Raw genomic sequence first — 114,681 nt, 5'->3', positions numbered from 1 at the left:
CACGAATCACATCCAGGCCAGGTACGGTACGTAAGGCGTCCGCCACACTGGTCAGGCGCTTAGCAGCAATCTCTTCGCCGGTAATCACAGTAACAGCACTACCGATCTGATTTTCCGGGGTTTCGGTGCGAGTAGCTGTGACGACTACTTTGCCAAGCTGTTGAGCTTGATTGTCATCGTTATCACTGCCGGTAGTACTGGTATCTGCGTGTAAATTAACAGATAAGCTGACACCCGCCAGCATTAAAGAACTGAACAAAATTTTTTGCATATTGTCCTCTGCGCCCGCCGCGCATTCGGGTAAAAAACGACAGAGGGGAAAGGGTAACGAAACAGACGAAGACAGAGGCTTAGACCATTCCGTAACAGCCCGCCGCTGTCTCGAATGATCTCTCTGGCCAGTCTCCGGGCTCATAAGTGGCGATTAACCTGAACTACAAACCTTCCCACGCTTAAAGCACAGTGGCATAAATGCAGTTCTTTACTTATCTACCGTTGCGGGGGCAGCGTCGGCTTAAGCGGAAAACTTTTCCACCGTACCGACTTCCTGATTAAGCTAAGCGGCTGATTACAGCTTAGGCACCTGAAAGATTCCTTTCCATTGTATGGAGTAACAACTTATTTTTCAAGAAAATTCCAGTTTTTAACAATTACACAGCATTATTTTTTCGGCTAATAAGTAAAAGCGTACAACTGCTTTAAAAACCAGATCGTCATTCCCGCGCAGGCCGGAACCCAGTTCACAGGCACTGCCCTCGATACCTGGATTCCCACTTACTCGAGAATGACGCTTGGCTATAGAGGTTAAGCCTTTGCATTATTTTAATCGTTAAGACTTCTTAATTGCCCAAGCCGTTAATAAATTTCACTGCATCCCGCTGGGTGAGTGCCACAATCCAGGTTTTTACCTGTCTATCTGGTGCTGGAATTCCGTCAGCTGTCAAGCAACTTATGCACATCAAAACCAGTACCAGTAAAACTGTAAAGAACTTGACAAAATAACTTATTGAATTTCTGATCAATTTTATAAGCTATTGATTTGTTATCACAAAAATTGTTGATCATTTTTTATACAATCTGACAAAAAACCAACAATACCGGTAGATAAGCACCACTAATGACATCTAATCCACAGAGTTATCCACAGCTTTTGTGATTAAACCGCTGTTATCCAGTGGGGATAAGGGCTTAGCAACAGTATTCAAGAAAAGCAGTTAGCTTAATACTCTAAACAGGTCAATGCTATGGCCGGGGATTTGTTAAACTATACCAACAACGGCGCTATTGGCGATTTGCACACCAGCCTATCTGATTTTGAACCGGCTACAGCATACAATTACCAAACGCCCTATTATCAAGCAGCCCACACCGCTTTTTGTCAGACAGACTCTGGCGCTGTTTGCGATTTTTTATTAGCAATGGTTTGAAATGAACGACGAAGAATATGAAATAGATGATGACGAATTAGGTGAACCTTATGCTATTCGTCCCAATAAAACCCGAATCAAGAAAGAAATTGCTTCAGTATTTGCGATGGCTGAAGAGATATGCCAATTATCAGCCGCCCAAATTGCCGAATTTGAATTACCGGACAGCATAGAACAGGCCTTGCGGGATGCCGGCAAAATGCCGTCTAATTCCGCCAGAAAGCGCTTGTTGAAATATATTACCGGACAGCTTAGAAACCTGGATACCGCAGCGGTAGAGGAAAAACTGGCACGCTTGAAAAACCGCAGCGCTCACGCGGTAAGGGAACATCATCAGGCTGAGCGTTGGCGTGATGTGTTATTGGCTGACAACGGCACGGAGCAACTCACTCAGTTCATCAGTGAATATCCATTGGCCGACAGTCAATATTTAAGGCAATTGCAACGTAACGCCCAAAAGGAAATCAAGGAAGCCAAACCACCCAAATCTTCCCGTTTGCTGTATCGATACCTGAAGGAATTAATCAGCGGCGAGGAGATTCAGGAAGAAGACGAATCTGTTTAATTACAGCAGTTTTGCTCCGTTGTTAGCCTAAGCGCTCTATCATGCCTTCCACCTGTTTGGCGAAGGCTTTTAGGTCGCCTTTCTTGACGGTTTCGCGTGGGATAACGATAGCCGCATCAATATCGACATAGATAAAAACATATTCTTTATGCCGTTCAACCCGCAGCATTTCCCGCCAAGCCGTTTTGTGTTTGCCGCCAGGTGATTTTTCCTGGAGAAACTCCGGCTCTATGGTCAACACATGAATACCGAACAGGGCTTTTTTCTCTGCTTCGGTGTAATGTTTGAAAAACTGCCGACGCATATCCATTTTCATGATGTACGGCGAACTTACTGCCCAAGCCACGGCCAACACTGTTATATAGGCTGTGGTCAGCATATCCACATAGTAAATATAATAAAACAAGCCGACAAAAAACATGATGCCAGGCACAAATAAGCGATTCTGACGGATTTTTTTCTGCAACTCCAGGTCACCGGCTACTCTTAGCTCATTAAAATGAACCAGATCTTGTTCCCGGAATTCGTATTCAATTTCTAACATTGTAGTTAACTCGATTTTTATTTTAGATTATTTTACTTGGCGTGACATGAGGACAGACCCGTGGAATAAGGCCTGTCCTCCGTCATGCTGCTTCGAGTGGCAAGCAGTCACTACCGACTCATTTAAGTACAGGACATATTATTTGTCCGGCTTATGATAGCGTTAAACTGGAAAAACAGTGTTTGATTTTTATTCATCCCTGCTTAATGCATTTTAATTTTGGCATGAGTACTGCGTCGAAACAGGTTTGATAAGCTCAACATGGCGGTACGGAAATAGCCATGAATGGCAACCTGATGCATTTTATATAGGGATAAATACACCATATAGGCAATGAAACCACCTACGCTGACGGTACCCATCAGACTGCCCATCAAACTACCCACCGTGCTGTATTTACCCAAGGAAACCAGTGAGCCGTAATCCTGGTAAACAAAAGTCACCGGCGGTTTATTTTTCAGGCGGTTGAGTATAGTTTTGGCTACCGTGGCGGCTTGCTGATGAGCGGCCTGGGCGCGGGGCGGTACATTACCTTTATGTCCGGTCCAAAGGCAGGCGGCACAGTCTCCGATAGCATAGACATTTTCATCACTGGTTTGCAGATACTGGTTAACGACTAACTGGTTGATATGGTTCGTTTCCAGACCATCCAAATTTTTCATCCAGTCCGGCGCTTTGATGCCGGCTGCCCACACTTTCAAGTCGGCATCAAATATTTCACCGTCATGGGTCAAGACAGTATTTTCGGTGACTTCGATCACTCTGCGCCCCAACTTCAAACTGATATCCAGTTTCACCAGTTGTTGCTGGGTCGCCAGCGATAAGCGCGGTGGTAAGGCCGGTAGTAATTGGGTGGCGGCTTCAATAATAGTGATTTTAACCTTGTCCGAATCTTCCAGACCATAGGTGGCAAGCAAGCGGGTAACCTGATGTAGTTCAGCGGAAAGCTCCACTCCAGTCGCACCGGCACCGACGATCACTATAGACAAGGGTTTATCTTTAAGACTATTGGCACCGGCATAGGATTTAATGTAATAGGTTTCCACCAATTGTTTTTGAAACCGGAATGCCTGAGCAGTGGTGTCGATGAACATACAGTGCTGATCTACCCCTTTGATACCGAAGGTATTGCTGACACTGCCGGTGGCCATGACCAAAACATCATATTTAAAGGTGCGCCGTGGAATTAATACCACACCTTGATCATTAACGGTAGGACTAACGTAAATCTCTTTTTCCTGACGATTCAAACCTTCCATTCGGCCCAGCCGAAACAAAAAGTGGTTGCGATGAGCCTGGGCAAGATACTCAATTTCTTCAGCTTCAGCTAATGTGCCGGAAGCGACTTCGTGTAATAACGGTTTCCAGATATGCGTGGAAGAAGCGTCCAATAGGGTAATTTCCGCCAAACCGGCTTTACCCAGTTTATGTCCCAAATAAGTCGCCAATTCCAAACCGGCAGCTCCGCCCCCAACAATCAATATCTTATATATATTCTCTGCCATTTTTCATCCCCACAGTAGCGGCCGCAAAACGGGCCAAACAGTCTATCCATGCGCCGTTAGCAATTTCCCTGTTTATCATTATAACCAATCACAACCAAGCTCACCGATTTTACCAAGCCCGTAAATCTTCATTTAATTTTGAGTTAATTTAAGTCTGGTTTTATATCACGACCAGTACCCACTGAGCTGAGGTGTAGTGTATAATTTAATAGATTTGGTCATGGCAGAGAAGATCATGCCAGGAACTTCAGGTTATTGATAATGTTAATTCACCAGACACTCAATCTTGAATAATCTTTGAACCTTGCTTGGTTAATAATAGCAATTAACTTGATAGCTGCCCAAAACGCAGTGTTTCCGACATTACTTATTGAGCCCATTTTTAATTTTTTTCGCTAAGGCCTTATTCTCGTGACCTCAGACATCAAAGCGGTAATTGTCACCAATGTACCTGCCCCGTATCGGGTTCCAGTATGGCGGCGTGTCGCTGAAACTGATGGCATTGATCTTGAGTTGGTGTTTTGCGCACAACCGCATATTGATACATCAACCGACCCTACGGATTACGGTTTTAAGCTTAATTTTCTGGCTGGCCGATATTATGCTATGCAACGCCGTTTTATGCATTTTGATTTGCATGTTTGGCAATTATTAAGCCGGTTACGGCCAGATGTAGTAATTACCACCGGCTATATTCCCACTTTTTTAATCGCTTTTTTGTGGACGCAACGCTTTGGGGTGCCTCATATAGCTATGACCGATGGCACTTTGCAATCAGAAAAAATTCTGACTTGGCTGCATCGCTTGGTACGCCGCGTGGTTTTGGCCCGCAGCAAGGCTTTTGTAGGCGCTTGCCAAGGATCACGGGCTTTATTCAGATATTTTGGTGTTGCCGATCAGCATATCCATTTAGCCTGTCTGGCAACAGATAATGCCAGATTCAGCACACTACCGGCAACCGATGGTGCCGATTTTATTTTCTGTGGTCGTTTTGTTGCCCATAAACAGCCATTGTTTGTGTTACATGTGGCCAAGGGTGTGGCTTTACGACTAGGCAGAAAGATCAGAGTGGATTTTGTCGGCAATGGTGAAATGGTCGCACAAATCCGTAAGCTAGGCGAGGAATTACAAGAACATGTCATCTGCCGTTTTCATGGCTATGTCAGCCAGGATGAATTACCGTACCGCTATGCCGATGCCAAGATTTTTATGTTCCCTACTGAATGGGATCCTTGGGGCGTGGTTGCCAATGAAGCCTGTGCAGCAGGCTTACCTGTTTTGGTATCCCCCTATGCGGGAGTCGCTTCGGAATTGGTGGTCGATAATTTTAATGGCTTTGTGCGAGAGTTGCAGGTTGAACTATGGGTGGATGCCGCAATTAAATTACTTGAGGATACTGATCTATACCAACGATTTTCGGCAAATAGCCGTCTGCAAGTCAGCCAATATAATTTTGACCAATCGGCAGACGGCTTAATTCAGGCCATTCAACAAGCTGCTACAGAAAGCAATCCTTAGCATCTGCAATATAAAAATGCTGTTTGAGAAAAACGTTTAGCAGCAATTCACTATATACTATATCCGGTCATACTCAAGCTTGGGCTATGGTGCATATCAAGCAGCAGGGATAGCTGAAAACTTGCAGGTTTAACGCTACTTTGTTTGCATGATCCATAAATTATCAATTCAATTAAGAATCAGCGATGCCGGAAATTATTATTGCTACGATTATGCGCCCATATGGAGAAACCGGCGTACAAACCCATATTAATTGTTTTCGTGAGTTTCTTGACAGTCAATCTATAAAAAACAGATTGATTACCTCATTTTCTTATTATAAATGGCTGGTTTATCCGATTTTTGCTGTCAGAAAAGTGCTGGATAAGCTATCCGGCCCCTTAAGTGTCTGGTGGTATCGATATTGGCATGCTTATTTTTTACGCCTGGCTTTGCAGCAGCAATTGCCACTGGTAAAACAGGGTATTATTTATGCCCAATGTCCGGTTTCGGCCGCTGCGGCTCTGACAGCCCGGTCATCCAGAAATCTGCCGGTTATTCTGATTGTGCACTTTAATATTTCCCAAGCAGACGAATGGGCCGGCAAAGGCTATTTGCAAACTGACGGCGGGTTATATAGATCTATCCGAAAATTTGAGGCCGAGGTATTACCAAAACTGGATGGTTTGGTGTTTGTCTCACAATTTATGCACACTGAATTAACTAAACGCATACCGGCTATTGCCAAGGTTCCTTACGCCATCATTCCCAATTTCTTACCCGATCCAGGTCTGACTGCCAACCAGCTTATCGACGCTGATTTGATCAGCATCGGCAGTTTGGAAAATCGAAAAAACCAGCAATACGCACTGGAAATATTAGCGGCATTGCATAAACAAGGTCTGATGTTGCGTTTAACCATCGTTGGCGAGGGTCCGGATCGAACCAAACTTGAACAATTGTGTGCGGTTTTGCAGATTCAGGATTATGTAGTTTTTCGCGGTTTTGTAAAAAATGCCGCCGCGCTGATTGATAACCATATAGCATGTATTCATACCGCGACGCTGGAAAATTTGCCGGTGAGCCTACTGGAAGCCCTGGCACGCGGTCGTCCGGTATTCGCACTTCCGGTAGGCGGTATTTCAGAAATTCTGGGTGAAGCCAATAGCGTAGGCCTGGCTTTGCCTACCGATGATGCTAATGCTGCCGCACTTGTGATTGCTAACGCCATTAAGGATAAAAATTGGCTGCACAGGACTGGGATAACGGCCCGGCAACGTTTTTTAGACAAATACCAAAGCTCGGTAACGGCTAAACATCTGCTGAATTTCTTAAGCAACCCCAGACACAGCATAAATTAATGGAGGAAAACATATGCGCATAATCTTCGACGCCTATGAACTGATTCAAGGGCAAGGCAAAAGCCTGGGCATTTATAACTACGCCAAAAATCTGCTTAAAGCGTTGGTCGAGGAGATTGATGATAAAACCGAATTATTGGTTATATGCAACAGTGCCAATCAACACGATTTTAGCTATCAGCATCCCCGAGTTCGCACCATATTGGTTTCCGCAACCCCGCCGAGAAAAATAGCCAGATTAATCTGGTTTTTTGGCAGAGCGGCCATTGAAACCCGAAAACTGCAGGCAGACGTGTATTTTTCGCCCAAAGGCTTTTGCCCGAAATTGCTTAAAACCCTGTCACCAGCCCTAAAAACAGTGGTGATTATTCACGACTTGATTCCACTATGGTATGCCGAACATTTCCCGGGATATTTTGGCCGACTGGAGGAATGGTTTATCAATAATTCCATCGTTTCCAGTACCAAGTATGCAGACCGAATTATTGCCATTTCCCAAGCAACTAGGGATGACATTGCTGCACGTACTGGCCGAACCCAAGGAGTGGCAATGATATATAACGGTATTTCGGTACCTGCACCAGGTCCCCGCCCTTACCCACATCCCTATATTTTTGCCATGAGCTCGACCTTGCCGCACAAGAATGCCGAAGGCATATTGGCGGCATATCAGGCTTATCGTCATCAGACAGATTCACCATTACCGCTGTTTATATGCGGCATCGAAACAACCGCGCAAGACGGAGTCACATCGATAAAAGCAGCTTATGCCAGCGAATTACATGCCTATTTTGCCTATGCTGAACTGTTTTTGTTTTTATCCTTCACTGAAGGCTTTGGTTTTCCGCCGCTTGAAGCATTGGCACATGGCACGCCGGTGTTATGCAGTGATATTCCGGTATTACGCGAAATTTCCAAAGGCACCGCTAATTATGTGGCTCTTGATGATAGCGCAGCAATAGGCCGCAAAATAGTTGAATTGCTGAACCAGGAAAACAGCGTGGAGTTACAAAACCAACGCCGGGCGGTATTAAATGAATTTACCTGGGCAGCTTGTGCAAAAGGTGTATTAAAATCCATACTTAACTGATAGCAACAGGACTTTTCTCTGCCCTGAATAGTACAATAATGGTCAGTTATTTACCGCTGGGGAATTAAGCCGATATCTTCCGGCAAGGCCTGAAAACCGATTTTTGCCAATGGTGCTTTACTGCAAAAACTGACTTTAGTTGAACTAATCTGGCTTACACAAGGATCGGCCAAAACACTGTTTTTCTCTACCCCCAGCTTTATCCAATCTTGCCAATTCACATCACCTAATGTATTTGGCCTATCCAGTATATTGTAGAGCACCTTAAAATTACCCAGAGTACTCCAGACGATATTGTTTGAAATATCGTTGGACTCTGCCGGCAGAATATATTGCACAACCGGGCCATCTTGTTTATTGGAGATGATGATATTGCTTTTGATGGTATTGCCTTCCGGCCAGATATCGTTATGCATAGGCAAGGCCAATGCCGGGTATCTGTTCCGCCAAAGTTTGCTCAAATAGGGTACATCGCGCAGGGTGTTGCGATTAAGCGACCACACGTATTCTGGCCAACGGGCATCCACGCAAATTGCACACTCTTTGCTGAAAAACACATTGTTCTGTATGATATTATCTCGTCCACCACCCAACTGTATGGCCAGTGAACCGGCATTATTGAAAATATTACCATAGACAGTAACCCCACTCATGCCGTCATCCAGATAAACCCCTACTGCACCTTTCTGGGCATATTCGACAGTATTCTCGGCAGTATTGATTCGTTGAAATGCGTAACCATAGATATCATGCAAACTATTGTAACGAATTACATTTCCACGGTCTGTCCAATTCCGTCCATCATAAACCGCGCCGCAATCAGCCGCTTGCTCACAAACATGACTGATTTCATTTTTTTCTAAGAGATGGTCGTTACCGCCGATTGTCACACCGCCGCCAGAACCATGATCAATTAAATTATGGGTGATGAAGCTACCGACACCTCTGGTTTCTACCGCAGGACAATAAGTTAGAATTAAATTGGCAAAATCGTGAATATAGTTGTTATGCACTATATTATTAGCGGCTTTCAGCGTTTTTCGCTCACCACCAGACATAGAAATACCACCCTCACCGATATCATGAATATGGTTGTTGATAATACTAATATTGTTGCTATCTATGGCTTCTATCGCAGAAGCATCCACATTATTAATTTCCAAGCCATCCATTTTAATATGATGGGCCTGTTTAATACTGATAGCAGCATCGGTGGTATAACGTAAAGTAAGATTACGAAAACTGATATAACCTGCCTGGGAAATACTTATCAAATTATTAAGTGCCGAGATTATAATCCTTTCTGGTTTTGCGCCAGCGGCAGTGATAAATAAAACCCTGTTATTGCTGTTATCATAAAACCATTCCTCTTCAGCATTTAATTCGGAACGAATGTTCTGCAGATAAAAGCGGCGCCCGCTCAATATGGGATAAGCTGTTTCAGATTGTAGAGTGATTTGATTATTTACACTATCGATTTCCGCTACCGGTAGATATTGATCCAGCCAATCGTTACTGGCGAAAATATGGATTTGCAGTAGCTGCGACTGCTGCGCTATGACGGGAAGCGCCTGAAAACTGGAGAATTTGGTTTTTTCGGTTAACGCCTGCTTAATATGAGCCCAGCCGGTATCTGGCCAGCGCGCCAAATGATACCGATGTTCATTAATATATAAATGAAACGGACTAAAATAGCTCTTTTTACGGGAATCAGCCGGGCGTTTGATATTATCAAAGTTTAAATCGGTGACTGGACAAGTCCACAATTGCCCGGTGTTTTCGCAATTAGATAGTGGTTTGCCACCGGTCAGTATCACCGGTCCGTTGTCGGCCTGCCAAATAATTTCCCGGCCCGGCACACCAGAGTCTCTTAAATCGAATACTAATGGCTGATCCAAACTATAAATACCGGTACCAATATGAATAATCACCGGCTCTTTAAACTGGGCACTGGTTTTTAGTGCTCTAACTGCTGATTGTGCTCTTGCCAGAGTTTGATAAGGACCATTAGTTTGATCATATTGTTTGGCAAATAAGCCGTTTGCCTGGTCATTACCCTCAGGTGAGACATAAAAATCTTGAGCATAGCCACTAGATAAGACACTTAAACATGCTATAATCAGAAAGAAATAATGTAATTTATTCAGTAATTTCATGCTGTTATTCGCTTTTTAGAAAAATCTAAATTTATATGTTTAAAACTGTCCATATTCTTGGTCTACAGTTCCCTATTCTAACTTATGATACAACACTTGATTTGTTCGCAACCTGGATAGATGAAAAAACCCCTCATCAGGTATGTATTGTCAATGTTCATACTATTACCACCGGTTTATGGGATAAGGAACTGAATGCCGTAAATCACCGTTCTTTATTGACCATGGATGGTATGCCGCTGGTTTGGTACGCCAATCTGGTACGCAATGCCAATATCAACAACCGGGTGTCCGGTCCAGATTTAATGCAAAAATGTCTAGCAGCCGGCTGCAGTAAGGGATGGAAGCATTTCTTTCTGGGCAGCCGCCCTGAAACGCTCCAGGATCTGGTCAATCTGACAACAGCTCAGTATCCAGATGTCAAAATCGTAGGCTGGCATTCCCCGCCTTATCGAAGCTTGTCTGCCGCGGAAGACCAGCAACTAGTGGACTTAATTAATGCGGCAAAGCCCGACTTTCTTTGGGTAGCCTTGGGCGCACCCAAACAGGAAAAGTGGATAGCCGCCCATTTGCCGAAATTACATGCCCCAATACAAATTGGGGTAGGTGCGGCTTTCAGCTATCATTCCGGTCATATAGCCCGGGCTCCGGCCTGGATGCAACACCGGGGCCTGGAGTGGCTGTACCGATTATTTCAGGAGCGGCGTCTGCTGGGACGTTATCTGCTTTCAAATCAGATTTTTTTACTTTTATTCCTTAGAGATTTGTTGCTGGCAAAAGTATTCCACCCGATTAAATCCTGGCTAGGTTCAAAATGCCCTATGCCACAAGTTAGCAAAGATCATAACAGCTCCAGCCAGGAAAAAACGGAAAAATCCAATTTATGACTATGAGTTGATTTGCTTAATCTTGCCACGTCTCTTTAAGCCAAGAAAACCTAACAAGCCCGCTTTTGTGGGTAGTTTAGAGAAAGTACAGCGGCTATTTGGGCAATTGGTAACCGTATTTTTCGATGATAGCCTGAGCTGGTGGGGATTTCAGGAATTCCAGCAAAGCCAGTGCCGCCGGATTTTCTGCTCCGGTTTTTAACAGAACGGCATCTTGACGAATTGGGGTATATAAATCAGTCGGCACAATCCAGCCGGAACCGCTGCCGATTTTGCCGTTTTCTATGACTTGCGACAGGGCAATAAAGCCCAATTCAGCATTGCCGGTACTGATGAATTCATGGGTTTGGGCAATGTTTTCACCTTGTACGAACAATGGTTGCAACTTTGCCAACAATCCTTTATTGCTTAATACTTCCAAGGCCGCAGCCCCATAAGGCGCCAGCTTGGGATCAGCAATGGCCAAATGTTTAAAATTGCCATTGCTGAGAATTTGACCTTCGCCATCCACATAATCATTGGCATTAGACCAGAGTACCAGCTTACCGATAGCATAGGTAAATTGACTGTCGGACACAGCCAACCCCGATTGCACCAATTTGCTGGGATTTTTTTCATCTGCCGCCAAAAATATTTCAAATGGCGCGCCATTCTCCAACTGTGCGACAAATTTACCGGAAGAACCGAAAGACAGGTTGACGCTATGACCACTGGCTTTTTGGAATTCTGCAACAATTTCGTTCATGGGCTTGGTGAAATTGGCGGCCACCGCGACCAAGGTGGTTTCTGCCCGAATCTGGCAAGTTGCCAAAATCAGGCAGACACTGACTATCATACGTTTTAAATCATGCTTAAACATTTTGACTTCCTATGGGTTAACAATGTGTTGATGACAACTTAATGTGCAGAAATATCTGCAGAGGCTGATCCGGTTGCCCCCAGATAATAGTAGCCGTCACCATGATTGACCACACGCTGATAAGGCAGTGCATCTAGTTCATTAATGTATACCAAGGCATGGGTTTTAATCAGGCAATAAACAATTTCACCTTCCTGTAAACCCATATTGCGGCAAGCACCCGGTGTGATTTCGACCAGCAGGGTTCCACCACAGTCAACTTGGACAATAACGCTTTCACCGCTGGGAATCAAGGCGCAAATCCGGCCTTTGATTTGATTTTGAATGGAGATACCTTCGATGTAACTACGTGACAGGGCAATATCCCTAGCCCGAATTGATACCTGAGTTTGACTGCCGACTTTAAATTGGGGGCGTAACGGTAAGGTTAAGGGCAAACCAAAGCTATCTGCCATACTGCAGCCGGCTATACGGTCATGATGCCGTATGTTCACCGGTAAAATATTGTCTATCTGGCATATTCCCAAGTAGCTGAAAATATCCTGCTGTTTGGCTACTTCACGCAACGAACCGCTACGCAAGACCTTACCTTGTTCAAGTACCACCAGTTGATCGGTTAAATCCAGTATCTCACCTAAGGACTGGCTGGCATACAATACCGGCAGACCAAACTCGTCTTGTAAGCGCTTCAGAATCGGCAGCAGTTGGGCACGAAAGCCGTTGCCTATGGCAGCAAAGGTTTCATCCAGCAATAATATTTTGGGTGCTTTTAACAAAGCCCGCGCCAAAGCCACCCGCTGCCGTTCACCAGCAGACAGCAACTGGATAGTATCATCAAGTATTGTCCCCAGTTCCAACAAGCCAATCAGATAATCCAGCTTAAACAGGCGGCGCTGTTTTAAGGTGCGGTGATAAGCCGAGTTTAAATTATCCCGCACTGTTTCACTGGAATCGGCGCAGTCTATTTGCAAAACTGCACCAACCGGGCGTTGTTCACGCGGCATGATGATGCCTTTGCGGCTATCGAACAATATCTTGCCGTTAAGACTGATATGTCCGCTTTGCGGCTGAATAGTTCCGGCTATCAGACCCAATACCGTACTTTTGCCGGCACCGGATTTCCCGAACAAACCCACACTGGTATCGTGTACCGAGAATTGTGTGGTCAGATCAAAATGACCCCGACGTAGCTTTACATTCATATCCAGCAGCATGTCCCAACCTTATATTCCCCATCTGCGTCAACCATACTGGTTAAGCACAGATTTGCTTGATTTAACTTGGCACGGCCAACAATACCGCACCGGCTTTAAACACGGCAGTTGCGATTTGACCTTTTTGTAAGCCCAACGCTTCTACACTATCATTGGTAACGGTAGCCGCTATTTTTTGACCACCTTTTAGTTCAATATCAATCTCGGCATTCACCGGGCCATGTTTAACTTCAGTGATAGTCCCGGCCAACTGGTTGCGGGCCGAGATTTTGTAACTGCCGAAATCACTGATAATGATGATTTGCGGGGCTTTGACCAGCGCGATAACACTCAAACCGGTTTTAATACCCAGCGTTTCGACCGATTCTTTAGTTACTGAAGCGACGATGGTTTCGCCACCGGCCAGACCGACATGAACTTCAGCATTGACAGTACCGATACGCAGATCAGTTACTGTACCGTTGAATTGATTGCGCGCACTTGTTTTCATGTTAAGTTCCTTATCTGGATTGTGGTAAAACCAATATCATACAGCGACACAGAAACTTTTTCTGGGTAAACTCGCTTGAATTTTTGGAACCAGCGCCTAACACCCGTTGAGATGACAAGCAGAACAGATAACACAGCAAAACACAGCTCGCTAAGCTCTAGTATATTTCGCTATATATAAAAGTAAATAACGATTTAAGAAATTGTCTGTTTTATTTTAATAAACAATGCTCTAAAATTAGATATAATTACTTAGGACAAGCTTTTTATTTATTCCTTTATAAACAATTATTTAGCTTGCAACGCTGCGCAGCACTGCGTTTAGCACAGCCCACAAGCACCTGTTTTTAAAGGAATACTTGAATGCTGTGTAGTTACAATTAGACTATAGCGTTCATTCACCCTGTCTCTGGAAAATCATGACCAAAAAAACCAAGCCACTACAAAACGCTGCATGGGTTCAGGGCGAAATAAGTCTGGCCGGAACGCTGGATAAGCGAATGATCAAGTTATTAAGAGCCATAGATGAACTGGGCTCTATCAATCAAGCAGCCAAACAAGTCGGCTTGAGCTATAAAGGCGCCTGGCAAATTATTGAACGCGCCAATAATTTTTCGCCTAAGGTCTTGATTTCCACCGCTACCGGCGGCAGCAAAGGTGGCGGCACCAGTTTAACCAGTGCAGGCCGGGCGTTATTGGCCCTGTTTACCAGTCTGGAGTATCGTCATCAGCAATTTTTACAACAATTGAATCAAGAATTGGAGGCCGATACCGATACATTGCTGCTGCTGAAACCCTTGAACATTAAAACCAGCGCCACCAATCAATTGTTTGGCACCATCGTCGCCATCCAGACCGGCAGTATTTATGTTGAGGTGTTAGCCGCTTTAAAAGGCGGGGAGAATATTGTGATTTCTCTGACTATTGCGGAACTGGAGTCCTTGCAAATTAGTATTGGTCGCGAAGTTTTGTTGCTGATTAACAGTACCGAAATTAATCTGTTAACCGATTTGGCAGATTATCGCTTATCGGCGCGTAATTGTTTGCCTGGCAGTGTCATCCGTATCCATGACGATGGTATTGAAAGTGAAGTGGTATTGCGTTTGCCTGGTGATGACAGCCTGACAGTGATGCTGACTCAGCCCAGCACTGCAGCATTGGGATTGGCACCAGGGGTACCGGCTTACGCGGTATTTAAAAGCAATGCAGTGATTTTAGCGGTAATAATATGAATCAAACCCCTTCCGAAGCAAAACCGAAACCGATTTGCCCATGCAGCGGTACTTCCGTAGCCCAAATCAAGGCGCTGATAGGCGAAGGTATAGTTAATCTGGACAGAATATCCAGAATTACCGGTGCCTGTTCGGGCTGCGGCGGTTGCGAAGCGGAAATACTGGCGCTATTGGCTGAATATAACCATAGTCAGATAGCTGAAGCAACTGCGCATCCCTAGCGGTGAAAGCTAAGGACGCGCTGCACTGCGGTTAGCACACCCTACAATCGCCTTTTTTTAAAGGCTTGGGCGCCGAATAGTTACCCCGAATCTAAATTAACGCAGTCATTTGAATTAATCGCTGGAATCGGTACCCGTTGGCCGGGTATTCGGCTCGGGACGGAAAGTTTCAGCGGCTGGTTGTGCTGCCGGCTGTTCGGATTTTTGGGTGCGTTCGGCAAACTCATAGGCGTAACTGGTACCTGCCTGCTGTCTGGTTTCGTTTTCGCCATGATTATTGACGTTTACCGGTCTATCCTGATGCTGATGATTACCCTCTACGCCGCTATTGGCATCCGGTTTTCTGTCTCCGGCATTACGCGGCCGGCGGCGATTACGGCCACGGCGCGAAGTACGTTCCTGCGTCCCAGCCGGATTATTAGCCGGTTTGGCAGCAGTTTCGACTGCCCCGCTATTTTCCGTCTGCGGCTTGGCTTCCTGAGGATTTGGGTTTTCCACCGCTGCATTGGGATTGTTCGGATTATTGGGGTTGGGGTTACGTTTATGGCGCTTGCCATTGCGACCGGCAACTCTGTCTTTACGATTATTGTTGCGACCCTGTTTGGGTTTTTCTTCGCTATTGGCTGCGGGTTTTTCGCTGATATCAGCTTCTATGGTTTTGCCTATCAGTTTTTGCCAGAACCGCTGAATCAGACTGGTTGAGGTTCTTTTGTTTTGTACTGGTACCGGGGCATCGGGCAGAAACTCTTTTACAGCGGCTTTTTCGAATTTGGGTCCGGCCTGTTTGGCGAATTCCGGGACGCTGATATCTTCTTCCTTGATATGCTGATGGCTGGCTTTATCTTCCAGACCCTCCAGAGATTTAATGCGCTCTATGTCGTAGGACGGGGTTTCCAGATGTTTGCTGGGCAATACTACGATGCTGACGCCTAAACGAGCCTCAAGCTCCTGGATGGCTGCGCGCTTTTCGTTGAGTAAAAAGGTCGCACAATCTATCGGTAAATGAGCAATGACGCGCTCGGTACCTTTTTTCATGGCATCTTCTTCAATCAGACGCAACACGGCCAGCGTGACTGATTCGACATTACGGATGGTGCCCTGACCTTTACAACGCGGACAGGTTAGCTGGGTGGAATCGCCCAATGACGGTCTTAGGCGCTGTCTGGACATTTCCATCAAGCCGAACCGGGAAATGCGGCCAATCTGGATCCGGGCCCGGTCGATTTTTAAGGCATCGCGCAACCGGTTTTCCACATCGCGCTGGTTCTTATTGGACATCATATCGATAAAATCGATGACAAATAAACCGCCAAGGTCGCGTAGACGCAATTGTCTGGCAATTTCATCCGCCGCTTCCAGATTGGTATTGAGTGCGGTTTCTTCGATATCGCTACCCTTGGTGGCACGGGCAGAGTTGATATCGATAGAGGTCAGTGCTTCGGTGTGGTCTATGACGATAGAGCCGCCCGATGGCAGGGTGACTTCGCGCTTATAGGCCATCTCGATCTGGGTTTCGATCTGGTAACGGCTGAACAAGGGCACACTATCCTGATAAAGTTTGGCTTTATGCAGATTGTGCGGCATCACTTGTTTCAGGAAGTTTTGCACCAGCTTGAATGAGGCTTCCTGGTCGATGAGGATTTCGTCGATATCACCGCGTAAATGATCGCGTAATGCCCGAATAATGACATTGCTTTCCTGAAAGATTAAAAACGGTGCGGTCTGTTCGGAACTGGAGCGGTCGATGGCTTCCCACAGTTGCATCAGGTAATTTAGATCCCATTGCAGTTCTTCGACATTTTTGTCGGAACCGGCTGTGCGGATGATTAAGCCCATAGTGTCCGGTATTTCCAGAGCCGCCATGGTTTCACGCAATTCGCTACGGTTTTCGCCTTCGATACGTCGGGAAATACCGCCGGCTTTGGGATTATTGGGCATTAACACCAGATAGGTGCCGGCCAGACTGATATAGGTGGTTAAGGCCGCACCTTTGTTGCCGCGTTCTTCTTTTTCGATCTGAACCACAATTTCCTGGCCTTCCCGGACACTGGCTTTACCGGCCGGCTTACCATCTTCAGTATCATGACTGCGGTATTGCGGAGCAATTTCCTTTAAAGGCAAGAAGCCGTGTTTTTCTGCGCCGTAATTGACGAAGGCCGCCTCAAGACTGGGCTCTACTCTGGTGATAATACCTTTATAAATATTTGATTTTTTTTGTTCTTTTGAAGGAACTTCGATGTCGAAATCGTAAAGTTTCTGACCATCTACCAAAGCAACACGCAGCTCTTCGGCCTGCGTGGCATTGATAAGCATTCTTTTCATTATTATTCCTTGTATTCTATGCATCCAATCTAGAGATGAAACAGGCTTGATTGTCGCAGATAAAGGCGGCGTGGTTTCCCAAATTTTTATTGTCAGCGGCCAGCGTGAAAAAAACAGCTATCATGCTCGTTTTCTGGAAGCGGTAAGGGGTTGTGCTTACCGGGACGGGCGCTTGAATTAGGGGAAATCTGTTATACCGAACTCTATTCAAAGGATGCAGGTCACTCATCATGGGCTGAGTGATAAAACCCGAAAAATTCTTAGGTTAGTAAGGGTATAAATACCCGAACATCTAGTGTCTAAATTTTTATAATCCGAAGTCAATCCGAGGATAGACCATCCTAATATAACAAGCTTTGCTCATGGCAGCAATTTTAAACCATGCTTGGCGATATATTGTTATCATTTGTCACATGAAGAACCCAGAAAACCAGATTAATTCACAAGTCCATTGGCTGGAGATAACCGAGGCAAACCACGAACAACGCCTGGATAATTTCCTGATTGGCTATCTTAAAGGTGTGCCCAAAACCCGAATATACCGGCTGGTCCGCAAAGGCGAGGTACGAGTCAATAAAGGCCGGGCCGATGTCAGCTACAAGCTGGAAATTGGCGATATTGTGCGTATTCCACCGGTAAGAGTGGCGGAAAAACCGGCTGACATTATTGTCCAGCCCAGTTTGAAATACAGCCTGGAAAACCACATCATTTACGAAGACGATGGCTTTATCGTGTTAAACAAACCTGCCGGCTTTGCTGTGCATGGCGGCAGCGGCATCAATTCCGGCGTGATTGAGGCCTTGCGCCAGATCAGACCTCAGCAGAAATTTCTGGAGCTGGTGCATAGGCTGGATAAGGAAACATCCGGCTGTCTGTTGATCGCCAAAAAGCGTTCGGTGCTGAAACTGCTGCACGAGTTGTTCAGAGGGGACGGCATACGCAAAACTTATCTGGCCCTGCTGGCCGGCCAGTTCAAGCATAAAAAACAGGTGGTGGATGTGCCTTTGTTGAAAAATATCCAGAACGGCGGCGAACGCATGGTCGTGGTTAGTCAAGCCGGAAAATCTGCCGAAACGCTGTTTACCCGCTTAAAACAGTTTCAGGATACCACTTTGGTTCATGCGGCCCCTAAAACCGGCAGAACCCATCAGATTAGGGTACATGCCGCCTGGTTGGGCCACCCTATCATAGCCGATGACCGCTATGGTGACGATGCCACCAATAAGGCCTTTAAAAAGCGCGGCCATAAACGCTTATTTTTACATGCCGAACAATTACAATTTGCCCATCCGGTCACTGGCGCAGCCTTAAGTTTTAACGCCCCATTACCAGAAGATTTGGAACTTTTACTCAGCCATGAAAAACCGCTTTGATTTAATTATTTTTGACTGGGACGGCACGCTGATGGACTCGGTGGACTGGATAGTGCATTGTATCCAACAGGCTGCCGAACAATATGACTGCCCGGTGCCGCCGACCCAAGCCGCCAAGGACATCATTGGTTTGAGTATTGAAAACGCCATAGCCGCCTTATTTCCGGATGTTGATGAGACCAAACGCCAATTGATCGTCAAACAATATAGCCGGACTTTTTCGTCCCGGTTAATCAGCCGCGCCGACCTGTTTCCGGGCGTGTATGAAATGCTGCAACAATTGCGCGAAAGCGGCTACCGTCTGGCTGTAGCGACCGGGAAAAAATCCACCGGTTTGCAACAGGTGATGCAGGCTTGCCAAGTAAGCGATTTGTTTTGCACCACGCGCAGCTCTGATCAGACCGCATCCAAACCCGATCCGCTAATGCTGAATGAAATTGTGACGGAACTGGGTATTGATAAGCAGCGTACCTTGATGATAGGTGATTCGATACACGATTTGCAGATGGCGCTCAATGCCGGCATAGCCGCAGTTGGCGTGACCTGCGGCGCACATTCTGCCGATATTTTAGAACAATACCAGCCTTTATTTTGTCTGGATTATCCTACCGATTTACTGGAATTATTTAACGAGGCTTAACCGAGTGACAAACCATCAGGATCAAGAACAACATGCCGAAACCCAGGCAAGCGGTTGGGAAAGACAGCTAATTGAAAATCTGGCCTTGGCCGCCCTGCAAGAACAAAAAAAGGCCCGACGCTGGGGTATCTTTTTTAAACTGCTGGCATTTGGCTATCTGAGCGCGATTCTGGCTTTCTCGATATATCCGGAATTTAGTGGGGATATGAGCAACGGGGATAAAAAACATGTCGCCATTGTCGATGTGCACGGTGTGATCGGCGAGGACAGCACGGCTAAAACAGTGATTGCCGGTCTGCAGGATGCCGTCAAAGATAAAAACACGCTGGGGGTGATTTTGAGCATCAACTCACCTGGCGGCAGTCCGGTGGAATCTGCCTATATTTACGAAGAAATCAAACGTCTGAAAAAACTCCACCCTGATCTGCCCTTCTATAGCGTGGTGGCTGATATTTGTGCATCAGGCGGTTATTACGTGGCGGCAGCCAGTGACAAAATCTATGTCAGTCAATCCAGCCTGATAGGCTCTATTGGTGTGATCATGAACGGCTTTGGCTTTACTAATGTGATGGATAAACTGGGCATTGAGCGCCGCCTGCTGACCGCCGGTACCCACAAAGCCTTACTGGATCCTTTTTCGCCGGTGAAAAAGGAGGAGGCCCTGCACATGCAAACCCAACTGGATGAAGTGCATCAGCAATTCATTACGGCGATTAGGGAAAGCCGTGGCGATCGAATCAAGGCAGCCGATGCCGGGCAATTATTTTCCGGACTGGTCTGGGCTGGTACCGATGGTGTGAAACTGGGTTTGGCCGATGATTTCGGCAGTATCGATTCGGTGGCCCGCGATGTATTGGGTACTGAACAAAAGGTCAATTTTACTCCGCAGGAACATTTGCTGGATCGTTTGGCCGGCAAACTGGGCGCAAGTTTTGGGCATAGTATCGGCAGCATGTTGAAACTGGATGGTTTGAATTAGCGAAGTGACTGCGCTATTGATACAAATCTTAAATGAATTGGTAATTATTCAGCATAATATTGTATGACCTTTTTAAACAATCAGTTAGCTTGAAATGATGTGCTGCCCTGCGTTTAGTGCATCCTACAGCTGGGTGTTTTTTAAGGCTACGTTTGGGTTAATAATTGATTTTGGCTCAAGCGGTAGAGGGCATTGTTGAATTGCGCTGACCCTGGTTTGATTAAGGCTACGCTGCGAATCCCTCGATTCCACTGCGTTGCATCGAGGCTACGGGGCGTGATGATGCAGGCTATGCTAGCCCGTTGCGCTGGGTGTTTTTGCGATAGCTAAACACCTAACACCCGCGAAGTTTTGATGGCTTGCCTGGCGGCGAAGCCACCCTACATGACTAAGAAATTTGTAACTATTCAGAGTAGCCTCGATTCAGCGTTGCGAAATTGAGGTTTTGACGTTTAAGTGATTTGAGTAAACGGCTTTGAAACATCCTATTGGATTTTTGGGGCAATCTGCTTCGATGTTCCTCGATTCCACTGCGTTGCATCGAGGCTACGAGACTACTTTTCAATAGGCTGAATAGTGACAAAAATTTCCTGGTAAAGTCTTAGCCAACATCCCCTGCGGCAACAATATCCACTTGCACCCAGCCCCCTGGCCCTGTATCGTTGCCGCCAACCTAACCTATGCCTACAGACTGCAAATGTCCGATTCTGCTGCCCCAAAACTGATACTCGTTGATGGCTCGTCGTTTTTGTTTCGCGCTTTTCATGCCGTGCCGCCGTTGACTAATGCCCGTGGCGAACCGACTAACGCCATTTACGGGGTATCCAATATGTTGCGTAAATTGATCAGTGATTACAATACGCCTTATTTTACGGTGGTGTTTGATGCGCCGGGCAAGACTTTTCGGCATGATTTATATGATGAATATAAATCTCACCGGCCACCAATGCCGGATGAGTTAAGAGTGCAGATTCAGCCGCTGCATGATTTGATCCGTACTCTGGGTTTGCCTTTAATTATTGAAAACGGTGTGGAAGCGGATGATGTGTTGGGCAGTCTGGCCCAGAATGCAGCCCGGCAGGGCTTGGAGGTGATTATTTCCACCGGCGACAAGGATATGGCGCAATTGGTGACGGAGCAGATCACTCTGGAAAACACGATGACCAATAGTGTGCTGGACATTCAAGGCGTGATAGACAAATTTGGGGTGAAACCGGAACAGATTATTGATTATCTGGCCTTGATGGGCGATGCGGTTGACAACATTCCCGGCGTGCCGAAAGTTGGGCCGAAAACCGCCGCTAAATGGTTGCAGGAATACGGTGATTTGGACAATCTGATGGCACATGCTGATCAGATTAAGGGCAAGATAGGCGAGAATTTGCGCAGCAGTCTGGCGCAATTACCCTTATCCCGTACTTTGACCACGATTAAATGTGATGTAGCTTTGCATTATTCCTTGGCGGATTTGAAACGCCGCGAGCCGGATATTGCCGGCTTGCGCGAGCAATTGGGTAATCTGGGCTTTAGCAGTTGGCTGAAAACCCTGAACGAAACCGGCAGCGCTCAGCCGCAAACCCCAGCACCGGCTCCGGCTGTGCCAGTTAAAGATTATCAATTGATTCTGGAACAGACTGAGTTTGATAGCTGGTTGAACAGACTTGAGCAGGCCGAGTTGTTTGCCTTTGATACTGAAACCACCAGCCTGAATTATAGCGAGGCCGAAATTGTTGGCGTGTCATTTGCGGTGACAGCCGGACAGGCGGCTTATGTGCCGCTGGCGCATGAATATACCGATGCTCCGGTTCAACTTGAGCGTCAGGCTATTTTAAACCGCTTAAAGCCGCTGCTGGAGGACGAAGCCAAGGCCAAACTTGGTCAGAACCTAAAATACGATGCCCATGTGCTGAGCAATCATGGCATTACTTTGCGCGGTGTTCGTCACGACACTATGCTGGAATCTTATGTGTTGAACAGCACGGCCAGTAAACATAATATGGATGATCTGGCCAAGCATTATTTGGGCGTGGACACCATACATTATGAGGATATTGCCGGCAAGGGCGCCAAGCAAATCGGTTTTCAGGAAGTAGCTGTCGAACAGGCCGCTGAATATGCCGCCGAAGACGCCGATATTACCCTGCGTTTGCATCTAACCCTGTCTGAACAACTGCAACAACACCCGCGCTTGTGGGCTTTATATAATGATATAGAAATTCCCTTGCTTGGCGTGATAACCCGTATTGAAGCCAACGGGGTGATGATAGACAGCGCCATGTTGGCCCAGCAAAGTCTGGAACTGGCTCAGCGCATGATCAGCGTGGAACAGCAGGCGCATGATTTGGCTGGATCGGTATTCAATCTGGGCTCGCCGAAGCAGATACAGGAAATTTTGTATGACCGTCTGAATTTGCCGGTTTTGAAGAAAACCCCCAAAGGCCAACCGTCTACCGATGAATCTGTACTGCAGGAGCTGGCGTTAGACTACCCTTTGCCTAAACTGATTCTGGATTTTCGCAGCCTGAGTAAGTTGAAATCGACTTATACGGATAAATTGCCGCAACAGGTCAATGCCAAAACCGGTCGGGTGCATACTTCTTATCATCAAGCGGTGGCGGCTACCGGACGTTTATCTTCCAGTGACCCCAATCTGCAAAACATTCCGATTCGTAGTGAAGAAGGCCGAAAAATTCGTCAGGCTTTTATTGCACCGCCCGGCTATGCCATGGTGGCGGCCGATTATTCGCAGATTGAGTTGCGTATCATGGCGCATTTGTCCGGTGATGCCGGCCTGCTGGCGGCTTTTTCGCAAGGGGTGGATGTGCATAGCGCCACTGCAGCGGAGGTATTCGGTGTGGCATTGGATCAGGTGACTCATGATTTACGCCGTTCCGCCAAAGCCATTAATTTTGGTCTGATTTACGGTATGTCGGCATTTGGCCTGGCTCAGCAGTTGGGCATGTCGCGCAATCAAGCTCAATCGTATATTGATTTGTATTTCAGTCGTTATCCAGGGGTGAAGCAATATATGGATAATATCCGCGAACTGGCCCGGCAGCAAGGTTATGTGGAAACGCTGTTTGGCCGCCGCCTGTATTTGCCTGATATCAATGCCCGCAATCCGGCCCAACGCCAATATGCCGAACGTACCGCCATTAACGCCCCTATGCAGGGCAGTGCCGCCGATATTATCAAACGCGCCATGCTGGCTTGCGATCAGTGGATATACCACAGTGGGGCGGATTTAAAAATGATTATGCAGGTGCATGACGAACTGGTGTTTGAAGTGGCGGACGCTCAATTAGAGGACTGCATTGCCAATATTCGCCGGATTATGAGTGCGGCGGCTGAGCTGGATGTACCGCTGGTGGTGGACGTGGGAAGCGGCCTGAACTGGGATGAGGCGCATTAATGCTTTGCTACCCAAGTTGTCAGGCAATGTGATTCCCGGATTCCGCTATCGCTGCATCCTGGCTACGCTGGACATTTTATATATCAGGCAATATCGGTGTCGATGGCTGGGGCTTGCTTGCTGTTTTGGGAAAACAGAAACCATTCATCAAGTAATTTGTGCAGTTCTTTGGTGCCGGTTTTTTTCAATGAGGAAAATAACTGCAAACTTATCACCACACTGACTTCGCTTAAATCACGCTGGACTTTCAACAAGGTATTTTTGGCCGCGCCAAAATTTAATTTGTCGGCCTTGGTGAGCAGAATATGCAAAGGTAATTTGGCGTGTTCACACCATCTGACCAGTTGCCAATCAAACTCGGTGAGCGGATGACGAACATCCATTACCAGTACGATGCCGCTCAAGGCTTTGCGTTCGTGCAGATATGTTTCCATCATGGCGTGCCAATCCCGCTTGACGGCTTCCGGCACTTTGGCATAACCGTAGCCCGGTAAATCCACCAGTTTACGTTTGGCATCCAGCTCAAAAAAGTTCAGTAACTGGGTGCGGCCCGGCGTTTTGCTGACCCGCGCCAGAGCAGTTTGCTGCACCAGCGTGTTAATGGCGCTAGACTTGCCGGCGTTGGAGCGGCCGGCAAAAGCAATCTCCATGCCCTGATCTGGTGGTGCGTCCTTGAGGCGGGGCGCACTGCAGATGAATTTGGCCTGGTGGTACACTGGATTCATCGCTATCTCGCTAAGTGAAAATAAATCGGTTAGAATCGGTCTATTATAGCGACTGATCGGCTTTATAGGCTTGGATTAGCGTGTTTAATACATTTTTGCAGTAAATCGGGCTGCGGAAGGAGGCCGTAGCGACGGGGAAGTAATGGTTTGACAGAGGTTCCCGTTGGACTTGGTTTAGTTGGAAATGGTTTGGCTGAGTACCTGACCATAGAAAAATCCCCTGCCCTTTTGCAAATAGGGAGAGCAGTTTATTGGCTTACGCCGGGAACTATCCGATAGATAAAAAATAAGTCACTAACTGTCTTAGCGACCGGTGACGTATAAAAAAATAATTATTCAGCCTAAATTTGGATGATCCTTTTTAAATAAGCATTCAGCTTCGAATGATGCGCTGCACTGCGTTTAGCGCATCCTACTACTGCCTGTTTTTTAAAGTGATACTTGGACGCTGAATAGTTACTAAAAACAATACTTACTGATTACATTGATTAATATTCCTCACAGGGGTCCATAATGATAAAAACACTGCTGACTGTCTCCATTTCTTTTGCGCTGCTGGCTGCACCCGGCATTGCCGGCGCTCAAGGTAATGCCGGCCCCGGTAAAGCCAAAGCCGCATCCTGTGCCGGCTGCCACGGCGAAGATGGTAATAGCCAAATGCCCGGTTTTCCAAAACTGGCCGGTCAACATAAAGCCTATCTGGTTAAACAATTACAAGCCTTTAAATCTGGCGCCCGGATATCGCCAATGATGGCGGCTTTGGCTGCCGGCCTGGACGATCAGGCGGTTGATGAAATTTCCGAATACTATGCAAACAGCAAAATCTCTGCTAATCCGCCACCTGTGTTGCCAGTCAGCGATGACGATGATGATGCGCCGGCCAAAACGGACGACCAGAAAAAAGCTGAATTGACCACGCTGATTGCTCAGGGTAGTGATTTATATCGCAACGGTAATCTGGCCACGGCTGTTTCTGCCTGTGTCGCCTGTCACGGCCCTTACGCTGAAGGTAATAAGCCGGCGGCATTCCCGGCTCTGCATTCTCAACATGCCGATTATCTGATTAAGACTCTTTCCGATTTCAAAACCGGTGTACGCAGCAAAAGCAAAGAAAACATGATGCACATGATTGCGGTAAAAATGAGTGATCAGGAAATCAAAGCGGTTGCTTACTACATTTCCACTTTAAAATAAATTTGATAATCAGGGAGCATTATCATGTTGAAAATTTTAGCCTTTTTGGGATATTGCCTTTTAGCTGCCGGCCAAGCACATGCTGATGCCGGCTATGAAACACTGAGCCCGGCTCAGCCTGTACAGAACCCGGACAAAATTGAAGTCATCGAGTTTTTTTGGTACGGCTGTCCGCATTGCTACCATTTTGAACCTGCGGTCAGTGAATGGTTAAAAACCAAACCGGCCAATGTGGAGTTTAAGCGTCAGCCTGCCATTTTTAGCGATTTGTGGGGCAAACATGCCAAAGCATTTTTTACTGCCGAATCTTTGGGTATTCTGGATAAAGTCCATGCCGATTTATTTGATGCTGTACAGAATAAAAAGCAAAAACTGGCTACCGAAGATGAGTTGGCGGCATTTTTTACTGCACATGGCGTGAAAGATGAAGACTTCCGGGCGGCTTACAATTCTTTTGCGGTTGACGCGAAAATGCGTCAGGCGGAAAGCCTGGGGCCGCGTTATGGTATTACCGGCGTACCGACTTTGATTATCAACGGCAAGTACCGGGTTACCGGGCCTTCAGCCAAATCTCAGGACAATATGCTGCCAGTTGCTAACGAGCTGATTAAACTGGAAAGTCAGGCCAAATAAGCTGTTGGCTGCTTTCAGCCTGGGTTGGTGTGACTAACCCAGGCGTTCCCGGCACTGCAATCAGTGGGCTAGACCTCTTCGGCCAGACGCCGGTAAATTCCACCAAAACTGCCGTTACTCATCAACAGCACATGGCTTTCTGTGCCGGCTGCTGCTTTTACCAAGCCTATTATGGCATCCAGATTATCGATGATCCGGATATTCTGGTTGTATTGTAATAAGCTGCTTAAATCCCAACCCAGGTTGTCTGGCTGGTAGATGATGGCGTCATCGGCTTCGGCCAGCGATTCGGCCAGTGATTGGGTATGCACACCCAGACGCATGGTGTTGGAACGCGGCTCGACGATGGCTATGATTCTGGCTGACCCCACTTGTTTGCGCAAGCCGTCCAGGGTGGTTTTAATGGCGGTGGGATGATGGGCAAAGTCGTCATAGACGGTTATGCCCTGACGTTTGACAATAACTTCCATCCGGCGTTTGACATTCTCAAAGTGGTGCAAAGCCTGGATGGCAGCGGCTGCCTGAATTCCGATATGTCTGGCAGCGGCTATGGCTGCCAGGGCGTTGTAGACATTATGCCGGCCATTGAGTGACCAGTGTAACTGGCCCTGGAACTGGCCCTGAAAGCTGACGCCGAATTGACTGCCGTCTGCTGCCGATAACTCGGCTTGCCAATCGGCGGTCTCACCGATTGCGGTAGTGACTACCGGGGTCCAGCAACCCTGGGCCAGCACATCGCTGATATGCGGATCAACCACTGGGGCTATGATCTGGCCTTCGCCCGGCACGGTACGCAGTAAATGATGAAATTGTTTTTTGATGGCATCCAGATTCTCGAAAATATCGGCGTGATCGTATTCAAGATTATTGAGAATCAAGGTGCGCGGCCGGTAATGCACGAATTTGGAGCGTTTATCAAAGAAAGCGCAATCGTATTCGTCGGCTTCGATAACAAAGAAATCCGACTCGCCCAGCCGGGCAGAGATACCAAAGTTCAACGGAATTCCGCCAATTAAAAAACCGGGCTTAAAGCCGTTATATTCCAGAATCCAGCTTAACATGCTGGTGGTAGTGGTTTTACCGTGCGTCCCTGCCACGGCCAATACCCAGCGATCCTGCAATACATGTTCCGCCAGCCATTGCGGGCCGGATACATAGTGCAGCCCACGATTTAACACAGCTTCCACTTCCGGATTACCGCGCGACAAGGCGTTGCCTATCACCACCAGATCCGGCTTAATATCCAGATTTTCGGCTTTATAGCCGTTCATTAGGCTAATTCCCTGTTCCTGCAATTGAGTACTCATGGGCGGATAGACATTCTGGTCCGAACCGCTGACGGTATAGCCTAATTCACGGGCAATTAGGGCCAGTCCACCCATAAAAGTACCGCAGATACCTAATATGTGAATGTGCAAAGGTTTAGACTGTTGACTCATGGTTTTGTGGGTTTGGCATGCATAAATTTTATTTTTTAGCCGACGGATTGCTGTATATTTCCAGCTATATCCAGTGTAGGGTTATTATACCGGACGTTGATCTTGCGTTTAGCGCTAACTTACGTTGAAATATCCAGTTTATCAGCCACATGACTCCGCCATGAGCGAAAAAAATAAAATTTTAGTCGAGGCTACGCCCTATTATATAGAGGCGCAATCCTCACCCGAACAAAATAGGTATGTATTTGCTTACACTATCACTATTACCAATGTGGGTGCTACACCAGCCAGACTGATGACCCGCCACTGGTTGATTACCGATGCTAACGGTAAGATTCAGGAGGTGAACGGCGAAGGGGTAGTGGGTGAGCATCCATATTTGCACCCCGGCGATTCATTTCGTTATACCAGTGCCGCCATGATAGAAACTCCGGTGGGCGTGATGCAGGGCAAATATCAAATGCTGTCTGATAACGGCGAAAGCTTTAAAGCGCCTATCCCCAAGTTTACCTTATCCATTCCGCGTATTTTGCACTGATGGCGATTTATGCGATTGGTGATATCCAGGGTTGTTACGCTGAGTTTCGCCGCCTATTAGACCAGATTAAATTTGATCCGGGGCATGACCAGCTCTGGCTGGCCGGTGATCTGGTCAATCGCGGCCCACATTCGCTGGAAACTCTGCGTTTTGTCAGAGGGCTGGGCGGCGCGGCTATTACGGTACTGGGCAATCATGATATGCATTTGTTGGCGACGGTGATTTTACAGGTTAAATCGTCCAAAAAAGATACTTTACAGCACATTTTAAAAGCCCCGGATTGTCAGGAATTGATTCACTGGCTGAGACAACAGCCACTGTTTTACTACAATGAGCAGTTCTGTATGTTGCATGCCGGTTTACCGCCGCAATGGGATTTTGCCCTGACCCGCAAACTGGCTCTGGAAACCGAACAAGCTATGCAGGGCGTAGATTATCTGGATTTTTTTAAAGCCATGTACGGAAATCAGCCCAATATCTGGCGGGATGACTTACCGAAAACTGAGCGTTTGCGCTTTGCCGTGAATTGTTTTACCCGTTTACGTTTTTGCACAGCTGCCGGAGAACTTGATTTTAGCAGTAAAGGCGCACCCGGCAGCCAACCGGCAGGATACCTGCCCTGGTTTGCGGTACCGGGCCGGCAAAGCCTGGATATGCGTATCATCTTTGGTCACTGGTCAACCTTGGGGTTTTATCAGGGCTTTAATTGTTATTCGATCGATACCGGCTGTCTGTGGGGCGGTCAGTTAACGGCATTGAAGCTGGCTGATGAACCGCAACGGATTAGTATTGATTGTCAGGCCAGCCAAAACCCGCTGGAATTTGATTAATTCACGCGGCAACAGGCCATCGCTATCGGGCTCCTTGGTCTGAGACTTTTGGGGAAATGCTTCATTGCTATCGTTGAGGAGGGCAGCGTTTCCAGATTAATTGGCTTTAGGGACAACGACGCTTTAATATTTGGTTCGAGCCGTGGAAAGTGTATTGGCTTCGATTCCCGGATTCCGCTGCGCTGCATCCGGGCTACTTGCTTGGCGCGAATGAGGGTGTTTTGTGGTCGGTGCAGATATTGACTTTGAACCTGTCTGGCTTTGGATTTTAAAATTAAGACGATGCCTTAATGCTTGGTTATAGCTGTGGCAAGTGTATTAGCTTCGATTCCCGGATTCCGCTGCGCTGCATCCAGGCTACTTGCTTGGCGCGAATGAGGGTGTTTTGTGGTCGGTGCGGATATTGACTTTGAACCTGTCTGGCTTTGGATTTTAAAATTAAGACGATGCCTTAATGCTTGGTTATAGCTGTGGCAAGTGTATTAGCTTCGATTCCTGGATTCCGCTGCGCTGCATCTAGGCTACTTGCTTGGCGCGAATGAGGGTGTTTTGTGGTCGGTGCGGATATTGACATTGAACCTGTCTCGCTTTGGATTTTAAAATTAAGACGATGCCCTAATGCTTGGTTCTAGCTGTGGCAAGTGTATTGGCTTCGATTCCCGGATTCCGCTGCGCTGCATCCGGGCTACTTGCTTGGCGCGAATGAGGGTGTTTTGTGGTCGGTGCGGATATTGACATTTAACCTGTCTGGCTTTGGATTTTAAAATTAAGACGATGCCTTAATGCTTGGTTCTAGCTATGGAAAGCGTATTAGCTTCGATTCCCGGATTCCGCTGCGCTGCATCCAGGCTACTTGCTTGGCGCGAAAAGAGGTGTTTGTGAGTCGGTGCGGATATTGACATTTAACCTGTCTGGCGTTGGATTTTAAAATTAAGACGATGCCTTAATGCTTGGTTCTAGCTGTGGCAAGTGTATTGGGCTTCGATTCCCCGGATTCCGCTGCGCTGCATCCGGGCTACGTGGTTGGCGCGAATGAGGGTGTGGTGAGGGTTTTGTTGAATTCTGCTGACTCTGCCTTGATCAAGGCTACGCTGCGATCTGGTTGGTTTAAGCTGAGGTATCAATTATTAACGCAAACATTGCTTTTTAAAAGGGGCTCTTGTACGCTGAATACAAATTTGTACGAGAGGGTTACTATGAATAATCAAGCCAAACTGCGCTGGGGTATCTTGGGCGCTGCGCGTATTAATGAGCGTATGCTGCCTGCCATAGTCGAAGCCAAAAATTCGGAACTGGTGGCGATTGCCAGCCGCCGGCCCGGCGCAGCTCAGGAAGTGCTGCAGAAATACGCGCCCGGCACGACCGGGGTCAGTTACTATGATGATCCTGATGCTTTGCTGAGTGATGAGCGTATCCAGGCGCTTTATGTGCCGATGGCCAATCAAGAACACGCTGAGTGGACTTTACACGCTATTGCCCAGGGCAAGCATGTGTTATGCGAAAAACCACTGGCCTTGACTGTGGCTGATGTCGATGCGATTGAATCGGCGGCCCGACGCTATAATGTTAAGGTTATGGAAGGTTTTATGTACCGTTTTCATCCGCAGCATCAGCGTGTTAAAGAGCTGATTGCTGCTGGTTTGATTGGCGAAATTCGCTCGGTACGCGCCAGCTTTTCTTTTATGATGCGTCCGGCCCGTCTGTATCGCCTGGCTGAGGATGTGTCACACGGCGGCGGGGCGATGTGGGACATCGGCTGTTACGCGATCCATTCGCTACGCCAATTTTTTTCCGGCCTGCCGGTGGCTGTCACGGCACAGGCCAGCTATGTGGAAAGTGGTGCGGATATAGCCAGCAGCGGTGTGCTGGATTTTGGCGACGGTAAATTTGCCCAATTTGATTTCAGTTTTGCCCGTGCCCGACGCTGCGAATATGAAATCGTTGGCACTCAGGGCGGCATTAAATGCCATATCGTCTGGCAATTACCCGGCGATGTGCCGATTATTTCCTGGTGGAATGAAGATGGCCGGCAAAGCGAGGAGCGCTTGCCTGCCGCTAATCATTTCCGGCTGGAAGTCGAACATTTTGCTGATTGCGTGTTAAACGATTCAGCACCTGGCCTGGCGCTAAGTGATGCCAGAGAAAACTGCCAAATTATCGTTGCCGCTATACAGGCAGCAGCCAGTGGTCAGCGCGTTGTGATTTAAACCCCTTGCCGCAGGCAGGGCGGATTCCCAGACTGGTAAATCCGCCTCTCATTCAGGCTATTGTGTCTGAGTTAAGCAAAGGCTTTTTTGAAAAACTCCGGCATGGCCAAACTGGCTTTGTGAATATCCCGGTTGTAATAAACGGTTTCAAAGCTTTTGTTGGCGGCATCCTGTTCTCTGAAAACCGATAAGTCGGTTTTACTGGCCATAGTGGCACTCCACCAGCCGGAAGGATACAGACATTGTGGGAAAAATACGGTTTGCTGATGGTTAAAACCGGCAGCCTGCATTTCGCCGCGCATTTCGGCCAGAATTTTCATGTGGAACAGGGCGGACTCGCTTTGCTGCACGACAATGCCGTTTTCGCTGAGACAGTTAAAACAATCACGGTAAAACTCGGCACAAAACAGGCCTTCTGCGGGGCCGACCGGATCGGTGCTGTCGACGATGATGATATCAACGCTATTCGGCGCGGCATCTTTTACCCATTTAATACCGTCAATAAATTTGAGTTCCGCTCGCGGATCGTGGTTTGATTCGCACAATTCCGGAAAATAAATTTCCGCTAATCGGGTTACCCGCTCGTCGATATCGATTTGCACGGCTTGTTCTACACTTGGATGTTTGAGTACTTCCTTCAGGGTACCGCAATCGCCGCCACCGATAATCCAGACTCTTTTCGGGTTGGGATGAGTAAATAAAACCGGGTGACTCATCATTTCGTGATAGAAAAAGTTATCACGGGTGGAAACCATGGTACAGCCATCGATCACCATCAGATTACCGAAATGTTCGGTCTCATATATTTCCAGAAACTGGAATTCTGATTGTTCTTCGTGGAGTTTACGCTTGATTTTGAGTGAGAATGCAGAGCCATCGGAACTGACTGCTTCACTAAACCATTGATCGTCTAGCATGATGTTGTCCTAAAAAAGTCATATAAGCTAGGCTATTATACTTTAGAATTTAGGCTTCTTTATGACGGGCTTGGGAGCATGGGTGGAAGCACAGCAATGGTCGATTGAACAATCAAAGCAACTTTATGCTATTCAGCAATGGGGCGATGGTTATTTTTCTATCAATAATCAAGGCAATGTTTGCATTAAACCGCAATCAGGCAATGCCACTGAAATTGATTTATTTGAGATTGCTCAGGCTTTACAGGACAGAGGTTTACAGTTTCCGGTACTGGTGCGCTTTACTGATATCTTGGGAGACCGGATTCGCAGACTGCAACAGGCTTTTACCGATGCCTGCCGTCAACATGCCTATCAGGGGCTTTATACCCCGGTCTACCCTATCAAAGTCAATCAACAGGGCAATGTGGTGGAAAGCATTGTTTGTGCGGACGGCATCGGCCTGGAGGCCGGTAGTAAGCCGGAGCTTTTGGCCATTCTGGGCTTGGCAAAACCAGGTGGTGTGATTGTTTGCAACGGCTATAAGGATCGTTTTTATATTCGCATGGCGCTGATGGGCCAGTTGCTGGGCTTGCGGGTGTTTATTGTGATTGAAAAGCCTTCCGAGCTGGAAATCATTATTGAGGAAGCCGCTAAACTTGGCGTACAGCCGCAATTGGGTGTGAGGGTACGCTTATCCACCATCAGTTCCGGTAAATGGCAGAATAGTGGCGGTGAGAAATCCAAATTCGGCTTGCATGCCTGTGAAATCCTGCAATTGCTGGCCCGGCTGCGGGAAGTTAATTTGCTGGATTGTTTACAGTTGATGCATTTTCACATGGGGTCGCAGATTGCCAATATCCACGATATAAAACTGGCCCTTAAGGAAGCCGGTCAATTTTATGTGCAACTGCATGAACTGGGTGCCAAAATTTCCACGGTGGATGCCGGCGGCGGCCTGGGTGTGGATTATGATGGCAGCGGTTCACGGCGGGAATGTTCCATCAACTATAGTCTGGCAGAATATGCCGAGAATATCGTGCGCAGTTTTGCCGAAACCTGTCAGGCGTTTGAGTTACCGCATCCTCATATTATTACTGAATCTGGCCGAGCCATTACTGCTCATCATGCGGTGATGATTACCAATGTGACTGAGGTTGAATGCCTGCAGGGTGAACCGGCTAATAGTGAATTGGCTTTACTGAATGTAGCGGAAACTTATCATAATGCCCAATTTGCTATTTCTGAAGCCCGCGCTGAGTTTGTACAGGGCGATTTGACATTAACTGAACTGGCTGCAGCTGAACAACACTATATCGGCATTTGCCGGCATATCCAGGGCAATCTGAATCTGGATAATCATCAACATCGGGAGATTGCTCTGGAACTGGAGGAAAAATTGGCGGATAAGGTGTTTTGCAATTTTTCGCTGTTTCAATCCATGCCGGATATCTGGGGTATAGATCAGATTTTCCCTATCATGCCGATCCATAAACTGGATCAGCAACCCACCATTCGGGCGGTGTTGCAAGACTTGACCTGTGATTCGGATGGCCGTATCGACCAGTATGTTGATCAGCAGAATATCAGCAATACTTTGGCTTTGCACCACATTGATTTGCAACAACCCTATTTATTAGGTTTTTTTATGCTGGGCGCTTATCAGGAAATTTTGGGCGATATGCATAATCTGTTTGGTGATACGCATTCCATTAATATCGAACTTAGCCCTGACGGTTATCGGTTTGGCGATTTTATGTTGGGTGAAAATGTCAGTGAGTTACTGGATTATGTGCATATTGATACTGAAACTCTAAAAACCGCTTATCAACACAAACTGGACGATAGCGCATTAACCCCGCAACAAAAGCTGTTATTTCAACAAGAACTGCTAACCGGCTTAAATGCCTATACTTATCTTGAGAAGTGAGTAGCGCAGAAAACTAGACAAGATTTCAGGTGCTGATATGATGAGAGTCGGCTTTATCGGTTTGGGAGCCATGGGACGCGGAATGGCGCATAATTTAGCCCGGCAGGGTTATCTGCATGGGGTATACAATCGCAGCCCGGGCAAAACCACCGAGTTTAACGTGAATGTTTATGCCAGTCCGCAGGCCTTGGCGGCTGACACGGAGATAATTTTTATTTGCGTTTCAGCGGACCGGGACGTTCTGGAGGTGGTGTCTGCCTTGGCTTTATCCATTAAGCCTGGTACGGTGGTGATTGATACCTCGACTATCAGCAGTGTGACAGCTAGGCAAGCGGCAGCCATTTTAAGTGAAAAACAGGCCTGTTTTCTTGATGCGCCTGTATCGGGCGGTGTGGAAGGGGCAAATAAAGGTACTCTGGCAATGATGGTTGGCGGGGATGCAATGGCTTTGGCCCAAGTAAAACCCTGGCTGGAAGTGATTGCAGCAAGAATAGAACATATGGGCGATAGCGGTGCCGGACAAGCTTGCAAGGCGGTTAATCAAATTATGGCAGCCGGTATCAATCAGGCAGTTTGCGAAGCCCTGGCCTTTGCGGTTGGGCAGCATCTGGATTTAGAAAAAGTTATTGATATCATTTCTGGAGGTGCCGCCGGCAACTGGTTTCTACAACATCGCGGCAAAACCATGATCCAAGGTATTTTTAAGCCTGGCTTCAAATTGGCTTTACATCATAAAGATCTGTTGATTTGCCGCGAGATGGCTCAACAATCCGCTATTGATTGCCGGTTAACTGAAGCAACGCTGACCGATTACGCAAATTTGATGGCAAAAGGTTTCGGCGACGAAGACATTTCGGCGCTGTTTCGTTTGAAACAAAAATTCAATAACTCACAAGGAGATTTGTAGATGAAAATAACTGTATTTGGCAGTGGTTATGTTGGTTTGGTCACCGGCGCATGTTTAGCAGATGTCGGCAATCAGGTTATGTGCATGGACGTTGACCAACGTAAAATTGACCAGCTGAAACAAGGTATTATTCCGATTTATGAGCCTGGCCTGGAAGAAATGGTCAAGGACAATCAAGCTGCCGGACGCTTACATTTCACCACTGATGCCAAAGAAGCCATTGACTTTGGCTTGTTTCAATTTGTTGCGGTTGGCACTCCACCTGACGAAGACGGCTCTGCGGATCTTAAATATGTGCTGGCTGTTGCCAAAAGCATTGCTGAGCACATGACCGAATATAAGGTCATTATCGATAAATCTACGGTTCCGGTGGGTACTGCCGATAAAGTGAGAAATACGGTTTTAGAGGTATTAGGCAAACGTGGCGAGCAACTGGAATTTGATGTGGTTTCCAACCCTGAGTTCTTGAAAGAAGGTTCTGCGCTTGACGATTTTATGAAACCTGACCGGATTATTGTCGGTACCGATAATCCTAGAACGGCTGAATTATTGAAAGAACTTTATGCGCCCTTCAATCGCAGCCGTGACCGTTTAATCGCCATGGACATTCGTTCCGCCGAATTGACTAAATACGCGGCGAACGCCATGCTGGCGACTAAAATCAGCTTCATGAACGAATTGGCAAATCTGGCTGAACGCCTGGGTGCGGACATTGAAAATGTCCGCCATGGCATCGGTTCCGACAGTCGTATCGGCTATAGCTTCATCTATCCCGGTTGCGGCTACGGCGGCTCTTGCTTCCCTAAAGACGTAAAAGCTCTGGAAAGAACTGCGCGGGATTATGGCTACAATGCCGAGTTGCTGAGCGCTGTTGAAAATGTGAATGATAGACAAAAACTACGTTTATTCGAGAAAATTACCGCGCATTATTCAGGCAGCTTACAAGGCAAAGTGTTTGCGCTGTGGGGCTTGGCGTTCAAACCCAATACCGATGATATGCGTGAAGCGCCTAGTAGAGTGGTAATCGACGCTTTAATCGCTGCCGGCGCCAAAGTACAGGCTTATGACCCTGAAGCGCTGCACGAAGCCAAGCGGATTTATGGTGACCAGCCGGCGGGCCTTGAGTATGTTGATAATCAGGACGATACCCTAAAAGCGGCAGATGCTTTAATTATCGTGACTGAATGGAAGCAATTCCGCAGCCCGAACTTCGAACAATTGAGTCTGCTGTTAAAAGACAAAGTGATTTTCGATGGCCGGAATATGTATGACCCTAAACACGTAAGACAAAATGGCTTGGAATACTACGCCATTGGCCGTCCCTAAGCAGGCTTTGGCCTGGGTTGGCTAAATCGCTACAAGAGATACAGGTCAAGCTTTGTTGAGGACTGTTAAAGCTATTAAGTTGCAAGACGTTGTATTACAGTCGATTTGAGATAAAGATGGCAGCATCTTTATCTCAATTTTAAAAACAACTTGCTATTCCGCTATTTTGATGACATAATGTTTAGATCAATCGCGGGGTGGAGCAGCTTGGTAGCTCGTCGGGCTCATAACCCGAAGGTCGTAGGTTCAAATCCTGCCCCCGCTACCAGACAAAATTAAAGGCTTAGGTTTAATGACCTAGGCCTTTTTTGTTGCCTATTGGTTTTGCGTGGGCTGTTGTTTTACTTACACGGCAATAGGTTAATTTTGGCTCAAGCGCAGGACAGGACATTGTTGAATCGCTCTGACCCTGCTTTTATAAAGACTACGCTGCGATGTCTTAGGTTATAGCAGTCCCGCGCAGGGTGTTTTCGCGATGGTTGAACATCAAACGCCCGCGCGGTTTTGGTGGTTGGCCTGGCCGAAGCCGCCTTGCATGCTTAGCTCATTTCCCCATCCCAAGCTTTAGCCACCTTTCAGGCTATAATTACTAACACTGGCCACACTTTGCTCCCTGCTCTGTTGCGATGAAAATGCATTCCTTAATCCTGATCTGCTTAACGCTATTATCAGCCTGTGCATCTACACCACCCAAGCATATAGAGGATGTTTGCCAAATTTTTCGTGAGAAGGATGACTGGTATGGCTATACCCTCAGCGCGGCACGGCGCTGGGGGGCGCCGATTGCGGTGCAGATGGCGATTATTTATCAGGAATCCCGGTTCGTGGCCGATGCGCAGCCGCCCCGACCGCTGATTTTGGGGTTTATTCCCTGGTTTCGCTCCAGCAGTGCTTATGGTTATCCGCAGGCTAAGAATGAGGCTTGGGCGGAGTATCAGAAAGCCAGCGGCAATAGTTGGGCTGACCGGGAAGATTTTGGCGACAGTTGTGATTTTGTGGCTTGGTATTGCAGTATCAGCCATCAGAGATTGGGTTTGGCGCTGAACGATACCAAAAACTTGTATTTAAGTTATCACGAAGGCCATAAGGGGTTTCAAAACAGCAGTTACCGGCCTAAGCAATGGCTGTTGAACACTGCACAAAAAACTCAACAGCGTGCGGTGATGTATGACGGACAATTGTCTGGCTGTCGTCAGGAATTGGAAGCGGAAAACTGATAAACTGATAGGGTAGCTATGCGGTTTGCTTGGCATGGAGTCCAACGCAACGAAGTTTGATGTGCATTAAGTTTGGGCATAGACGCTGGGTTTATGGCTTATCTTGATAGGCATAAACACGAATAGTTACTTTTAGTTTATTCAACTCAAGGAGTCACTGTGAAAAACACTCAACAGCGTGTTATCGCTACTTTAATTGCTTTTTTAATAGGATTTGCGATGTTCTCTATGGCCAATGCCACCACACCGGAAGAAAACCAGGCCGCCGGCACTGCCTTTCTGGCCGAAAATGCGAAAAAACCCGGCGTGATCACTACTGCCAGCGGTTTGCAATATCAAGTGCTGACCGAAGGCACTGGCGCAACCCCTAAAGCAACTGATACCGTGACGGTGCATTATGAAGGCACCACTATCGACGGCAAAGTCTTTGACAGCTCATATAAACGCGGCGCACCGGCTTCGTTTCCATTAAACCGGGTTATTCCGGGCTGGACCGAAGGTTTGCAGCTGATTAAAGAAGGCGGTAAATCCAGATTGTTTATTCCGGCTAATCTGGCTTATGGCGCACGCCAAGCCGGCCCGGATATTGGCCCTAACTCAACTTTGATTTTTGATGTGGAATTGATCAAAGCTAAATAAGTTGGGCGCTTGAACTCCATCCTTTTATAACTGAAGGGATGGAGTAACATTTTATTGCTCTGCCACTCTAGTGGTTGACCATCATTACTTTGACGGCTAGCTTGATTGGCTGCCGGGTTGTCCTGGCAGCCAATGGGTAAAGTTCATCCGTCAATATAACATTGGTGTACCACTAGTCTTGCGACCAAGATCAAAATGGCATCGCTGCCTGGTAATGGGTTACAATGGTAGAATGAATTCTGATGGCGGTTACACTGGCTTATTTTAACGATTTCAGTGAATTAGCCTTTATCAACCATGAGTTTTTCGAATTTCGGCAGAGCAGATGATCTTTTGCGCAAACCAGTTTTTTCACAAATGTGTGATATTTCTATCGTATAGTTGAACTGCGTTGCGTTAATGGTGTCTGTTTACAACCGACAAAACACCCCTTCTCTTTCCTAACCCGCACATACAGCATGCCTGAAAATATTTCCAATAACGCCTTAATTCTTGCCCTACTCTCCTTGAACGGCGAAATTGCCATTCAAAAAGATTATCTGGAATCCGACGAAATCCCGGAAGGTGATATCACTGACGAGGAAGAGGTTCTGGACGATCTTGAACAAGCTTTCATGGAGTTTGTGGATGTTTACAAAGCCCGCGCCAAAGCCGATAAATCTCTGCCTGAACTGGACGAGTTGTTGGCCGGAGATGCCTGAACTTGATGTGGACTGTTTACGGCATCAAGAATTGCGACAGCGTTAAAAAAGCTCGGCTCTGGCTGGAAAGCCGGCAGATTCCTTATCGCTTCCACGATTATCGGGTGGACGGCCTGGATCGTGCTGTGCTGCAGGATTTTATCGACCGGTTGGGGGTGGATGCGGTATTAAATCAGCGCAGCACTAGCTGGCGGGAACTCAGTGCCGAGCAAAAATCCGATTTAAACCAGGCAAAAGCGCTGGAGCTGATGCTGGACATGCCTACTCTAATCAAGCGCCCCATACTGGATACTGGTAATCAGCTGATTGCCGGGTTTTCTGCCGATCTTTATGCCGTTTTATCATGAGTGATACCTTAAGTCTTTTAGAAAACCTGATCCGCCGTGCTTCGGTAACCCCGGAAGACGCCGGCTGTCAGGATTTACTGGCTGCGCGTTTGACCAAGCTGGATTTTCGGGCCGAGCAACTGAATTTTGCCGATACCCAAAATATTTGGTTGCGCCGTGGCCAGCAGGCGCCGCTGTTTGTGTTTTTGGGTCATACCGATGTGGTGCCGACTGGGCCTGTAGCGGCCTGGCAATCGCCGCCTTTTGAGCCGCATATCCGCGATAACCGTTTGTATGGACGGGGGGCTGCGGATATGAAAGGCAGTATTGCCGCGTTTGTGACTGCTGTGGAACGCTTTTTGGTGCGTTATCCGGCCCATCAAGGTTCGATTGCGGTGCTGCTGACCAGTGATGAGGAAGGCATAGCCACGCATGGTGTGGTAAAAGTGGTGGAAGTGCTGGAACAGCGCCAGGAAAAAATAGATTGGTGCCTGGTCGGCGAACCGTCCAGTACTGAAAAAATCGGTGATGTGATACGAGTGGGCCGGCGCGGTTCTTTGTGCGCCAAACTGACGGTGCAAGGCATTCAAGGTCATGTGGCTTATCCGGAGTTGGCAGAAAATCCCATACACCGGTTTGCCCCGGCTTTAACTGAGTTGTGTCAGGAGGTTTGGGATCAGGGCAATGCGTTTTTTCCAGCCAGTAGTTTGCAGGTTTCCAATATCACTGCCGGTACCGGTGCGGAAAATATTATTCCCGGCCAATTGGAGGCTCAGTTTAATCTGCGCTTCAGCACTGAACTGAATGAGGCTTTGATTAAGAGCCGCACCCAGGCGATTCTGGACAAATACGGATTTAAATATAATCTGGAATGGCGTCTGTCTGGACAGCCGTTTTTGACTGCGCCGGGAGAGTTAACTTCGGCAGCTCACGCCGCGATTCAATCGGTGTGTGGCTATGAAACACTGGATGATACCGGTGGCGGTACTTCTGATGGCCGGTTTATTGCCCCAACCGGCGCCCAAGTGATTGAGCTTGGGCCTTTGAATGCCAGTATTCATAAGGTGAATGAGCATATTGGTCTGGATGAGCTGGAAACGTTGAGCCGGATTTACGAACAGTTGCTGATTAATTTACTGGTGCGGGCTTGAGCGCCTGCAGTATATGAAATATTTTTATCCTGAGATTAGCCCTTTCCATGAATTTTTTCTGGAAGCGGGTGACATTCACCGGGTTTATGTGGAGCAGTCCGGCAATCCAGCGGGAATTCCGGTGGTTTTTCTGCATGGCGGCCCGTGTTCCGGCACCAAGCCTGATCATCGCCGGTTTTTTGATCCGGAACGCTATCATATTATTCTGCTGGATCAGCGGGGTTGCGGCAAATCCCAGCCCTTTGGCGAATTGCGCGAGAATTCCACTCAGGACTTGCTGGCTGATCTGGAATTGATCAGGGCGGGTTTGGGCATTCGCCAATGGCTGCTGTTTGGCGGCTCCTGGGGCGGGACTTTGGCCTTATTATATGCCCAACAATTCCCGGAACGGGTATTGGGCATGATTTTGCGCGGCGTGTTTCTGGCCCGGCGTGCTGATATGGACTGGTTTCTCGGACATGGGGTTAATCATATTTATCCGCAGCAATGGCAAGCTTTGCTGGACAGCCTGCCCCAGGATAATTCAGGCAATTTTGCCCAGCTGATTTGTGATTGTGTGTTTGGCAACGATATTGAACTGGCCAAACAGGTTGCCAAACAATGGCTGAACTGGGGGGCTAAAGTGGCTCTGGGCAATGATTTTCAGCCTGATGCAACCGAACTTAGCGATCAAGACTTGTTGCAGGCGCGTATGGAACTACATTACGCCAAACATGATTATTTTATGGCTGAAAATCAGATTCTGGCGGGTTGCCAATCTTTGCCGGCAATTCCCTGTATCATCATTCATGGTCAAAACGATTTGACTTGTCCATTGCAGAGCGGCTGGTTGTTGCAGCAGGCTTTGCCGCTGGCGCGTTTGCAGATTCTGGCCAATGCCGGGCACATTGCCCGTGGCGAGGAAATGATCTCTGCCCTGGTGGCGGCAACCGATGAAATGGCTAACCTGGTATAGGGCTTTGTATGGCAGATAAGAAACGCTTGGTGGTTGCCATGACCGGGGCAACCGGTGCGATTTACGGGGTGCGCTTGCTGGAGATTTTACGCGCGCAGCCGGATTGGGAGTCGCATCTGGTGATTTCGGCGGCAGGTCTGGTGAATCTGAAGTACGAGCTGGCTATGGATAGGCGCACATTGTATGCGCTGGCGGATGTCACTCATGGCATTGATGATATTGCCGCTTCTATTGCCAGCGGTTCTTTTAAGACTGAAGGCATTGTCATTGCACCGTGTTCGATGAAAACGCTGGCGGCAGTGGCACATGGTTTTGGCGATAATCTGATTTCGCGAGCAGCGGATGTGGCCTTGAAAGAACGCCGGAAAACCGTGCTGATCCCCAGAGAAACTCCGTTGAATCTGGCCCATATTCGCAATATGGCCGCTGTGACTGAGATGGGCGGTATTATTTATCCACCGATGCCGGCGTTTTATAACAAATCCGATTCTTTAACGGCCATGGTAAATGAGGGGGTGGGACGGATTTTGGATATGTTTGGCCTGGAAGTGGCTGGGTTGTATAAGCCTTGGAATGGCTTGTAAGCCATTACGATCCGAATTCAAGCTCATCCTTGTTGAATTTTATACTTCCGCACCAAAGCAGTTGTGATAATCCAGACAAACCTCGCAGCTGGGGGCGCGGCACACGTATAGGCCTTCGGCTTCGCAAAGCTGTTTATAGAGAAATTTTTTCCATTTCATATCCTTGCTGTTTCTGACAGTCAGTTCCGGAAAATGCCGGGCCAACATGGCGGTTAAGTCCTGTCGACTCCATAAGCCCATATCTTGCCAGAGATGATCACTACCTAAACTGGCGGTCACTATAATACTGATCAGCCATTGGTTATATTCGGCTTCTGGATTGGCGTAACGGCTTAGTAGTTGTTCCAGATCCTGCTTTTCCAGCATGCGGCTAAAATCTGAAACCTGTCCAGACAAGGCGGTAACGGGTAAACAGTAGCCTGAAAAGCATTGTTGCAGCAGTTGCCGAAACTGCTCTGGCTGTAAACCCAGATAATCCGGGAGTACTCCTGCTCCGACCAGCCAACTGGAAATCATTTGGGCCAGCCAGACCTTGCTAGAGGACTGGCCGGCGCAAGCCATTAACTCTTCGTAGTGCTGCTGCCGTGATTTTTTTAAACATGAGACTTGCTGAGGCTCTTGGTTTTGGATCATCGGTTGGCAGCTCATAGATTTTGTCCGGCTATTTGTGGCAGGTTTTTTTAATACTCTACACGAATGTCTTCATCTCTGACGATCATCTGACAAGCCAGTCGCCATTCGCAGGGTAAGTCATCAACTATCATGGCTTCCAGTTCTGCGGCAGTGACTTTGCCGGCTTGCTTGAGTATAGTTTTTTCTTTTTCGGTTAACGGGCCGCCCATGCGCTGATTTTTTTTATCTATGCTGGACACTTTGATCAGGCAGGTTCCGCAATCGCCATCTTCACATTCAAACTGAATGGGAATTTTGTTTTCCCGAGCCAGTTTCAGCAAAGTTTGGGTATGGCTACCGGCTACTGCATAAACAGTTTTGTCCCGGTATTCCGGATTGGTAAATGTTACTAATGCCATAGTCTTATCCCCCCTTAAACAGGTTTAACGGCAATGGTGCCGCTAAGTAGCTGGGCCTGACAGGCTAAGCGGTTATGCTTGCCGGCCATGTTTTCGCGCAGTACTTTATCTTCCAGTACCGATGGTTCGCTGAGGTTGTTCCAGCCTTCGGTCACTTTCATGATACAGGTTCCGCAATCACCTTCCCGACAGCCATAGGTGATGCCGGATCCGACTTTTTCGGATACTTCTATCACTCTGGTGCCGGCAGGCACTGTCACTGTTACGTTGATATCTTCGAATGTAATGGTCGCTTTGGCCATTGTAAAACTCCTTATGGTATTGAAATATAATCTCGGCCACCTCTAATCTGAGGATCAGCCGGTTTGGAATCGTGATGATTCCAGATTTTCATTGCCTGACGGCAATGAGGACACCGATTTGTCCTTAAATCGGCTAGTCTGCACTTTTTGGGTACGGACTAAATACACAGTTCGACGTTAGCGGTTTGCCATTTTTTACAGGTGTTGCGGTTCAATCTTTTGCATTATTTGCTGACAATGGTTTGGACATCATCAAGCTGAATATGACCTGCCGGAATAATGCCGATTAATTTAACCGGCAAATCCGCATAACGGCGAACCTAGTCTGGTGTACAAGCTATTGACTGATCACCGTATTGTTATTCTGTTTAAGCCAGGCTGTTTGCTTAAGGCAGGTCGGCCATGTCTACCGATCTTGCTGCCCGCAACCCCATTAACTCCTGGGCCAGTTCCAAGCCGAAGGCCTGACATTCCACTATTTCATCGTCGGTGGGAATTAATTTCACCCTTAGTCCTGGAATGGGCACACGTAGCTTCAAGCCGCGCAAACGATCTTCCACCAACCTGACTCCTTCACCAGTCCAGCCATATGAGCCGAATACCCCGCCCAATTTGTTTTTCAGGTTTACCACGGTGAGCGAAGATAATAAATCCCAGATCGGCTTAACGGCATCGCCGTTGATGGTGGGGGTGCCGAGGATCATGCCGTCGGCTTCTTCAATCAAGTCCACAAACGGACTGACTTCCCCTCCTTCCAGATCGTAAAGTGATACCCGCACATCCTCTATCTGAATGGCCCCTTGGTAAATGGCCTCGGCCATGCGTTTGGTGTTGCCGTATGAGCTGATATAAAAAATCAGCAAGGTTTTTTGATTAAGGCTGAGCTCGCTATGCAATGCCGGGGTGGATAATTGCCGATAACGCTGAATATAGTGCTGAGGACGATCACGTAACACCGGTCCGTGACTGGGAGCGATCAGTTGCAGCGCTAAGGGTTCTATCAATTCCAGGGCGCGTAATACGTATTCCTTGAAGGGACGCATGATGTGCGCGTAGTAATATTCGAAGGAAAATCGAAAATCACCGACCTGATCATTGAACAGGCGGTTATCACAGAAATGGCAGCCGAATACGTCGCCGGAAAACAGTACCGCTTCTTCGGGTGAATAAGTGCATTGGGTATCCGGCCAGTGTAAATACGGGGTGTGCAGAAACTGCAGGGTTCGGTCACCCAAGGAAACCGAATCACCGGTGAGTACCGGACGAAAACTCAATTCTTCTTTTTTCAACAGCCCTTTGAGCATGGACTGGGCTTTTTGGGAAATAAACAATTGGGCTTGTGGGGCGCGTTTGATCAACTCCGGCAAGGCGCCGGTATGGTCGGGTTCCAGATGGTTGAGGACGATAACCTTGATTTCGGCATAGTCGGCTACACTTTCCAGCCGGGCGAAAAAGTCAGCGGCAAAACCTTCTTTCACTGTATCAATGATGGCCACACCATCACTGCCGCGCAGGATGTAAGCGTTGTAGCTGGTACCATTAGCCGTTTTCAGGATAATGTCAAAAGTACGTAAATTAGGATCCAGCGCGCCTATCCAGTGTACCCGTTCGGATATCCTTATCGCTTGGGGCCGGCCGTGTTCATCTTCCAGTTGCAGCGGCTTCATGACCGGTAAGCCTGTTGATGCGTTTGGTTTTTCGGACAGGTTTCCAGATCTGCCGCCACCGTGTTTGTAGATAAGCCCAGCCAGGCTTCAATGGTTTGGGTATCAAAGCCGGCACAACGCCGGCCTGCCGCCTCCAGCAAAGGCCGCCGGATCAGAATAGGGCAATCAGCCATCAGGGCCAAAGCCTGCTCTGCATTAAGATCCAGCGGATTGATTTCGCCATTTTTGACAGCCGGCGCACTACGATTAAACCAATCGGCTACCGGCATGTCGCCAAAAAAGGCCCGCAGTTCATCCAGCCGCTGCGCCCACGCCTGTTTTAACAAGTCGTGGACGATCAGCACATGCCCGGCCTTAATCAACAACTGCTTTTGTCGGGTGTTGTTGATGCAGCCCGGCTTTTCGTAGAAGTTTACTGTGGCCATAAGCGTCAATGTGCTTGCAGCTCAGCCATCGCTTCGGCCATTCTTTCCGGTGGTATACCTGTTAGTGAGCCGGGTGGATTCAAGGGTACGCCCAGGGCATCCAGGATCGCGCCTTCAATGGGACAAATGCTGGCACATTGCGGTTCGGCAAAGTCATCTTCGCATTCGGTACATTTTCGGGCGTTAATCTTGAAATGCGGCTTGGCTTCATAAATGGCTTTGCTGGGACAAACCGGCTCACAGGCAAAACAATTCACACAACTTTCTATGATTTTTAGAGCCATGTTCAGCCTCCTTTAAGCGCTGGCGCGTTGTGCTTCGTCTACGGGTTCCAGTTTACCGGCGGCGGCCATTTCCTTATAGACGGCAATAACAGCCTCTTCTATAGGTTCCATGGCGTGCTCACCGTTAGGCATGATGCCGGCTTGTTCCAGCATATCCCAAGGCTCGTAGCCTACTTTGGAACACAACACTGCTTCACAACCTTCCAGACTGCGGATGGTACGTTGCAGTGCGGTTTCCGCTTCACCACAGGTGCTGTCACCGCCGCAATACTGGTCGGTTTTGCGATGGCTGATAAAACGCACACCTTCTGGCGAGGCTTCGTAGATCAAAAACTCTTTGGCGTGACCAAAATGCATATTGATCAGGCCCTGGCCGCTGGTCGCCACGGCCATCAATACTGGTCGGGTTTGCAGTTTTTCTTCGGCCGCAAATTTTTGGGCTGCTTCAGTTTTGGCGGCACGTTTGCTGTTCATTTCTTCGGCGATGGCTTCGTGGATAACTTTGCGTTTTTCCATGGCGGCCTGATAGTCGATTTCCATGTCTTCGATTTTGTCGAGAGTGAATTCGTCACCGCGATCTTCGCCGAGCAAACCTACGGCATCGGCACGGCATTGACGGCAATGGCGCATCATATTCATATCGCCGGAGCATTCGTCCTGTAAATCTTGCAGTTCCTGGGCATTAGGACCACGCTGTCCCATAACGCCGTAAAATGTACCGTGTTCCGCTTCGGCAATCAGCGGCATGACGTTATGCAGAAACGCGCCTTTTGATTTGACGATGCGGCTGACTTCGGCCAGATGTTTATCGTTGACGCCGGGGATCATCACCGAGTTGACTTTAACCAGGATGCCTTTGGCAACCAGCATTTCCAGGCCTTTTTGTTGTTGCTCAATCAGAATTTTGGCAGCTTTTTTGCCTTTGATACGGCGATTTTCCCAGAATATCCACGGATAGATCTTGGCACCTATCTCTGGATCCACACAGTTTATGGTGATGGTGACGTGATCGATATTGTGTTTGGACAATTCTTCTACGGCATCGGGCAGGGCCAGTCCATTGGTGGAAACACACAGTTTGATATCAGGGGCTTCTTCGCTGAGTCTGCGGAATGTTTCGAAGGTACGCTCGGGATTAGCCAGTGGATCGCCGGGACCGGCAATACCTAATACTGTCATTTGCGGAATATTGGCGGCAACGGCTTTGGTTTTCTTAACGGCCTGATCGGGGGTAAGTAATTCGGAAACCACACCGGGACGTGATTCGTTGGCGCAATCATATTTACGATTACAATAATGGCATTGAATATTACAGGCCGGTGCGACGGCAACATGCATGCGCGCAAAGTAATGATGCGCATCTTCCGAATAACAGGGGTGATTTTGAACTTTTTCGCGAATTTCGTCTGTTAAATGATCCAATTGATCATCTGTGGATCCGCATGAGCTGGCTGAGCAGCCGCCTGATGCGGCAGGTTTTTCGTTTAGGACTGGCAATTCCATGAAACTCTCCTGAATTGGGTGGTTGTTAACAGAGATAGCACAGGCCGTGCCAGTTATTTTGATTATTTATATTACTGATAAATATATGATTTTTATTTTTAACGCCGGTATTTGTCGGAATTGACACATGTTTGTGTTTGTAAGTCCACACACAATCGCTTCTGGTTTGGGGTGTTTGTCACAAATCGAAAGCGCCGCTCAACGCCGAACAGTTGGGACTTAGCCAAGAAATCCTCTGAATCTGCTACTGATGGCTTAAAATAGACCTGGAGGTGATTATGAAACTGAAAATTCAAACCAAAATTTTAAATCCGAAACTGGGCACTGATTTTCCGCTACCGGCGTTTGCCACTGATGGCTCGGCAGGCATGGATTTGCGGGCTTGTCTGGATGCTCCGGTAACCGTGGCGGTGGGTGAAACGGTCATGATACCGACCGGGCTGGCAATTTATATTGCCGATCCGGGCATTATGGCGGTGTTGGCACCGCGGAGCGGCTTATCCCTGAAACATGGTATCGGCTTAAAAAACTTTGTCGGCATTGTTGATTCCGATTATCAGAATGAAATCGGCATTGCTGTGTGGAATCATGGCGCAGCCAGCTATACCATTCAGCCGGGTGAACGTATTTGTCAGATGTTGTTTGTACCGGTATTGCAACCCAGTCTGGAAATTGTCAGCGAATTTAATGCCGAATCCAGCCGCGGTCTGGGTGGCTGGGGACATTCTGGCCAGCATTGATGTGCCGGTTAGCCGTTTATATTTCAATTTTTAATAGTTGTGCATGATGATAAAAGAACAAAAAGCCCATGAAATTGCCCGTGTTTTGACGGAAGCCTTGCCTTATATTCAAAAATTTAAAGGCAAAACCGTTGTCATCAAATTTGGCGGTAATGCCATGATAGATGATGCCTTAAAAAACAGTTTTGCTCGCGATATTGTGTTAATGAAACTGGTAGGCATTAATCCGATTGTGGTGCATGGCGGGGGGCCGCAAATTGGCAATTTGCTGAGCCGCTTGGGTAAAACTTCTGAGTTTATCGACGGCATGCGCGTCACCGACAGCGAAACTATGGATGTGGTGGAAATGGTGCTGGGTGGTTTGGTTAACAAGGAGATTGTTAATCTGATAAATGTCAACGGCGGTAAGGCTGTGGGCCTGACCGGCAAGGACGGCAATTTTATTCACGCCCGCAAGATCAATATGACCAAAGCCGGTTCTTCACTGGATGAGGCGCCGGAAATCATTGATCTGGGTCATGTCGGCGAAGTCAGCAGCATAGACCCTGCCGTGGTGGAAATGCTGGGCAACAGCGATTTTATCCCGGTGATTGCGCCAATTGGCGTGGGTAAGGACGGTTATTCCTATAATATTAATGCTGATCTGGTGGCCGGTAAGGTAGCTGAGGTATTAAAAGCCGAGAAATTGATTTTGCTGACCAATATCCCCGGTATTTTGGATAAACAGGGTAATTTGTTGACCGGCTTGACCTTAACCGATATTGATAAGCTGATTGCCGACGGTACTATCTCCGGCGGCATGATACCGAAAACCCGTTGCGGAACCGATGCCTTAAAAGGCGGCGTGACCAGTGTGCATATTATTGATGGCCGGGTTAATCATGCGGTATTGCTGGAGTTGTTTACCGATAGCGGGGTGGGAACCTTGTTGTTACGGCGCTGAGGCCGGAATGGCCCGGCTGCCGGGTACTGCTTTATGGACTGTGAGACAGTCAATTGATAACAATCTAATGTGCGCTGACATACCGACAAGCCATTAATTTCTGGGTATCGTTATGTCAGGGCGAAAATATTCCTAAGTTTACGCTCTGATTATTTCTTAGCCATTTATCTGGAGCGTGTTATGAATAAAGATCAAATTAAAGGCCATATCGAAACCACGAAAGGCAAGGTGAAGGAAGTTGCCGGTATTATTCTGGAAGATAGTGATCTGGAACAGGAAGGGCATGTACAAAAACAGGTCGGCAAAGTTAAGTCTGTCGTGGGTGATATTAAACAGACCATTAAGGATGCACAATGAGTCGCCGTAGCCACTCATTTTGCAAACTAGCTAACAACTTGATTGTTAAGCCGACGGGAGAAGCACAATGTTAGAAACAATTGCAGCACTGTTAGTCATACTCTGGGTACTTGGCCTGGTGTCTTCCTACACTTTGGGCGGGTTTATTCATTTATTGCTGGTTATTGCCGTGATTATGGTGATTTTACGCATTATTCAAGGCCGCAGAGTTCTTTAGTTGCACAAGCAAATATGTCAGGTGTCAACAAGGTAATGCTTAGTCATTAGTTAAAAATGTGACTAACTTTTGGCGGATGGCTAGATATGAGGTTGAATATGAACACAATTAAGCTAGTGGCAATAGCGTTGATAATTATCGGTATCGCCGGCACGGTGTATGGCTCTTTTAACTATACCCGGGAAACTCAGGAGGCTAAACTGGGTGATTTAGAATTATCGGTTAAAGATACCCAAACCGTGAATATTCCGGTTTGGGCCAGTGTCGGGGTGATTGTGGCGGGTGCAGGGCTTTTACTGGTAGCAAGCAAACAAAGTTAAACGCGTTTGCAGTTGCGGGAATGCGCGTTCCAGGCTGGGTCGGAGTAGGGATTTTTACCTTGCTGTACGGCTGTGCTGGGCTGCCGCCGGGTGCTGATTTTGTAAAACCGGTAGCTTCGGCACTGCCTCATCCTGAGCTGACTCGTTTGGGCCAACAGTTCGCGGATACGGCACGAGCTCATCAGGGCAAGTCCGGTTTTCGGATGATTCTGGCCGGGGTTGACGGTTTTTTGTTGCGTATGCAAATGATTAACGCTGCCGAACGTAGTTTAGATTTGCAATTGGCGAATATCGCCGCACTTACCTCTGTGGCAAGCAGCCAGACTTTGCGCGATATTATTAACGGACGTTTAACCTTGATCTGGGCACACGGCCAGCTGTTGTCCGACAGTCCCGACAAAAACCAGGTGGAAAAAGGTGTTAGCGTAGGCCGGCTGATGAATCAGGCAGTCGCCAGTACTGCCCAGACAGTGAAGTCGGAATTGCTGATAATTACGCCGTATTTGATACCGGGATCTGAAGGTATGCCGTTATTTGCTGATTTACGCCAACACGCCGTGCGAATACGACTTTTGACCAATTCGCTGAACTCTTCAGAAATGCTGCTGGCACAATCAGCTTATATGCATTACCGTCAGGAAATGCTTGAACAAGGTGTGGAACTCTATGAGATTAAAGCATTTTTGGCAAATTCCCGAGGGAGTGGTCAAACGCCGGCGATTTCGCGCTACGGCAATTACTCACTGCACGCGAAATTGTTTGTTTTTGACCGGCAGAAGTTATTTATTGGTTCAATGAATTTTGATCAACGTTCTATGCATGTGAATACCGAGATTGGTTTGATTATTGATAGTCCGGCACTTGCCGAGCAAGTGGCTGCCCGCTTTGCGGCGATGGTGCAGCCGGGGAATTGCTATCAATTGGCTTTTCAGGCCAACAGGCTGGTGTGGCGAACAGCAGAAGCAGGCCAAGCCATTGAATATGAATGGGAACCAGCCCGCAGCGCCTGGCAGCGATTTGAGGTGAATTTGTTGTCGTTGATGCCTGTAGATGATGAGCTGTGAATAAATGTTCGAAAACGAACAGACAGGGTATCTTAATCAGCGTAATTACTAGCTTTGCACTTAAATATGATCAAGGTAATTACAATGAAATATTCGAAACTATTTATCGTGGCCGCTACTGGTTTGGCAATGACCGCTTGCATAACAACACCGCCAGGACCTCCTGGACCACAAGGCGCAACCGGAAACACCGGCAATACAGGCAACACTGGTTATACAGGCGCTAGCGGACGTACAGGGGCGACAGGTGCAACCGGAGATACGGGCGCTAGCGGCGGTGCCGGGGCAACGGGCGATACTGGCGCAACCGGAGACACAGGTGCCGCAGGAAGTACTGGTGCAAAAGGAGATACCGGTTCTAGAGGTAATACAGGTGCGAAAGGCAATGCAGATGGCACCAATATTGTTATCGTACCCAATCGCTAATTCTGCTTAATTCGATAACATCCGGCTAAGGGTTTACAAGGATGGTACTGCCGCCAGTTCCAAAGCCTGTTGGATTTCTGCTGCGCTATTGTAGAAGTGTGGGGAATAACGGATACCACCACCGCGCAATGCGCAGATCACTCCCTGTTTTTGCAAATGACTAAACAATGCCTGATTGGGGATATTGCGATTCTGAAAAGTAACGATACCGGATTTTAACTGGTGCTGGCGCGGCGAGATTAAGCGGGTATGGGGATGGGCGGTGATTGTGTCGCGCAGGTATTCGGCTTTTTCTATAATTAAGGATTCGACTTTGTCCATGCCGGTTTCCAGCAGCAGCGACAGGCTGGCCGATAAGGCATAGATACCCAAGGTGTTAGGGCTACCGCATTCGAAGCGACGCGAGCCGGGATGAATTTCCCACGCTTTGTTTTCGTAGTTGTGGGTATCTTTCATCATGTGCCAGCCGTACTGGGTGAGCTTGAGTTTGTCTCTGGCCTGGGGGGTGGTGTAAAAAACCCCCAGCCCTTCCGGGCCGAACAACCATTTGTGGCCGTCGGCCATGACAAAATCGGCCTGGTAAGCCTGGGCGTCAAATTGTACAGCCCCCAGACTTTGGATGGCATCGATGCAAAACAGAATCCCGCGCTGTTTACAGAATGCGCCGATTTGTTGCAGATCCAAACGCAACCCGGAGGCAAACTGGATGGAACTGACGGTTATTAAGCGGGTATGGCTGTCCACCAGGCTGAACAGGGCTTGTTCCGGCGTAGCGGCGCTATACAGGTCGGCCTGACGCAATGCTACACCTTGATCGGCCAATGATTGCCAGGGCAAACGGTTGGAGGGAAATTCTTCGTTACTGGAGACTATATTATCGCCGCTTTGCCAGGTCAAACCGTAAGCCACAAAGGACAAGGCTTCCGAGGTGTTTTTGACCAGGGCAATGTCGTCCGGGGAAGCGGCATTGAGTAATATTTGTAATTGTTTGCGTAATTCGGTTTCTTTTTTGAGCCAGTCCAGATAAAAACGTGAGCCGTATTGGCTGTTTTGCCGGGCAAAGTCGATCACGGCGTTGCTGGTGCGTTGCGGCCAGGGAGCGACAGCGGCGTGGTTGAGATAGATCAGTTCAGCAGATAAGGGAAATTCCGGATGTCTCATAATGTAAGCTCGGTTGGCTGGTCAACGTTAATACTATCCATTGTATAGGGTGGGCCGGCCCTACCCCGCTAGCGTTAATCAACAGGCCTCTGGTCAGGCAAACGCCGGGCGGTACTGAGCGCTGAAGTATCAGTTACCGCCTCCAGAGCCAGGCTCGCTCTATCGTTTAACTTAACAGCCCTGCTAACTGCTGGAGAGGCGGCAATATCATCATTTTAGCTAGTTGCAGTAATACCAGGGCCACTAAAGGCGATAGGTCGATGGCGCCTAAATCCGGCAAAATACGCCGGCAAATGCTTAACAGCGGTTCGGTAAGGCTATAGATTATACCTGCCACCGAACTGTAACTGGCAGGTGCAAACCAGCTGAGTATGGCGCCGGCAAAAATGGCGTAAACAAATACGTCCAGCAAGATTTTTAATAAATCGGCAAACGACAGTACCAACAGCGCCAAGATACTGATAGACAGGCCTTTAAGTGCCAGTATGGCATAATTGGCCAAAGTCTGCAGCAGGATAGCCAGCAGCAGGGATGAGGTATCGATACGACCGATGGCAGGCACAAATCGCCGCAATATCCGCAATGGCGGATGCGTAATCTTGACCAAAAATTGTGAGATTGGATTGTAAAAATCCGCGCGTATCCATTGCAATAAAAAGCGCAGCACAACCGCCAGTATATACAGTGACACAACGGTGTCTATCAGGAATACTAGCGGATCAGTCATGTAATTGGCACCCATTAGTCTGCTCCGAGTTGTTGGGACATTTCAATAGAACGGTCTCTGGCGGCATGTAAGGCTTTGCTCACCAGACTATGAAATCCATTTGCCTGGAAAGTTTCAATGGATTTTTGGGTGGTACCGCCCGGTGAAGTCACTCTTTCCCGAAGTTTAGCGGGGGATTCGGCGGATTCCAGGGCAATTTTGGCTGCCCCCAATGCGGTTTGCTGTATTAATAGCCGGGCGGCATTTTCGTCCAGACCTAATTCCAGGGCCGCGCTTTCCATCGCTTCCATCAGTAGAAAAAAATAAGCCGGGCCACTGCCGGACACAGCGGTTACTGCATCCAGCTGGGCTTCGTCGGCCACCCATAAGGTCAGGCCGACAGCACGCAGAATATTTTCTGCCAAATCCTGTTGCGGGCCAGTGACATTAGGATTGGCATGCAGGGCGGTAGCGCCGGTTAACACCAGCGCCGGGGTATTGGGCATGCAACGCACGATGGCTACCTGATGACCCAGCCATTTTGCTAAACTGGTTTGGTTGATGCCGGCAGCGATTGAAACGACCAATAGTTGTTTTCGGCAAATATCGGCGGCCAGTTGCAAGCTGATTTCCCGCAATATTTGCGGTTTGACGGCCAGCACCACCACATCTACGGCGGCAATAATTGCCTGATTGTCGGTACTGGTATTGACGTGCAAATGTTCTGCATGTGATTGCAACACCGCCTGATTGGTGTCAGAAACCCAAATTTGTTGCGGCGCGTAACCACTGGCAATCAGACCTCTGATCAGGCTACTCGCCATATTGCCGCCGCCTATAAAGCCTATTGTTCTGGTTTTCATTGCTTGGTAAACATTATTGTCATAGAGATGAAAAGGTTTAGAACGGGTATTTTATACCAATCGCCTCGCAAATTTCGGTGACATTTATTCGCTGGCTGCCGGATTGCCCATAATGTGGCGTGGCCGCATGCCCAATACAAACAAAGCCAGAATATAAATCAGGATTGCTGTCACCACCACCAACCCCAGATGCAGGCTGCGTTGGGAAACTCCCCAACTCAGCCAGGCGCTGACATCGACAAAATAGCCTAAAAATATCCCCATCACGGCAGAAGCCAGCACAATTCTGAACAGAAACACTCCCCAACCGGTGCAAGGCTGGTAGATTTTGTCCTTCAGCAGGGTGAGCAGCAATAAGCCGGCATTGAGATAGGCCGACAGGGTTGTGGCCAAAGCCGGACCGGCATGGGCTAGCGGTATGAACAGCAGGGCATTAAGAATCAGATTGCTGTAAATAGCATACATGCCGAAACGCGCCGGGGTTTTGGTGTCCAACCGGGAGGTAAAGCCGGGGACTAATACTTTAATCAGAATAAACGCCAACAGCCCAGAGGCAAAAGCCATCAGACTTTTGGCGGTCATTTCGACATCGTGGGCATCGAATTCGTTGTATTGAAAGAAGGTGGACAGCAATGGCTCGGACATCTGGGTCAAGCCCAGAGTGGCGGGCAAACCGATCAGTATTACCAGCTTTAATCCCCAATCCAGGGCCTTAGAAAAGTTTAGCGTATCTGCAGCAGCATGAGTATTGGCCAGACTGGGCAAAATGACGGTAGAGACGGCCACGCCGAATATGCCTATGGGGAATTCTACCAAGCGATCGGAATAATACAGCCAGGAGACGCTGCCGGAACTTAAAAATGAGGCAAACAAAGTGTCTATCAGCAAGTTTATCTGGACCACAGACACACCGAAAATGGCCGGCAGCATGGCACTGAACATGCGTTTGACGGCAACATCGTTTAAACCCCAACGTAGCTTGGGCATAAGACCTAGTTGCAGCAAAGCCGGAATTTGAAATAATAATTGCAGGAGTCCGGCGGCAAACACCCCCCAGGCCAGTGCCAATATGGGCTCGTCCATCATGGGCGAAATCCAGACGGCGGCAATGATCATGGCAATATTTAAAAATACCGGGGTTATGGCGGGTACTGCAAATTTGCCGTGAGCATTTAAAATTCCCCCGGACAAACCGGTTAGAAAGATGAATAACAGATAGGGAAAGGTAATTTTTAATAATTTGACCGCCAGATCAAATTGACCGCCTTCCCAATAAAAACCCGGGGCAAACACTATGATCAGTAAAGGCGCGGCTATAATGCCGACCACGGTCACGCCCAACTGTATTACCGCCAGGGTACCGGCCGTTTTATCGACAAATTCTTTTAGCGCCGTGCGGTTGCCGGTTTTAATAAAATCGGTGATGGCCGGCACGAATGCATGGGCAAACGCCCCTTCGGCAAATAAGCGTCTTAAAAAATTGGGGATTTTGAAGGCGACGAAAAATGCATCTGTAGCGGCATTGACCCCAAAAATATTGGCGAACAGCATGTCACGAATAAAGCCCGTAATGCGGGAAACCATCGTCATGCCGCCGACAATAGCAGTTGATTTGAATAGTTGTTTACTCAAGGACGACCTATAGAACAAAAAATTTAAGCTTGGCGAGTTGACAATCATAGCATCTAAAATGATAATAGCTGGTCTAATTATTCACTAACACTATTGATAGACTATGGCTAATTCACCACAAGCTAAAAAAAGAGCGCGCCAGGCTGAGCAAAGCCGTATTCGCAATGCCGGACAGCGCAGCAACTTACGTACTTTTATTAAAAAAGTAATCGCTGCCGTCAGAGCAGGCGATAAAGAGCAAGCTCAAGTCGCGTTTAAAACCGCCGTGCCAATTATTGATTCAGCTGTTAACAAGGGCTTAATTCACAAGAATAAAGCCGCTCGCAGCAAAAGCAGACTGAACAACAGACTGCGCGCAATGGCTTAATAGTCATTACCGACTCAATTTAAAAAGGCTGGGGCATTTTAGAATGCTCCGGCCTTTTTTATGGCTGCTATTTGCCACACCCTCTAGCTGTGCGGATGAAAATGGCTGTGAGCATGGGAATGATGGCTATGCTGAACCGAAGCCAGTTTTACCGGGACTAAATTAACTACGCTATGCCTGACCCCGGTTTCTGCGGAGAGCATATCGGTAAAGCGCCGGATTTGCTGGGTTAAACCTTTAAGGAACAGGGTTTCCAGGCAATCATCATGATCGAGATGCACATGAGTCGCCGTGACAACTAAATCATGGGCCTCGTGTTGAAGATTGGCAAGGCGTTCGGCGAGATTGCGTTCGTGGTGATTGTAAACATAGGAGATGGTGGCCACGCTATAGATGGCCTGATCGTGCACCAATCTCTTGGTTTCGATTTCCTTTCTGAGTAAATCCCGCACAGCTTCCGAGCGGTTGGAATAGCCGCGTGCCTGTATCCATAGATCAAATTCAGTCGCTAGCTCATCGCTTAATGAGATTGTAAAACGTTCCAAATCGGCCTCAGTTTTTATCTGGAATTGATGTCGGCTTTAATTTGCTGCCGGATAATTATATGAAAATTTTGATATTCATAATACATTTTCTCGCTACTTTGAGCAGGACTTTGATTTTATCTGCGCGATGAGGCTGCTTGACCTAAAATACCCGGCTAATTCGAAAACACCCAAACCTCACTATTTATGAAGAATGCCGAGCTGGTGAAACGCGACCTTGCTGTCCTCTGGCATCCGTGCAGCCAGATGAAAGATCACGATCCGGAACTGGCTGAATCACTGGCTATGATACCGATAAAATCTGGCGCCGGAGTATGGCTGGAAGATTTTGAAGGTAAGCGCTATCTGGATGCGATCAGTTCCTGGTGGGTCAATTTGTTTGGTCATAGCCACCCCTGGATCAATCAGGCTATCAAAGCTCAATTGGATCGGCTGGAGCATGTGATGCTGGGCGGACTGACACATGAATCGGCGCTACTGTTGGCTGAGAAGCTGGTGGAGATTACTCCGCCGGGTCTGGATAAGTGTTTTTATGCCGACAATGGTTCAGCCGCTGTGGAAGTAGCACTGAAAATGAGTTTTCATTATTGGCGTAATTCCGGGCAGAGTCAAAAAACCAAGTTTATTACCCTGGAAAACAGTTATCACGGCGAGACACTGGGCGCACTGGCAGTAGGGGCTGTGGATTTATACAAAAATACCTATGCGCCTTTATTAATGGAGGTGATTACGGTACCTGGGCCGGACTGTTTTTTTAGGGAAAGCGGGGAAAGCTGGGAGGCTTATTCGCTGCGTCGCTTTGCCGAAATGGAGCAAGTACTGGCTCAACATGCCGAATCGGTTTGCGCGGTGATTATTGAACCGCTGGTGCAATGCGCTGGATCTATGCGCATGTATCACCCGATTTATCTAAAGCTATTACGGGCCGCCTGTGACAAATACCAGGTACATTTGATTGCTGATGAAATTGCGGTAGGATTTGGCCGCACCGGCACTCTGTTTGCGTGTGAGCAAGCCGCTATCAGCCCTGATTTTATGTGTTTGTCCAAAGGCCTGACTGGAGGCTACCTGCCCTTATCGGCAGTCATGACCAGCAACCAGATTTATGCGGCTTTTTATGATGACTATCAAAATCTCAGTGCGTTTTTGCACTCGCATAGCTATACCGGAAATGCCTTGGGCTGCCGGGCAGCGCTGGCGACTATCGAACTGTTTCAGCAACAGGATGTGCTTGCCGCTAACCGAGGTTTGGCGGCACAAATGGCGCAGGCGACGGCTGGTTTTGCGGAACATCCGCACATTGCCGAAGTCAGACAAACCGGCATGATAGTGGCAATAGAGCTGATACAGGACAAAGCCGGACGGGTGGCATACCCCTGGCAGCAGCGGCGCGGCTTACAGGTTTATAAATATGCCTTACAACACGGGGTGCTGCTGCGGCCTTTGGGAAATGTGATCTATTTTATGCCGCCTTATGTAATTAACGAAGAGGAGATTGCCTTGATGACGGAAGTGGCCTGGCAGGGTATACAATTAGCGGTGCGTGACTGATGCGGGTGTCGCGTATTTATGTCAATGCCGCTTTAAATCGCGGGCAGTTACTGACCCTGGATGACGCTGCCGCTCATTATGTACGCAGCGTGCTGCGCCTGAAACAGGATCAGGTTCTGGTGTTGTTTAATGGCCAGGGCGGGGAATATATTTGCCGATTAAGCGAAGTCAGCCGTAAACAGGTTTGTGCAAGTATTGATGAGCAGGTGCAGCGTGATGTGGAATCACCGCTAAAGGTGCGGCTGGGCATGGGGATTTCCCGAGGTGACCGCATGGACTGGGCAATACAGAAAGCGGTGGAACTGGGTGTTAATCATATAACACCGTTGATCACTGAACGCTGTGTGATCAAATTCAATGACGACAAAAAACACCAGCGTCGGCAGCACTGGCAACATATTATCCAACATGCTGCCGAACAATCCGGCCGCTGCCATTTGGCAGAGCTTGGCGAGATTAATGCTTTACCTGACTGGGTAGGCAAGCAACAGGACTTGAAGATATTTCTGGATCCTTATGCTGAACACAGTCTGGCTGATTTAAAGAATGAACATGGTTTATTGACACTATTGTCCGGGCCAGAAGGTGGTTTTAGCCAGCTGGAACGCCAGTGTGCCCTGACCGCCGGTTTTACTCCGGTACGCATGGGCAGCAGAATTTTACGTACCGAAACAGCGGTGCTGGCAGCTTTGGCGGCTGTACAAACCCTATGGGGAGATTTTAATTGACTAGAATAATATATGCGATCATGCCGCTGGCATGGTTGGCCGGTTTGATTGTTTGTGCCTGTGTGTTGAGTTACGGCATTCTGCAGCTCAGTGGTGAGTTTGTGAGCCTGGATAAGGTTATCAGTAAAGCCACCCAGTTCTTGCTGATTATCAGTATTTTTCCGTTGAAAAAGCTGTTAGGCCTGAGTTGGCGCTCATTAGGCTTTGCCGAGCGCAACGTGTTTTTTAAACAGGTTTATCAGGGTATGCTGCTGGCTTTAATAACACTGCTGCCGGTGCTGATGGCGTTGTATATTTTGCACGTACATGTGTTTGACGATACCCGGCTGTGGACGGCGGCTAAATTTGCAGAAAAAATCGGCTTAGGCTTATTACTGGCCTTATTGATTGCCCTGTTTGAGGAAATTTTGTTCCGGGGAGTGTTGCTGACCAGTTTACGTCAAAAAATGGGGGCAGTGGCAGCAATCGGCATTAGTTCGTTTTATTATGCGGCCCTGCATTTTTTGAAAAGCAGCTCGACTATTGCCTATGCCGATATGACACCGGCATCGGGCTTTAAATTGATGGCAGAGGCGTTTGGCAACTGGTTGAATCCGGCTATTTTCAGTGCCTGGCTAGCCTTGTTTGTGGTCGGAGTGTTTTTGGCGGTGCTGCGCAGCCGTATCCCACACAGCATAGGTTTATGTATAGGCTGTCATTGCGGCTGGGTCTGGCAGATCAAGCTCAGCAAAGATTTGTTTAATGTTAACCCCAATGCCGACTATTTGTATCTGGTCAGCAATTATGACGGGGTGGTGGGACCTTTGGTCGCCGGCTGGCTGGCAATGGCTATTGTGCTGTTCTGGTTGATCAGCAAACATTATAGCGGCATGAATTTTAGCGCGGCGGCGGTCGCCGAGATAACGCACTAGTGGTTGACCATCATTACTTTGACGGAAGCGCCAAATAGATGTGCCGACTCTGAAGGCGCATCCTACGCCTTTTTCGTCACTATAACATTGGCGTAATACTAGCCATCACTCTGGTTTTGAATAATCGTACGCTCAATCTTTAAATCCAGCCGCATAGGCACCATGCTGGAGCGCCTGAAACCATGCCGGCTGTAAAAGCGCTGTGCCGCTTGGTTAGTCTGGTCGGTCAGCAGGGTAATGCGTTTACAGCCTTGCAGCTGAGCGGTCAAAATAGCTTGTTTTAATAAGGCTGAACCTACCCCGGCCATGCGTTGATCCGGCTTGACCACCATATCTTCAAGTATGGCTACCCGCTCACCCAGGGCGGTTGACACGGTATAAAGCAGATTCACCATACCCACCACCTGCCGCTGGTAACGCGCCAGCAAAATACAACCGACTTCAGGTTTGGCAATAATCTGGGCCAAGCCCCGGCTTTGGGCCTGATAATCAGGCTGAAACTCGGCTTCCTGACTAAACAGCACACTGAGCAGTTCGCAAAGCGCCGGGATATCGGCAGGTGAGGCTGTGGTGATTAGCATTTTGGCACCCAAAAAATATGATGAAACACTTTAGTATGACTTGACTGGATTTGGCAACTGTGGCTCTTCAGGTCGCACACCGCCTATTCATTGATTTACCAAAATCCTTCAAATCCGATTGGTATAAATTAGGCCAGCGTTGAACCTGTTAGGGTAATACCGGCAACTCAACTTACCGGCCCAGTAAATTCTGGCGCGTCGATTGCTTAAATCTGTTTAGGTATTTAAACCGGGGTGTTGTTAAAAAAGCCGATGGTTTTTGCACCAAAATAATACAAAGCCGCACCATAAAAGCAACACAGCAAGGATGTAAACAGTATGTCTACACATTCGATTTGGTCACATTACCGAGCCGACAAGGCTTACGACGAAATGATAGATGCGGGGGGCAAACCTCGCGAAACCTGCGCCAATTTGAGCCAGTATTTACAATCTTTGGGCACCGAAGCCATTAAGGGCCGACTTTCCGCTGCCGAAGCCGCCATCCTGGAAATGGGTATTACTTTTACGGTTTACAGCGAAAAAGGTAATATTGATAGGGCTTGGCCGTTTGACATTATCCCCAGACTGATTGATTTTCAGGAATGGATGTCTATTGAAGCCGGCCTGAAACAACGCCTGAAAGCACTGAACTGCTTTATTAATGATGTGTATAACGAACAGGCCATCATTAAGGATGGTCTGGTACCGGCTGATTTGATCGAAAGTTCCGGAAATTTCCGCCCGGAATGTATTGGCATCCAGCCCAAGTATGGTGCCTGGGCCAATATCTGCGGCAGTGATCTGGTGCGCGCCGGCGATGGCGTGGTGTATGTACTGGAAGATAATTTGCGGGTGCCTTCCGGGGTGTCGTATATGATAGAAAACCGGGTGATTACCAAACGTATTTTTCCGGAATTACTGCACAATTTAAATATTATGCCGGTGGATGATTATCCGGCACAGTTGTTTGAGATGCTGACTTCGCTGGCAGCTGACCCGGTTAGCCAACCGCAAATTGCGGTGCTGACACCAGGCATTTATAACTCGGCTTATTTTGAACACGCTTTCCTGGCCCAACAAATGGGTGCCACACTGGTAGAAGGCGGGGATTTGCTGGTAAAAAATGATGATTGTGTTTATATGCGCACCATTAAGGGCCTGGAAAAAGTGGATGTGATTTACCGGCGTATTGATGATTTATTCCTGGATCCGGAGGTGTTTAATTCTGATTCGATATTAGGGGTAAAAGGTTTGATACGCGCCTGGAAAGCCGGCAATGTGGCGCTGGCCAATGCGCCGGGAGCCGGGGTAGCCGACGATAAGGTGGTGTATGCCTATGTGCCGGCCATGATCCGTTATTATCTGAATGAAGAGCCGATATTGCCAAATGTACCCACTTATTTATGTAGCGACCCGGAGCAATGCGCTTATGTGCTGGAACATTTGGAAGAACTGGTGGTAAAACCGGCTAACGAATCCGGCGGCTATGGGATGCTGGTGGGCCCCCACGCCACCGGTAAGGAGATTAAGCAATTTCATAAATTGATCAAGAAAAACCCGCGCAATTATATAGCCCAGCCCACACTGGCCTTATCAACCTGCCCTACTCTGTGCAATGACAAACTGGAACCGCGTCACATTGATTTGCGACCGTTTATTCTGCAAGGCGAAAATGGTTTTGTGACTGCGGGTGGCTTGACTCGCGTCGCTTTGAAGGCCGGCTCACTGGTGGTGAATTCTTCCCAGGGCGGCGGCAGCAAAGACACCTGGATTATAAATAGGGAACAATAATATGTTATCGCGATCTGCAGAACGTCTGTACTGGCTGGCCCGGTATCTGGAACGTACCGAAAATACCGCGCGGCTCATCAGTTCTACCATGAATTTGATTTATGATCTGCCGTTCGGCGTGGAAATGGGCTGGCAAAATTTATTACAAATCTGCGCAGTGGAAGCGGCTTTTCATCAAAGCCATAAAAATTCGAGTGAACAAAATATTATCAAGTTTTTGGTCGCTGACCTGGATAACCCCAGCTCGCTGTTATCCTCTCTGTGCTTTGCGCGGGAAAATATCCGCACCAGCCGGGAATTAATGCCGGATGAGGCCTGGGAGCAGGTGAATGAAATGTATCTGTATGCCCATAAAAATCTGGAGTTGTTGAACAGCCGCCGCGGCCGGGTGGTGTTTTTACAGGAAATTCTACGCGGCTGTCAGCGCTTTACCGGTTTTGTATCCGGGGCGATGAGTCGGAGCGACAGTTATCGGTTTATCTGCATAGGTCGGCACATTGAACGCGCCGATATGACCACTCGGATTCTGGATTTTAATAGCGTGTTGCTGGCGGAAAATCGCAGCCATAAAATGCGCGAGTATGAGTCTATTCTCTGGGTTAATCTGTTGAAGTCCTTAAGCGCCTTGCTGATGTATCGTCAGCACGTGCGGCAACGGATACGCGGCGAAGATGTGCTGAGCTTTTTGCTGAAAAGCCCGGACTTTCCCGGCGCTGTGCATTATTGCCTGCTGGAAATCGATGCCTGTATTAAAAAATTGCCCAATGCTGAAGTTTTGCATGAGCCTTTGGCCAAACTGGAGCAACAAATTTTGGATATACATCTGGAAAACGCTGCACCGCTGGATTTACACGAAATCCTGGACAGCTTGCAATCCGAGTTTAACCAGTTGCATCAGTTGATTGTGGAGACCTGGTTTTATAATAGGAACGCGGTTGAAGGGTAATTTTTTGTAATTATTCAGCGTAATCTTGGATGACTCTTTAATAGTTCATTTTGGGTTGAAGCGGGACAGGACATAGTTGAATCCCGCTGACCTTGGTTTGATTAAGGCTACGCTGCGAACCCCTCGATTCCACTACGTTGCATCGAGGCTAGGGGTCGCGATGATGCAGGCTAGGTTGCTCTCGTTGCGCCGGTGTTTTGGGGATAGCTAACACCAAAGTTTTGGCGGCTTGCCTGGCGGCAAAGCCACCCTACATGCCTACGTTGATAGTTGATTTTGGGTTGAAGCGGGACAGGACAAGTTGAATCCCGCTGACCTTGGTTTGATTAAGGCTACGCTGCGAACCCCTCGATTCCACTACGTTGCATCGAGGCTACGGGTCGCGATGATGCAGGCTAGGTTGCTCTCGTTGCGCCGGTGTTTTGGGGATAGCTAACACCAAAGTTTTGGCGGCTTGCCTGGCGGCGAAGCCACCCTACATGCCTACGTTGATAGTTGATTTTGGGTTGAAGCGGGACAGGACTTAGTTGAATCCCGCTGATCTTGGTTTGATTAAGGCTACGCTGCGAACCCCTCGATTCCACTACGTTGCATCGAGGCTACGGGTCGCGATGATGCAGGCCATAGCACGATTGCTGTATCAGGGCGCTAATCAGAACCTTGGCTAACTGATTTCGCCTTGATCCGTTCAATATCGCTTTCCAATAAGCGAATGCTGATGGCTTTCTGCTTGTTCATTTGGGCGTAACGGTTTATTTCGTTTTCGACATCATCGACGCTTTGCGCCTCCCCACTTTCAATATATTCAACAATAGCGTTTTCTTCGGCAGTCATTTTAATTGTCATACCCTGCTCCAGTGCGTTATTTCTTTTGGTATTTACGGCTTGGAATGATGTTTTTTAGCAAAATAGTATCCATTTCTTCAATAAAGGCTGCGTAATAAACATATTCCAGGATTTGTACCATAAAAAATCTTTGCTTGGGATATCTGAGAGGATAATGTGAAAACCACTGAACATCGGTTTTCAACAGCAATTAACAGCCGGAATCCCCCCCAATCACTCACCCAAGCAAATCTAACTTCAACCCAGGCTTACGAAAATTACTGGTTTTGCGTTAAAATAAAAGGCTTTTTTCAAGACAGCGCCTATGGCTTGCCTGGGCGGTTTTTGTTTTAGGCTTTATGCCTCCGTGATCTGGAGTTTTTGATATGCGCATCATCCTGTTAGGCAGCCCTGGCTCAGGCAAGGGCACCCAAGCTCAGTACCTCACCGAGAAGTTCGGCATTCCGCAAATTTCAACCGGCGATATGCTGCGGGCAGCCGTGCGTGAAGGCACGCCGCTGGGCGTAGAGGCCAAAAAGGTAATGGATGCCGGCGGGCTGGTTTCCGATGACATTATTCTGGGTCTGATCAAAGAACGAATTGCGCAATCTGATTGTGTAAACGGGTTTTTGCTGGATGGTTTTCCACGCACCATCGCTCAAGCTGAAGGGCTGGCAAAATTGGGGGTTGGGCTTGATTACGTGATTGAGATTGCGGTTGAAGATGCCGAAATCATTAAACGCATGAGCGGTCGGCGGGTACATTTGAGCTCTGGCCGGACTTATCATGTGATTTACAATCCGCCCAAACAGGCCGGCCTGGATGATGTGACCGGCGAAGCACTGATTCAGCGTGATGATGACCAGGAAGAAACTGTGCGCAAGCGTCTGGAGGTATATCACGCCCAAACCAAACCGCTGGTTGAGTTTTATTCGGCAGCCGGGCAATCGGCAAAATTTGCCAGTATCTCCGGTGTGGGTGCGGTTAGTGATATTACCGCACAGTTGTTCGCAATTTTCAGCTAATGTGTTTTAGCCAATTAATTATGTGGGACCCGATCAATGGCAGGTAAAACCTTATACGACAAACTTTGGGATGATCATGTGGTGCATCGCGAAGCAGACGGCTCGTGTCTGATTTATATAGACCGACAGTTATTGCACGAAGTCACTTCGCCGCAGGCGTTTGATGGCCTGCGTCTGGCCGGACGTCAACCCTGGCGCACCGAGCGCAATCTGGCCGTCGCTGATCACAATGTACCGACTACTGATCGTGTTCAAGGCATTGCTGATCCGGTTTCACGTCTGCAGGTTGAGACTCTGGATAAAAACTGTGCTGAATTCGCGATTACCGAATTTGATATGCATGATGTGCGGCAAGGTATTGTGCATGTGGTGGGGCCAGAACAGGGCGCGACACTGCCGGGCATGACAGTGGTATGCGGTGACTCGCATACCTCCACGCACGGAGCATCTGCAGCGCTGGCATTCGGCATCGGTACCTCGGAAGTGGAACATGCATTGGCTACGCAGTGCCTGGTACAGAAAAAAGCCAAAAATCTGCTGATTAAGGTCAACGGCCAAACCCGGCCCGGTGTGACGGCCAAGGATATTGTGCTGGCCATTATCGGCCATATCGGCACCGCCGGCGGCAATGGCTATACCATAGAATTTGCCGGTTCTGCGATTAGTGCACTGAGTATGGAAGGCCGGATGACAGTGTGTAATATGGCCATTGAGGCCGGCGCACGTGCTGGTTTGATTGGCGTGGACGACATTACTATCGATTATTACCGGAATCGCCCTTACTCACCTAAAGATGGCGACTGGCATCAAGCTGAGCGGTATTGGCAAACCCTGCATTCAGACAGCGATGCGGTGTTTGATAAGGTTGTGGAACTGGATGCCGCCACCATCAAGCCGCAGGTAACCTGGGGCACTTCTCCGGAAATGGTGGTTGCGGTGGATGCCAGTGTGCCGGATCCAGCCCAGGAAGCCGACAGCGTCAAGCGGGAAGGTATTAGCCGGGCTTTGCAGTATATGGGTTTGCAAGCTGGTCAGAAGATTACTGATATTCAGTTGGATCGGGTGTTTATCGGCTCATGCACTAATTCCCGCATCGAGGATTTGCGCCAGGCTGCGGCGGTTATTCATGGCCGTCAGAAAGCGGCAGGCGTGAAGCAGGTTTTGGTGGTGCCGGGCTCGGGTCTGGTAAAAAAACAGGCTGAAGCTGAAGGACTGGATCAAGTTTTTCTGGCGGCCGGTTTTGAATGGCGTGAGCCTGGTTGTTCTATGTGTCTGGCTATGAACGCCGACCGTCTGGAAGCTGGTGAGCATTGTGCATCCACTTCTAACCGCAATTTTGAAGGACGGCAAGGTTACGGCGGACGCACGCATCTGGTCAGCCCGGCTATGGCAGCGGCGGCGGCAATTGCCGGCCATTTTGTTAATGTTGCGGAACTTGATTCAGGAATATCAGCATGAAAGCCTTTACCCAATTAACCGCGCTGGTAGCCCCTTTGGATAGAGCCAATGTGGATACTGACGCCATTATTCCCAAACAGTTTTTAAAATCTATCCGCCGCGCCGGTTTTGGGCCGTTTTTGTTTGATGAGTGGCGCTATCTGGACCGGGGTGAACCGGAAATGGATTGCAGCAATCGGCCTTTGAACCCGGAATTTGTGTTGAATCAAGCGCAATATCAAGGGGCGCAGATTTTGCTGACCCGAGAAAATTTCGGTTGCGGTTCGTCACGCGAACATGCGCCCTGGGCACTGGAAGATTTTGGGTTTCGCGCCATTATTGCGCCGAGCTTTGCCGATATTTTTTATAACAACTGCTTTAAGAACGGCATTTTGCCGATTATTTTGCCTGCTGCCCAAATTGATCAGCTGTTTGGCGAGATTAATTCTGGTTATCAGTTGAGCATTGATTTGCAAAGTCAGACTATCACCACACCGTCTGGAGCCTTACTGACTTTCAGCATCGATGAAAACCGCCGCTACCGCTTATTGAACGGCCTGGATGACATTGCCTTGTCGTTGTTATATGCGGACAAGATTAAAGCTTATGAATTAGAACGCGCTAAACGAGCCCCCTGGTTGTTTAGAGAAGCATAGATACGTTTATTAGGAACAGAATAATGACCAAAAAAATTGCAGTACTGGCCGGTGATGGGATCGGCCCGGAAATTGTTGCCGAAGCCATCAAAGTGTTGAGTTTTGTCAATACCGATATGAAGCTGGGCCTGGTGTTTGATAACGCCCTGATCGGTGGCGCCGCTTATGATGCTTTCGGCACACCATTACCGCAACAAACCCTGAATTTGTGTAAACACGCCGATGCGGTATTGCTGGGTGCGGTGGGCGGACCGAAATGGGAACCACTGGCTCATGCTGTGCGTCCGGAACGCGGTTTACTGGGCATTCGCTCGGAATTGGGCCTGTTTTCCAATTTGCGTCCGGCTATTTTATATCCGCAATTGGTTGATGCTTCGACTTTAAAGCCGGAAGTAGTGTCGGGCCTGGATTTGATGATAGTCCGGGAATTGACCGGCGGTATTTATTTTGGTCAGCCGCGTGGTATCCGTACCCTGGAAAATGGCGAAAAAGTTGGGATTAACACCAAGATATATTCTGTTTCAGAAATTAAGCGGATCGCGCATTCGGCTTTCAAAATTGCCCAAAAACGCCATAAAAAGCTGTGTTCGGTAGACAAAGCCAATGTCCTGGAATGTACTGAGCTTTGGCGGCAGGTGGTTACTGAGGTGGGTAAGGAATATCCGGATGTCGAATTGAGCCATATGTATGTGGATAATGCCGCTATGCAATTAGTGCGGGCGCCTAAACAGTTTGATGTTATTGTGACCACCAATATGTTTGGCGATATTCTGTCGGATATTGCCGCTATGTTGACCGGTTCTATCGGCATGCTGCCTTCGGCGTCGCTGGATGCCAATGCCAAAGGTATGTACGAGCCTATCCACGGCTCTGCTCCGGATATTGCCGGCAAAGGCATTGCCAATCCTTTGGCAACCATTTTATCGGTGGCAATGATGCTGCGTTATACCTTTAATGAGAATGTGGCGGCTGAACGAATTGAGCAAGCGGTGAATGCTGCACTGGATGCCAAAGTTAGAACCGCGGATATTTTCTCTGAGGGTATGACCAAGGTCAGTACTTCCGGTATGGGTGACGCGGTGCTTAATGCTTTAAAAGGGGTTTAACTCTATGTCAAAAACTTATGATGTTGCGGTTGTGGGTGCCAGCGGTGCTGTTGGTGAAACCATGATCAGCATTCTGGAAGAACGCAATTTTCCGGTCGGCAAATTGTATGCACTGGCCAGTGAGCGCTCGGCTGGTAAACGTATTGGCTTCCGCGGCGAGTCGATTGTGATTGAAGATTTGGCCAATTTCGATTTTTCCAAAGTTCAAATCGGCTTATTCTCGCCGGGTGCGGCGGTGTCGGCCGAATATGCGCCTAAAGCAGCTGCAGCGGGCTGTGTGGTCATTGATAACACTTCGCAATTTCGCTATGACGACGATATTCCGCTGGTGGTGCCGGAAGTCAACCCGGCCCAGGTCGCCGATTATAAAAATCGCGGCATTATTGCCAATCCCAATTGCTCCACTATCCAGATGCTGGTGGCTTTAAAGCCGATTTATGATGCAGTTGGCATCAGCCGCATCAATGTCGCCACTTATCAGGCGGTGTCCGGCACCGGTAAGGAGGCAATTGAGGAATTGGCCAGCCAGACCGCTAATCTGCTGAATGCTAAACCAATTGTGGCTAATGTCTACCCTAAACAGATTGCTTTTAATGTATTGCCGCAAATTGATGTGTTTATGGATAACGGCTATACCAAGGAAGAAATGAAAATGGTCTGGGAAACCCGGAAAATTCTGGGCGATGCTGAGATTCTGGTGAACCCTACTGCGGTGCGGGTGCCGGTATTTTTCGGCCATTCCGAAGCGGTGCATATTGAGACCAAACAAAAAATCAGTGCCGAGCGGGTGCGGGAATTATTAAGCAAAGCGCCTGGGGTTACGGTACTGGATGAGCGGGTCGATGGTGGCTATCCGACGGCTGTCACTGAATCTGCCGGGCATGATGAGGTATTTGTGGGCCGTATCCGTGAAGATATTTCCGCGCCTAGCGGTATTAATCTGTGGGTGGTTGGCGATAATGTTCGCAAAGGTGCCGCTCTTAACAGTGTGCAAATTGCCGAATTGCTGATCAAAGATTATCTGTAACTTGAGAGATGGGTTTGCTATGGCCATGATGTTGTCTGGGGCTAATATCCGTAACGCTGTGCTGGTGTTGATGCTGTTGGTATCAGCACCAGGATATGCACTGGGGCCAGATGACGATATGTCTGGAAATCCTGACAATCCGCCGGCACTGGCAGCAGAGACGCTTGATCAGGCAAATGATGAACCGCTGAAAACATCTGCATCGAGACCTAAAGTCAAAAAAATAGCCCATAAACCGGCAGCCGATCCTTTTCACCCTGAAACCAATAGTTTTGGCCCCACCCGACCGGCCGATAGCTTATCGGCGATAGCCAAGCGCATTGCCGGGGAACGCGGCCAGTCAGCTGAGCAATTATTTACTGCGATTTATCAGGCCAATCCCCAAGCTTTTAACCATGATGATATTAATTCGCTGCAAATTGGGGTGATTTTGCAGATTCCGGATTTAGCGGTTCAACCCGGCAGCTCGGCCACACAAACTCATGAACCTGATGCAGCGGCTCAAACCCAAATTCAGGATTTGGAACAACAGCTGAGTGTTTTACAACAAGCCTTGTCTGAAAAAGATCAACAACTTGCCGCCCGGCAGCCTGGCCCGACACCAACTCCGCCGACTGTGGATACGGTTGCGGTAAGCAGTTTACAGCTATGGTTTGGGGCACTGGCGGCCGCTGGTTTAACGGCATCTGTCTGGCTGCTGCGGCAGCGCAAGCAGTCTAGCCCCTCTCCGCGCTCTGCTAAATTCGAGTCTGGGCCTGACCGGCACCAAGGCGATGCTAAGCCCAATGATATCGCCGCCAATACCGTAAGCTCTGTCGACGATGCTGATGATTTTGATTTTGATTTGGACGCTTTGCTGGCCAGCAAGAATTTTGATGCCGGCGCGGTAAGCGATGGCTTTGATCTGACCGATAATGACGAATTGGAAACCAAAATTGATTTGGCCAAAGCTTATGTGGATATGGGTGAAACCTCAGCTGCCAGATTAATTGCCAACGAGGTTTTAGCAAAAGGCAACCTCGCCCAACAAGCTACGGCATTAGCCTTACTGGACGAGATTAAGCGCTTGCTTTAATCAATCTTCACTCGCGACCAAGTGGAGAATATGATCTTTGTGCTGCTCTACTCTGGCAAATCGGGTTTGCAGGGCATGCAGAGTGATATTTGCCATATTTTCCTCCTGAACCAGCAGATGTTCCTGCAAACTTTCCAGCATGGGCAAAAAATCCAGAAATCCGTAAAAACCCAGTGAGCCTTGCAATTTGTGGGCAAACTGCCAGGCTTGCAGATAATCTCTTTGTTGCAAAGTTTGCTGAATATCAGCCAGATTCTCCGGCACTTCAGTAAAAAGGCTGTTCAGCAGCTTTTCAGCCAATTCCCGCTTAAATAGGGTTTTTTGGCTAATTTGCGCGGCATAATAGGCTGGCAGATCCGCACCGGCAAGCCCTAACCATTGTTGTAAAATCCTGCGTAAATTCTCTAACAATATGGGCTTGAACAAACAATCGTTATAACCGGCTGTGAGCAAGGCGTGACGCACATCGGCGTTTTCAGCGCTAATGGCGATACTGATGGTATGCAGATTTATGCTGTCACTGCTTCTGACTTTTTTAATCAGCTCCAGTCCGCTCAGAAATGGCATGTGCAGATCAAGCAATATCAAGCTGTATTTGCGGTTCTGCAACAATTGCCAAGCTTGCTTGCCGTGCTTGGCAACCGTAACGTCGTCTGTCCATTGGCTGAGTTGCTCGGTTAATAGCCAACTGTTGAGTTCGTTATCGTCGGCTATCAGTACCGAAAAATTTTGATTGGACATGTGGCAAATACTGGTCTGAGCGGGTAGATAGGCCGTTTTGCTACCGATCAAACCCCAAAAATCTTAGCCGGGCTAACTATAACTAGCCCCTGCATCGGCTGTGTAACTTATTACACTACGCCATCTTGTCCCTTAATTGCAAATATAAAGACTATGTCATTGTTATTTTTGACTTATCAAAAAATCTAACTATTCTGCGTAGCCTTAATGCCGCATAGCGGAATCGAGGTGTCGGCTTTTTAGTGATTTGACAAAATGTCTTCGATGCATACCATCGCGTTTTTGGCTCAATCTGCTGCGATGTTCCTCTGTTCCACTGCGTTGCATCGAGGCTACGCTGTCTAGTTTTCAATAGAGTAAATGCTTACTCAAAAACCAACAAGCAATAAAAAAGCCCCGCCGCTAACACGACGAGGCTTCGCTTTAACGCTTTACAGCTAAGCGGAGATTACATCATGCCGCCCATACCACCCATGCCGCCCATATCAGGCAGCGCTGGGCCTTTGTTATCGGCTGGGCTGTCAGCAATCATGACTTCGGTGGTGATCATCAAACCAGCAACCGATGCCGCATTCTGCAATGCAGAGCGGGTCACTTTAGCCGGGTCCAGAATACCCATTTCGATCATGTCGCCATATTCGCCGGTTGCTGCGTTGTAACCGAAGTTACCGCTGCCTTTTTTAACTTCGTTCAATACCACAGAGGCTTCATCGCCAGCGTTGGTAACGATTTGGCGTAAAGGCTCTTCCATGGCACGACGCAAGATGTTGATACCGACGGTTTGGTCGTGATTTTTGCCTTCCAGATTTTCCAGAGCGGCTAAAGCGCGAATCAGAGCGGTTCCACCACCAGCGACAACGCCCTCTTCTACCGCAGCGCGGGTTGAGTGCAGAGCATCTTCAACACGGGCTTTTTTCTCTTTCATTTCAACTTCGGTGGCTGCGCCTACTTTGATAACGGCAACACCGCCAGCCAGTTTGGCCAGACGTTCTTGCAGTTTTTCGCGGTCATAGTCTGAAGTAGCTTCTTCGGCTTGTGCACGAATTTGTGCCACACGGCCTTTGATTTGTTCTTCATTGCCGGCACCATCAATAATGGTGGTGTTTTCTTTATTGATTTGTACGCGTTTTGCTGTACCCAGTTGGCTGATGTCGGCTTTTTCCAGAGACAGACCCACTTCTTCGGAAATAACGATACCACCGGTCAGAATGGCAATATCTTCCAGCATGGCTTTACGACGGTCACCAAAGCCTGGGGCTTTAACCGCAGAAACTTTAACAATGCCGCGCATATTGTTGACAACCAGGGTTGCCAAGGCTTCGCCTTCGACATCTTCGGCGATAATCAGCAAGGCTCTGCCTGATTTTGCTACGCCTTCCAGTACTGGTAACAATTCGCGAATGTTGGAGATTTTTTTGTCGTAAAGCAGAACGAATGGATCGTCCAGTTCTACGCTCATGTTTTCTTGTTTGTTAATGAAGTACGGTGACAGATAGCCACGGTCAAACTGCATGCCTTCGACTACATCCAGATCATTGTCCAGACCAGTGCCTTCTTCAACAGTGATCACACCTTCTTTACCGACTTTTTCCATCGCTTCGGCGATGATGGCGCCTACTGAATAGTCGGAGTTAGCGGAAATGGTGCCTACTTGGGCAATTGCATTGCTATCCACGCATGGAGTAGCCGCTTTTTCAATTGCGGCAACCGCAACTGAAACAGCCAAATCGATACCGCGCTTTAAATCCATTGGATTCATGCCGGCTGCCACTGATTTTAAGCCTTCGTTGACGATGGATTGAGCCAGCACAGTAGCAGTTGTGGTACCGTCACCGGCTACATCAGAAGTTTTAGACGCCACTTCTTTGACCATTTGTGCGCCCATGTTTTCGAATTTGTCTTTTAATTCGATTTCTTTCGCTACGGAAACACCGTCTTTAGTAATGGTTGGTGCACCGAAACTTTTATCCAGTACCGCATTACGGCCTTTAGGACCCAGAGTCACTTTTACTGCATTAGCCAAAATGTTGACGCCTTGCGCCATTAAAGTACGAGCGTCGCCGCCGAATTTTACGTCTTTTGCTGCCATTTCTTGTTTCCTGAAATTTTCTGAATTAATTGAAAAAGAGTGTGCCGGCTTAAGCCTAGCTCAATAATTAAGCTAAAATGCCCAAGATGTCTTCTTCGCGCATGATGATGTATTGTTCGCCGCCAACTTTGACTTCAGAACCAGAGTATTTGCCGAACAAAACTTTATCACCCACTTTGACTTCCAACGCACGCACTTGACCATTATCCAAAGGTTTACCAGCGCCCACTGCCAGAACGATACCTTCGCTAGGCTTTTCAGCAGCAGAACCCGGCAGGACGATACCGCCTGCAGTTTTGGTTTCTTCTTCTACACGTTTTACGACAACACGGTCATGTAACGGACGAATATTCATTAATATCTCCTATGTTCAGATTATAAAAAGGTTATAAAATTTATTAGCACTCATCTGCAATGAGTGCTAATAATATCCGGGTTTTGCACTCTGTCAAGGACTTTGGCATCATCTAGCCTTAATCCAGCCATTACATCAATATGAACGATCAACAATTACTTCGTTATAGCCGTCAAATCATGCTGCCGCAGATTGATATCGCCGGTCAGCAAAAACTACTGGCCGCCAAAGTGCTAATTGTCGGGGCCGGCGGTTTGGGCTCACCAGCCGCCATGTATTTAGCGGCAGCCGGCATCGGCCACATCTGTATTTACGATGACGATCAGGTCGATTTAAGTAATTTGCAACGTCAGATTGCTCACCACACTGTTGATATAGGGTTGGATAAAGCCATTTCAACCCTTAACACTTTAAAAAATATTAATCCTGAGATTAAGGTTCAGGCTCATAAAGTGCGCTTACAGGGTGAACAGTTGCTGCAGGAGGTAAGCCACGCCGATGTGGTGCTGGATTGCAGTGATAATTTTACGACGCGCTTTGCGGTGAATAGGGCTTGTGTGATGAACGAAACAGCGCTGGTGTCGGGTGCAGCTATTCGCTTTGAAGGACAAGTCAGCGTATTTACTCCCGGACTGAATGATAGCCCTTGTTACAATTGTCTCTATCAAAATGAGGGCGAGGAATTGCAAAACTGCGCCCACAATGGGGTGGTTGCCCCGATTACCGGGATAATCGGCAGTATTCAGGCTTTGGAAGCGATGAAATTAATCATGGCTATTGGTGATAATCTGACTGGCCGTTTGTTATTGTTGGATGGCTTGAATATGGAATGGCAAACCATGCGGCTGAAACGTAATCCCGCTTGTCCTACCTGTGGCTCCAACCATTAAACCGGTATGAAAAGCCGGGTTTCCCCGGCTTTTTCGCACTAAGCTGGGCGCTTATTTCTTTAACACCAACCCTTTTACCTTATTGATGAGTTTGCCAACCACGTTTAATAAAGCGGATTCGCTATCGCCGTGAGGCTCTATATTCCCAAACGGCTCTCCGTTTTTGGCGACATACCGGTAAATAAAATAACCCAATGGTGCAAATGCAAAACAGGCTATGACGACCATCAAGATTGCGAGTTCGATGATTCCAGACATGGGTACCTCCTCTAAATGACTTATTATTATTTTTGTCGCGATTCAGAATGTCACCAGCATTAATAAGCGCTTGATTGTGATTGCTCCGCTACTGGCGCTCAACACTTTCTGCGGCTATGTTTAATAAAAACTAATGACAATGAATAGTTTATTATTTTTTATCAAGGCCATAAGCCTCGTTGCTGACTATAACCCTATCGGTTTTAGGGTACAAGTAAAATTACTGCCCATGGTCTGCAACGCTTACGGGTACAGCAATTGAATGATGGATATATGCCTAAAAGAGATTTTTTCAGACATAAAAAAAGCCTCTACCTGGAGCGTAGGTAGAGGCTGTAGAGTAAGCAGTATAGTAGTAACTGCCTTAACAACGAGAAAAATTACACATTAACTGGGAATGGCATCACCTCCTAAATTAATAGTGCTGAATAAGGATGAAGCACAGAACAATGCCGTGGAGATAATAAACTCACCGGACATGAAACTGAGCACGCCTGATATCACTAGGAAACTAACCAGAATATCTTTGTAGCAATGACTGGATTTGTTCATTTTTATCACCTCTTTTAGTGATGATGTACACGCTTAAAATTAAGCCATTTGCGTGCCATAGCATTTTTTACCATTAAAAATCATAGTGTTAATGAATAACTGGCTTTCGATAAAAAATACTTCACTGATGCCATTGGTTTAATTAAACCAATCAATAGTGTGTATTACACCGCACCCGGTGTAAACAACCGATCTTGGCGGAGCGATTGCCGAATTAGTGCAGCTCACTATGTTTTATGCCATAGCCAAAGTAAATCACAAATCCCAGTAATAACCAGACAAACAAGCGTACCCAGGTATCAAACGGTAAACCTGCCATTAAGCCCAGACATACCAGGATACCGGCCAAGGGCACATAGGGCACTGCCGGACATTTAAAATGTCGGGGCAGTTCCGGATGACTGACCCGTAACACCCAAACCCCGCCGCAAACCAACACAAAAGCGAATAAAGTACCAATACTAACCAGTTCGCCCAATTTTTCTATGGGCATGAATCCTGCCAATAGTGCAACGGCTACGCCCACCAGTAAAGTGGATAGATGCGGCGTTTGAAATTTTGGATGAACCTGGGCAAATAGCGGCGGCAATAATTTATCCTTAGACATTGCATAAAAGATGCGACTTTGCCCCATCAGTAACACCAGCATAACCGAGGTTAAACCGGCTATCGCGCCTAATTTGATAATCGGCGACAACCAAAACATGCCGGTAAAATCGACGGCTAAGGCTATGGGTGCAGGCACATTTAATTGCGTATAAGAAACAATGCCGGTGAGTACTGCGGCCACCAGGATATACAATAGGGTACAAGTCAAGAGCGAAGCGATGATGCCTAACGGCACATCTTTTTCGGGATTGATGGCTTCCTGAGCTGCCGTGGAAACGGCATCGAAACCTATATAGGCAAAAAATATCACTCCGGCACCGGTTAATACCCCACTAAAACCAAAAGGGGCAAAGTCTGCCCAATTTTCGCTGTGAATATGTCCGCTTCCGGCAATAATAAACACAATTATCACGGTTAGCTTTATCAGTACCATAACGAAATTAAAGCTTGCCGACTGGCGAATACCGACTATCAATAATCCGGTAAGTAGTAATATGATTAAGGCTGCCGGTAAGTTTATGAAACCAGTGGCAGGATTAGCCAGATAGGCGGTGGTTAAGAATTCGGGCAGATGGATGCCGACAGAATTTAAAAAACTGGTTAAATAGCCGGCCCAACCTATGGCCACAGTGCTGCTGGCCAGCGCATATTCCAAAACCAAGTCCCAGCCTATAATCCAGGCCATCAGCTCGCCGAGGGTGGCATAAGCGTAACTATAGGCACTGCCGGATACCGGGATCATGGCAGCCAATTCGCTGTAGCACAATGCCGCCAAAGCACAGGCGATGCCGGCCAGCATAAATGACACTATGATAGCCGGCCCGGCATATTTGGCCGCCGCTATACCGGTTAGTACAAAAATGCCGGCACCAATAATAGCCCCCACCCCTAATACGATTAAATCTCTAGCCGTTAAGGTTTGCTTCAAACGGTTTTCTGCAGCGGTAAAGGCTGCTACCGATTTACATCTAAATAATTGTGGGGATAAGCGCATGGTTGTTGCCTGTTCCTGGTTGGTTTACAAAACTGTTTAGTTTATTTCGGGCTTATTGATGGCCCCATCAAACCGGGTCCCTGTGGTGATTGCATTCAAGAACTTGGCATCATGCAGCTTGGTCGCCGAAAAATCGGCGTTTGTTAAATCAGCACCGGCTAGATCTGCTCCGTCCATGTCCGCTGCAAACAAATCGGCATTTTGCAGATTGGCTTTGGCTAATTTAGCATGGCGCAGCATGGCCCTACCCAGCTTGGCATAGCTTAAATCGGCTGCGGTTAAGTCGGCACCTTTGAGATTGGCGCGCATCAGCCCCATAGACTGATTTTTCATATCTGCCGCCCAATCTATATGACTAAGGTTGGCATGGCTTAAATTGGCGGCTTCCATTACCGCAATAACCCGGCTGCCACTAAGATCGGCGTAGCTGAGATCGGCATGCATCAGACTGACGCCAAAAATACTGGTATTAGCCAAATTGGCATGATTTAAGTTGATGTTGGTCATGACGGTTAGATCCAGCGTCAGCCCTTGCAGATTGGAGTTGCTGAGATTGGCCCGGCGCAGATCGGCTCCCCATAGGTCGGCATTACGAAAATCCAGCCCCGATAAGTCCAGCTCGGTTAAGTCTTTACGGCGCAGATCGGCAGGATGCTGTTTATCCGCCGCCAGCAGCATTTGTTTAATCTGGGCACGGGTTAACTCGGCGGCATCTGCCATCATCGTGCTGAACCAGCATAGCACCAGTAAAACTTTACTGAGTGAAGAAAATTTCATAATAAATCTCCATGAGCTTATTTGTTGATGTTATTGTCAAGCCAGATTGGGATATTGCGAGATTACTGATAACTTTTCAATAATTTTTGTTAATGTATTGAAATGCGGCGACACTGACCTTTGTTGAGTTTACGCTATAAACTTGAGTATCCAGCAGCTAATTTACCCAGATTTTGCTGTTGTACCTGACTAAAATTTGACTGCCCACAAACCAGATCTCCGACTTGGCCAAGCGCTAAATTAAAATTGCCTTCCTCCAGCCAAGTGTATAAACTACTTATAAGCTTGAGTTTGGCCAAGCCGAAAATAAAAAATCTTTAGCCGGATACCTTCCATGCGAAGTTAAAATTCGCACTTGCGCTGTTGTTAGATTAAGCATTCCTTAGGCACAAAGCCATTACCACGCTCGTTAATGGTTTTTTAGCCAGCCCGTTTTAGCTTAGCCAAACAGGCTTAGCACTATTAGTCGTAGCCAAACCAAATTGGCATTCCTGATGCCTGTGATTTGAAATATGAGCTTGACCACTTTTCCCTTGCTTTGCTTGGCGGTTCCCGGCTGAATTTGGTATCAAGCTTTGTAATGACAGAGACATACATAGGTCTTAATCTATAAACTTTTGGTTAAAGTCAGATAAAAGGAACGTCGCATGAATACCAATAAGTCGTTCTCCAACTTCAAGCCTGCTTATTGTTCAGATAAACCAAAATTTAGCGTCCCTTTATATGGTCTGCTGGGCCTAACCGGACTCAATCTGGCCGAAACAAGCACAGCGCTGCTGACTACCTATCTATACCCCAACAGCATTGAACTGCCGGTATGGATGATCGGTTTATTGCAAACCCAGCCTATTTCTGTTGCCGTTTGTTTGATTGCCTGGCTGGTTTGGTTTGGCTTATTTCTGAAAAAATTTAATACCGCAAATGGACTTCAGCTTCAGAATGCGCGTCTACTAGATCGCAAGCGCTTGCTGCTGGATACTAACCCTTCGGTACTTTATGCCCATGAGGACGCTGTCACTTCTCCCTATCGTTGTACATTTATTACCGGCAATATTGAGAAAATGATTGGCTATACGTCTCAGCAGGTATTGGCTGACGCTGGTTTTTGGCAACAGCATTTGCATCCGGCCGATAAAGACAGAGTAATTAATGCCATTAAGGCCGCTGTTAACAGCGGCCTTAATGAACTCAATATCGAATACCGTTTTCATAAAGCAGATGGTAATTATTGCTGGATCCGTGACCATGCCAATTTGATTCGCAGCCCTGAAGGTAAGCTGGAATCGATCATCGGTTCCTGGATCGATATCAGCAATACCAAGTCTTATGAAAATGAGTTATTACGTTTGCGCATGGCGGCTGAAGCCAGTGTTGATATGATTATGCTGACGGATATCGACAGCAATATTGAGTATGTCAATCCCAGTTTTTGTGCATTCACCGGTTGGCAGTTTGACGAAGTGATCGGCATGACGCCACGCATATTAAAAAGTGGTAAAACACCTGTCGAACTCTACACGGCATTACACGAAACGCTGTTGCGCGGCGAACCTTGGCGCGGCCGCTTGCTAAACCGTCGTAAAAAAACCAAAACTTTCCCCATTGCCATAGCCGGACAAGCGGAACCACCTGATCCTAATCTTTATTGGGCCGAAGTCAGTATTACTCCCCTTAAAGACGATCAGGGCAGCATACTCGGCTATGTTTCGATTCAGCGCGATATAAGTGAACAAGTCCATATCGAAAATCAGTTATCGATGGAACGCATGGACACTGAAGCTCGTTTGCGTATTGCCAATATCCTGGATCGCCAAGAACCGCTAAAAACCCGTTTTGGTGCTTTATTAGATGAATTATTTTCTTTAAAAAGCCTGGCTATTCAACATAAGGGTGGAGTTTTCCTGCGTGAGGAAAACTCGCAAACCATGAACTTGTTTTTGCTGAGAGGCAGTTTTTCGGAAGAATTTATCCGCCGCGAACAGCAGATACAATTTGGCGATTGCTTATGCGGGAGAGCCGGCAAATCTGGCGAACTGCTGATTTCTGACGACTGTTTTTGCGATCCGCGTCATGATCATCAATTTGAGAATATGGTGAACCACGGGCATTATATTGTGCCTTTACTGGGCAATAGCACTGTATTGGGGGTGATGTTTTTATATACCGATCCCTATCCGCCTCAGGACGACACTCGTAAAAACACTCTAGTGCAAATTGGTCATATGATGGGTTTGGCTATTCTGCAAGATTTAGCCGGTCGCGCCCTGGAGGAAGCCAGGGATATTGCCAACGAATCTTCGCGTCAGAAAAGCGAATTTTTAGCCAATATGAGCCATGAAATCCGCACCCCTATGAATGGGGTTTTGGGTATGCTGGATCTGCTGCAATTAACACCGCTTACCGAAGAACAGACAGAATTTGCCAAAGTAGCCTATAATTCTGCCGAATCATTGCTGTATGTGATCAACGATATTCTGGACTTTTCCAAGATTGAATCCGGAAAACTTCTGCTGGAAAACATTGAATTCGATGTGCGCCAATTAACTGAAGAAATATGTATTCTGTTATCTGGACGCGCCCATGCTAAGAACCTGGAACTGAACTGTTTTGTCAGTCCCGACTTGCCTGCCAAACTGATAGGCGACCCTAATCGGCTACGGCAAATTCTGAATAATCTGATAGGTAACGCAGTTAAGTTTACCACTGCCGGCGAAGTATCCGTCGAATTGACTTGTATCGAGCAATCTCCCAACAGAGCAAAGTTACACTTCTCCGTCAAAGATACCGGCATTGGCATCAGGCCGGAGCAACATTCGCGTTTATTCCAGCCTTTTGTGCAGGCAAATAGCGCCACCACCCGCCGCTTTGGCGGCACTGGTCTGGGCTTATCCATCGCTAAAAACCTGGTGGAATACATGCATGGTGAGATTGGTTTGGACAGCACGCCCGGAGTAGGCTCTAATTTTTGGTTTACTGCTGAACTTGAGATACAAACCTCTCCAAAGTCGGCCAGTCCGAAAATTAATGGGCTAAGCGGTTGCCGAATTTTGATTGTGGATGATAATGCCACTAACCGACAAATTTTGAGCTGTTTCCTAAGTAACTGGGGGGCCAGTTCTGAAACTGCGGAAAATGCGGCTATCGCCCTGGAAAAACTCCAGACAGCCAGACTGGATAATCAAGCATTTGATTTGGCTATCCTTGATATGCAAATGCCGGATATGGATGGCCTTAATTTGGCCAGGATAATTGAAGCCGATCCGGCTTTGCAAAAAACCCACCGAATTTTACTGAGTTCGGGCAGCATAATTAGTGAAGCTGAGCGTATTAGCGCCAGGATAGCCAAGGTGTTGAGCAAGCCTATCCGCCAATCCAATCTATATGACATCCTTGCCAATATCATTCACCAAGAAAAGCCACAAATTTTAATTGAGCCTCTCCTCGAAAAAACCCCTGCTGATTACAATGGCCGCAAAGTATTATTGGTTGAGGATAATGCCACCAATCAAAAAGTTGCTTTATATATGCTGGCCCGGCTCAATTTGGAAACTGTGTTGGCTAAAGATGGTCAAGAAGCTATTATTGAACTTGAACACCAACATTTTGATTTGATTTTAATGGATTGCCAAATGCCTATTATGGACGGCTTTGAAGCAACTCGACTCTGGCGGCTTTACGAGCATGCCAACCAATTACCGCGTACTCCGATTATTGCCTTAACGGCGAATGCTATGCAGGCGGATATGGAAGCCTGTTTAGTGGCCGGCATGGATGATCACATGAGTAAACCGTTTAACAACAACAAACTACTGGAAATGCTCAATAAATGGTTAGATGTTAAAGTAGATCGTCCCTCGGTTGCGCAGATTTGGCAACCTGATGAAATGCTGCAAAACCTGGACGGTGACCAAGAATTACTGGATGAATTAATCTGGTTATTAATCAAAGACGAAGCGCCACAACTGATCACCAGCTTGAACACTTGTTTAGCTAATAATGATGCCAGTGCGCTCAGCCAGACTGCCCATACCTTAAAAGGCATAGCCGGCCAATTTTGTGCGAAGGCACTCCAGAGTTTGGCTGCACAACTTGAAGCCGATGCGCGCCAAGGCATAATTAGCCCATTAGCAACTGAAAATCTGATCATGGCGCTGGAAAAACTCTGTGCAGAAGCCCAGTTGGTTATTAGCCAAGCGCCTGACACTTAAACTTAGATATTGAATTTACTCATGAGTTTTCATTATGCTTGTATTGATAGTCGAAGACAGCAAGATTAGCCAGCGCAGCATAGAAGCCAAAGTTAAAAGCTGGGGCTATGATGCCATCTGCGCCGGCAGCGGTGAAGAAGCCTGGGAAATATTGCTTAAACATGAAGTCCGATTGGTCATTACCGACTGGATGCTGCCTGGCATGGATGGCCCTTCATTGTGCAAGAAAATTCGGGCCAGTGACCAACAGAATTATGTTTACATCATCATGATTACGGCGCTTGAAGGCCTGGGCTCCATGGTGATAGGCATGGAAGCCGGAGCTGACGACTTTATCCGCAAGCCTATTATTTTTGAAGAACTGTTGGCACGCATCCGGGCGGGTGAACGGGTGCTTAATCTGGAACAAAAATTACAACTGCAAAATCAGCATTTACTGCGCTTAACCGCTGAACTGGAAAAAGCTCATTCCCAATTACATGGCGAATTGGTGTTGGCGGGCGAGATGCAAAAAAAATTATTGCCGGAGAGCGCCAGCCTTATTCAGGATGTTTATTTTGAGAGTATTTATTTACCTTCACTACATGTTTCCGGCGACTTGCTGAATTTCTTCGCACTTGACCATCATCATATTGGCTTCTATACCATAGATGTTGCTGGTCATGGCGTATCAGCCGCCATGATGGCTTACACACTCAACCGGGTATTAAACCCGGAATTGAATAAAAACTGTCCACTAAAACACCATAAACTCTCGCCACCATTTTACGAACTGGTCAGCCCACCTTCTTTAGCCGTTCTGGAGCTGAACGATAAATTCCAAAATGATAACGAAGACAGTCTGTATTTCACCATGCTTTACGGCATTATAGACACTAATGCCCGCAAGTTTTCGTTATGCCAAGCTGGTCATCCCAGTCCAATTTATATTAAAGCGAATAACCCGCCGCAAACGCTAGGCGATGGTGGATTTCCGGTAGGTCTGCTGCCTAATGCCGTTTATGACAACATCAGCCTTGCTTATGAGAGTGGCGATAGACTGTTTATGTTTTCAGACGGTATTACTGAATGTGAAAATGCAGATGGTGAGTTGTTTGGTACTCAACGTTTGCAGGCGTTTTTCACGGAAACCCAAGACTTGGATTTACCGGAATTACTCCAGCAATTACAAACTCAGATATGTGTATGGAACGGTGGGGATCAATTTGAAGATGATATTTCTGTACTGGCAATTAAATTTCCGTGACAGCTCTGGGTGATATATCCGAACTGGCTGTGTTTGGTGATCACGATTGGCTGCCGAATCAGTCAGCACCATAACATATGTTTACAATGCTTATTGCCTTAGCTTGGTCAGTATCAAGCGATTACAACTATCTGCCGAAGAATATCTGACTTCGCTCATGCAGTTCTTGATGAGCATAAGCCCCATACCACTTTCCGGAAGTGCATAAAGATTTTCAATATCGAAGCTAAACTCCTGGCCTGACTCGACCAGCACTCCCGGTTGCATAGCCTGACCATAATCGATGACCTCTATCACGGCTTTGTCTTCAAATAAGGTATAGATTACTTTGACAATGGCTTTTTCGAGATCTGAATAAGCATGCTCAATTACATTATTAACTGCTTCAACAACCGCTAACTCAATTTCCGCACACTGTTCGGGTATAAAACCAAACGAAGAAACCGATCTAATACACAGGCCTAATAATCTGACATCGGCCAGATCATTTGCGATGGAAAAATTAATTTTGTTCATAACTGGACCACAAAACCCCAATTTCAGACGACTGACAGCTTGGTTATCATTAAATTTTTTTGATGCTAAAGCTCTTCGAGCGCCTTGCTCTCTTCTGGATAGATAGCAAACACCTGATCCATTCGCGTCAATTTAAACATGGCGGCAACTGCAGGTGATAGGTTACTAAGCGCAATTTTACCTTTTATACCCATATGCTTGAGACAGGATACCACTGCACCCAAGCCACTGCTGTCTATGAAGTCAATATTAGCCATATTAATCAGTACAATTTTATGGCCTTTATCAATAAAGTCTGTCATCTGATTTTTAAAGGCAACCGCTACACTGGCATCCAAACGTTTATCGGCCAAGGTCAGCACCAAAATTTGATTTACTTGCTTTTCGTCAATTTCCATAATAATTTTTCAATAATGCTGAGTTTAAAAACGTAATGCCAGCCAATCACTGCCAGGACCGGCATAACATACTGTTTGTCTAATCAAGAGCGAAACCGTTATTTTGGCCGATTCGTGGAAAACCCGCGACCTTAAACAAACTTTCGTCTATCTCTAACTACTAGCACTTTTGGTTAGAGCTTATACACCGACAGTTTGATGTGTCAATACATTTTTATTTAGTCCGGCTCAACCAGATTATTGGCTGTCATCTGGGTTTATGATTTGATTTTAAGTCCGGCAAAAGCCTATATTATTAAGTTCTATCATCGCATTTGTTAGGTCGGAAAACCTAAGTACCGGCTTTGATGCTCTAAACTTGCAAGCCCTTGCTAACGCTACAATATTTTTCGGGATTAAATCGTTATAAATCCACGCCAAACCTGACTGTTTGCCTGTGCCAGCAAGTCCAGTACAAATCGCTGCGCCAACTCCAAATTGCTAGCGGCCTGATAGGATAAACCAGAACCCAGGCTAAAATCCAGACCTTGTATACTCAACAAAAATGCCGGTGGCGGTTTGAGTCCGGTGATATTTTGATAAACCTGTAATACAGCGGCAGGACTCATGGCGTGACTGGTATAACTGTTATCCTGGCTGGGGCTAACTTCATCAAGTTGACAGGCTGTTCGACATGTTAGCGATGCATCGATAAACAACACCAGCTCCCGGTTTTGCAGATCCAGCGCGTGTTCAATCTGCAATTGAAAATCAGTCTGTAATTCGATACATGTCTGATCAATATGGTCAGTTATTGCTTCCAACAACAATGGCCCTAGGCCATCATCTCCCCGACTTGGATTGCCGCAGGCTATCAAAATAATGGGTTTACTCATTATAATTGATGAATGTATTCACCATCATGGTTGCGGATCAGCCGATCTAACAGTTGGCCTTGAGCATCCAGTAATTCGAGCTGGAGCGGCATTTTACCGACAGCATGGGTGGCACAGGATAAACAGGGATCGTATGCGCGTATCGCTACTTCCAGGTTATTCAGCAGGGGCTCGGTTAGTTCTCGGCCAGACAGGTATTGAGCCGCCACCTGGCGTACCGATTCGTTCATTGCCATATTGTTGCTGGTGGTAGAAACAATCAGATTGGCTTTGGTGACTATGTCGTTTTCGTCTATCTGGTAATGATGAAACAGGGTGCCGCGCGGCGCTTCAATCACGCCTATCCCTTCATAGCGTTTTTCGCCTTTGGCTACCAGTTCGCTACTGGTAATATCGGGGTCGTATAATAGGGTTTTGATGCTTTCGGCACAGTGCAGCAATTCAATCAGGCGCGCCCAATGAAAAGCCAGAGTACTGTGTATCATTACTTCAGTACCTTGCCGCTTAAACTCTAAACGGGCGGTTTCTGCCAATGGGGTATCGATAAAATCGCAGTTATTAACCCGCGCCAGCGGCCCTACCCTATACCATCCCAGCGCTGTACCCAATGCCGTGAGGTACGGGAATTTCATATAACTCCAGGATCGGACTTCTTCATGGATAATATCGGGATAATGGCAATAATCAAAGTGATCCAGCAGGGTTGCGCCAAAATCATTTTTGGCGCGTAATCCGCCGTGATAAAGCTCTAATGCACCATTGGTTTTGATCAGCCCCAGATAGTTACTGCGTATGGTGGCAAATTCATCATAAAACGGCTGGTTGGCGGTGTGAATTTTTTTTACCAAGGCTACAGCCGCCACAGCCCAATTAATAACTTGGTCTATATCCTGGCGCAGATAATCGCGCTCTTCCCGGGTTAAGGCTTTGTTCATGCCGCCGGGAATTGCTGCGGTGCCATGCACGCGTTTACCGGATACCATGCGGATTACTTCTTGACCATATTTGCGTAATTTTACGCCTTGTAAGCCTATATCCGGATAATCGGTCAATACGGCGATAATATTGCGTTTACCGATTTCACTTTCAAAGCCATACAGCAGATCTGGACTGGACAGATGAAAGAAATGCAGGGCATGAGACTGCAGTACTTGACCAAAATGCAGTAAGCGCCGCAATTTATCGGCAGCAACCGGCAGATTTTCGGGATCGACGCCAACTAACTGATCAATGGCTTTAGCCGCTGCCAAATGGTGACTGACCGGGCAGATACCGCATAAGCGCTGCACCATGACCGGCAATTCCCAGTAAGGTCGACCCTGAATAAATTTTTCAAAACCGCGAAATTCGACGATATGGAGTCTGGCCTGCTTAACCTGATTGTTTTCATCCAGCAGTAAACTGACTTTGCCGTGACCTTCTACCCGGGACACCGGATCAACAATTACCCGTTTCAGTTTGGCCGGGTTCTCGGCAGTTTCAAGATGTTCGTACATAAGCTGTCTCTGCAAGTCTTATTAAGTGGGGTAGCCGCAAAAACGCTACTGCGGGTATTAGTCGTAATGTAGCTGTTGATAAGTCAGGCTGGGTTGACGACCATCCAGCAGGGCGGTTAAAAACTCCCAGAATACATCAGCTGAAGGTGGGCAGCCTGGCAAAAAATAATCGATTTTGACAATTTCGTGGAGTGGATAGACTTTATCAAGCAATAAGGGCAATTCCGGATCGCTGGGAATTTGTGGATTTTCAACACCGATACCATTCTGATAGGCTTCCAGTAAGCAATCTTCCAGATTGATATGGTTACGCATGGCCGGTAGTCCACCGTTGATAGCACAAGCACCGACAGCCACCAAAATTTTACAGTTTTTACGAAATTCCCTTAATACATGCACATTCTCGGAATTGCACACGCCGCCTTCAATCAAACCAATATCACACGATCCGCAATGCTCTATATCAGTTAAGGGCGATCGGTCAAATTCCACCGAATTGACCAAGGCTAACAAGCGTTCATCCAGATCTAAAAACGACATGTGGCAACCAAAACAACCCGCCAAGGATGTGGTGGCAATTCTGACTTTAGCCGCCATGTTCCCGCTCCTGCTGCAATGCTATTTCATTAATGGGTTGCTGATCATACTGGCGTTGACCAATAGGCAGTTGATAGGCGGTATGTTTAACCAGAATGGCGCCGGTAGGGCAGACATGCACGGCGGCATCGTTAAGCTCTATATCGCTGTCTTTTAATAAGCCGCTGACCGAGTTGATGATCAGGTGCTTTTGTAAGCCGCGGCCACTGATACTAAATACGTTTTTTCCATCAGTTTCCTGACTGGCTCGCACACACAAGGTGCAAAAAATACAGCGGTTATGATCGATCAATATTTGTTCATGCGAAGCATCAACCTGACGCTGTGGATAAAACAGCGGGAAATGATCGTCCTGCATTTTTAAGAAATAGGCCACGGCTTGTAGTTGACAATTACCGGTCTTTTCACAGGACGGGCAAAAATGATTACCTTCCACAAACAGCATTTGGGTGATGCTGCGCCGGTCATTGCTTAATTCCTGACTGTTGTTGATGACGGTTTGCCCCTCCTGCGCCGGAAAAGTGCAGGCCGAGCAATTACGACCATTAACCTGTACCGTACACAGCTTGCAACTGCCATGCGGACTATATCCTGACTTATGACATAGATGTGGAATGTAAACACCGGCGGCAGAGGCTGCTTCCATTATGGTTTGGCCGGGTTGAAACGGTATATTCCGACCGTCAATGTTGATGGTTTGACTCATCTCATTCCTCCACTTGCAACAGATGCGCTGCCGGATCATCGCGGTGCGCCATGCGCCGGGCAACGGCCAAAGCAGCATCCAGATCAAACCCCGGCTCATAACTAATATTTTTTAATTGGGCCTGATACAGTTCAGGATAGCGCTCCAGAGTGCTGATTATTGGGTTGGCTGCAGTTTGACCAAGTCCGCAATGGCTATAGTTTTTTACTAAGCGGCATAAGGCCTCTAATTCGGCGACATCGCCGGCAGAACCATAACCGTTGACTATTTTGTCAAACTGCTGTTTTAACAATGCAGTGCCTACCCGGCAGGGTGTGCAGAATCCGCAGCTTTCATGGGCAAAGAAATGACTGAAATTCTGGACGATTGCAAAAATATTGCGACTTTGGTTAAAGATCATGAATGAGCCGCCGCTGGCCAAATCTTCGAAAGCCAGTTTTCTATCCAGCTCCTGATCAGAGATAAATACACCGGAAGGCCCTCCCACCTGCACGCCAAGGACATCTTGGGCCTGGCAGTCTGCCAGTATTTCCCGGATGGTGCTGCCAAACGGATATTCATAAATGCCGGGTAAACCGCAATCCCCACTGATGCTTAATATCTTGCTGCCTGCCGATTTTTCGGTGCCGGCTGCCGTAAACCAGTCGGCACCGTGCACGGCAATTGCAGCTGCCGCCAGAAAGGTTTCGACATTATTCACTACTGTTGGTTTACCTAAATAGCCTTGAATGACTGGATACGGTGGCCGGTTACGCGGTATGCCGGGCTTACCTTCCAGAGATTCGATCAGGGCGGATTCTTCTCCACATATATAGGCGCCGGCGCCTAATCGAATTTGAATGTCAAAATCAAAATGCTGGTTGAGGATATTATCGCCCAGTAAGCCTTGCTGACGGCGCTGTTGCAAAACCTGCTGCAATTTGTCATACAGAAACTGGTATTCGCCACGCAAATACAAAAACCCTTGTTTGGCACCAATGATGGCCGCACAAAGCGTCATCCCTTCAAAAACCTGATGGGCCTGGCTATTGAGCAAGACTCTGTCCTTGAACGTTCCTGGCTCACCTTCGTCGGCATTACACACCACAAAATGCTGATCGCTGTCTGCTTCAGCACACAAACGCCATTTCAATGCGGTTTTAAAGCCAGCCCCACCCCGTCCACGCAAGCCGGACCGTTCCAGTTCGGTCAAGGTTGTCGGCAAGCCTCTGGCAAAAGCAGCTTGGAGTGCCGCTCCGTTTGTAATGGGTGTTTGCAGCAACAATCCGGGTTTACGAATATTATCAGCGACGGCAAACAATGACTCAGGCCATTCTGACAGGGGTATTTGCTGCTCTATCAAGCCGGCAATTTCGGTGAGTTTGGCGCAGTCGAGTGCAGATACCGCTAAACCATTGATAAGCGCGGCGGGCCCTTGATCACAGAGACCGGTGCAGGAGGTGTTATTTAGGCTGACCAGACCGTCTGCGCGAACTTCACCAACTTTAACATGTAATAAGTTAGCCAAATATTCGAGTAACTCTGTTTTACCCAACATACGATCCGTGATGGAATCGCTGAACAAGATATCGTAGCGGCCTTGTGCGTTTAAATGAAAAAAACTGTAGAATTCCACTACGGCGATGATTTGGCTTCTGGAAACATTTAAAGTGTCCGCCAGTTGATCTATGGCTGCAGCCGGAATGAACCGGTAACGATTCTGTATGACTCTGAGCATGTCCAGCAGCCTTTCGGCTTGCCCCCCAGACTCTGCAATAATTGCCTGAATAAATTCTTTCATGGTTTCACCACCGAATATTAATGGCTGCGGGATTACATGGGTAACTTTAAAAAATACGTCTTCAAATCAATCCTGGACTTTGAGATAAGGCCATTACTGGTAACTCAGGAAACCATCAAAATCCAAAAACAGCTGGTTTCAGCAGTGAAAGAGGTATTGCCGGACGAACTTGCCAAGCATGTTCAACATTGCGTCCATTCAGGCCAACGCCTGTTGATTTATACCGAAGCGGCTTGCTGGGCTGCGCAAATCCGTTTTTTTAATGAGGCTATTCTAAACAAAATGATTGGAGCTGCACAGCAAAACATCACCAGCCTGCAAGTGAGGATTATTCCCCCCATTGCCGGACAGCCCAGAACTCAGCAGACCAGTTTGCCCTCTGCGGCTAATATTGCCATGTTGCACCAGCATTTACAGAATCAAACCGAACCCGATGAGTTGGGGCAAGCGATGTCGCGACTGGCCGATACTTTGGAAAAGCGCCTAAAAACCCGACGCTAAACAGCCTGCTCAATTGGGAGCAGGCTTATTTATCGGTTTTTTGCGCAGAGGGCTATTATTTGGCGGCAGGGATGGGGGTTTGTGCCGAGCGCATAAAGGAGATCGGGGCTTGGTCGGCTTCTTCAAACGAAACCATTTCCCAGGCATCCTTGTCGTTTAACAAGGTCAATAACAATTTATTATTAAGGGCATGGCCGGATTTGAAGCCTTGATATTCGCCGATCAGGCTATAACCTAATAGATATAAATCACCTATTGCATCCAGAATTTTATGTTTGACGAATTCGTCTGCATAGCGCAAGCCGTCTTCATTCAATACTTTGTCTTCATCAACAACGATGGCGTTATCCAGGCTACCGCCCAATGCCAGATTGTTTTCCCGCAGGAATTCGATATCTTTCATAAAGCCAAAGGTGCGAGCCCGACTCACTTCTTTAACAAAAGTGGTTGAGGAAAAATCCATCACGGCTGTTTTGAGATGCTCAGAAAAAGCCGGGTGTTCGAAATCAATGGTAAAACTCACTTTAAAACCATCAAATGGTTCAAATGCGGCCCATTTGTCACCGTCTTCAACTCTGATAGCACGTTTGATGCGGATGTACTGTTTGGGCTCATCCTGTTCCACCACACCTGCCGATTGCAATAAAAACACAAAAGGACCGGCACTGCCATCCATGATAGGCACTTCGGCGGCACTGACATCGACAATAGCATTATCTATACCCAAACCAGCCAAGGCAGACAATAAATGCTCAACGGTAGAGACTTTGACTCCATCACGGACTAAGGTGGTAGAGAGTTTGGTTTCTCCAACATTTTCCGGACGGGCTGCTATCATCACTGGTACGTCCAGGTCAACACGCCGAAACCGAATACCGGTATTGGGTTCAGAAGGGTGCAGGGTCAAGTAAACCTTGTCGCCTGTATGTAATCCAACGCCTGTGGCGCGTATGCTGTTTTTTAATGTACGCTGTTTAATCATGGAATATAGACTTGATAGGAAAAGCAAGCAAGGGGGTGAGTCTACCACAGTTTATGCAATAGCTCTTCCCCTGCTTGTATGAGTATCCTTAATCGGCTTGTCGTCTCAAAAAAGCCGGAACATCCAAGTATTCCAAATCCATATCATTTCTAGGCTGGGCGCCAAACCGGGTTTCCCGGGTTTCTCTACCACCTTCCTGTCTTTGTTGACGAATGACGGTGGGTTTTTCCAGTTGATCATAATTGACTTCGCCGGCCGCTACTTTTTGCACCAATTTAATGGGCGCGTTAGCTTTGATTTTTTCACCCATGCCAGTTGCGACTACTGTCACTTTAATTTCGTTACCCATGCTAGGATTGACCGCCATACCGATTTTGATGTCGGCATCTTCGGAGGCGAAATCGTGCATGATGCTGCCGATTTCTTCAAATTCATTCAGGCCCAGATCACCATTTGAGGTGACATTAACCAGAATGCCGCGCGCACCTTGCAAATTGATATCTTCCAGTAAGGGACAGGCAATGGCTTTTTCGGCAGCCAGACGGGCGCGATTTTCACCACTTGCAATTCCGGAACCCATAATTGCGCTACCCATATTGGACATAACGGTTTTGACATCGGCAAAATCCACGTTCATCAGGCCCGGATGGGTAATCAGCTCGGTGATACCTTGCACTGCATCCAATAATACATCATTGGCTACCCGGAAAGATTCAACTAAAGAGCGATTATTGCCTAAAGTGGGCAATAATTTCTGGTTGGGAATAATGATTAAGGAATCAACCAGTTTTTCCAATTCCCGCAAGCCATTTTCGGCAACGGCTTTTTTCTTGCTGCCTTCAAAATCGAAAGGTTTCGACACAACTGCTACGGTTAATACACCCAATTCTTTAGCTATTTCGGCAAAAACGGTAATTGCGCCGGTACCGGTACCGCCGCCCATGCCTGCCGTTAAAAACACCATATCCGCACCATCCAATACTTCTCGGATGCGTTCACGGGTTTCTTCTGCTGCCGCTCGGCCTACATCCGGACGGGTACCTGCTCCCAGTCCTTTAGTTAAGTCAACACCCAACTGCACGACAGTCTCTACATTCATTTGCTTTAATGCTTGCGCGTCAGTATTCGCACTAATAAACTGTACGCCATCAATACCGATATTGACCATGTGATTGACGGCATTACCGCCGCCGCCGCCAACGCCAATAACCTTAATTACTGCATTACCACTGTTATCCATTAATTGGTATTTCATTTTCACACCCTCGCTGTCCGCAAATTAAAAGTTACCCTGAAACCAGTTTTTGATTTTCGAAAACAATCCTGCACCATTATCACCCCCCCCTAAAGACCGACCATGATGATCCTTGCCATACAGCAACAACCCGACCGCAGTCGAATATATCGGGTTCTGTGCAACATCCGTCAAGCCTGACACATATTGCGGCACCCCGACCCGTACCGGCATATGGAAAATTTCTTCTGCCAGCTCTATCAATCCTTTTACCTGAGAACTACCGCCAGTGATGACCATACCGGCGGCGATTAAATCTTCGTAGCCGCTGCGCCGCAGTTCTGCCTGTACCAACAGCATTAATTCTTCGTAACGCGGCTCGACAATTTCCGCCAGATTTTGTGCCGAAATTTTGCGCGGCTCCCGATCGCCAATACTAGGTACATTGATCATTAGCTGGGTATCGGCCAATTGGGTGAGCGCACAGGCGTATTTACGCTTGATGTCTTCGGCATTTTTAGTCGGTGTCCGCAAGGCTACTGCTATGTCGTTGGTTACCTGATCACCGGCTATCGGTATTACCGCTGTGTGCTTGATTGCACCTTCGGAAAAAATTGCCAGATCGGTGGTGCCACCGCCAATATCGATCAAACATACGCCAAGGTCCTTCTCATCATCGGTGAGTACCGCGGAACACGATGCCAATTGCTCCAGCACAATGTCATCGACATCGAGATTGCACTTTCGAATACATTTAACGATGTTCTGTTCGGCACTGACGCTGCTGGTGACCATATGCACTTTAGCTTCCAGTCGAATACCGGACATGCCTATCGGTTCTTTGATGCCTTCCTGCTGATCGATGACAAATTCTTGAGGCAGGATATGCAAAATTTTCTGATCCGCAGGTATTGCCACGGCTCTGGCCGAATCGATAACTCTGTCGATATCGTGCTGAGTAACTTCTTTTTCCTTAATTGCCACTATGCCGTGAGAATTAAGGCTTTTAATGTGGCTGCCGGCAATACCGGCAAATACCGATTTAATTTGGCAACCTGCCATTAGCTCTGCTTCTTCGATAGCTCGCTGAATGGAGTGGACGGTTGATTCCAGGTTAACGACAATGCCTTTTTTCAAGCCTTTAGACGGTGCCGTACCGATGCCGATTACTTCAATTTCATCGCCACCCCGGTACTCACCGACAATGGCAGCAACTTTGCTGGTTCCGATATCCAGTCCCACTAATAAATTTCTGTCTGTTTTTTTGGCCATTGTTATGCTCGATAATCATTTAAATCAGGTTTTTGTTTTTTCAATAATTGCTTTCCAATCTATTTCCGGCGTTCCTGGTTTCCAGGTGACGGCGTAACCGTTTGGATAACGAGTATCAACACTTGCCATCATGGCTAGTTGTTCCTCTCCTAATAAATCCATAGTCTTTAAAAAGCGTTGCATATTCTCCAACGGAGACTTACGGCCCAACTGCATTTCCAAGCCAGTTGCCAGTTTAATGCGCCATGCTCTGCGTTCATTCACGTGAAACTCGGCTAATTGCAAAGATTTATCTTTTAAAGCGATATAAACTCCTTTCATTATCTCCAGCAATTTGGCTTCCTGCCCTTCTGGCCCGGTAATCAACGGCAAATTTTTAAAGTTTTCGATATTATCCGGATACAAAATTTCGCCTTGTTTGGTCAGTAAAGCATTGCTGCCCCAACGCACTACCGGCTTACGTTCTATGATTTTGATGTACACCGCATCCGGCCAAACTCGTTTCACATCAACTTTATCCACCAAGGGCAATGTCTGCAGTACATGATGAATCTCATCCATATCGGCGTGGTAATAACCGCGCTGCATTTGCGGTGTCAGTAGCTGTTGCAGCTTATCCTTGCTGATATACTGGAACGCGCCCTCAACTTTGACATAACGTATCGGTTTGTTATAAACGCCCTGATCGCTGATTTGCCGCCAGCCTAACCAGAACTCAGCCAGTATGCAGATGATCAGTATTGAATATTTGAACTTCGCCATTTCAAGTTACCAGACTGGTTTCCAATATGCGCCAAACCAGTTCGCCAAAGTCGATACCCGCTGCCTTTGCCGCCATCGGCACCAGACTATGATCGGTCATGCCTGGCACAGTGTTGACCTCTATCAATTGCGAACAATCATTTTCATCGATAAATACATCAACCCTGGCCCAGCCGCTGACTTTAAGCCCCTGACAGGCAGTGACGGCCAATGCCTGTAACGCGTGTTCACGCTGTGCCGTTAAGCCGCAAGGACAATGATATTGGGTAGTGTTGGCCCGATATTTGGCATCAAAATCGTAGAATGCATGGGGTGTTTCCAGCCTAATCACCGGTAATGCTTGACCCTGTAATACTGCAACAGTAAATTCTTGACCAGTTATCCAACGTTCGGCATAGACATCGCAACCATACTGCTGAGCCAAACGTACGGCTGCCAATAGTTCGGCACGATTTTCCGCTTTGCTCATGCCTATGCTGGAACCTTCCTGGGCCGGTTTAACGATTACCGGAAAACCTAATTTGTTAATACAGGCATCGATATCTTGTTCTGTTTCCAGCACATACCAGGGCGGCGTTTTGAGACCCATACCTTGCCAGCACAGTTTGGTGCGCAGTTTATCCATAGTCAATGCGGACGCCAGTACGCCTGACCCGGTATAAGGCAGGTTTAAAATTTCCAATAATGCCTGTAAAACGCCATCCTCACCGCCCCGGCCATGAATGATGTTAAAAACTCTATCAATCTTGACTGCGGCTAAAGCGGCTATTGGACTGGCAACAATATCAATACCGACGGCATCGATACCTTGCTGTTGTAAGGCCTGTAAAACTGCGTTACCACTACGTAGAGATACTTCCCGTTCTGCAGCTGTGCCTCCCATTAAGACGGCTACTTTGCCAAAGGCATCCGGGTGTTTGACTTGTAAGGGCTTCATAATCCTTCACCTACTCGACAGACTTCGGTTTGCAGGCTAATACCGAATTGGCTATGCACCTGATTTTGAATATGTTCAATGAGGGTTTCAATATCAACTGCACTGGCGTTACCTTGGTTAACAATAAAATTTGCGTGTTTTTCCGAGACGATTGCCCCGCCGATTTGGTAGCCTTTCAAGCCGCAGGCTTCAATCAGCCGTGCAGCATAATCACCGGGCGGATTCTTAAACACGGAACCACAGGTCGGTTTATTAGTGGGTTGGCTAGTATTACGCTTTTCGAGTAAGTCTTTGATCTGGAGTAAGCTGGCCTGACTATCACCTTTACTAAGCTTGAGCTGGGTTGATAAAAACCAAGCATCTTCCAAACCTTGGACCGAGCGGTAGGCAATCGCAAAATCCTGCTTGGCGCGTTCACTAACTTGGCCTTGGGCATTAATAAGCTCCACACTCTCGACGATATTCCAGGTTTCTCCACCAAATGCGCCGGCATTCATTTTCAAAGCCCCACCCATGGTGCCGGGGATTCCGGCCAGGAACTCCGCCCCTGTCAGACTTAAATCACTACAGTATCTGGCAACATGTGCACACGGTACGCCGGATTCGACATAAACCCGTTCAGCACCTTGCAATTTCATGTTTTTCAGACGATTTCGGGTATTAATAACCGTGCCTTTGAAACCACCATCCCGCACCAAAAGATTACTACCCAGACCAATCCAGAAAACCGGCTCATCTGCCGGCAGTTGTCGGATAAATTCAATAAGATCAGCCTTATCTTCAGGGATATACATTTGTTCAGCAGGCCCACCTACCCGCCAACTGGTATATTTGGCCAAAGGTTCATTTTTCAGCAATGAGCCTTTTAAGGTCGGGGAATTATTCATGGCTCAAAACCTTGGCTAGATTTTGTGGTAATTCAGCCGCGATCTGTCCGACATTTCCGGCCCCCATGGTTAAAATGACATCATCTTCATGGAGGATGCCTGCCAAAATGACCGGCAAATCATTACGGTTCTGGACAAAGACCGGATCCACTTGACCTCGTACCCGGATAGAACGACACAAACTTTTACTATCTGCCCCTGTGATGGGTGTTTCCCCGGCGGCATAGACATCCAGCAAAATCAAGACATCGATACTGGACAACACTTCGACAAAATCTTCAAATAAATCACGGGTGCGGGTGTAACGGTGCGGCTGGAACACCACTACTTTACGGCGTGTTGGCCAAGCTTGACGCAATGCTTCCAAGGTGGCGGCCAATTCGCGGGGATGATGGCCGTAATCGTCGACCAGTGTCACCACGCCTTTACCTAGATTCACGTCACCATTGACTTGAAAGCGCCGCCCTACGCCTCTAAATTCCGCCAAACTTTTAACGATGGCAGCGTCATCAACCCCCAAAGTAGTGGCCACGGTAATCGCCGCCAGAGCATTGAGCATATTATGCCAACCGGGCAAGTTGAGGGTTACTTGTAAGGGTGTTAGCTTAGCCCAGCGCAGGACGGTGAAATGAGTACGCAAGCCATCCTGCTTGATGTTAATGGCGCGCACATCAGCATCATCATTGACACCATAGGTTTTTACCGGCTTGGACATTTCCGGCAGGATGTCCCGAACTCCGGCATCGTCACTGCACAAGACTGCCAGGCCATAAAATGGTATCTGATGCAGAAATTTGGTAAATGTGTCTTTCAGGCGATTGTAACTACCGCCATAGGTTTCCATATGATCCTGGTCTATATTGGTAACCACGGCGATCATGGGCTGCAAATACAGAAATGATGCATCGCTTTCGTCTGCTTCCGCCACCAGATATTTACCTAAGCCCAGCTTGGCGTTGCTGCCGGCACTATTTAGACGTCCACCGATAACAAAGGTTGGATCCAGACCGCCTTCGGCCAGCATCATGGTGGTGAGACTGGTAGTAGTGGTTTTGCCGTGAGTACCGGCCACCGCAATACCAAATCTGAATCGCATTAATTCGGCCAACATTTCCGCCCGGGGAATCACTGGAATTCGGTTTTCGTAAGCTGTGGTTATTTCAGGGTTACTATGATCAATGGCACTGGAAGTAACCACGACATCAACATCGAAGACATTTGTGGCGCTATGATCGAAATAGACTTTTACCCCCATTTCAGTTAATCGCTGAGTCGTGGCAGACTCTTTGATATCCGATCCGGAGACTTTATAGCCCAGATTAGACAATACTTCGGCTATGCCGCTCATGCCACTGCCGCCGATACCGACAAAGTGAATTTTTTCTATATCGCCCAAGGCCTGGCTGGGTACTTGAAAATTGGGCCGGTTCATATGGCCGCCTCTGCTACGCAAAAATTAACGACGGCCTGAGTGGCATCGTATCTGGCGCTATTGCTTGCGGCCTGGCTCATGGTATTAAGAGAGTTCATTACTTGATTGATGGCTTTACGCAAATTTTCGACATTTAGTTCCGGTTGCGGTAACAACAAAGCCGCGCCTGCCGCTGTTAAATAGCGGGCATTGGCGGTTTGATGATCGTCTATGGCATTTATTAAGGGCACAAATATGGCCGGCAGTCCGCAAGCCGCTACTTCACTGACCGTCATGGCTCCGGCTCGACAAATGATTAAATCCGCCCATTGATAGACCTCAACCATATCATCTATAAATGCGCTGACTTCAGCGGCAACGGCCAACTCTTGATAGTGTGCAGTGACTTCAGCCTGCATTGCCGCCCCAGTTTGGTGCTTAACTTCGATATTCGGCAATGTGGCCAGGGCTTGCGGCAGCTTATCGTTTAAAACCTTGGCTCCCTGACTACCGCCAACGATCAATATTCTGAAGGCGCGACCGATCTCGGGATGCCAAACCGTTTTTTGCGGTAAGGTCATGAAGGCTTTCCGCAGGGGATTGCCGGTACAAATGGCTTTGACTGTTAGTGGAAAGCTGTTTGGAAATGCCTCCAGCACTTTACTGGCCGCCAGTTTGACCAGCAAACGATTAGTTGTGCCCGGCACACGGTTCTGTTCGTGTATGATCACGGGAATGCCCAACAATTTTGCTATCAAGCCGCCCGGAGCTGCCACAAATCCACCCATACCCAGCACAACATCGGGCTGACGCCGGCGCAATATTTTCCAGGCCTGCAAGCAAGCCTGGATTAAGCGCAAGCCTGCCAATAATTTGGAAACCAATCCTTTGCCGCGGATACCATCTACTGTCAACCAGTCTATGTCCAAGCCATGGGCCGGCACGACCCGGCTTTCCAAACCTTTGCGTGTACCTAACCAGCTGACTTGCCAGCCTTGTGTCCGCATTTCATCAGCAACAGCTAAGGCCGGAAATACATGCCCACCGGTACCGCCGGCCATGATAATGATACGTCCACTCATCAGTGCCTCTCCTTGGTATGGCTTTTATAATGTTCAATGACTTCATAATGAATTCTGAACAATACTGCCAGAGAACCGCACATGACTATCATGCTGCCGCCACCATAACTCATTAAAGGCAGCGTCAAGCCTTTGGTGGGCAACAAACCCATATTGACACCCATGTTCACAAAGGCCTGAAAACCAAACCAGATTGCCAAGCCATAAGCTACCAGCGCAGAAAAGCGATCGCCGATTTTTTCGGCTTGCTCGCCTATCACAAATGCCCGGGCAAATAAGGTGGTAAACAGGCCGATGGTAACCATTACTCCAACTAAGCCTAATTCTTCTCCCAATACCGAGAATAGGAAATCAGTATGAGCTTCGGGCAAATAAAACAGTTTCTGCAGGCCATTACCTAAACCCACCCCAAAAAATTCGCCGCGCCCAAACGCAATCAAAGCCTGAGTCAGCTGAAATCCTGAGTTTCTGGCATCTTCCCAGGGATTTCTGAAACTGCTCACCCTAGCTAAACGATAAGGTTCCAGATAGATTAGAAAGGCCAATACAACCGCCATAAGAACCATCAGCCAGATAAACTGGCGTAGTCTGGCGCCACCCAAAAACATCATGCCCATGGCTATAATCAAAATCACCACAACGGAACCCAGGTCCGGTTCCTTGAGCAATAATATGCAGGCAATGGAGAACAGGGAAAGGGGCTTCAGCAAAGCAAAATCTGATTGTCTTACGTAGGCGGAATGCCGGGTTATATAGCCGGCGATATAGATAACTGAGATGAATTTGACGACTTCCGATACCTGAATCCGTAAACCCAGCAGAGACAACCAGCGGGTACTGCCATTGACTTTGACGCCAATACCCGGAATCAACACTATTAACAGCAACAGTATCCCGATTATGAACAGCTGCTGGCCCTTTTGCTCCCAGGTCCGCATGGATATTTGCATGATTCCGACAGCAAATACCAAACCAATCACAATGTGCATTAACTGTTTGAACGGATAATGGGAAATGTCATTACCCATTTTTACACCTAGATGTACCGATGCTGAGGTCACCATCAGAAAACCGATAGCCAGTAAACTGAAGCAGGCTATTATTAAAGGTTGATCGATATGCTGGCGTTTTGTGGTTCTGAGCGGTTTTGAACTGGGGCTTAACATGGCACCTGCTCCATAACAGCTTCGACAAATTTGTTGCCCCTATCCAGATAACTTTTATATTGATCTAAGCTGGCGCATGCCGGGGATAACAGCACCACATCACCGGTTTTTGCCTGATTTTGAGCAATTTTTACCGCTTCTTTCATATTGGCGGCAAAAAATATCGGTACGCAATCAGCCAAGGCCTGTGCGATTAATTCGGCATCCTTGCCCATTAGAATCACAGTCTTGGTTTTGGCTTGAACGGCAGGCGCAAGTTCGCGCATATCGGCACCTTTACCATCGCCACCGGCTATTAGAATGACTTTACGCTGATAACCCTGTAACGCTGCGATACAAGCGCCGATATTGGTAGCCTTGGAATCGTTGACCCAGACCACGCCGGCAACGGACTCAGCCACCTTTTGCATACGATGCGGCAATCCTTTGAAACGTTTCAGGGCATTACACATGGCCTTGATATCGAGACCAACTGCATAGCCAAGAGCAATCGCTGCCAGAGCGTTAGCAATATTATGCGTACCCTCCAGCCTTAACTCATCTGCCCGCATCAGGGTTTGCTCACCAAATTGCAGATAATCTGTTTCTCCACACTGTAAATAAAAATCTGCCGGATGCTGGGTGGAAAATGTAATACATTTACGTTGCTCATCCCGCATAGTTAAGACCTGCTCATCATCGGCATTGAGAATCATGGCCCCGTTACCGCGAAAAATACGTTGCTTTTCCTTGGCATAACCAACCATACCCTCATGCCGGTCGAGATGATCGGGACTAAGATTTAGCACTGTGGCTGCTTTTGCATTTAACGCTGTAGTCCTTTCCAATTGAAAACTGGATAACTCCAGAACATACAAATCGGCATGCTGTTGTAATAACTCCAGTGCCGGGGTACCTAGATTGCCGCCAATTGCGGTCTTAACTCCGGCCGCATTTGCCATATCACCCAGCATGGTGGTGACAGTGCTTTTACCGTTGGACCCGGTAATGGCAATAATGGGTTTATCTGTTGCGCAGGCGAATAAATCGATATCGCTTAATACCGTGACCCCAGCCAACATGGCTTTATTAATTGCCGTTTCATTGAGCGACACCCCCGGACTAATCAGCATATGGGTGGCCACCTCAAAAGCGGATTGGTCAAATCCTCCTAAAAATACCGGAACATCAGGCATTTGTTCGCGCAGGGTATCGATTAGCGGGGGATTACGGCGACTGTCGATCACGGCAAATTTAATAGGGGTTTTCTGTAAAAACTGTGCAGCAGAAAACCCGGTAGCGCCCAGACCGACAATCAGCAATCTGGCCTCGGCCGGCCTTAGTTTGAAGTGTTGTTCTAATGCTGCTAAAAGATGCTCGCTACTCATACTTATCTCAGCTTCAATGTTGCCAGACCGATCAGAACCAAAATGACCGAGATAATCCAGAACCTGACAATAATGCGCGGTTCCGGCCAACCTTTGAGTTCGAAATGATGATGAATAGGTGCCATTAGGAACACCCGCTTTTTACGCGTTTTATAGGAAGCAACCTGAATGATGACCGAGATGGTTTCCATCACAAAAATACCACCCATAATGACCAGCACCACTTCCTGTCTAACCAACACTGCAACTGTACCCAGCGCCGCACCCAAAGCCAAGGCACCAACATCGCCCATGAATACCATAGCCGGATAAGCGTTGAACCAGAGAAAACCTAAACCTGATCCCACCAGCGCCCCGCAAAACACCACCAATTCGCCGGCCTTGGGTATATGGGGTATCGCCAGATATTGGGAAAAATTAATATGTCCCGACAGATAAGCAAAAAAACCTAAAGCGGCAGCTATCATCACTGTGGGCATAATGGCCAAGCCATCCAGTCCATCGGTAAGATTCACGGCATTGCTGGATCCGACAATGACCAGATAGGTCATTACCACATAGCCCCAACCTAAATTTAAGGTGATATTCTTGAAAAACGGCACGATAAAACGGGTTTCAGCCGGTACTTGAGCACTGTTGAACAGATATATTGCCGCTGCCAAGGCCACCACAGACTGCCAAAACAGCTTGCTTCTTGCCGAGAGGCCATCACTATTCCCCAGCATGACTTTTTTGTAGTCATCAATAAAACCGATAATGCCGTGAGCTAATGTCACCAACAACACCACCCAAATATATCGATTACCCAAATCAGCGCACAACAAGGTACTAATGGCTACAGAAAACAGGATCATGGTACCGCCCATGGTAGGAGTACCGGATTTTGAATAATGACTTTGCGGACCATCTTGGCGTACGCTCTGACCGATTTTGTTGCTGGCCAGTTTTCTGATCATCACCGGACCAATCAAGAGCGAAATACCTAATGCGGTTAACACCCCCAAAATGGTACGAAATGTCAGGTAATGTAAGACTCTGAAACCAGAATCTATATTTGATAAATAATCTACAAGTAAAAGTAACATTATGCTGCTCTAAAATTATCGACCATGGATGCCACGACGTTTTCCATTTTTTGTGACCTTGAACCTTTCACTAATAATATTTCCTTGCCCTTGATTTCCTGATTGACGGCAGCAATCAGTTGGGCCTGAGTTTCAAAAAATCGGGCTCCCTTACCAAAAGCCGCGACAGTTTGTTTCGTCGCCTCGCCTACCGCGAATAAGCGTTGCACCGACATGGTTTTGATCATTTCACCCATTTGCTGGTGAATGTGTGCACTGTCTTCACCCAACTCTGCAAATGCACCTAGTATCAGCCAGTTTTGTGCGCCGCTATCCAGGGCAGCCAATGCGGCTTTTAATGAAGCAGGATTAGCATTATAGGTATCATCTATAATGATGTTGCCTTTGCGGCCTATCAGCGGCTGCATCCGGCCAGTAACAGGCCTTAAACTCTCCAATCCTGACTTGATGTCTGCCAAACTGACTTGAAATTGGCGCGCCACTGCAGCAGCAGCCAGTGCATTTCTGACATTATGCTCACCAGCCAGATGCAGATTTATGGAGACTGTGTCACTACCGGCCTGCAACTCAAAACTGGTTTGAAAGCCCTGGCTAGTTAAAGCTGTCTCAATATTCCGGGCGCGAATATCAGCCTGTTCATGCAAACCAAAACTACAGATCTTGCGGTTACCGGCTAAATCCAACCAAAATTCAAAATACTCATCGTCCCGATTCAACACGGCTACGCCATGTTGAGGAAGGTTTTCTATGATTTCGGCCTTGGCCCGCGCCACACCCTGCACACTGCCAAACCCCTCGATATGGGCCGGACCAACATTGGTAATGACACTGACATCAGCTTGGGCGTAATGACTGGTATAGGCGATTTCGCCGAGATGATTGGCACCCATTTCAATTACTGCAAAGCGATGCTTTTCAGTTAGCCTTAACAAGGTTAACGGTACGCCAATTTCGTTGTTCAAATTACCCTGGGTATATAAGGTTTCTCCCTGGGTGCCTAAAATGGCGGCTATCATTTCCTTGACGGTGGTTTTGCCATTACTGCCGGTCACGCCGGCCAGTTTTAGCGATAGACTATTGCGCCAATATCCGGCCAGTTCTGCCAAAGCCCGTCGGCTATCGTTGACGATAATCTGCGGTAAATGGGTAGCGCCTTGATGTTCAACCAACACTGCAGCGGCACCCGCCTGTTCAGCTTGTTCAATAAAGGCATGACCATCAAAGTTTTGGCCTGACAGAGCTATATACAGTTGGCCAGGCTGTAGGCTACGGGTGTCTATGCTGACTCCGGCTACACTGAAATTTGCTCCCAATAATTGCCCGGAAACGGCTGTAGCTATGTCATTAAGAGCTAAGTTCATGCCGCAGACTCCCATGCGGCTAATGTCTGCTTGACAATATCCTGATCGCTGAACGGCAATTTTTCACCATTGATTTCCTGATATTGTTCATGACCTTTACCGGCGACCACAACACTGTCAGTTTTGGCGGCGGCGAGTATGGCGGTACGTATCGCTGACTCCCTATTGTGTATCACTCTGGTTTTAGCGCTTTGGCAACCTGCCAGAATGTCTTTGACAATATCTGCCGGTGATTCATGGCGCGGATTATCATCGGTTAATATCACTTGATCGGCTAAAGCTGCGGCTATCCGACCCATTTCTGCGCGTTTTCCTTGGTCGCGATTACCGCCACAGCCGAATACCAGCCAGAGTTGCCCTTGGTTTTTAACCACTTGCAAAACTTTTTCCAATGCATCGGGTGTATGAGCATAATCAACAAATACGCTGGGTTTATTCACTCCACCGAACTTTTCCATACGCCCGGCTATGGCTTTAAATTTTGCCGCACGCGCCACCGCTGCCGAAAAAGGTACATCCATAGCCAGCAATACCCCGATCACAGCCAGCACATTTTCCAGATTGAAACTGCCCACCAAGGGAGTAAACGCTTTAACTGTCTCGGTACGCCAAGTAATATGAAAGCTTATACCTGCCTGGCTATAGTTGATGTGGTCAGCGATTATGTTTTCTGCACCAGCCCAAACCCGGCCACTGCGGCTATGCGTCCAGCATTTGACTTGATCCGGCACATGCGCCAAAACCACATCACTTTTGGGATCATCAAGATTGATGACGACAAACTCCAGATCCGGCTTGGTAAATAAGCCCAGCTTTGCCCGTAAATATTCGTCCATGCTTTGATGGTAGTCCAGATGATCTCGAGTGATATTAGTAAACACTGCACCTTTAAAATGAACGCCGTTGACTCGTCCTTGCTGCAGGCCATGCGAGGACACTTCCATCGCCACTGCCTGTTTATGCTGCAGCACAAAACCATGCAATATTTTCTGGATGGCTAAAGCATCTGGCGTGGTATTGACAGTCGGCACCAAATGCTCGCTATCGCCCCAGCCTAAAGTGCCTATCAGAGCGCAGTCCGGCAGTGCCTGGGCGATTAACTGGCTACAAGTGGTTTTACCATTGGTGCCGGTAATGCCGATCACTGCCAATTTATCGGCGGGATAGTTGTAAAATCTGGCCGCGATTACGCCTAAATGCTGATTCAATCCGGCTACGGCCAACACAACTATATCTGTAGCAAACTCGGGCAGTCGCTCGATACCGGCTGGATCATAGACAATTGCATTTGCGCCATTCGCTATGGCAAGCTCCGCATATTCAATGCCATGCCGCTTCGCACCATGCAGGGCAAAAAATACATTGGCATTGGCCATGTTTCGACTATCCAGGCTCAAGCCTTTGACATCCACATCAACGACTGTTTTGGCTATATCTTTGAGTAAGTTAGATAATTTCATCGTTTGCTTAATAATACATGCATGTTATCCACACCATCCGGCTCAACACCATAAACCCGTAAGGCTCCTGCCATCACTTTGGCGAATGCTGGTGCAGCAACCTGACCACCGTAATACTGGCCTGAGGTCGGCTCATCCACGACAATGGCTATGATGAAACGCGGATTACTGGCTGGAGCCATGCCAACAAATACCGATAGATATTTGTCTTCGGTATATCCGCCTTTTGTGGCTTTTTTAACTGTTCCGGTTTTGCCGGCCACTCGGTAACCCTCAACTCTGGCCAGATAAGCTGTACCTTCTTTGCTTATCACTTGCTCCAACATTTCCCGGACTTTTCTGGCCGTTTCGGCTTTAAAAACCCGCTTGGCATCCGGATCTTCATCGCGTTTAAGTAAGGTAACCGAATGCACTATGCCATCGTCCGCCAGCGCGGTGTAGGCTCTGGCCAGCTGTAAAATTGAAGTGGATACCCCGTAACCAAACGATAAGGTGGCCTGATCAAACTCGTGCCAACTTTGATAATCCAGTAGCGAACCACTGGCTTCGCCGGGAAAACCAATGCCGGCTGAAGTACCAAAACCAAGTTTGCTGTAGATATCCCAGAAATCTTTGGGCTCCATGGTCATGGCAATCTGCGTCACTGCGATATTGCTGGATTTCTGCAATACATGGGTCAAATCCAGAGTACCGTAGTTATGTACATCTTTGACCACATTACGGCCAAGATGGTAAATGCCATGGGTTTCTATCAGAATATTTGGATCGATATAACCGCCATCCAATGCCGCAGCCACCACAAAGGGTTTAACGGTAGAACCCGGCTCGAAACTGTCTACCATGGCCCGATTCCGGTGATACTGAGAACTATTTAATTCTTTGCGATTATTTGGATTGAAGGACGGTTGACTGACTGAAGCCAGCACATCACCATTTTTGGCATCCAGCACCACTAAGGATGCAGAATGGGCTTTATTTTGGATCACGGCATTTTGCAATTCCCGGTAAGCCAGATATTGAATACGTTCATCAATGGTCAAGACCAAATCTCTGCCGGCTTCTGCTTCCGCTATATTTTCCACATCTTCAATAATTTGGCTTTTACCGTCTTTGATAACCTGCTTTCTGCCAATTTTGCCGCGTAAAATTGATTCATACCCATGTTCAAGACCTTCCAGTCCTACATCGTCAACATTGGTGAAGCCTAGCAAGTGGGCAGACACGGCACCTGCCGGATAATAACGCTTGAATTCTCTTTGCGCATAAACCCCGGCAATACCCAGGGCTTTAACTTTTTCAGCCAGTGCCGGGATGATTTGTCGCTTCAGATAAAAAAACCGCTTTTTCTCCTGCTTTTTTAACAGGCTGTGCAAATCTTTTTCCGGAATGGATAGAATCCGGCCCATTTCATCTATCTTGGCTTGCTCGCTGTCTTTTAACTGACGAGCATTAATCCAAATGGATTGCACCGGCGCACTGATGGCTAACGGTTCCCCATTTCTATCCCGAATCTGGCCCCGATAAGCTGAAACCGGGACTACTTCCAGATATTGACTGTCGCCTTTATCTTGTAAAAACTCTTTGCTGAATATTTGTAAATAGACGGCACGCCCCACCAGTACCAGCATTGCCACGACCATCGAATATTGCAACAGTCTACGCCTGACGACAAAATCGCCGGTTGCATATCTTGAAGTTCTGATGGTTGGATCAATTTTCATCTCAGGGTTTTATATAAATAATTTTGTTTTGTGCCGGTAAAGTCAGTAGTAAACGGTTTCTTGCCTCAATTTCTATACGATTTTCTTCGGTGAGTGTGGTCAACTCCAGTTGTAACTGCCCCCATTCCACCTCGTAATCGTCCAGTGCTTTTTCCTTGTCCTGTATTTGTATAAACAGGTGACGTGACTGGTATTTGCTGTATATCACCGCAATTGCTGAAAGCATCAACATGATGATCAATAGGGTCAGCAACACATTTCTGGCTATAAGCATTAAAGTTTCTCCGCTACCCGCATCACTGCACTACGCGCCCGAGGATTTTGCTGTACTTCCTGTTGGCTGGCGCGAATCGACTTGCCGATTTTTTTCAACCTGCCCTGCTCAAGCTCATGCTGTTTGATCGGTAATCGGCCCGGGTTAGTTTTCAGCCCGGATTCATCCCTGATATAGCGTTTGACGATCCGATCTTCCAGAGAATGAAAGGCAATCACGACCAAGCGCCCACCTGGAGCCAAACTATCAACAGCTTGGCGCAGACCGAGTTTGATTTGCTCAAGTTCCTGATTTACTTCTATTCTGATAGCTTGGAAAGTTCGAGTGGCCGGATGTTTGTGCTTATCGCGAAACGGCACACAATTTTCAATTAGCTTTGCCAACTGCAAAGTGGTTTGAATCGGTTGTATTTGCCGCTGTGTGACAATGGCATGAGCTATGCGTCTGGCAAACCGCTCTTCGCCGTATTCAAAAATCACTTTTGCCAAGCTTTGCTCATCAACTTGCTGTAAATATTGATAGGCTGGAATACCATTGCTGGTATCCATACGCATATCGAGTTCGCCATCTCTCAAAAAACTGAAGCCTCGTTCGGCGCTATCCAACTGCGGAGAAGAAACCCCTAAATCCATCAAGACACCATTGACTTTTCCTGAATAACCGTATTGACCAAGCAATACGGTAAAATCCGAAAAGCAGCCATGATGTAAAACAAAACGATTATCGGCCAGCAATTGGCTGGCTTCCGAACTGGTAATCGCCGCCAAGTCTCTATCAAGCGCCAGCAAGCAACCGGATGGACCCAACTGCTCCAAGATACCGCCACTGTGCCCACCCCGACCAAAGGTGCAATCTACATAAATGCCGTCAGCCTTAATATTGAGTTGTGCCAATGCTTCTTGATATAAAACACTCTGGTGAACTAACATGGCTGTCAAAATGACAAGGAGCCCAATTCCTCGAGCCCTTCGTTATCACTGCCGTCCAGCCATTCCTGCTCTTTTGCCTGCCATGCGGCTTCGTTCCAAATTTCAAATTTTGTTAATTGTCCGACTAAAAGCACCTGCTTATCCTGCTTGATTTTGGCAAATTCACGTAGTTTATCCGGTAACATTAAGCGGCCCTGGTTATCCATTTCACATTCAGTGGCATTTCCGATCAGAAAGCGCTTCAGCCTGATACTCATTTTGTTCAAGTTTGATAATTTGCTGATGGTTTGCTCCACCTGCTCCCATTCAGGCAGGGGATAGAGCCATAAGCAACCGGGCTCGCCTATGCTTCTTTCATTCACGGCTATTGTTACTATTAGTTGGCGTTCACAGCTATCTTGCAATTCATCGCGATAGCGCGTGGGGATCGCTATTCGACCTTTTGCATCCAGACTGATAGTATTTATGCCTCTAAACAAAACAGCGCCCCAAAAAAAACCAAAAATCACCACATTTCCTCAATTTGATACCACTATAATTTTCTAACCGCTCTGAGTCAAGAGCTGTTTAGATTAAATTCTTTCTTTTTCTACAATGACTTACGTTTTATTTTCATGCCTAGACAAACGAAGACAGGACTTAAAAATAATTCCCATCTTAATCATGAAGTTAATTGGTTTAATTGATGTAAAATATAAACAAGAATATTATAAAATAATAATTTTCTAATATATTGAGGGGTTGAGCTGTATTAAATGCACCTAATCGGGCCAAGATTTAATCCTGAAACAGGTAATTTGGCCAGCAAATCACTCACTCCCGACTCTGTGGATTCGGGTAATTCAGGTTTAGCAAATTATCTGAACCAAGCGGCTCATTACGGCTTGGTCAATCAGTATTGACCGGAACAGCTATCGGCTTAGAATGTGAGCCAAACTAAATTTCGGATTTTTGATGCCGCGCCAACAGATTATTGACCGCCTGCTTGGGCGCCAATTGGTTAAACAGGACATTGTAAACCTGCTCAGTAATCGGCATTTCAACATGGTACTTCTGTGACAAACCATAAGCTTCCTGAGCAGCCGATATGCCTTCAACTTCTTGATTAATTTCGGCAACCGCCTGCTGCCAACTTTTACCTTGGCCTAATGCCAGACCAAAACGCCGATTTCTGGATTGATTGTCGGTACAGGTCAATATCAAATCGCCCAGTCCGGTCAAGCCCATAAAGGTGTCTTGCCGGCCACCCAACTTATGCCCGATGCGCATAATTTCGCTTAAGCCACGAGTGATCAATGCCGCTCTGGTATTGGCACCAAAACCGAGACCATCTGCTATCCCGGCAGCTATAGCCAACACATTTTTACAAGCCCCGCCAACCTGTACTCCAACCATATCGGTACTGGTGTAAGTCCGAAAGTGCTGATTATGTAGGACCTGGGTGAGCTGACTTGTTAAGTCTTCTGAAGTAGAGGCTATTGTCACAGCAGTTGGCAAATCAGCAGCGACCTCTCCGGCAAAAGTAGGGCCTGCCAACACGGCAGTTTTGACATCGGCCCCCAACACATTAACCACAACCTGACTAAGCAACAAACCGTCCTCAGGATTAAACCCTTTGCTGGCCCAGGCAATTTTCAGATTTTGATGCAGAAATGGTTTGATTTGCAGCAAAGTACTTTTAAAAGCATGGCTGGGCACGCTGATCAGCAACAGATCACTGGCCACAACTGCTGCCTGTAAATCTGCGCTGACACTGAGATTTTCTGGAAAGTGAAACCCCGGCAGGTACCGTTGGTTGATCCTCTCACTCGCCAAGTTGGCGATATGCTGCCGATTATGGCCCCATAACAGTGTATCGTAACCATTTCTGGCTGCAAGTAAGGCCAACGCGGTGCCCCAGGAACCGGCACCCAGAATACTGATAGCGGACATTAAACTTAATTTAATGTCTTGGCTTCAGGCGCTGACTGAGACTGTTGGATATGTTGGACATACAAGGCATCAAAATTGACTGGCGCCAATATCAACTGCGGAAAACCACCTTTATTAACCAAATCCGACACCACTTCACGGGCATAGGGAAACAGAATGTTAGGGCAAAAACTTCCCAGCATCGGGCCAATTTCCTGCTCGTTAAATCCATTAACCAAGAAAATACCCGCCTGTTTTACTTCAACCAGATAAGCGATATTTTCCTCAATTTTTACTGTAACGGTGATGGTCAACACCACCTCAAAAACGCCATTCTCCAATGGTTCGACTTGAGTAGCCAAATTAAAATCGACGGCCGGCTCCCATTTTTGGGTAAAAATTTTCGGCGCATTGGGTGTTTCGAATGAGAGATCTTTGGTATAGATCTTTTGGATAGCGAATTGCTTTTCGGCTGCTCCGTTTGCTTCTGACATAGTCAAACTCCTGATGGTAAAATTTATTCTTTATTTTTACTGCTGTTTTTAATGGGCAGTTTATTGTCTTCCCATGACTGCATACCACCAGCCATGTTAAACACCTGTTCAAAACCGGCTTTCGATAAGGTTTTACTTGCTGTTGCAGAACGAGCTCCAGTTTGGCAAACCACAATCAGAGGATGGCTTTTATGTTTACCAAGCTTGGGCAATTGCTCTTCAAGCTTGGCTAAGGGGATATTTTGGGCATCTTCAATATGACTTTTTATAAACTCTTGCGGATCCCGGACATCCACAATCAGACTGTTTTCGTCGTTCATTTTGGTCACGGCGATCAATGGCGAAATGCTTTCATATTTATTGAAGGCATTGCCCAAAAACTCTTGCAGCAGCAAAAAGATAACGCAAACCAAGGCAAAAACCAGCAAATAGTGGTTGGTGGCAAATTCGATATATTGGTCCATCAGTAGGGGATAAATAGTTTATTAGATTAAAGGGGCAAACTGGTGCAAAACACGCCGCGCATCATTTGGATAAGATGAATCACTCGTTCATCGTCAATGTAATAGTAAACGCGATTGGCTTCTTTCTTGAAGTCGAGAATACCTTTGTCACGCATAATTGCCAGATGTTGAGAAATATTGCTTTGACTGGTACCGACTTTTTCAACGATATCCTGCACACTGATAGAGTTACTGCCAAGTACGCATAGTATCTTTAAGCGCAACGGGTGAGACATGGCTTTTAAGCACCAAGCGGCACGATTGATATCGGAATCTTCGTATAGGATGTGACTGTCGGTTGAATTCATATATTAAGAATAATAACAATTATTGCCGCACTAAGGGCTTATTTCACATCACGCCAGACTAAGCGTGCTGGTATAATGTTGCAATCGTAAATTGAGTAGTAATTATACATCGTTAGCTCGGTCAATCTAACAGACTACGCTTTATTGTCAATACCTAAACCTGCATCAGCCACCAAATCAAAATTGGTAAGCCAATCGGTTTGTGATCTACTGACGCTTTCGTGGAACATTTGCAAAAACTAAATGTTTGGAGCTTACAAATGGCAAATCGGCCCAAAATCCTGCTGATGCTGATACTTAGCGACTTTGGCCCAGGTACGGAACAAAACCATAATGCCATTGCTGCGTCCTCAACATTTGGCATTTGCCAGCCCGTTGAAATGATTAAACGGGCGCTAGTTTAAGCGGCATGAAACCCGCTCTCGGCTTGCTGCTGATTTTGGGGATTAGCCGTTGCGCTGCGGCCACGGCTATTTCCGAAAAATCCAGAGAATTAAATGCTGTGCAATCTAAGGTGCAGCAAGTCGATTCGGAGCTGAAAAATCTGGCTGCGGAAAAAACAGCCCAGCTTGAACAATTAAAAAAGCTGGAAAAACAATACGGCGAAATGGTCAATGCCTTGATAGATATTAAAGCTGATATCAGCCGACAAGAAGCCCATTTACAAGAAACCCGCAGCAAGATTTCCAGCGCCCAGCACAATATTCAAGCACAACAGCACAGCTTGGAGGGCTTGATCAAATCAGCTTATGCCATAGGTAATCAGGAGGGTTTAAAACTGCTGTTTAACCAGCATGACCCCGGACTATCTGGCCGCATGCTGGTTTACCATGACTATATCAGTAAAGCCCGCTTAGAAAAGCTGTTGGTCATAGAGCAGGACTTTAGCGCCCTGCGCGAGCTGGAGAGCCAATTACACAGCGATACGGAACAGTTGCAGAGCAGCTTGCAAAAAAAACAGCATGAAACTGATACCTTGCAATTACTGAAAATTCAACGCGAAAAACTACTGGCGCAAACCAATAATGATTATCGGTTAAAAAACCAGGAAATGGACAGACTGGTGCAGAACCAGAAAAAATTAGAGGCGCTGCTGGCGTCATTACCAAAAACTGATGATAATGCTAGCCATGAACCCCCATCTACCGTGGAAAAGAGTCCTCAACAACTCCCGGCGCATCAGGAATCAACAGAAGTTCTGCAAGCTATTGACAAAGAAAATTCTGGTGACAAGGCTTTCTCCGCTCTGCAAGGCAAGCTACCCTGGCCGGTACCAGGTGTAATTAGTGAGCGATTCGGCCAGCGCCGTTTTGAAACAACCTGGGATGGCACTGTGATTAGTGCAAAAGAGGGTGCAGATATTCATACCATTGCTGCGGGACGTATCGTATTTGCCGATTGGTTGCGCGGTTATGGTCTAATGCTGATTGTTGAACACGATAAGGGTCATATGAGCCTATACGCATACAATCAAAGTTTGCACAAAAGCATTGGACAACACGTTAAAGCCGGAGAAGTTGTGGCTTCGGTAGGCCGTAGCGGGGGACGTTCAGATGCTGCACTTTATTTTGGCATCAGGATAAACGGCAAACCGGTTAATCCAGAACTTTGGTGCAAAAAGTCCGGGAAAGGTTGAATTTTTATAGCAAACAGGTCGTTGGAGTTTTAAAACACATGCAAAAACACAGAAACATTTTAATTTTACTGATCGGGATTATTTCTGGGGCAACCCTAAGCTTATGCAGCAGCGTGCTGGCAGAAAAAGACACGCCCCCAGCAAAAGCCGAAGAACTGCAGACCTTACCGTTTGATGAATTACGCAACTTTACTGAAATTTTTGGCCGAATCAAGCAAGATTACGTAGAACCCGTTTCTGACAAAAAACTCCTGGAAGACGCTATCCGCGGCATGTTGTCCGGGCTGGATCCACACTCAGCCTATCTGGGCAGTGAAGAATACAAAGAATTACAGGAAGGTACCACCGGCCAATTTGGTGGTTTGGGTATTGAAGTCGGCATGGAAAACGGCTTTGTTAAAGTAGTTTCACCGATAGACGATACTCCAGCTCAGCGTGCCGGTATTAAAGCCGGCGATTTGATTGTCCGTTTAGATGACAAACCGGTCAAAGGCATGTCTCTGGCTGATGCCGTAAAAACCATGCGCGGCGAACCGGGTAGCGAAATTGTGTTGACAGTAGTGCGCGAGGGCGCCGAAGCACCGTTAAAATTCGCCATTACCCGCGATATTATTAAAGTTAAAAGCGTCAAACATCGTCTGCTGGAAAAAAATTATGGCTATTTGCGGATCAGCAGCTTCCAATCCGGCACCGGTCAGGGTTTGATTGATGCGGTGAATGATTTGAAAAAAGAAAATGAAGGTCCGTTAAAAGGCGTGGTACTGGATTTACGCAACAATCCGGGCGGCGTGTTAAATGCTGCTGTCGATGTCAGCGACGCATTCCTTGAATCTGGACTGATTGTGTTTACCGAGGGCCGGATTAAAAATTCGGAAATGCGTTTTAATGCCTCTCCTGATGATGTTATTGCCGGTGCACCTATTGTGGTTTTGATCAACGGCGGTTCTGCATCAGCTTCAGAAATTGTGGCCGGCGCCTTGCAAGATCATAAACGCGCAATCATCATGGGCGAAAAATCCTTTGGTAAAGGCTCGGTACAAACCATTCTGCCTACCAGTAATGGTGCCGCCATTAAACTTACCACCGCGCGCTATTTCACCCCATCCGGCCGATCAATTCAGGCTGAAGGTATAGAACCGGATGTCAAACTGGCCCGCGTCAAACTGGAATCTATCGAAAAAACCAAATTTGAGAGCATTAAAGAAGCCGACTTGACGCACCATTTGGCAAATCCGGAAAAAACCAAGGCACCTGACGAAAGCAAAGCTATCGATAAAGACAATGACGACAGTGCTGAAAATGATGATGCCGAAAAAAACACTCGTGATTATCCATTAAACGAAGCACTCAATTTATTGAAAGGTATTGGCATCCTAAAACATTAAGGCTAACAATTCAGGCAACAAGGATGTTGCCGCCACCTGACCGACAAATCGAACAATCTGGGACAACAAACCAGATCACCGGCTTTGCTGCGGCACTTTACCGATTTTATATAGTCTGCTGTTCCACCCGGAATAGTAAAAGGGACACAACCATCACGTACTGTAACTATTACGAATCGGTTAAAATAGATTTTTAGCACAGCTTTAGGCACATGAATATTACGGCAATTTATCCGGGCACTTTTGACCCAATAACCAATGGCCATCTTGACCTGATCCATAGAGCCTCTAAACTTTTCAACCGGGTAATTGTGGCGGCAGCCTCCAGTCACGGCAAAAAGCCCTTGTTTACCCTCACCGAAAGAGTGGACATGATTAATGAGGTGGTGATGGATTTTGAAAATGTGGAAGTCATTGGTTTTGACACGCTGCTGGTGGAATGTGCCAAGAATCATCATGCTTCTGTGATTATTCGTGGCTTACGTGCCATATCCGACTTTGAATATGAATTTCAGCTGGCGAGTATGAATAGACGCTTGTCGCCGGAAATTGAAACCGTATTTTTAACGCCAGCCGAACAATATGAATTTATTTCCTCGAGCATGATTAGGGAGATTGCTCACTTTAAAGGTGATGTCTCCAGTTTTGTACCGTTTTCAGTCAGAGAACGCTTAATTAAAAAATTCTCTACGGAGCGATAAATGGCCCTGTTAATCAGTGACGAATGTATTAACTGTGATGTTTGTGAACCTGAGTGCCCA

The 114,681-nt window shown here is 47.4% G+C and carries 113 protein-coding genes, 1 tRNA gene and 1 riboswitch (2 of these 115 running past the window's edge); of the genes, 54 read left to right on the top strand and 60 right to left on the bottom strand.

Annotated elements, in window-relative coordinates; translation table 11 throughout:
* A protein-coding gene (locus KEF85_RS01080; RefSeq protein WP_215582743.1) for a TonB-dependent receptor plug domain-containing protein crosses the window boundary here: on the bottom strand, positions 1-271 show its beginning. 1,661 nt of this gene lie to the left of the window's left edge; only the first 271 of its 1,932 coding nucleotides appear in the window; it begins with the start codon at positions 269-271; its stop codon lies beyond the left edge, outside the window.
* Between the two features lie 108 nt (positions 272-379).
* A riboswitch (cobalamin riboswitch) is annotated at positions 380-602 on the bottom strand.
* An 826-nt stretch (positions 603-1,428) separates the two neighbouring features.
* Here KEF85_RS01080 and yjgA point away from each other — a divergent pair.
* A complete protein-coding gene (gene yjgA, locus KEF85_RS01075) occupies positions 1,429-1,992 on the top strand; it encodes a ribosome biogenesis factor YjgA (RefSeq protein WP_215582740.1) in 564 nt (187 codons plus the stop codon).
* Between the two features lie 22 nt (positions 1,993-2,014).
* On the opposite strand, the gene KEF85_RS01070 is transcribed toward yjgA, so the two are convergent.
* Together KEF85_RS01070 and KEF85_RS01065 are read right to left on the bottom strand one after the other, a co-directional pair.
* Positions 2,015-2,536 carry a YcxB family protein gene (locus tag KEF85_RS01070; protein ID WP_215582739.1) on the bottom strand — a complete coding sequence of 174 codons (522 nt, stop codon included), beginning with the start codon at positions 2,534-2,536 and terminating at the stop codon, positions 2,015-2,017.
* 203 nt (positions 2,537-2,739) lie between these two features.
* Entirely contained in the window at positions 2,740-4,041 is a 1,302-nt protein-coding gene (locus tag KEF85_RS01065; protein ID WP_215582738.1) for an NAD(P)/FAD-dependent oxidoreductase, read from the bottom strand.
* Positions 4,042-4,452: 411 nt separating this feature from the next.
* Here KEF85_RS01065 and KEF85_RS01060 point away from each other — a divergent pair, with 411 nt between their 5' ends.
* The 3 genes from KEF85_RS01060 to KEF85_RS01050 all read left to right on the top strand — a co-directional run bounded on the left by KEF85_RS01060 (position 4,453) and on the right by KEF85_RS01050 (position 7,989).
* Positions 4,453-5,559 (top strand): glycosyltransferase family 4 protein, encoded by a 1,107-nt coding sequence (locus KEF85_RS01060; RefSeq protein WP_215582736.1) that lies wholly within the window; start codon positions 4,453-4,455, stop codon positions 5,557-5,559.
* 185 nt (positions 5,560-5,744) lie between these two features.
* A complete protein-coding gene (locus KEF85_RS01055; protein WP_215582734.1) occupies positions 5,745-6,899 on the top strand; it encodes a glycosyltransferase family 4 protein in 1,155 nt (384 codons plus the stop codon).
* A gap of 13 nt (positions 6,900-6,912) precedes the next feature.
* Positions 6,913-7,989: a glycosyltransferase family 4 protein gene (locus KEF85_RS01050; protein WP_215582732.1), complete on the top strand. Its 1,077-nt coding sequence runs from the start codon at positions 6,913-6,915 to the stop codon at positions 7,987-7,989.
* A 50-nt stretch (positions 7,990-8,039) separates the two neighbouring features.
* Here the strand turns inward: KEF85_RS01050 and KEF85_RS01045 are convergent, their stop codons facing one another.
* Entirely contained in the window at positions 8,040-10,145 is a 2,106-nt protein-coding gene (locus tag KEF85_RS01045) for a right-handed parallel beta-helix repeat-containing protein (protein ID WP_215582731.1), read from the bottom strand.
* Between the two features lie 35 nt (positions 10,146-10,180).
* Here KEF85_RS01045 and KEF85_RS01040 point away from each other — a divergent pair, with 35 nt between their 5' ends.
* Complete coding sequence (locus tag KEF85_RS01040; RefSeq protein WP_215582730.1) at positions 10,181-11,032, top strand: WecB/TagA/CpsF family glycosyltransferase; 852 nt, start codon at positions 10,181-10,183, stop codon at positions 11,030-11,032.
* Positions 11,033-11,126: 94 nt separating this feature from the next.
* Here KEF85_RS01040 and modA read toward each other — a convergent pair whose 3' ends face one another.
* The 3 genes from modA to KEF85_RS01025 all read right to left on the bottom strand — a co-directional run bounded on the left by modA (position 11,127) and on the right by KEF85_RS01025 (position 13,595).
* A complete protein-coding gene (gene modA / locus KEF85_RS01035) occupies positions 11,127-11,867 on the bottom strand; it encodes a molybdate ABC transporter substrate-binding protein (protein WP_246535087.1) in 741 nt (246 codons plus the stop codon).
* Positions 11,868-11,929: 62 nt separating this feature from the next.
* Positions 11,930-13,093, bottom strand: a complete 1,164-nt coding sequence (locus KEF85_RS01030) for a molybdenum ABC transporter ATP-binding protein (protein ID WP_246535005.1) — start codon at positions 13,091-13,093, stop codon at positions 11,930-11,932.
* Between the two features lie 73 nt (positions 13,094-13,166).
* Positions 13,167-13,595: a TOBE domain-containing protein gene (locus KEF85_RS01025; RefSeq protein ID WP_215582725.1), complete on the bottom strand. Its 429-nt coding sequence runs from the start codon at positions 13,593-13,595 to the stop codon at positions 13,167-13,169.
* Between the two features lie 418 nt (positions 13,596-14,013).
* Here KEF85_RS01025 and KEF85_RS01020 point away from each other — a divergent pair, with 418 nt between their 5' ends.
* Positions 14,014-14,826: a TOBE domain-containing protein gene (locus KEF85_RS01020; protein ID WP_215582724.1), complete on the top strand. Its 813-nt coding sequence runs from the start codon at positions 14,014-14,016 to the stop codon at positions 14,824-14,826.
* Complete coding sequence (locus KEF85_RS01015) at positions 14,823-15,047, top strand: (2Fe-2S)-binding protein (protein WP_215582723.1); 225 nt, start codon at positions 14,823-14,825, stop codon at positions 15,045-15,047. Before KEF85_RS01020 ends, KEF85_RS01015 begins: the two co-directional genes overlap by 4 nt.
* Before the next feature lie 114 nt (positions 15,048-15,161).
* On the opposite strand, the gene KEF85_RS01010 is transcribed toward KEF85_RS01015, so the two are convergent.
* Positions 15,162-17,369: an Rne/Rng family ribonuclease gene (locus KEF85_RS01010; RefSeq protein ID WP_215582722.1), complete on the bottom strand. Its 2,208-nt coding sequence runs from the start codon at positions 17,367-17,369 to the stop codon at positions 15,162-15,164.
* Positions 17,370-17,415: 46 nt separating this feature from the next.
* Between KEF85_RS01010 and KEF85_RS16860 the strand changes: the two genes are divergently transcribed.
* From KEF85_RS16860 to polA, 5 genes are all read left to right on the top strand, one after another.
* On the top strand, positions 17,416-17,550 hold the full coding sequence (locus KEF85_RS16860; RefSeq protein ID WP_281413665.1) for a hypothetical protein: 135 nt from the start codon (positions 17,416-17,418) through the stop codon (positions 17,548-17,550).
* 232 nt (positions 17,551-17,782) lie between these two features.
* Positions 17,783-18,742, top strand: coding sequence for a 23S rRNA pseudouridine(955/2504/2580) synthase RluC (gene rluC / locus KEF85_RS01005; RefSeq protein ID WP_215582721.1), 960 nt, complete (start codon positions 17,783-17,785; stop codon positions 18,740-18,742).
* Positions 18,726-19,382, top strand: a complete 657-nt coding sequence (locus KEF85_RS01000) for an HAD family hydrolase (RefSeq protein ID WP_215582720.1) — start codon at positions 18,726-18,728, stop codon at positions 19,380-19,382. Before rluC ends, KEF85_RS01000 begins: the two co-directional genes overlap by 17 nt.
* 4 nt (positions 19,383-19,386) lie before the next feature.
* Complete coding sequence (gene sppA / locus KEF85_RS00995; protein WP_215582719.1) at positions 19,387-20,361, top strand: signal peptide peptidase SppA; 975 nt, start codon at positions 19,387-19,389, stop codon at positions 20,359-20,361.
* A gap of 697 nt (positions 20,362-21,058) precedes the next feature.
* On the top strand, positions 21,059-23,773 hold the full coding sequence (polA, locus tag KEF85_RS00990; protein WP_215582711.1) for a DNA polymerase I: 2,715 nt from the start codon (positions 21,059-21,061) through the stop codon (positions 23,771-23,773).
* A gap of 83 nt (positions 23,774-23,856) precedes the next feature.
* On the opposite strand, the gene yihA is transcribed toward polA, so the two are convergent.
* The gene (gene yihA, locus KEF85_RS00985; RefSeq protein ID WP_215582708.1) at positions 23,857-24,498 is read right to left on the bottom strand and encodes a ribosome biogenesis GTP-binding protein YihA/YsxC; all 642 of its coding nucleotides are present in this window, start codon (positions 24,496-24,498) and stop codon (positions 23,857-23,859) included.
* 513 nt (positions 24,499-25,011) lie between these two features.
* On the opposite strand from yihA, the gene KEF85_RS00980 reads away from it, so the two are divergent.
* Both KEF85_RS00980 and KEF85_RS00975 read left to right on the top strand, forming a co-directional pair.
* Positions 25,012-25,692: a c-type cytochrome gene (locus tag KEF85_RS00980; RefSeq protein WP_215582706.1), complete on the top strand. Its 681-nt coding sequence runs from the start codon at positions 25,012-25,014 to the stop codon at positions 25,690-25,692.
* 24 nt (positions 25,693-25,716) lie between these two features.
* Positions 25,717-26,325: a thiol:disulfide interchange protein DsbA/DsbL gene (locus KEF85_RS00975; RefSeq protein ID WP_215582704.1), complete on the top strand. Its 609-nt coding sequence runs from the start codon at positions 25,717-25,719 to the stop codon at positions 26,323-26,325.
* 68 nt (positions 26,326-26,393) lie between these two features.
* On the opposite strand, the gene mpl is transcribed toward KEF85_RS00975, so the two are convergent.
* The gene (mpl, locus tag KEF85_RS00970; protein WP_215584929.1) at positions 26,394-27,743 is read right to left on the bottom strand and encodes a UDP-N-acetylmuramate:L-alanyl-gamma-D-glutamyl-meso-diaminopimelate ligase; all 1,350 of its coding nucleotides are present in this window, start codon (positions 27,741-27,743) and stop codon (positions 26,394-26,396) included.
* Between the two features lie 181 nt (positions 27,744-27,924).
* On the opposite strand from mpl, the gene apaG reads away from it, so the two are divergent.
* From apaG to KEF85_RS00955, 3 genes are all read left to right on the top strand, one after another.
* Positions 27,925-28,302, top strand: coding sequence for a Co2+/Mg2+ efflux protein ApaG (gene apaG / locus KEF85_RS00965; RefSeq protein WP_215582701.1), 378 nt, complete (start codon positions 27,925-27,927; stop codon positions 28,300-28,302).
* Positions 28,302-29,132 carry a symmetrical bis(5'-nucleosyl)-tetraphosphatase gene (locus KEF85_RS00960; protein ID WP_215582699.1) on the top strand — a complete coding sequence of 277 codons (831 nt, stop codon included), beginning with the start codon at positions 28,302-28,304 and terminating at the stop codon, positions 29,130-29,132. Before apaG ends, KEF85_RS00960 begins: the two co-directional genes overlap by 1 nt.
* A gap of 1,196 nt (positions 29,133-30,328) precedes the next feature.
* Complete coding sequence (locus KEF85_RS00955) at positions 30,329-31,339, top strand: Gfo/Idh/MocA family protein (RefSeq protein WP_215582697.1); 1,011 nt, start codon at positions 30,329-30,331, stop codon at positions 31,337-31,339.
* Between the two features lie 71 nt (positions 31,340-31,410).
* Here KEF85_RS00955 and speE read toward each other — a convergent pair whose 3' ends face one another.
* The gene (gene speE, locus KEF85_RS00950) at positions 31,411-32,256 is read right to left on the bottom strand and encodes a polyamine aminopropyltransferase (RefSeq protein WP_215582696.1); all 846 of its coding nucleotides are present in this window, start codon (positions 32,254-32,256) and stop codon (positions 31,411-31,413) included.
* A 61-nt stretch (positions 32,257-32,317) separates the two neighbouring features.
* Between speE and speA the strand changes: the two genes are divergently transcribed.
* The 11 genes from speA (at position 32,318) to KEF85_RS00895 (ending at position 41,971) form a co-directional block, all read left to right on the top strand.
* Positions 32,318-34,165 carry a biosynthetic arginine decarboxylase gene (gene speA / locus KEF85_RS00945; RefSeq protein WP_215582695.1) on the top strand — a complete coding sequence of 616 codons (1,848 nt, stop codon included), beginning with the start codon at positions 32,318-32,320 and terminating at the stop codon, positions 34,163-34,165.
* 40 nt (positions 34,166-34,205) lie between these two features.
* The gene (locus KEF85_RS00940; protein ID WP_215584927.1) at positions 34,206-35,072 is read left to right on the top strand and encodes an NAD(P)-dependent oxidoreductase; all 867 of its coding nucleotides are present in this window, start codon (positions 34,206-34,208) and stop codon (positions 35,070-35,072) included.
* On the top strand, positions 35,073-36,398 hold the full coding sequence (locus tag KEF85_RS00935; protein WP_215582689.1) for a UDP-glucose dehydrogenase family protein: 1,326 nt from the start codon (positions 35,073-35,075) through the stop codon (positions 36,396-36,398).
* 191 nt (positions 36,399-36,589) lie between these two features.
* Positions 36,590-36,666 (top strand) — tRNA-Met (locus KEF85_RS00930).
* A 364-nt stretch (positions 36,667-37,030) separates the two neighbouring features.
* Complete coding sequence (locus KEF85_RS00925; protein ID WP_281413664.1) at positions 37,031-37,615, top strand: transglycosylase SLT domain-containing protein; 585 nt, start codon at positions 37,031-37,033, stop codon at positions 37,613-37,615.
* A 219-nt stretch (positions 37,616-37,834) separates the two neighbouring features.
* Positions 37,835-38,254 (top strand): BamJ family beta-barrel-assembly machinery protein, encoded by a 420-nt coding sequence (gene bamJ / locus KEF85_RS00920; RefSeq protein ID WP_246535086.1) that lies wholly within the window; start codon positions 37,835-37,837, stop codon positions 38,252-38,254.
* A 458-nt stretch (positions 38,255-38,712) separates the two neighbouring features.
* Entirely contained in the window at positions 38,713-38,955 is a 243-nt protein-coding gene (locus KEF85_RS00915; RefSeq protein ID WP_215582683.1) for a hypothetical protein, read from the top strand.
* Between the two features lie 5 nt (positions 38,956-38,960).
* The gene (locus KEF85_RS00910) at positions 38,961-39,302 is read left to right on the top strand and encodes an ArsC family reductase (RefSeq protein ID WP_215584925.1); all 342 of its coding nucleotides are present in this window, start codon (positions 38,961-38,963) and stop codon (positions 39,300-39,302) included.
* Complete coding sequence (gene dapE, locus KEF85_RS00905) at positions 39,299-40,432, top strand: succinyl-diaminopimelate desuccinylase (protein WP_215582681.1); 1,134 nt, start codon at positions 39,299-39,301, stop codon at positions 40,430-40,432. The genes KEF85_RS00910 and dapE overlap by 4 nt, the downstream gene beginning before the upstream one ends.
* Positions 40,433-40,445: 13 nt before the next feature.
* Positions 40,446-41,387 carry a prolyl aminopeptidase gene (gene pip, locus KEF85_RS00900; protein WP_215582679.1) on the top strand — a complete coding sequence of 314 codons (942 nt, stop codon included), beginning with the start codon at positions 40,446-40,448 and terminating at the stop codon, positions 41,385-41,387.
* An 8-nt stretch (positions 41,388-41,395) separates the two neighbouring features.
* The gene (locus KEF85_RS00895) at positions 41,396-41,971 is read left to right on the top strand and encodes a UbiX family flavin prenyltransferase (protein WP_215582676.1); all 576 of its coding nucleotides are present in this window, start codon (positions 41,396-41,398) and stop codon (positions 41,969-41,971) included.
* A 39-nt stretch (positions 41,972-42,010) separates the two neighbouring features.
* Here the strand turns inward: KEF85_RS00895 and KEF85_RS00890 are convergent, their stop codons facing one another.
* The 7 genes from KEF85_RS00890 to nifB all read right to left on the bottom strand — a co-directional run bounded on the left by KEF85_RS00890 (position 42,011) and on the right by nifB (position 47,183).
* Positions 42,011-42,604: a nitrogen fixation protein NifQ gene (locus KEF85_RS00890; RefSeq protein ID WP_246535004.1), complete on the bottom strand. Its 594-nt coding sequence runs from the start codon at positions 42,602-42,604 to the stop codon at positions 42,011-42,013.
* A gap of 47 nt (positions 42,605-42,651) precedes the next feature.
* Positions 42,652-43,002 carry a 2Fe-2S iron-sulfur cluster-binding protein gene (locus tag KEF85_RS00885; protein ID WP_215582672.1) on the bottom strand — a complete coding sequence of 117 codons (351 nt, stop codon included), beginning with the start codon at positions 43,000-43,002 and terminating at the stop codon, positions 42,652-42,654.
* A 14-nt stretch (positions 43,003-43,016) separates the two neighbouring features.
* Positions 43,017-43,304: a 2Fe-2S iron-sulfur cluster-binding protein gene (locus KEF85_RS00880; protein ID WP_215582671.1), complete on the bottom strand. Its 288-nt coding sequence runs from the start codon at positions 43,302-43,304 to the stop codon at positions 43,017-43,019.
* 386 nt (positions 43,305-43,690) lie between these two features.
* Positions 43,691-44,971, bottom strand: coding sequence for an FprA family A-type flavoprotein (locus tag KEF85_RS00875; protein ID WP_215582664.1), 1,281 nt, complete (start codon positions 44,969-44,971; stop codon positions 43,691-43,693).
* A complete protein-coding gene (locus KEF85_RS00870; protein ID WP_215582663.1) occupies positions 44,968-45,396 on the bottom strand; it encodes an ArsC/Spx/MgsR family protein in 429 nt (142 codons plus the stop codon). The genes KEF85_RS00875 and KEF85_RS00870 overlap by 4 nt, the downstream gene beginning before the upstream one ends.
* 5 nt (positions 45,397-45,401) lie before the next feature.
* A complete protein-coding gene (locus KEF85_RS00865) occupies positions 45,402-45,680 on the bottom strand; it encodes a 4Fe-4S dicluster domain-containing protein (RefSeq protein ID WP_215582662.1) in 279 nt (92 codons plus the stop codon).
* Between the two features lie 12 nt (positions 45,681-45,692).
* Positions 45,693-47,183 (bottom strand): nitrogenase cofactor biosynthesis protein NifB, encoded by a 1,491-nt coding sequence (gene nifB / locus KEF85_RS00860; protein WP_215582661.1) that lies wholly within the window; start codon positions 47,181-47,183, stop codon positions 45,693-45,695.
* A gap of 278 nt (positions 47,184-47,461) precedes the next feature.
* Here nifB and dut point away from each other — a divergent pair, with 278 nt between their 5' ends.
* The 6 genes from dut to KEF85_RS00830 all read left to right on the top strand — a co-directional run bounded on the left by dut (position 47,462) and on the right by KEF85_RS00830 (position 50,824).
* The gene (gene dut, locus KEF85_RS00855; protein ID WP_215582658.1) at positions 47,462-47,923 is read left to right on the top strand and encodes a dUTP diphosphatase; all 462 of its coding nucleotides are present in this window, start codon (positions 47,462-47,464) and stop codon (positions 47,921-47,923) included.
* A gap of 46 nt (positions 47,924-47,969) precedes the next feature.
* Entirely contained in the window at positions 47,970-48,866 is an 897-nt protein-coding gene (gene argB, locus KEF85_RS00850; protein WP_215584923.1) for an acetylglutamate kinase, read from the top strand.
* A 180-nt stretch (positions 48,867-49,046) separates the two neighbouring features.
* On the top strand, positions 49,047-49,223 hold the full coding sequence (locus KEF85_RS00845; RefSeq protein WP_215582655.1) for a CsbD family protein: 177 nt from the start codon (positions 49,047-49,049) through the stop codon (positions 49,221-49,223).
* Positions 49,224-49,290: 67 nt separating this feature from the next.
* Positions 49,291-49,440 (top strand): lmo0937 family membrane protein, encoded by a 150-nt coding sequence (locus KEF85_RS00840; protein WP_215582654.1) that lies wholly within the window; start codon positions 49,291-49,293, stop codon positions 49,438-49,440.
* 98 nt (positions 49,441-49,538) lie between these two features.
* Positions 49,539-49,760, top strand: coding sequence for a hypothetical protein (locus KEF85_RS00835; protein ID WP_215582653.1), 222 nt, complete (start codon positions 49,539-49,541; stop codon positions 49,758-49,760).
* Between the two features lie 20 nt (positions 49,761-49,780).
* Positions 49,781-50,824: a phospholipase D-like domain-containing protein gene (locus KEF85_RS00830; protein ID WP_215582651.1), complete on the top strand. Its 1,044-nt coding sequence runs from the start codon at positions 49,781-49,783 to the stop codon at positions 50,822-50,824.
* A gap of 459 nt (positions 50,825-51,283) precedes the next feature.
* Here the strand turns inward: KEF85_RS00830 and KEF85_RS00825 are convergent, their stop codons facing one another.
* The 4 genes from KEF85_RS00825 to murJ all read right to left on the bottom strand — a co-directional run bounded on the left by KEF85_RS00825 (position 51,284) and on the right by murJ (position 55,612).
* Positions 51,284-52,411 (bottom strand): aminotransferase class V-fold PLP-dependent enzyme, encoded by a 1,128-nt coding sequence (locus tag KEF85_RS00825; protein ID WP_215582649.1) that lies wholly within the window; start codon positions 52,409-52,411, stop codon positions 51,284-51,286.
* 166 nt (positions 52,412-52,577) lie between these two features.
* Positions 52,578-53,153, bottom strand: a complete 576-nt coding sequence (locus KEF85_RS00820) for a YggT family protein (RefSeq protein WP_215582646.1) — start codon at positions 53,151-53,153, stop codon at positions 52,578-52,580.
* On the bottom strand, positions 53,153-53,980 hold the full coding sequence (gene proC, locus KEF85_RS00815) for a pyrroline-5-carboxylate reductase (RefSeq protein ID WP_215582644.1): 828 nt from the start codon (positions 53,978-53,980) through the stop codon (positions 53,153-53,155). Before proC ends, KEF85_RS00820 begins: the two co-directional genes overlap by 1 nt.
* An 84-nt stretch (positions 53,981-54,064) precedes the next feature.
* Positions 54,065-55,612, bottom strand: a complete 1,548-nt coding sequence (murJ, locus tag KEF85_RS00810) for a murein biosynthesis integral membrane protein MurJ (protein WP_215582642.1) — start codon at positions 55,610-55,612, stop codon at positions 54,065-54,067.
* A 103-nt stretch (positions 55,613-55,715) separates the two neighbouring features.
* Between murJ and rpsT the strand changes: the two genes are divergently transcribed.
* The gene (gene rpsT / locus KEF85_RS00805) at positions 55,716-55,979 is read left to right on the top strand and encodes a 30S ribosomal protein S20 (protein WP_215582641.1); all 264 of its coding nucleotides are present in this window, start codon (positions 55,716-55,718) and stop codon (positions 55,977-55,979) included.
* 83 nt (positions 55,980-56,062) lie between these two features.
* Here rpsT and nikR read toward each other — a convergent pair whose 3' ends face one another.
* Positions 56,063-56,524, bottom strand: coding sequence for a nickel-responsive transcriptional regulator NikR (nikR, locus tag KEF85_RS00800; protein WP_215582640.1), 462 nt, complete (start codon positions 56,522-56,524; stop codon positions 56,063-56,065).
* 186 nt (positions 56,525-56,710) lie between these two features.
* Between nikR and KEF85_RS00795 the strand changes: the two genes are divergently transcribed.
* Genes KEF85_RS00795 through KEF85_RS00785 form a run of 3 tightly spaced genes read left to right on the top strand, consistent with a single transcriptional unit; the run spans position 56,711 to position 59,714 of the window.
* Positions 56,711-58,075, top strand: coding sequence for an adenosylmethionine--8-amino-7-oxononanoate transaminase (locus KEF85_RS00795; protein ID WP_215582639.1), 1,365 nt, complete (start codon positions 56,711-56,713; stop codon positions 58,073-58,075).
* Entirely contained in the window at positions 58,075-58,803 is a 729-nt protein-coding gene (locus KEF85_RS00790) for a 16S rRNA (uracil(1498)-N(3))-methyltransferase (protein ID WP_215582638.1), read from the top strand. Before KEF85_RS00795 ends, KEF85_RS00790 begins: the two co-directional genes overlap by 1 nt.
* The gene (locus KEF85_RS00785; RefSeq protein ID WP_246535003.1) at positions 58,800-59,714 is read left to right on the top strand and encodes a type II CAAX endopeptidase family protein; all 915 of its coding nucleotides are present in this window, start codon (positions 58,800-58,802) and stop codon (positions 59,712-59,714) included. The genes KEF85_RS00790 and KEF85_RS00785 overlap by 4 nt, the downstream gene beginning before the upstream one ends.
* A gap of 98 nt (positions 59,715-59,812) precedes the next feature.
* Here the strand turns inward: KEF85_RS00785 and KEF85_RS00780 are convergent, their stop codons facing one another.
* Complete coding sequence (locus KEF85_RS00780) at positions 59,813-60,295, bottom strand: GNAT family N-acetyltransferase (RefSeq protein ID WP_215582637.1); 483 nt, start codon at positions 60,293-60,295, stop codon at positions 59,813-59,815.
* A 318-nt stretch (positions 60,296-60,613) separates the two neighbouring features.
* Between KEF85_RS00780 and KEF85_RS00775 the strand changes: the two genes are divergently transcribed.
* Both KEF85_RS00775 and KEF85_RS00770 read left to right on the top strand, forming a co-directional pair.
* On the top strand, positions 60,614-62,068 hold the full coding sequence (locus KEF85_RS00775) for a circularly permuted type 2 ATP-grasp protein (protein ID WP_215582636.1): 1,455 nt from the start codon (positions 60,614-60,616) through the stop codon (positions 62,066-62,068).
* Between the two features lies 1 nt (position 62,069).
* Positions 62,070-63,014 (top strand): alpha-E domain-containing protein, encoded by a 945-nt coding sequence (locus KEF85_RS00770; RefSeq protein ID WP_215582634.1) that lies wholly within the window; start codon positions 62,070-62,072, stop codon positions 63,012-63,014.
* A gap of 648 nt (positions 63,015-63,662) precedes the next feature.
* Here KEF85_RS00770 and KEF85_RS00765 read toward each other — a convergent pair.
* Positions 63,663-63,860 (bottom strand): hypothetical protein, encoded by a 198-nt coding sequence (locus tag KEF85_RS00765; protein ID WP_215582631.1) that lies wholly within the window; start codon positions 63,858-63,860, stop codon positions 63,663-63,665.
* Positions 63,861-64,225: 365 nt separating this feature from the next.
* Here KEF85_RS00765 and adk point away from each other — a divergent pair, with 365 nt between their 5' ends.
* Genes adk through KEF85_RS00735 form a run of 6 tightly spaced genes read left to right on the top strand, consistent with a single transcriptional unit; the run spans position 64,226 to position 70,165 of the window.
* Positions 64,226-64,864 carry an adenylate kinase gene (gene adk / locus KEF85_RS00760; RefSeq protein ID WP_215582630.1) on the top strand — a complete coding sequence of 213 codons (639 nt, stop codon included), beginning with the start codon at positions 64,226-64,228 and terminating at the stop codon, positions 64,862-64,864.
* 36 nt (positions 64,865-64,900) lie between these two features.
* A complete protein-coding gene (gene leuC / locus KEF85_RS00755; protein ID WP_215582629.1) occupies positions 64,901-66,322 on the top strand; it encodes a 3-isopropylmalate dehydratase large subunit in 1,422 nt (473 codons plus the stop codon).
* On the top strand, positions 66,319-66,957 hold the full coding sequence (gene leuD, locus KEF85_RS00750) for a 3-isopropylmalate dehydratase small subunit (protein ID WP_215582627.1): 639 nt from the start codon (positions 66,319-66,321) through the stop codon (positions 66,955-66,957). Before leuC ends, leuD begins: the two co-directional genes overlap by 4 nt.
* 23 nt (positions 66,958-66,980) lie before the next feature.
* Positions 66,981-68,063: a 3-isopropylmalate dehydrogenase gene (gene leuB / locus KEF85_RS00745; RefSeq protein WP_215582625.1), complete on the top strand. Its 1,083-nt coding sequence runs from the start codon at positions 66,981-66,983 to the stop codon at positions 68,061-68,063.
* A gap of 4 nt (positions 68,064-68,067) precedes the next feature.
* Complete coding sequence (locus KEF85_RS00740; RefSeq protein WP_215582624.1) at positions 68,068-69,090, top strand: aspartate-semialdehyde dehydrogenase; 1,023 nt, start codon at positions 68,068-68,070, stop codon at positions 69,088-69,090.
* A 19-nt stretch (positions 69,091-69,109) separates the two neighbouring features.
* Positions 69,110-70,165, top strand: a complete 1,056-nt coding sequence (locus KEF85_RS00735) for a FimV/HubP family polar landmark protein (protein WP_246535002.1) — start codon at positions 69,110-69,112, stop codon at positions 70,163-70,165.
* Here the strand turns inward: KEF85_RS00735 and KEF85_RS00730 are convergent, their stop codons facing one another.
* From KEF85_RS00730 to groES, 3 genes are all read right to left on the bottom strand, one after another.
* A complete protein-coding gene (locus KEF85_RS00730; RefSeq protein ID WP_215582623.1) occupies positions 70,166-70,906 on the bottom strand; it encodes an Hpt domain-containing response regulator in 741 nt (246 codons plus the stop codon).
* A gap of 448 nt (positions 70,907-71,354) precedes the next feature.
* Positions 71,355-72,995 carry a chaperonin GroEL gene (gene groL / locus KEF85_RS00725; protein WP_215582622.1) on the bottom strand — a complete coding sequence of 547 codons (1,641 nt, stop codon included), beginning with the start codon at positions 72,993-72,995 and terminating at the stop codon, positions 71,355-71,357.
* Between the two features lie 67 nt (positions 72,996-73,062).
* Entirely contained in the window at positions 73,063-73,350 is a 288-nt protein-coding gene (groES, locus tag KEF85_RS00720) for a co-chaperone GroES (RefSeq protein WP_215582621.1), read from the bottom strand.
* 140 nt (positions 73,351-73,490) lie between these two features.
* Here groES and KEF85_RS00715 point away from each other — a divergent pair, with 140 nt between their 5' ends.
* Positions 73,491-74,240: a HesA/MoeB/ThiF family protein gene (locus KEF85_RS00715; protein ID WP_215582620.1), complete on the top strand. Its 750-nt coding sequence runs from the start codon at positions 73,491-73,493 to the stop codon at positions 74,238-74,240.
* Between the two features lie 51 nt (positions 74,241-74,291).
* On the opposite strand, the gene KEF85_RS00710 is transcribed toward KEF85_RS00715, so the two are convergent.
* The 4 genes from KEF85_RS00710 to KEF85_RS00695 all read right to left on the bottom strand — a co-directional run bounded on the left by KEF85_RS00710 (position 74,292) and on the right by KEF85_RS00695 (position 77,430).
* Entirely contained in the window at positions 74,292-74,498 is a 207-nt protein-coding gene (locus tag KEF85_RS00710) for a hypothetical protein (RefSeq protein WP_215582619.1), read from the bottom strand.
* Positions 74,499-74,885: 387 nt separating this feature from the next.
* Entirely contained in the window at positions 74,886-75,050 is a 165-nt protein-coding gene (locus tag KEF85_RS00705; protein WP_215582617.1) for a hypothetical protein, read from the bottom strand.
* A gap of 214 nt (positions 75,051-75,264) precedes the next feature.
* A complete protein-coding gene (locus tag KEF85_RS00700) occupies positions 75,265-76,653 on the bottom strand; it encodes an amino acid permease (protein WP_215582615.1) in 1,389 nt (462 codons plus the stop codon).
* 36 nt (positions 76,654-76,689) lie between these two features.
* Positions 76,690-77,430 carry a pentapeptide repeat-containing protein gene (locus KEF85_RS00695; RefSeq protein ID WP_215582613.1) on the bottom strand — a complete coding sequence of 247 codons (741 nt, stop codon included), beginning with the start codon at positions 77,428-77,430 and terminating at the stop codon, positions 76,690-76,692.
* Between the two features lie 647 nt (positions 77,431-78,077).
* On the opposite strand from KEF85_RS00695, the gene KEF85_RS00690 reads away from it, so the two are divergent.
* Together KEF85_RS00690 and KEF85_RS00685 are read left to right on the top strand one after the other, a co-directional pair.
* Complete coding sequence (locus KEF85_RS00690; RefSeq protein WP_215582611.1) at positions 78,078-81,638, top strand: response regulator; 3,561 nt, start codon at positions 78,078-78,080, stop codon at positions 81,636-81,638.
* A gap of 34 nt (positions 81,639-81,672) precedes the next feature.
* The gene (locus KEF85_RS00685) at positions 81,673-82,884 is read left to right on the top strand and encodes a SpoIIE family protein phosphatase (RefSeq protein ID WP_215582609.1); all 1,212 of its coding nucleotides are present in this window, start codon (positions 81,673-81,675) and stop codon (positions 82,882-82,884) included.
* 90 nt (positions 82,885-82,974) lie between these two features.
* Here the strand turns inward: KEF85_RS00685 and KEF85_RS00680 are convergent, their stop codons facing one another.
* From KEF85_RS00680 to KEF85_RS00650, 7 genes are all read right to left on the bottom strand, one after another.
* Positions 82,975-83,400 carry an ATP-binding protein gene (locus KEF85_RS00680; RefSeq protein WP_215582608.1) on the bottom strand — a complete coding sequence of 142 codons (426 nt, stop codon included), beginning with the start codon at positions 83,398-83,400 and terminating at the stop codon, positions 82,975-82,977.
* 65 nt (positions 83,401-83,465) lie between these two features.
* Positions 83,466-83,798, bottom strand: coding sequence for an STAS domain-containing protein (locus tag KEF85_RS00675; RefSeq protein ID WP_215582607.1), 333 nt, complete (start codon positions 83,796-83,798; stop codon positions 83,466-83,468).
* 395 nt (positions 83,799-84,193) lie between these two features.
* Positions 84,194-84,673 carry a hydrogenase maturation protease gene (locus tag KEF85_RS00670; RefSeq protein WP_215582606.1) on the bottom strand — a complete coding sequence of 160 codons (480 nt, stop codon included), beginning with the start codon at positions 84,671-84,673 and terminating at the stop codon, positions 84,194-84,196.
* Entirely contained in the window at positions 84,673-86,169 is a 1,497-nt protein-coding gene (locus KEF85_RS00665; protein ID WP_215582605.1) for a Ni/Fe hydrogenase subunit alpha, read from the bottom strand. Before KEF85_RS00665 ends, KEF85_RS00670 begins: the two co-directional genes overlap by 1 nt.
* Positions 86,170-86,226: 57 nt before the next feature.
* On the bottom strand, positions 86,227-86,766 hold the full coding sequence (locus KEF85_RS00660) for an NADH-quinone oxidoreductase subunit B family protein (RefSeq protein ID WP_215582604.1): 540 nt from the start codon (positions 86,764-86,766) through the stop codon (positions 86,227-86,229).
* Positions 86,756-87,472, bottom strand: coding sequence for a 2Fe-2S iron-sulfur cluster-binding protein (locus KEF85_RS00655; protein ID WP_215582602.1), 717 nt, complete (start codon positions 87,470-87,472; stop codon positions 86,756-86,758). Before KEF85_RS00655 ends, KEF85_RS00660 begins: the two co-directional genes overlap by 11 nt.
* Position 87,473: 1 nt before the next feature.
* Positions 87,474-89,252, bottom strand: a complete 1,779-nt coding sequence (locus tag KEF85_RS00650; RefSeq protein ID WP_215582600.1) for an NAD(P)H-dependent oxidoreductase subunit E — start codon at positions 89,250-89,252, stop codon at positions 87,474-87,476.
* Positions 89,253-89,288: 36 nt separating this feature from the next.
* Here KEF85_RS00650 and KEF85_RS00645 point away from each other — a divergent pair, with 36 nt between their 5' ends.
* Entirely contained in the window at positions 89,289-89,753 is a 465-nt protein-coding gene (locus KEF85_RS00645) for a DciA family protein (protein ID WP_215582598.1), read from the top strand.
* 55 nt (positions 89,754-89,808) lie between these two features.
* Here the strand turns inward: KEF85_RS00645 and lpxC are convergent, their stop codons facing one another.
* The 21 genes from lpxC to KEF85_RS00540 form a co-directional block, all read right to left on the bottom strand.
* Positions 89,809-90,735, bottom strand: coding sequence for a UDP-3-O-acyl-N-acetylglucosamine deacetylase (gene lpxC / locus KEF85_RS00640; RefSeq protein ID WP_215582596.1), 927 nt, complete (start codon positions 90,733-90,735; stop codon positions 89,809-89,811).
* 88 nt (positions 90,736-90,823) lie between these two features.
* Positions 90,824-91,990 carry a cell division protein FtsZ gene (gene ftsZ, locus KEF85_RS00635; RefSeq protein WP_215582594.1) on the bottom strand — a complete coding sequence of 389 codons (1,167 nt, stop codon included), beginning with the start codon at positions 91,988-91,990 and terminating at the stop codon, positions 90,824-90,826.
* A gap of 24 nt (positions 91,991-92,014) precedes the next feature.
* On the bottom strand, positions 92,015-93,241 hold the full coding sequence (gene ftsA / locus KEF85_RS00630) for a cell division protein FtsA (RefSeq protein ID WP_215582591.1): 1,227 nt from the start codon (positions 93,239-93,241) through the stop codon (positions 92,015-92,017).
* A 24-nt stretch (positions 93,242-93,265) separates the two neighbouring features.
* Positions 93,266-94,003 (bottom strand): cell division protein FtsQ/DivIB, encoded by a 738-nt coding sequence (locus KEF85_RS00625; protein ID WP_215582589.1) that lies wholly within the window; start codon positions 94,001-94,003, stop codon positions 93,266-93,268.
* Position 94,004: 1 nt separating this feature from the next.
* Positions 94,005-94,940: a D-alanine--D-alanine ligase gene (locus KEF85_RS00620; protein ID WP_215582587.1), complete on the bottom strand. Its 936-nt coding sequence runs from the start codon at positions 94,938-94,940 to the stop codon at positions 94,005-94,007.
* Positions 94,937-95,827: a UDP-N-acetylmuramate dehydrogenase gene (gene murB, locus KEF85_RS00615; protein ID WP_215582586.1), complete on the bottom strand. Its 891-nt coding sequence runs from the start codon at positions 95,825-95,827 to the stop codon at positions 94,937-94,939. Before murB ends, KEF85_RS00620 begins: the two co-directional genes overlap by 4 nt.
* Complete coding sequence (gene murC, locus KEF85_RS00610) at positions 95,820-97,259, bottom strand: UDP-N-acetylmuramate--L-alanine ligase (RefSeq protein ID WP_215582585.1); 1,440 nt, start codon at positions 97,257-97,259, stop codon at positions 95,820-95,822. The genes murB and murC overlap by 8 nt, the downstream gene beginning before the upstream one ends.
* The gene (gene murG, locus KEF85_RS00605) at positions 97,256-98,320 is read right to left on the bottom strand and encodes an undecaprenyldiphospho-muramoylpentapeptide beta-N-acetylglucosaminyltransferase (RefSeq protein ID WP_215582584.1); all 1,065 of its coding nucleotides are present in this window, start codon (positions 98,318-98,320) and stop codon (positions 97,256-97,258) included. The genes murC and murG overlap by 4 nt, the downstream gene beginning before the upstream one ends.
* Entirely contained in the window at positions 98,320-99,486 is a 1,167-nt protein-coding gene (gene ftsW, locus KEF85_RS00600) for a putative lipid II flippase FtsW (protein ID WP_215582583.1), read from the bottom strand. Before ftsW ends, murG begins: the two co-directional genes overlap by 1 nt.
* Complete coding sequence (gene murD, locus KEF85_RS00595) at positions 99,480-100,853, bottom strand: UDP-N-acetylmuramoyl-L-alanine--D-glutamate ligase (RefSeq protein ID WP_215582582.1); 1,374 nt, start codon at positions 100,851-100,853, stop codon at positions 99,480-99,482. Before murD ends, ftsW begins: the two co-directional genes overlap by 7 nt.
* A gap of 2 nt (positions 100,854-100,855) precedes the next feature.
* Positions 100,856-101,938, bottom strand: a complete 1,083-nt coding sequence (gene mraY / locus KEF85_RS00590; RefSeq protein WP_215582581.1) for a phospho-N-acetylmuramoyl-pentapeptide-transferase — start codon at positions 101,936-101,938, stop codon at positions 100,856-100,858.
* Positions 101,938-103,299 carry a UDP-N-acetylmuramoyl-tripeptide--D-alanyl-D-alanine ligase gene (locus KEF85_RS00585; RefSeq protein WP_215582579.1) on the bottom strand — a complete coding sequence of 454 codons (1,362 nt, stop codon included), beginning with the start codon at positions 103,297-103,299 and terminating at the stop codon, positions 101,938-101,940. The genes mraY and KEF85_RS00585 overlap by 1 nt, the downstream gene beginning before the upstream one ends.
* On the bottom strand, positions 103,296-104,759 hold the full coding sequence (locus KEF85_RS00580) for a UDP-N-acetylmuramoyl-L-alanyl-D-glutamate--2,6-diaminopimelate ligase (protein ID WP_215582577.1): 1,464 nt from the start codon (positions 104,757-104,759) through the stop codon (positions 103,296-103,298). The genes KEF85_RS00585 and KEF85_RS00580 overlap by 4 nt, the downstream gene beginning before the upstream one ends.
* Positions 104,756-106,480, bottom strand: coding sequence for a peptidoglycan D,D-transpeptidase FtsI family protein (locus KEF85_RS00575; RefSeq protein ID WP_215582575.1), 1,725 nt, complete (start codon positions 106,478-106,480; stop codon positions 104,756-104,758). The genes KEF85_RS00580 and KEF85_RS00575 overlap by 4 nt, the downstream gene beginning before the upstream one ends.
* A gap of 1 nt (position 106,481) precedes the next feature.
* Positions 106,482-106,754, bottom strand: a complete 273-nt coding sequence (gene ftsL / locus KEF85_RS00570; RefSeq protein ID WP_215582573.1) for a cell division protein FtsL — start codon at positions 106,752-106,754, stop codon at positions 106,482-106,484.
* Positions 106,754-107,683 (bottom strand): 16S rRNA (cytosine(1402)-N(4))-methyltransferase RsmH, encoded by a 930-nt coding sequence (gene rsmH, locus KEF85_RS00565; protein ID WP_215582571.1) that lies wholly within the window; start codon positions 107,681-107,683, stop codon positions 106,754-106,756. The genes ftsL and rsmH overlap by 1 nt, the downstream gene beginning before the upstream one ends.
* 5 nt (positions 107,684-107,688) lie before the next feature.
* Positions 107,689-108,162, bottom strand: a complete 474-nt coding sequence (mraZ, locus tag KEF85_RS00560; RefSeq protein ID WP_215584917.1) for a division/cell wall cluster transcriptional repressor MraZ — start codon at positions 108,160-108,162, stop codon at positions 107,689-107,691.
* A 457-nt stretch (positions 108,163-108,619) separates the two neighbouring features.
* Positions 108,620-109,615: an NAD(P)H-dependent glycerol-3-phosphate dehydrogenase gene (locus KEF85_RS00555; protein ID WP_215582569.1), complete on the bottom strand. Its 996-nt coding sequence runs from the start codon at positions 109,613-109,615 to the stop codon at positions 108,620-108,622.
* Between the two features lie 5 nt (positions 109,616-109,620).
* Positions 109,621-110,088, bottom strand: a complete 468-nt coding sequence (gene secB / locus KEF85_RS00550; RefSeq protein ID WP_215582568.1) for a protein-export chaperone SecB — start codon at positions 110,086-110,088, stop codon at positions 109,621-109,623.
* A gap of 23 nt (positions 110,089-110,111) precedes the next feature.
* Positions 110,112-110,483, bottom strand: a complete 372-nt coding sequence (locus KEF85_RS00545; protein WP_343222134.1) for a rhodanese-like domain-containing protein — start codon at positions 110,481-110,483, stop codon at positions 110,112-110,114.
* Positions 110,484-110,578: 95 nt separating this feature from the next.
* Positions 110,579-110,899: an ArsR/SmtB family transcription factor gene (locus tag KEF85_RS00540; RefSeq protein WP_215582564.1), complete on the bottom strand. Its 321-nt coding sequence runs from the start codon at positions 110,897-110,899 to the stop codon at positions 110,579-110,581.
* 409 nt (positions 110,900-111,308) lie between these two features.
* Here KEF85_RS00540 and KEF85_RS00535 point away from each other — a divergent pair, with 409 nt between their 5' ends.
* The 4 genes from KEF85_RS00535 to KEF85_RS00520 all read left to right on the top strand — a co-directional run.
* The gene (locus KEF85_RS00535; protein WP_215582561.1) at positions 111,309-112,535 is read left to right on the top strand and encodes a murein hydrolase activator EnvC family protein; all 1,227 of its coding nucleotides are present in this window, start codon (positions 111,309-111,311) and stop codon (positions 112,533-112,535) included.
* Between the two features lie 38 nt (positions 112,536-112,573).
* Positions 112,574-113,920: a S41 family peptidase gene (locus KEF85_RS00530; RefSeq protein ID WP_215582560.1), complete on the top strand. Its 1,347-nt coding sequence runs from the start codon at positions 112,574-112,576 to the stop codon at positions 113,918-113,920.
* A 212-nt stretch (positions 113,921-114,132) separates the two neighbouring features.
* Positions 114,133-114,621, top strand: a complete 489-nt coding sequence (gene coaD / locus KEF85_RS00525) for a pantetheine-phosphate adenylyltransferase (RefSeq protein WP_215582559.1) — start codon at positions 114,133-114,135, stop codon at positions 114,619-114,621.
* On the top strand, positions 114,622-114,681 hold the beginning of the coding sequence (locus KEF85_RS00520; protein WP_215582558.1) for a YfhL family 4Fe-4S dicluster ferredoxin. The gene runs 186 nt beyond the window's last position; 60 of the gene's 246 nt are visible here — the first part of the coding sequence; it begins with the start codon at positions 114,622-114,624; its stop codon lies off the right edge, out of view.

The sequence above is a fragment of the Methylomonas paludis genome (assembly GCF_018734325.1).
Taxonomy (GTDB): Bacteria; Pseudomonadota; Gammaproteobacteria; order Methylococcales; family Methylomonadaceae; genus Methylomonas; species Methylomonas paludis.
This window is presented reverse-complemented; position numbering and strand designations above follow the sequence as displayed.

What these genes read in the sequence shown, in the direction of transcription:
- KEF85_RS00695 (WP_215582613.1), bottom strand. Translation starts at nt 77,430, where the DNA reads ATGAAATTTTCTTCACTCAGTAAAGTTTTACTGGTGCTATGCTGGTTC.
- speA (WP_215582695.1), top strand. Translation starts at nt 32,318, where the DNA reads ATGACGGGCTTGGGAGCATGGGTGGAAGCACAGCAATGGTCGATTGAA.
- KEF85_RS00870 (WP_215582663.1), bottom strand. Translation starts at nt 45,396, where the DNA reads ATGGCCACAGTAAACTTCTACGAAAAGCCGGGCTGCATCAACAACACC.
- KEF85_RS00685 (WP_215582609.1), top strand. Translation starts at nt 81,673, where the DNA reads ATGCTTGTATTGATAGTCGAAGACAGCAAGATTAGCCAGCGCAGCATA.
- KEF85_RS00650 (WP_215582600.1), bottom strand. Translation starts at nt 89,252, where the DNA reads ATGAAAGAATTTATTCAGGCAATTATTGCAGAGTCTGGGGGGCAAGCC.
- ftsZ (WP_215582594.1), bottom strand. Translation starts at nt 91,990, where the DNA reads ATGAAATACCAATTAATGGATAACAGTGGTAATGCAGTAATTAAGGTT.
- KEF85_RS00705 (WP_215582617.1), bottom strand. Translation starts at nt 75,050, where the DNA reads ATGAACAAATCCAGTCATTGCTACAAAGATATTCTGGTTAGTTTCCTA.
- KEF85_RS00780 (WP_215582637.1), bottom strand. Translation starts at nt 60,295, where the DNA reads ATGCTAATCACCACAGCCTCACCTGCCGATATCCCGGCGCTTTGCGAA.
- KEF85_RS00535 (WP_215582561.1), top strand. Translation starts at nt 111,309, where the DNA reads ATGAAACCCGCTCTCGGCTTGCTGCTGATTTTGGGGATTAGCCGTTGC.
- KEF85_RS00840 (WP_215582654.1), top strand. Translation starts at nt 49,291, where the DNA reads ATGTTAGAAACAATTGCAGCACTGTTAGTCATACTCTGGGTACTTGGC.
- rluC (WP_215582721.1), top strand. Translation starts at nt 17,783, where the DNA reads ATGAAGAACCCAGAAAACCAGATTAATTCACAAGTCCATTGGCTGGAG.
- KEF85_RS00655 (WP_215582602.1), bottom strand. Translation starts at nt 87,472, where the DNA reads ATGAGTCAAACCATCAACATTGACGGTCGGAATATACCGTTTCAACCC.
- proC (WP_215582644.1), bottom strand. Translation starts at nt 53,980, where the DNA reads ATGAAAACCAGAACAATAGGCTTTATAGGCGGCGGCAATATGGCGAGT.
- ftsL (WP_215582573.1), bottom strand. Translation starts at nt 106,754, where the DNA reads ATGCTTATAGCCAGAAATGTGTTGCTGACCCTATTGATCATCATGTTG.
- KEF85_RS01010 (WP_215582722.1), bottom strand. Translation starts at nt 17,369, where the DNA reads ATGAAAAGAATGCTTATCAATGCCACGCAGGCCGAAGAGCTGCGTGTT.
- mraY (WP_215582581.1), bottom strand. Translation starts at nt 101,938, where the DNA reads ATGTTACTTTTACTTGTAGATTATTTATCAAATATAGATTCTGGTTTC.
- murG (WP_215582584.1), bottom strand. Translation starts at nt 98,320, where the DNA reads ATGAGTGGACGTATCATTATCATGGCCGGCGGTACCGGTGGGCATGTA.
- KEF85_RS00910 (WP_215584925.1), top strand. Translation starts at nt 38,961, where the DNA reads ATGTGGACTGTTTACGGCATCAAGAATTGCGACAGCGTTAAAAAAGCT.
- murD (WP_215582582.1), bottom strand. Translation starts at nt 100,853, where the DNA reads ATGAGTAGCGAGCATCTTTTAGCAGCATTAGAACAACACTTCAAACTA.
- KEF85_RS00935 (WP_215582689.1), top strand. Translation starts at nt 35,073, where the DNA reads ATGAAAATAACTGTATTTGGCAGTGGTTATGTTGGTTTGGTCACCGGC.
- murC (WP_215582585.1), bottom strand. Translation starts at nt 97,259, where the DNA reads ATGAACCGGCCCAATTTTCAAGTACCCAGCCAGGCCTTGGGCGATATA.
- KEF85_RS01065 (WP_215582738.1), bottom strand. Translation starts at nt 4,041, where the DNA reads ATGGCAGAGAATATATATAAGATATTGATTGTTGGGGGCGGAGCTGCC.
- leuC (WP_215582629.1), top strand. Translation starts at nt 64,901, where the DNA reads ATGGCAGGTAAAACCTTATACGACAAACTTTGGGATGATCATGTGGTG.
- KEF85_RS00660 (WP_215582604.1), bottom strand. Translation starts at nt 86,766, where the DNA reads ATGGCGGCTAAAGTCAGAATTGCCACCACATCCTTGGCGGGTTGTTTT.
- KEF85_RS00735 (WP_246535002.1), top strand. Translation starts at nt 69,110, where the DNA reads ATGGCCATGATGTTGTCTGGGGCTAATATCCGTAACGCTGTGCTGGTG.
- KEF85_RS00835 (WP_215582653.1), top strand. Translation starts at nt 49,539, where the DNA reads ATGAACACAATTAAGCTAGTGGCAATAGCGTTGATAATTATCGGTATC.
- KEF85_RS01000 (WP_215582720.1), top strand. Translation starts at nt 18,726, where the DNA reads ATGAAAAACCGCTTTGATTTAATTATTTTTGACTGGGACGGCACGCTG.
- KEF85_RS00880 (WP_215582671.1), bottom strand. Translation starts at nt 43,304, where the DNA reads ATGGCCAAAGCGACCATTACATTCGAAGATATCAACGTAACAGTGACA.
- modA (WP_246535087.1), bottom strand. Translation starts at nt 11,867, where the DNA reads ATGATAGTCAGTGTCTGCCTGATTTTGGCAACTTGCCAGATTCGGGCA.
- leuB (WP_215582625.1), top strand. Translation starts at nt 66,981, where the DNA reads ATGACCAAAAAAATTGCAGTACTGGCCGGTGATGGGATCGGCCCGGAA.
- KEF85_RS00730 (WP_215582623.1), bottom strand. Translation starts at nt 70,906, where the DNA reads ATGTCCAATCAAAATTTTTCGGTACTGATAGCCGACGATAACGAACTC.
- secB (WP_215582568.1), bottom strand. Translation starts at nt 110,088, where the DNA reads ATGTCAGAAGCAAACGGAGCAGCCGAAAAGCAATTCGCTATCCAAAAG.
- yihA (WP_215582708.1), bottom strand. Translation starts at nt 24,498, where the DNA reads ATGAATCCAGTGTACCACCAGGCCAAATTCATCTGCAGTGCGCCCCGC.
- KEF85_RS00895 (WP_215582676.1), top strand. Translation starts at nt 41,396, where the DNA reads ATGGCAGATAAGAAACGCTTGGTGGTTGCCATGACCGGGGCAACCGGT.
- KEF85_RS00865 (WP_215582662.1), bottom strand. Translation starts at nt 45,680, where the DNA reads ATGGCTCTAAAAATCATAGAAAGTTGTGTGAATTGTTTTGCCTGTGAG.
- KEF85_RS00575 (WP_215582575.1), bottom strand. Translation starts at nt 106,480, where the DNA reads ATGAAAATTGATCCAACCATCAGAACTTCAAGATATGCAACCGGCGAT.
- KEF85_RS00940 (WP_215584927.1), top strand. Translation starts at nt 34,206, where the DNA reads ATGAGAGTCGGCTTTATCGGTTTGGGAGCCATGGGACGCGGAATGGCG.
- KEF85_RS00825 (WP_215582649.1), bottom strand. Translation starts at nt 52,411, where the DNA reads ATGAGACATCCGGAATTTCCCTTATCTGCTGAACTGATCTATCTCAAC.
- KEF85_RS01050 (WP_215582732.1), top strand. Translation starts at nt 6,913, where the DNA reads ATGCGCATAATCTTCGACGCCTATGAACTGATTCAAGGGCAAGGCAAA.
- nifB (WP_215582661.1), bottom strand. Translation starts at nt 47,183, where the DNA reads ATGGAATTGCCAGTCCTAAACGAAAAACCTGCCGCATCAGGCGGCTGC.
- KEF85_RS00980 (WP_215582706.1), top strand. Translation starts at nt 25,012, where the DNA reads ATGATAAAAACACTGCTGACTGTCTCCATTTCTTTTGCGCTGCTGGCT.
- KEF85_RS00845 (WP_215582655.1), top strand. Translation starts at nt 49,047, where the DNA reads ATGAATAAAGATCAAATTAAAGGCCATATCGAAACCACGAAAGGCAAG.
- KEF85_RS01040 (WP_215582730.1), top strand. Translation starts at nt 10,181, where the DNA reads ATGTTTAAAACTGTCCATATTCTTGGTCTACAGTTCCCTATTCTAACT.
- bamJ (WP_246535086.1), top strand. Translation starts at nt 37,835, where the DNA reads ATGTTCTCTATGGCCAATGCCACCACACCGGAAGAAAACCAGGCCGCC.
- KEF85_RS01055 (WP_215582734.1), top strand. Translation starts at nt 5,745, where the DNA reads ATGCCGGAAATTATTATTGCTACGATTATGCGCCCATATGGAGAAACC.
- KEF85_RS00625 (WP_215582589.1), bottom strand. Translation starts at nt 94,003, where the DNA reads ATGGCGAAGTTCAAATATTCAATACTGATCATCTGCATACTGGCTGAG.
- KEF85_RS00915 (WP_215582683.1), top strand. Translation starts at nt 38,713, where the DNA reads ATGCCTGAAAATATTTCCAATAACGCCTTAATTCTTGCCCTACTCTCC.
- KEF85_RS01020 (WP_215582724.1), top strand. Translation starts at nt 14,014, where the DNA reads ATGACCAAAAAAACCAAGCCACTACAAAACGCTGCATGGGTTCAGGGC.
- ftsA (WP_215582591.1), bottom strand. Translation starts at nt 93,241, where the DNA reads ATGGCCAAAAAAACAGACAGAAATTTATTAGTGGGACTGGATATCGGA.
- KEF85_RS00700 (WP_215582615.1), bottom strand. Translation starts at nt 76,653, where the DNA reads ATGCGCTTATCCCCACAATTATTTAGATGTAAATCGGTAGCAGCCTTT.
- KEF85_RS01045 (WP_215582731.1), bottom strand. Translation starts at nt 10,145, where the DNA reads ATGAAATTACTGAATAAATTACATTATTTCTTTCTGATTATAGCATGT.
- yjgA (WP_215582740.1), top strand. Translation starts at nt 1,429, where the DNA reads ATGAACGACGAAGAATATGAAATAGATGATGACGAATTAGGTGAACCT.
- KEF85_RS00555 (WP_215582569.1), bottom strand. Translation starts at nt 109,615, where the DNA reads ATGTCCGCTATCAGTATTCTGGGTGCCGGTTCCTGGGGCACCGCGTTG.
- KEF85_RS01070 (WP_215582739.1), bottom strand. Translation starts at nt 2,536, where the DNA reads ATGTTAGAAATTGAATACGAATTCCGGGAACAAGATCTGGTTCATTTT.
- KEF85_RS00790 (WP_215582638.1), top strand. Translation starts at nt 58,075, where the DNA reads ATGCGGGTGTCGCGTATTTATGTCAATGCCGCTTTAAATCGCGGGCAG.
- apaG (WP_215582701.1), top strand. Translation starts at nt 27,925, where the DNA reads ATGAGCGAAAAAAATAAAATTTTAGTCGAGGCTACGCCCTATTATATA.
- KEF85_RS01015 (WP_215582723.1), top strand. Translation starts at nt 14,823, where the DNA reads ATGAATCAAACCCCTTCCGAAGCAAAACCGAAACCGATTTGCCCATGC.
- KEF85_RS00775 (WP_215582636.1), top strand. Translation starts at nt 60,614, where the DNA reads ATGTCTACACATTCGATTTGGTCACATTACCGAGCCGACAAGGCTTAC.
- KEF85_RS00645 (WP_215582598.1), top strand. Translation starts at nt 89,289, where the DNA reads ATGGGTAACTTTAAAAAATACGTCTTCAAATCAATCCTGGACTTTGAG.
- KEF85_RS01025 (WP_215582725.1), bottom strand. Translation starts at nt 13,595, where the DNA reads ATGAAAACAAGTGCGCGCAATCAATTCAACGGTACAGTAACTGATCTG.
- lpxC (WP_215582596.1), bottom strand. Translation starts at nt 90,735, where the DNA reads ATGATTAAACAGCGTACATTAAAAAACAGCATACGCGCCACAGGCGTT.
- KEF85_RS00580 (WP_215582577.1), bottom strand. Translation starts at nt 104,759, where the DNA reads ATGAAATTATCTAACTTACTCAAAGATATAGCCAAAACAGTCGTTGAT.
- adk (WP_215582630.1), top strand. Translation starts at nt 64,226, where the DNA reads ATGCGCATCATCCTGTTAGGCAGCCCTGGCTCAGGCAAGGGCACCCAA.
- KEF85_RS00540 (WP_215582564.1), bottom strand. Translation starts at nt 110,899, where the DNA reads ATGAATTCAACCGACAGTCACATCCTATACGAAGATTCCGATATCAAT.
- KEF85_RS00795 (WP_215582639.1), top strand. Translation starts at nt 56,711, where the DNA reads ATGAAGAATGCCGAGCTGGTGAAACGCGACCTTGCTGTCCTCTGGCAT.
- KEF85_RS00925 (WP_281413664.1), top strand. Translation starts at nt 37,031, where the DNA reads ATGCATTCCTTAATCCTGATCTGCTTAACGCTATTATCAGCCTGTGCA.
- KEF85_RS00975 (WP_215582704.1), top strand. Translation starts at nt 25,717, where the DNA reads ATGTTGAAAATTTTAGCCTTTTTGGGATATTGCCTTTTAGCTGCCGGC.
- KEF85_RS00620 (WP_215582587.1), bottom strand. Translation starts at nt 94,940, where the DNA reads ATGAAGCCCTTACAAGTCAAACACCCGGATGCCTTTGGCAAAGTAGCC.
- KEF85_RS00960 (WP_215582699.1), top strand. Translation starts at nt 28,302, where the DNA reads ATGGCGATTTATGCGATTGGTGATATCCAGGGTTGTTACGCTGAGTTT.
- KEF85_RS00885 (WP_215582672.1), bottom strand. Translation starts at nt 43,002, where the DNA reads ATGGCATTAGTAACATTTACCAATCCGGAATACCGGGACAAAACTGTT.
- KEF85_RS00715 (WP_215582620.1), top strand. Translation starts at nt 73,491, where the DNA reads ATGAACGATCAACAATTACTTCGTTATAGCCGTCAAATCATGCTGCCG.
- KEF85_RS00765 (WP_215582631.1), bottom strand. Translation starts at nt 63,860, where the DNA reads ATGACAATTAAAATGACTGCCGAAGAAAACGCTATTGTTGAATATATT.
- KEF85_RS00875 (WP_215582664.1), bottom strand. Translation starts at nt 44,971, where the DNA reads ATGAAGCCGCTGCAACTGGAAGATGAACACGGCCGGCCCCAAGCGATA.
- dapE (WP_215582681.1), top strand. Translation starts at nt 39,299, where the DNA reads ATGAGTGATACCTTAAGTCTTTTAGAAAACCTGATCCGCCGTGCTTCG.
- KEF85_RS00820 (WP_215582646.1), bottom strand. Translation starts at nt 53,153, where the DNA reads ATGGGTGCCAATTACATGACTGATCCGCTAGTATTCCTGATAGACACC.
- KEF85_RS00680 (WP_215582608.1), bottom strand. Translation starts at nt 83,400, where the DNA reads ATGAACAAAATTAATTTTTCCATCGCAAATGATCTGGCCGATGTCAGA.
- KEF85_RS00710 (WP_215582619.1), bottom strand. Translation starts at nt 74,498, where the DNA reads ATGTCTGGAATCATCGAACTCGCAATCTTGATGGTCGTCATAGCCTGT.
- KEF85_RS00670 (WP_215582606.1), bottom strand. Translation starts at nt 84,673, where the DNA reads ATGAGTAAACCCATTATTTTGATAGCCTGCGGCAATCCAAGTCGGGGA.
- KEF85_RS00690 (WP_215582611.1), top strand. Translation starts at nt 78,078, where the DNA reads ATGAATACCAATAAGTCGTTCTCCAACTTCAAGCCTGCTTATTGTTCA.
- groES (WP_215582621.1), bottom strand. Translation starts at nt 73,350, where the DNA reads ATGAATATTCGTCCGTTACATGACCGTGTTGTCGTAAAACGTGTAGAA.
- KEF85_RS00740 (WP_215582624.1), top strand. Translation starts at nt 68,068, where the DNA reads ATGTCAAAAACTTATGATGTTGCGGTTGTGGGTGCCAGCGGTGCTGTT.
- coaD (WP_215582559.1), top strand. Translation starts at nt 114,133, where the DNA reads ATGAATATTACGGCAATTTATCCGGGCACTTTTGACCCAATAACCAAT.
- KEF85_RS00665 (WP_215582605.1), bottom strand. Translation starts at nt 86,169, where the DNA reads ATGTACGAACATCTTGAAACTGCCGAGAACCCGGCCAAACTGAAACGG.
- polA (WP_215582711.1), top strand. Translation starts at nt 21,059, where the DNA reads ATGTCCGATTCTGCTGCCCCAAAACTGATACTCGTTGATGGCTCGTCG.
- KEF85_RS00955 (WP_215582697.1), top strand. Translation starts at nt 30,329, where the DNA reads ATGAATAATCAAGCCAAACTGCGCTGGGGTATCTTGGGCGCTGCGCGT.
- KEF85_RS00830 (WP_215582651.1), top strand. Translation starts at nt 49,781, where the DNA reads ATGCGCGTTCCAGGCTGGGTCGGAGTAGGGATTTTTACCTTGCTGTAC.
- KEF85_RS00890 (WP_246535004.1), bottom strand. Translation starts at nt 42,604, where the DNA reads ATGATCCAAAACCAAGAGCCTCAGCAAGTCTCATGTTTAAAAAAATCA.
- murB (WP_215582586.1), bottom strand. Translation starts at nt 95,827, where the DNA reads ATGAATAATTCCCCGACCTTAAAAGGCTCATTGCTGAAAAATGAACCT.
- KEF85_RS00530 (WP_215582560.1), top strand. Translation starts at nt 112,574, where the DNA reads ATGCAAAAACACAGAAACATTTTAATTTTACTGATCGGGATTATTTCT.
- pip (WP_215582679.1), top strand. Translation starts at nt 40,446, where the DNA reads ATGAAATATTTTTATCCTGAGATTAGCCCTTTCCATGAATTTTTTCTG.
- groL (WP_215582622.1), bottom strand. Translation starts at nt 72,995, where the DNA reads ATGGCAGCAAAAGACGTAAAATTCGGCGGCGACGCTCGTACTTTAATG.
- ftsW (WP_215582583.1), bottom strand. Translation starts at nt 99,486, where the DNA reads ATGTTAAGCCCCAGTTCAAAACCGCTCAGAACCACAAAACGCCAGCAT.
- speE (WP_215582696.1), bottom strand. Translation starts at nt 32,256, where the DNA reads ATGCTAGACGATCAATGGTTTAGTGAAGCAGTCAGTTCCGATGGCTCT.
- leuD (WP_215582627.1), top strand. Translation starts at nt 66,319, where the DNA reads ATGAAAGCCTTTACCCAATTAACCGCGCTGGTAGCCCCTTTGGATAGA.
- dut (WP_215582658.1), top strand. Translation starts at nt 47,462, where the DNA reads ATGAAACTGAAAATTCAAACCAAAATTTTAAATCCGAAACTGGGCACT.
- argB (WP_215584923.1), top strand. Translation starts at nt 47,970, where the DNA reads ATGATAAAAGAACAAAAAGCCCATGAAATTGCCCGTGTTTTGACGGAA.
- rsmH (WP_215582571.1), bottom strand. Translation starts at nt 107,683, where the DNA reads ATGTTAGTTCACCAGAGTGTTTTATATCAAGAAGCATTGGCACAACTC.
- KEF85_RS00585 (WP_215582579.1), bottom strand. Translation starts at nt 103,299, where the DNA reads ATGAACTTAGCTCTTAATGACATAGCTACAGCCGTTTCCGGGCAATTA.
- KEF85_RS00675 (WP_215582607.1), bottom strand. Translation starts at nt 83,798, where the DNA reads ATGGAAATTGACGAAAAGCAAGTAAATCAAATTTTGGTGCTGACCTTG.
- KEF85_RS00770 (WP_215582634.1), top strand. Translation starts at nt 62,070, where the DNA reads ATGTTATCGCGATCTGCAGAACGTCTGTACTGGCTGGCCCGGTATCTG.
- KEF85_RS01030 (WP_246535005.1), bottom strand. Translation starts at nt 13,093, where the DNA reads ATGAATGTAAAGCTACGTCGGGGTCATTTTGATCTGACCACACAATTC.
- rpsT (WP_215582641.1), top strand. Translation starts at nt 55,716, where the DNA reads ATGGCTAATTCACCACAAGCTAAAAAAAGAGCGCGCCAGGCTGAGCAA.